Source organism: Sulfitobacter marinus (assembly GCF_900116285.1).
GTDB lineage: Bacteria > Pseudomonadota > Alphaproteobacteria > Rhodobacterales > Rhodobacteraceae > Sulfitobacter > Sulfitobacter marinus.
In genome coordinates this window covers 628,321-713,200 of record NZ_FPAJ01000002.1, presented here as the reverse complement: position 1 = coordinate 713,200, position 84,880 = coordinate 628,321, and the positions used below count along the sequence as shown (strand labels likewise).

At 57.7% G+C, this 84,880-nt stretch carries 76 protein-coding genes and 1 tRNA gene (1 of these 77 cut by a window edge); 39 read left to right on the top strand and 38 right to left on the bottom strand.

Going from position 1 to position 84,880, the window contains the following annotated elements; genetic code table 11:
* The 6 genes from BM347_RS08865 to pdxH all read right to left on the bottom strand — a co-directional run.
* On the bottom strand, positions 1-1,338 hold a 1,338-nt coding region (locus tag BM347_RS08865), incomplete at its 3' end, for an autotransporter-associated beta strand repeat-containing protein (RefSeq protein WP_175498536.1).
* Positions 1,339-2,803: 1,465 nt separating this feature from the next.
* The gene (locus BM347_RS08855) at positions 2,804-6,454 is read right to left on the bottom strand and encodes a vitamin B12-dependent ribonucleotide reductase (protein ID WP_093916039.1); all 3,651 of its coding nucleotides are present in this window, start codon (positions 6,452-6,454) and stop codon (positions 2,804-2,806) included.
* A gap of 645 nt (positions 6,455-7,099) precedes the next feature.
* Positions 7,100-7,176, bottom strand: a tRNA-Pro gene (locus BM347_RS08850).
* Between the two features lie 65 nt (positions 7,177-7,241).
* Entirely contained in the window at positions 7,242-7,718 is a 477-nt protein-coding gene (locus tag BM347_RS08845; RefSeq protein WP_425442455.1) for a DUF192 domain-containing protein, read from the bottom strand.
* 14 nt (positions 7,719-7,732) lie between these two features.
* Complete coding sequence (locus BM347_RS08840) at positions 7,733-8,275, bottom strand: cold-shock protein (protein ID WP_175498535.1); 543 nt, start codon at positions 8,273-8,275, stop codon at positions 7,733-7,735.
* Between the two features lie 68 nt (positions 8,276-8,343).
* Positions 8,344-8,958, bottom strand: coding sequence for a pyridoxamine 5'-phosphate oxidase (pdxH, locus tag BM347_RS08835; RefSeq protein WP_093916037.1), 615 nt, complete (start codon positions 8,956-8,958; stop codon positions 8,344-8,346).
* 200 nt (positions 8,959-9,158) lie between these two features.
* On the opposite strand from pdxH, the gene fabI reads away from it, so the two are divergent.
* The 6 genes from fabI to BM347_RS08805 all read left to right on the top strand — a co-directional run bounded on the left by fabI (position 9,159) and on the right by BM347_RS08805 (position 16,259).
* Positions 9,159-9,965, top strand: a complete 807-nt coding sequence (gene fabI / locus BM347_RS08830; protein ID WP_093916036.1) for an enoyl-ACP reductase FabI — start codon at positions 9,159-9,161, stop codon at positions 9,963-9,965.
* A 4-nt stretch (positions 9,966-9,969) separates the two neighbouring features.
* Positions 9,970-10,482: a xanthine phosphoribosyltransferase gene (gpt, locus tag BM347_RS08825; RefSeq protein ID WP_093916035.1), complete on the top strand. Its 513-nt coding sequence runs from the start codon at positions 9,970-9,972 to the stop codon at positions 10,480-10,482.
* A 172-nt stretch (positions 10,483-10,654) separates the two neighbouring features.
* Entirely contained in the window at positions 10,655-11,782 is a 1,128-nt protein-coding gene (locus BM347_RS08820; RefSeq protein ID WP_245764231.1) for an aminotransferase, read from the top strand.
* A 65-nt stretch (positions 11,783-11,847) separates the two neighbouring features.
* On the top strand, positions 11,848-13,692 hold the full coding sequence (locus tag BM347_RS08815) for a peptidyl-prolyl cis-trans isomerase (RefSeq protein WP_093916126.1): 1,845 nt from the start codon (positions 11,848-11,850) through the stop codon (positions 13,690-13,692).
* Between the two features lie 12 nt (positions 13,693-13,704).
* Complete coding sequence (gene trpE, locus BM347_RS08810) at positions 13,705-15,216, top strand: anthranilate synthase component I (protein ID WP_093916033.1); 1,512 nt, start codon at positions 13,705-13,707, stop codon at positions 15,214-15,216.
* A gap of 2 nt (positions 15,217-15,218) precedes the next feature.
* Positions 15,219-16,259, top strand: coding sequence for a succinylglutamate desuccinylase/aspartoacylase family protein (locus BM347_RS08805; protein WP_093916032.1), 1,041 nt, complete (start codon positions 15,219-15,221; stop codon positions 16,257-16,259).
* Between the two features lie 2 nt (positions 16,260-16,261).
* On the opposite strand, the gene BM347_RS08800 is transcribed toward BM347_RS08805, so the two are convergent.
* The gene (locus BM347_RS08800) at positions 16,262-17,725 is read right to left on the bottom strand and encodes a divergent polysaccharide deacetylase family protein (protein WP_093916031.1); all 1,464 of its coding nucleotides are present in this window, start codon (positions 17,723-17,725) and stop codon (positions 16,262-16,264) included.
* Positions 17,726-17,886: 161 nt separating this feature from the next.
* Here BM347_RS08800 and BM347_RS08795 point away from each other — a divergent pair, with 161 nt between their 5' ends.
* The 8 genes from BM347_RS08795 to lexA all read left to right on the top strand — a co-directional run bounded on the left by BM347_RS08795 (position 17,887) and on the right by lexA (position 24,269).
* Positions 17,887-18,468, top strand: coding sequence for an anthranilate synthase component II (locus tag BM347_RS08795; RefSeq protein WP_093916030.1), 582 nt, complete (start codon positions 17,887-17,889; stop codon positions 18,466-18,468).
* Entirely contained in the window at positions 18,465-19,484 is a 1,020-nt protein-coding gene (gene trpD / locus BM347_RS08790; RefSeq protein WP_093916029.1) for an anthranilate phosphoribosyltransferase, read from the top strand. Before BM347_RS08795 ends, trpD begins: the two co-directional genes overlap by 4 nt.
* The gene (locus tag BM347_RS08785) at positions 19,484-20,146 is read left to right on the top strand and encodes a uracil-DNA glycosylase (RefSeq protein WP_093916028.1); all 663 of its coding nucleotides are present in this window, start codon (positions 19,484-19,486) and stop codon (positions 20,144-20,146) included. Before trpD ends, BM347_RS08785 begins: the two co-directional genes overlap by 1 nt.
* Positions 20,143-20,955, top strand: coding sequence for an indole-3-glycerol phosphate synthase TrpC (gene trpC, locus BM347_RS08780; protein ID WP_093916027.1), 813 nt, complete (start codon positions 20,143-20,145; stop codon positions 20,953-20,955). Before BM347_RS08785 ends, trpC begins: the two co-directional genes overlap by 4 nt.
* Positions 20,956-21,429 carry a cyclic pyranopterin monophosphate synthase MoaC gene (gene moaC / locus BM347_RS08775; RefSeq protein ID WP_093916026.1) on the top strand — a complete coding sequence of 158 codons (474 nt, stop codon included), beginning with the start codon at positions 20,956-20,958 and terminating at the stop codon, positions 21,427-21,429.
* A gap of 2 nt (positions 21,430-21,431) precedes the next feature.
* Positions 21,432-22,337, top strand: a complete 906-nt coding sequence (locus tag BM347_RS08770; protein ID WP_093916025.1) for a GIY-YIG nuclease family protein — start codon at positions 21,432-21,434, stop codon at positions 22,335-22,337.
* Positions 22,334-23,506 carry a molybdopterin molybdotransferase MoeA gene (locus tag BM347_RS08765; RefSeq protein WP_093916024.1) on the top strand — a complete coding sequence of 391 codons (1,173 nt, stop codon included), beginning with the start codon at positions 22,334-22,336 and terminating at the stop codon, positions 23,504-23,506. Before BM347_RS08770 ends, BM347_RS08765 begins: the two co-directional genes overlap by 4 nt.
* Positions 23,507-23,570: 64 nt before the next feature.
* A complete protein-coding gene (gene lexA / locus BM347_RS08760) occupies positions 23,571-24,269 on the top strand; it encodes a transcriptional repressor LexA (protein WP_093916023.1) in 699 nt (232 codons plus the stop codon).
* Between the two features lie 18 nt (positions 24,270-24,287).
* Here lexA and BM347_RS08755 read toward each other — a convergent pair whose 3' ends face one another.
* Positions 24,288-26,321: a ComEC/Rec2 family competence protein gene (locus BM347_RS08755; RefSeq protein ID WP_093916022.1), complete on the bottom strand. Its 2,034-nt coding sequence runs from the start codon at positions 26,319-26,321 to the stop codon at positions 24,288-24,290.
* 125 nt (positions 26,322-26,446) lie between these two features.
* On the opposite strand from BM347_RS08755, the gene gltX reads away from it, so the two are divergent.
* From gltX to BM347_RS08740, 3 genes are all read left to right on the top strand, one after another.
* Positions 26,447-27,847 (top strand): glutamate--tRNA ligase, encoded by a 1,401-nt coding sequence (gene gltX, locus BM347_RS08750; protein ID WP_093916021.1) that lies wholly within the window; start codon positions 26,447-26,449, stop codon positions 27,845-27,847.
* Positions 27,848-27,960: 113 nt separating this feature from the next.
* Positions 27,961-29,256 carry a citrate synthase gene (gltA, locus tag BM347_RS08745; protein ID WP_093916020.1) on the top strand — a complete coding sequence of 432 codons (1,296 nt, stop codon included), beginning with the start codon at positions 27,961-27,963 and terminating at the stop codon, positions 29,254-29,256.
* 400 nt (positions 29,257-29,656) lie between these two features.
* Positions 29,657-29,956 carry a hypothetical protein gene (locus BM347_RS08740; RefSeq protein WP_093916125.1) on the top strand — a complete coding sequence of 100 codons (300 nt, stop codon included), beginning with the start codon at positions 29,657-29,659 and terminating at the stop codon, positions 29,954-29,956.
* Positions 29,957-29,965: 9 nt separating this feature from the next.
* On the opposite strand, the gene BM347_RS08735 is transcribed toward BM347_RS08740, so the two are convergent.
* The 10 genes from BM347_RS08735 to BM347_RS08690 all read right to left on the bottom strand — a co-directional run bounded on the left by BM347_RS08735 (position 29,966) and on the right by BM347_RS08690 (position 41,261).
* Positions 29,966-30,742: an enoyl-CoA hydratase-related protein gene (locus BM347_RS08735; protein ID WP_093916019.1), complete on the bottom strand. Its 777-nt coding sequence runs from the start codon at positions 30,740-30,742 to the stop codon at positions 29,966-29,968.
* A gap of 70 nt (positions 30,743-30,812) precedes the next feature.
* The gene (locus BM347_RS08730) at positions 30,813-31,265 is read right to left on the bottom strand and encodes a cytochrome c-type biogenesis protein (RefSeq protein WP_093916018.1); all 453 of its coding nucleotides are present in this window, start codon (positions 31,263-31,265) and stop codon (positions 30,813-30,815) included.
* Positions 31,262-33,226, bottom strand: coding sequence for a heme lyase CcmF/NrfE family subunit (locus BM347_RS08725; protein WP_093916017.1), 1,965 nt, complete (start codon positions 33,224-33,226; stop codon positions 31,262-31,264). The genes BM347_RS08730 and BM347_RS08725 overlap by 4 nt, the downstream gene beginning before the upstream one ends.
* Before the next feature lie 72 nt (positions 33,227-33,298).
* Entirely contained in the window at positions 33,299-33,874 is a 576-nt protein-coding gene (locus BM347_RS08720; RefSeq protein WP_093916016.1) for a holin family protein, read from the bottom strand.
* Complete coding sequence (locus tag BM347_RS08715) at positions 33,865-34,476, bottom strand: holin-associated N-acetylmuramidase (protein WP_093916015.1); 612 nt, start codon at positions 34,474-34,476, stop codon at positions 33,865-33,867. The genes BM347_RS08720 and BM347_RS08715 overlap by 10 nt, the downstream gene beginning before the upstream one ends.
* A gap of 78 nt (positions 34,477-34,554) precedes the next feature.
* Complete coding sequence (ccmE, locus tag BM347_RS08710; protein WP_093916014.1) at positions 34,555-34,998, bottom strand: cytochrome c maturation protein CcmE; 444 nt, start codon at positions 34,996-34,998, stop codon at positions 34,555-34,557.
* 6 nt (positions 34,999-35,004) lie between these two features.
* Positions 35,005-36,030 carry an N-acetyl-gamma-glutamyl-phosphate reductase gene (gene argC, locus BM347_RS08705; protein ID WP_425442454.1) on the bottom strand — a complete coding sequence of 342 codons (1,026 nt, stop codon included), beginning with the start codon at positions 36,028-36,030 and terminating at the stop codon, positions 35,005-35,007.
* A 36-nt stretch (positions 36,031-36,066) separates the two neighbouring features.
* Positions 36,067-36,876 (bottom strand): glutamate racemase, encoded by an 810-nt coding sequence (locus BM347_RS08700; RefSeq protein WP_093916012.1) that lies wholly within the window; start codon positions 36,874-36,876, stop codon positions 36,067-36,069.
* Between the two features lie 12 nt (positions 36,877-36,888).
* Entirely contained in the window at positions 36,889-37,776 is an 888-nt protein-coding gene (locus BM347_RS08695) for a lysophospholipid acyltransferase family protein (RefSeq protein ID WP_093916011.1), read from the bottom strand.
* Positions 37,777-37,844: 68 nt separating this feature from the next.
* Complete coding sequence (locus BM347_RS08690; protein ID WP_093916010.1) at positions 37,845-41,261, bottom strand: indolepyruvate ferredoxin oxidoreductase family protein; 3,417 nt, start codon at positions 41,259-41,261, stop codon at positions 37,845-37,847.
* 244 nt (positions 41,262-41,505) lie between these two features.
* Here BM347_RS08690 and BM347_RS08685 point away from each other — a divergent pair, with 244 nt between their 5' ends.
* Both BM347_RS08685 and purL read left to right on the top strand, forming a co-directional pair.
* Positions 41,506-42,411: a LysR family transcriptional regulator gene (locus BM347_RS08685; protein ID WP_093916009.1), complete on the top strand. Its 906-nt coding sequence runs from the start codon at positions 41,506-41,508 to the stop codon at positions 42,409-42,411.
* Positions 42,412-42,663: 252 nt separating this feature from the next.
* A complete protein-coding gene (gene purL / locus BM347_RS08680) occupies positions 42,664-44,823 on the top strand; it encodes a phosphoribosylformylglycinamidine synthase subunit PurL (protein WP_093916008.1) in 2,160 nt (719 codons plus the stop codon).
* Here purL and BM347_RS08675 read toward each other — a convergent pair.
* Positions 44,820-46,073 carry a vWA domain-containing protein gene (locus tag BM347_RS08675; RefSeq protein ID WP_093916007.1) on the bottom strand — a complete coding sequence of 418 codons (1,254 nt, stop codon included), beginning with the start codon at positions 46,071-46,073 and terminating at the stop codon, positions 44,820-44,822. The genes purL and BM347_RS08675 overlap by 4 nt on opposite strands.
* Positions 46,074-46,146: 73 nt before the next feature.
* Entirely contained in the window at positions 46,147-47,058 is a 912-nt protein-coding gene (locus BM347_RS08670; protein ID WP_093916006.1) for an AAA family ATPase, read from the bottom strand.
* Between the two features lie 244 nt (positions 47,059-47,302).
* Here BM347_RS08670 and BM347_RS08665 point away from each other — a divergent pair, with 244 nt between their 5' ends.
* The 4 genes from BM347_RS08665 to BM347_RS08650 all read left to right on the top strand — a co-directional run bounded on the left by BM347_RS08665 (position 47,303) and on the right by BM347_RS08650 (position 51,918).
* Positions 47,303-48,352 (top strand): phosphoadenosine phosphosulfate reductase, encoded by a 1,050-nt coding sequence (locus BM347_RS08665; RefSeq protein ID WP_245764224.1) that lies wholly within the window; start codon positions 47,303-47,305, stop codon positions 48,350-48,352.
* A gap of 91 nt (positions 48,353-48,443) precedes the next feature.
* The gene (pyrC, locus tag BM347_RS08660; protein WP_093916005.1) at positions 48,444-49,484 is read left to right on the top strand and encodes a dihydroorotase; all 1,041 of its coding nucleotides are present in this window, start codon (positions 48,444-48,446) and stop codon (positions 49,482-49,484) included.
* Between the two features lie 86 nt (positions 49,485-49,570).
* Entirely contained in the window at positions 49,571-50,251 is a 681-nt protein-coding gene (locus tag BM347_RS08655) for an orotate phosphoribosyltransferase (protein WP_093916004.1), read from the top strand.
* Between the two features lie 167 nt (positions 50,252-50,418).
* Complete coding sequence (locus tag BM347_RS08650) at positions 50,419-51,918, top strand: replicative DNA helicase (protein WP_093916003.1); 1,500 nt, start codon at positions 50,419-50,421, stop codon at positions 51,916-51,918.
* Between the two features lie 38 nt (positions 51,919-51,956).
* Here the strand turns inward: BM347_RS08650 and BM347_RS08645 are convergent, their stop codons facing one another.
* Together BM347_RS08645 and BM347_RS08640 are read right to left on the bottom strand one after the other, a co-directional pair.
* The gene (locus BM347_RS08645) at positions 51,957-52,682 is read right to left on the bottom strand and encodes a sterol desaturase family protein (protein ID WP_093916002.1); all 726 of its coding nucleotides are present in this window, start codon (positions 52,680-52,682) and stop codon (positions 51,957-51,959) included.
* A 19-nt stretch (positions 52,683-52,701) separates the two neighbouring features.
* On the bottom strand, positions 52,702-54,030 hold the full coding sequence (locus BM347_RS08640) for an alpha/beta hydrolase family protein (protein ID WP_093916001.1): 1,329 nt from the start codon (positions 54,028-54,030) through the stop codon (positions 52,702-52,704).
* Positions 54,031-54,362: 332 nt separating this feature from the next.
* Between BM347_RS08640 and alr the strand changes: the two genes are divergently transcribed.
* From alr to BM347_RS08620, 4 genes are all read left to right on the top strand, one after another.
* A complete protein-coding gene (alr, locus tag BM347_RS08635; protein WP_093916124.1) occupies positions 54,363-55,397 on the top strand; it encodes an alanine racemase in 1,035 nt (344 codons plus the stop codon).
* Positions 55,398-55,633: 236 nt separating this feature from the next.
* A complete protein-coding gene (locus BM347_RS08630; RefSeq protein WP_093916000.1) occupies positions 55,634-56,083 on the top strand; it encodes a paraquat-inducible protein A in 450 nt (149 codons plus the stop codon).
* A gap of 48 nt (positions 56,084-56,131) precedes the next feature.
* Positions 56,132-57,499, top strand: a complete 1,368-nt coding sequence (gene radA, locus BM347_RS08625) for a DNA repair protein RadA (RefSeq protein ID WP_093915999.1) — start codon at positions 56,132-56,134, stop codon at positions 57,497-57,499.
* Positions 57,500-57,527: 28 nt separating this feature from the next.
* Positions 57,528-58,082, top strand: coding sequence for a CvpA family protein (locus tag BM347_RS08620; RefSeq protein WP_093915998.1), 555 nt, complete (start codon positions 57,528-57,530; stop codon positions 58,080-58,082).
* A gap of 239 nt (positions 58,083-58,321) precedes the next feature.
* Here the strand turns inward: BM347_RS08620 and BM347_RS08615 are convergent, their stop codons facing one another.
* On the bottom strand, positions 58,322-59,017 hold the full coding sequence (locus BM347_RS08615) for a hypothetical protein (protein WP_093915997.1): 696 nt from the start codon (positions 59,015-59,017) through the stop codon (positions 58,322-58,324).
* A gap of 519 nt (positions 59,018-59,536) precedes the next feature.
* Between BM347_RS08615 and purF the strand changes: the two genes are divergently transcribed.
* The 7 genes from purF (at position 59,537) to BM347_RS08580 (ending at position 65,522) form a co-directional block, all read left to right on the top strand.
* On the top strand, positions 59,537-61,021 hold the full coding sequence (gene purF, locus BM347_RS08610; RefSeq protein WP_093915996.1) for an amidophosphoribosyltransferase: 1,485 nt from the start codon (positions 59,537-59,539) through the stop codon (positions 61,019-61,021).
* Between the two features lie 205 nt (positions 61,022-61,226).
* The gene (locus tag BM347_RS08605) at positions 61,227-61,493 is read left to right on the top strand and encodes a pilus assembly protein PilZ (protein ID WP_093915995.1); all 267 of its coding nucleotides are present in this window, start codon (positions 61,227-61,229) and stop codon (positions 61,491-61,493) included.
* Between the two features lie 70 nt (positions 61,494-61,563).
* Positions 61,564-61,956, top strand: a complete 393-nt coding sequence (locus BM347_RS08600) for a hypothetical protein (protein ID WP_093915994.1) — start codon at positions 61,564-61,566, stop codon at positions 61,954-61,956.
* Between the two features lie 73 nt (positions 61,957-62,029).
* Positions 62,030-62,683, top strand: coding sequence for an SDR family NAD(P)-dependent oxidoreductase (locus BM347_RS08595; RefSeq protein ID WP_093915993.1), 654 nt, complete (start codon positions 62,030-62,032; stop codon positions 62,681-62,683).
* 72 nt (positions 62,684-62,755) lie between these two features.
* On the top strand, positions 62,756-63,541 hold the full coding sequence (surE, locus tag BM347_RS08590) for a 5'/3'-nucleotidase SurE (RefSeq protein ID WP_093915992.1): 786 nt from the start codon (positions 62,756-62,758) through the stop codon (positions 63,539-63,541).
* Positions 63,538-64,197, top strand: coding sequence for a protein-L-isoaspartate(D-aspartate) O-methyltransferase (locus tag BM347_RS08585; protein WP_093915991.1), 660 nt, complete (start codon positions 63,538-63,540; stop codon positions 64,195-64,197). Before surE ends, BM347_RS08585 begins: the two co-directional genes overlap by 4 nt.
* 77 nt (positions 64,198-64,274) lie before the next feature.
* A complete protein-coding gene (locus BM347_RS08580; RefSeq protein ID WP_093915990.1) occupies positions 64,275-65,522 on the top strand; it encodes a LysM peptidoglycan-binding domain-containing protein in 1,248 nt (415 codons plus the stop codon).
* A 56-nt stretch (positions 65,523-65,578) separates the two neighbouring features.
* Here the strand turns inward: BM347_RS08580 and BM347_RS08575 are convergent, their stop codons facing one another.
* From BM347_RS08575 to tatA, 4 genes are read right to left on the bottom strand one after another with little or no spacing between them, the layout of a single operon-like run.
* A complete protein-coding gene (locus tag BM347_RS08575) occupies positions 65,579-66,418 on the bottom strand; it encodes an ATP-binding protein (RefSeq protein ID WP_093915989.1) in 840 nt (279 codons plus the stop codon).
* On the bottom strand, positions 66,415-67,287 hold the full coding sequence (gene tatC, locus BM347_RS08570) for a twin-arginine translocase subunit TatC (protein WP_093915988.1): 873 nt from the start codon (positions 67,285-67,287) through the stop codon (positions 66,415-66,417). Before tatC ends, BM347_RS08575 begins: the two co-directional genes overlap by 4 nt.
* A complete protein-coding gene (tatB, locus tag BM347_RS08565; RefSeq protein ID WP_093915987.1) occupies positions 67,284-67,886 on the bottom strand; it encodes a Sec-independent protein translocase protein TatB in 603 nt (200 codons plus the stop codon). The genes tatC and tatB overlap by 4 nt, the downstream gene beginning before the upstream one ends.
* 6 nt (positions 67,887-67,892) lie before the next feature.
* On the bottom strand, positions 67,893-68,129 hold the full coding sequence (gene tatA, locus BM347_RS08560) for a twin-arginine translocase TatA/TatE family subunit (protein WP_093916123.1): 237 nt from the start codon (positions 68,127-68,129) through the stop codon (positions 67,893-67,895).
* Positions 68,130-68,340: 211 nt separating this feature from the next.
* On the opposite strand from tatA, the gene BM347_RS08555 reads away from it, so the two are divergent.
* Positions 68,341-69,015 (top strand): helix-turn-helix transcriptional regulator, encoded by a 675-nt coding sequence (locus BM347_RS08555; protein ID WP_093915986.1) that lies wholly within the window; start codon positions 68,341-68,343, stop codon positions 69,013-69,015.
* Between the two features lie 8 nt (positions 69,016-69,023).
* Here the strand turns inward: BM347_RS08555 and BM347_RS08550 are convergent, their stop codons facing one another.
* The 5 genes from BM347_RS08550 to BM347_RS08530 all read right to left on the bottom strand — a co-directional run bounded on the left by BM347_RS08550 (position 69,024) and on the right by BM347_RS08530 (position 73,168).
* Positions 69,024-69,386 carry a Lin0512 family protein gene (locus tag BM347_RS08550; protein WP_093915985.1) on the bottom strand — a complete coding sequence of 121 codons (363 nt, stop codon included), beginning with the start codon at positions 69,384-69,386 and terminating at the stop codon, positions 69,024-69,026.
* Positions 69,379-69,732 carry a Lin0512 family protein gene (locus BM347_RS08545; protein ID WP_093915984.1) on the bottom strand — a complete coding sequence of 118 codons (354 nt, stop codon included), beginning with the start codon at positions 69,730-69,732 and terminating at the stop codon, positions 69,379-69,381. Before BM347_RS08545 ends, BM347_RS08550 begins: the two co-directional genes overlap by 8 nt.
* Positions 69,733-69,742: 10 nt before the next feature.
* Positions 69,743-70,828 carry an ABC transporter ATP-binding protein gene (locus BM347_RS08540; RefSeq protein WP_093915983.1) on the bottom strand — a complete coding sequence of 362 codons (1,086 nt, stop codon included), beginning with the start codon at positions 70,826-70,828 and terminating at the stop codon, positions 69,743-69,745.
* Positions 70,829-70,870: 42 nt separating this feature from the next.
* Positions 70,871-72,229: an SLC5/6 family protein gene (locus BM347_RS08535; RefSeq protein ID WP_093915982.1), complete on the bottom strand. Its 1,359-nt coding sequence runs from the start codon at positions 72,227-72,229 to the stop codon at positions 70,871-70,873.
* A 159-nt stretch (positions 72,230-72,388) separates the two neighbouring features.
* Complete coding sequence (locus tag BM347_RS08530) at positions 72,389-73,168, bottom strand: SDR family oxidoreductase (RefSeq protein ID WP_093915981.1); 780 nt, start codon at positions 73,166-73,168, stop codon at positions 72,389-72,391.
* A gap of 174 nt (positions 73,169-73,342) precedes the next feature.
* Between BM347_RS08530 and BM347_RS08525 the strand changes: the two genes are divergently transcribed.
* Positions 73,343-74,356: a Hint domain-containing protein gene (locus BM347_RS08525; protein ID WP_093915980.1), complete on the top strand. Its 1,014-nt coding sequence runs from the start codon at positions 73,343-73,345 to the stop codon at positions 74,354-74,356.
* A gap of 8 nt (positions 74,357-74,364) precedes the next feature.
* Here the strand turns inward: BM347_RS08525 and BM347_RS08520 are convergent, their stop codons facing one another.
* Positions 74,365-74,724, bottom strand: a complete 360-nt coding sequence (locus BM347_RS08520) for a nuclear transport factor 2 family protein (protein ID WP_093915979.1) — start codon at positions 74,722-74,724, stop codon at positions 74,365-74,367.
* A gap of 128 nt (positions 74,725-74,852) precedes the next feature.
* On the opposite strand from BM347_RS08520, the gene BM347_RS08515 reads away from it, so the two are divergent.
* The 3 genes from BM347_RS08515 (at position 74,853) to BM347_RS08505 (ending at position 79,168) form a co-directional block, all read left to right on the top strand.
* On the top strand, positions 74,853-76,472 hold the full coding sequence (locus tag BM347_RS08515; RefSeq protein WP_093915978.1) for a peptide chain release factor 3: 1,620 nt from the start codon (positions 74,853-74,855) through the stop codon (positions 76,470-76,472).
* 42 nt (positions 76,473-76,514) lie between these two features.
* The gene (locus tag BM347_RS08510; RefSeq protein ID WP_093915977.1) at positions 76,515-77,459 is read left to right on the top strand and encodes a glycosyltransferase family 2 protein; all 945 of its coding nucleotides are present in this window, start codon (positions 76,515-76,517) and stop codon (positions 77,457-77,459) included.
* A gap of 137 nt (positions 77,460-77,596) precedes the next feature.
* Positions 77,597-79,168: a DEAD/DEAH box helicase gene (locus BM347_RS08505; protein ID WP_093915976.1), complete on the top strand. Its 1,572-nt coding sequence runs from the start codon at positions 77,597-77,599 to the stop codon at positions 79,166-79,168.
* A 145-nt stretch (positions 79,169-79,313) separates the two neighbouring features.
* On the opposite strand, the gene BM347_RS08500 is transcribed toward BM347_RS08505, so the two are convergent.
* The 5 genes in view from BM347_RS08500 to BM347_RS08480 are tightly spaced (at most 21 nt apart) and all read right to left on the bottom strand, a layout consistent with a single transcriptional unit that may run on beyond the window.
* A complete protein-coding gene (locus BM347_RS08500; RefSeq protein ID WP_093915975.1) occupies positions 79,314-80,981 on the bottom strand; it encodes a ribonuclease J in 1,668 nt (555 codons plus the stop codon).
* A 4-nt stretch (positions 80,982-80,985) separates the two neighbouring features.
* The gene (locus BM347_RS08495; protein WP_093915974.1) at positions 80,986-81,759 is read right to left on the bottom strand and encodes a type III pantothenate kinase; all 774 of its coding nucleotides are present in this window, start codon (positions 81,757-81,759) and stop codon (positions 80,986-80,988) included.
* Positions 81,760-81,780: 21 nt separating this feature from the next.
* Entirely contained in the window at positions 81,781-82,563 is a 783-nt protein-coding gene (locus BM347_RS08490; RefSeq protein WP_245764223.1) for a biotin--[acetyl-CoA-carboxylase] ligase, read from the bottom strand.
* Between the two features lie 16 nt (positions 82,564-82,579).
* Positions 82,580-84,025, bottom strand: a complete 1,446-nt coding sequence (nuoN, locus tag BM347_RS08485) for an NADH-quinone oxidoreductase subunit NuoN (RefSeq protein ID WP_093915973.1) — start codon at positions 84,023-84,025, stop codon at positions 82,580-82,582.
* A gap of 11 nt (positions 84,026-84,036) precedes the next feature.
* Positions 84,037-84,880, bottom strand: partial view of an NADH-quinone oxidoreductase subunit M gene (locus tag BM347_RS08480; RefSeq protein ID WP_093915972.1) — the 3' portion only. Its footprint extends 713 nt past the window's final position; 844 of the gene's 1,557 nt are visible here — the last part of the coding sequence; its start codon lies beyond the right edge, outside the window; it ends in the stop codon at positions 84,037-84,039.

Here is an 84,880-nt window from a genome sequence, read left to right as displayed (position 1 = left end):
GCCGTAATAGCCAACAGTGAGGTCGCCCGTATTCGTCCAGCTCGAGTCCTCTCCCGTCACCGTCACCTTGCCGGTGGTGTCTTCATTCTTACCGATAGTGCCGTCGTCATTGCTGACCGTGCCACCCTCTGCGATGGTCAGTGTGCCGCCGGAAATCGTCGTGTCCCCAGTGAAGCTGCTCGTCCCCGTCAGGGTCAGGGTGCCGGTGCCCGATTTAGTGAGAGACCCCGTTCCAGAAATGTCGTCGCCATAGGTTAACGCACCGCTGCGATTGAAGGCCAAAGCGCCGTTGTTGGTAACATCGCCGGACAGACTGCCGCTGGTGCCGCCATTGCCGATTTGCAGCGTGCCGCCGGAAATCGTCGTGCCACCCGAATAAGTATTGCTGCCGGTGAGTTTTGTTGTGCCTGACAGGACATTGACCGATCCGGCCCCGTTGATGGCGGCGGCGAATGTGTAGTCGGTGTCGGTGTGGTTAAACACGAGCTTTCCGGTGCCAGTGCCAAACACCACAGTTGAGGCCGTAAGCGTCCCCGCCGCCACAGCCGTGTCCCCCGCCGCCGCCCCGATATTGAGCGTACCGCTGGACATGCCTACGCGTGCAACGTTCACCTTGCTTGCCTGCACCACGGCGCTATCCGCGATGGTCAGCGTACCGGTGCCGTCAGCGCCGACTTTGAGGTTGCCAGTATTCGTCCAGATTGATCCGGTCCCGGTCACCGATGCCGTGCTGCGGGCGTTTGTGCCCTTGCCGATAGTGCCATCTGCACTGCTGACCGCGCCACCCTCCGCGATGGTCAGCGTACCCGTGCCGCTATCGCCGACTACGACCGGAATATTACCCGTATTCGTCCAGCGGGAGCCGGCCCCCGTCACCGTCACCGTGCCGGTGGCACCTGATGAGCGGCCGATAGCGCCATAGGTATTGGTAACACTGCCACCCGCAATGATTTTGAGCCCGCCAGTCGAGGATTGGCCAACAACCAAGATACCCCCGGTATTCCAAGGGTTCGGCTGTGTTCCTGTCCCCCCTGCACCCTCAAGCCCGCGTCCGTCCACAATTACAGGGTCACCACCATCAATGGTCTCGTCGGCCCAGCCCGGTGCCGCCACCGCCACCAGCGCCGTCGCAGATAACAAGGCACTGCGCAAAACCCTCCGCAGGCGGAACGGAAAGCCGCAGCGCGCGGCAAGAACACGATGAAACCCGATCACCGGTGCCAGCGGGGCACTGACAGATACCGTGCCGTGATTGGCCTGTGGTGTGAGGGGGGCGATGCGCAGCAGTTTCGCACGGTGAACGGGACGGTACCCGTGAGAGGCATTGAGATGCTTCATATTCATTTTTCCAATTCGCACAACATTCGAAATACGACCCCCAGCCAAGGGTGCCGCAGATTTCGACCGTGTTGCCCGGACTCCGATACCAGAAATAATGGCAGGAGCATTTTAGTGACGTCGGTCTTGGCGTCACAGGTCTTCAAGCAGAATCAGGCAAACCACATTTCCGACATATTGTAAATAAAGTGTTAACCTTTATGTGCTTATGCGCTGCTCAGATGCCGTATTTGCAACATAGTTGTGTATACTGCCGCCATGCCTGGCCAGCCGATAGCCGCCGTTTCAGCGCGTCGGTGTGCAGGTAATCCCCCCGGATCTGTAGGACCTGCTGCGCTTTCGTACCGGTATCCGCCATGGGATATGAGCGGTGCACCATTGTGATATGATCCAAAGCTGGGGCCGCGTGCAGGGGGTTGGGGTAATATGCCGTGCAAAGACCACGCAGATATAACGAGCGGCGTTGAGGGCGGCCTTTGTCAGGATCGCGGAACATGTCGAAAGTGGCTCGACCCTGACAGTATTGGCGCTGCTACCGCGCTGTAATGTGCTCTTGGTGCGTTTAGTCGATGGTGGGGCAGCGCAGGGAAACTTCGCTTTGCCCGCACTCTGTGAATTCGCAAAGCATTAGATTTTGCAGTTGCAGCTAATGACCGCAATGCGGGCTGCATGAGCAGCAATGAGGTGTCATGGTCAACGGCCCGTCTGGGCCGTGAGCGTTTTAAGCTATTTTCAACGAAATATTTCAAATCCGGTGCAAACAAAATTTTCAAAAAAACTGAATAGGACCGGACACCAGTCACTATGAATTATCAGCTTGTCAGTCACCGTTGCTCAAAAGGATTTAAAATCAGGGCAGATTTACATCGCGATCCTCGTTTATCGATTGTTAGCGACCCATAGGTTTTCTGCCACGACTGAGGCACCTTCTAGCGCTGATAGACCAGGGGAATTTCTATATCCTTGCCGCTGACGATGAACTGATTTTATTCTAGGCGGGGTGATGTGCTCCTCATCCAGCGAACTCTTCTTCACAAGTGTACCAAAGAAAAAAGGGAACCCAGGGGGCACCTTAATTTTCGCATGGCCAAGCTCATCGTTAACCGCTCGTTTGTTTTACACCTGTGGCTTGGCCTTCGTTAGGGGCGAGCGCACCGGCCTCCTATTTGATGGATTGAGCGCGGAAAACGCCTCCTCACTCAGCCCGCGACTTCTAAAAATTCGACGCCCGCATGGTATGCAATACCATGCGGGCTTCAGGCTCATGCCCCTTTAGAAGTCTCGTTTCCCTTACTTGACCGCTGTACTAGACCATCAAATTCCAAAAGGATCGGCTCTTAGCTCGAGTCAATAAAATCAATGACTTACGTGAACTAGGCGCTAATCACCTTGTAAATGGCCGCCGAAACACCCCGAAATGGGCTATATATGCTTGGCATTTCATCCACACATCAGGTCATCACCCTCAGCTACAACCGGACGTACCCCCACAGGTGTTGCACTTCATGCAGGTGCCGTTGCGGACCAGCGTGTAGTTGCCGCATTCGCCGCAGGCCTCGCCTTCATAGCCTTGCATCTTGGCTTTGGTTCGGGCGTCGATCCCGACGGCACCGCTGGAAATCGCAGTCGTCGATTCCACGGAGGTGGTGACCGATTGCGCGACCGCAGCTGTGCCAGTGTCCATCACCGCGACGTCAGCCATCCCCTGCCCGCCTTGCATCAAAACCAGCTCTTGCGGCATGCGGTTGCGCAAATACCCGGTCGAACTGATCTGCTTGAGCACTTCCAAAGACCGCGTCGCGGCGCTTTCGGAAATCTCGGACACGTTGCGCACGCCTTCTTCCTCGCCGCGGCCGATGGTGTCGAATGTGGCCCCTTCGGGTTTCACATGCGCCAGATCGGTGCGGTCCAGATAGGACACGGCCAATTCACGGAAGATGTAATCAAGGATCGATGTTGCATTCTTGATGCTATCGTTGCCCTGAACCATGCCGGCGGGCTCGAACTTGGTGAAGGTGAAGGCATCGACGAATTCTTCGAGCGGTACACCATATTGCAGGCCCACGGACACGGCGATGGCAAAGTTGTTCATCATCGCGCGGAAACCGGCACCCTCTTTGTGCATATCGATAAAGATTTCGCCCAAGCTGCCGTCGCCATATTCGCCAGTGCGCAGGTACACTTTGTGACCGCCCACGATGGCTTTTTGGGTATACCCCTTGCGACGTTCAGGCATCTTTTCGCGGTGCGATTTGATGATCTCTTTGACGATAACCTTTTCGACGATCTTTTCGGCCAGCACAGTGGCCTTTTCGTGGATGTTGCCGGTTTCAAGGGTTTCGGCGGCTTCATCATCGTCCTCGACCAAAGCCGCAGCCAAAGGTTGGGACAGCTTCGATCCATCACGATACAGCGCATTAGCTTTCACGCCCAAGGACCAGGACAATTCATAGGCCTGTTGGCAATCTTCGATGGTCGCGTCGTTGGGCATGTTGATCGTCTTGGAAATCGCGCCCGAGATGAACGATTGTGCCGCTGCCATCATGTAGATGTGGCTGTTGACCGACAGATAACGCGTCCCTTTTTTACCGCAGGGGTTGGCACAATCGAAGATGCCGTAGTGTTCTTCCTTCAGGTGCGGCGCACCTTCCAGCGTCATGGTGCCGCAAACGTGGTCGTTAGCCGCATCAACGTCTTTCTTGGAAAAACCAAGGGACTTGAGCAGATCAAACGTCGGATCGTTCAGTTTTTCGGCGGGGATACCAAGGACTTGGGTGCAGAATTCTTCGCCCAGGGTCCATTGGTTGAACACGAAACGGATGTCAAAGGCCTGCGCCAATGCCGCGTCGATCTTGGCCAATTCATTCGTGCCAAAGCCATGGCCGACCAATGTGGTGTGGTTGATGCCCGGCGCGTTGCCGATGCTGCCATGACCCACCGCATAAGCGATGATTTCTTCGATCTGGGCCGATCCATAGCCCTGCTTTTCCAATGCAGCAGGGACGGATTGGTTGATGATCTTGAAGTACCCGCCACCGGCCAGTTTCTTGAATTTCACGAGGGCAAAGTCAGGCTCGATCCCTGTGGTGTCACAATCCATCACCAGACCGATGGTGCCCGTGGGGGCAATCACTGACACTTGGGCGTTGCGATACCCGTGCTTTTCGCCAAGGCGCAGCGCTTCGTCCCAGGTCGAGGTCGCAACAGCGATCAGGTTTTGTTGGGGGCAGTTTGCGTGGTCCAAAGGGACCGGCTTGACCGCAAGGTTCTCGTAGCCGTCCGACTTGCCCATTGCAGCGTTGCGGTGGTTACGGATGACGCGCAGCATGTGGTCGGCGTTTTTCTTGTAGCCGGGGAATGCGCCCAGTTCGCCTGCGATTTCAGCAGATGTGGCGTAGGAAACGCCGGTCATGATCGCCGTCAGGGCACCACAAAGCGCGCGACCTTCGTCGCTGTCATAGGAATGGCCCATGTTCATCAGCAAGCCACCGATGTTCGCATAGCCCAGACCCAGCGTGCGGAAATCATAGGACCGCTGAGCAATCTCTTTGGACGGGAATTGTGCCATCATCACCGAGATTTCCAGCGTCACTGTCCACAGACGCGAGGCGTGCATGTAGTCTTCGACCTGGAATTCGCCGTCTTTGAGGAAGGTCAGCAGGTTCATCGACGCGAGGTTACAAGCCGTGTCGTCAAGGAACATGTATTCGGAACAGGGGTTTGACCCACGGATCGCACCGTCTTCGGGGCATGTGTGCCATTCGTTGACAGTGTCGTGGTACTGGATGCCCGGATCGGCACAGGCCCATGCGGCATGGCCAACCTGTTCCCACAGATCGCGGGCACGGATGGTTTTCGACACGCGGCCCGTTGTGCGGTCCATCAGCTCCCAATCGGCGTCTTTTTCAACAGCGTGCAAGAACGCGTTGGTGACCCGGATCGAGTTGTTGGAGTTCTGCCCCGAAACGGAGGAGTAAGCCTCGGAATCCCAATCGGTGTCGTAGGTTGGGAACTCAATCGAGGTGTGACCCTGCTTGGCGTAATCCAACACGCGCTTGACGTAAGTCTCTGGGATCGCGCATTTCTTTGCGTCCTTGATTGCCGCCTTTAGCTGTTCGTTCTTGGCTGGGTCATAGGCATCCGCCTGAACGCCATCCCATGCTTTGATCGCGGCGAACAGTTTGTTCAACTCGCGCTCGTGCATTTTTGAACCCGCAACGATAGACGCCACTTTCTGCTCTTCGATGACCTTCCAGTTGATGAAGTCTTCGATATCGGGGTGGTCCGCATCGACGATTACCATTTTCGCCGCACGCCGCGTGGTGCCACCGGATTTGATCGCGCCAGCAGCGCGGTCACCGATTTTTAGGAAACCCATCAGGCCCGACGACTTACCACCGCCCGACAGCCCCTCGCCCGCGCCGCGCAGGCTGGAAAAGTTGGTGCCTGTGCCGGAGCCATATTTGAACAGCCGCGCCTCGCGGACCCACAGATCCATGATGCCGCCATCGCCCACCAGATCATCGGCAACCGATTGAATGAAACAGGCGTGGGGCTGCGGGTGCTCGTAAGAAGATTTCGAACGTGTCAGCTTGCCAGTCTTGTAGTCTACATAGTAGTGACCTTGCGCCGGACCATCGATACCGTAGGCCCAGTGCAGGCCGGTGTTGAACCACTGCGGGCTGTTCGGGGCACCCGACTGAGACGCCAGAATGTGGCGCATTTCGTCGTAATAGGCTTGGGCGTCTTCTTCGGTGGTGAAATAGCCACCTTTCCAACCCCAATAGGCCCATGCGCCCGCCAGACGGTCGAACACTTGCTTGGACGACGTTTCGCCGCCCATGGTGGCATCATCGGCAGGAACCGAGCGCCACAGGAACTCTGGCACGCCCTTTTCTTTGATCTTTTTGGTCGCCGACGGCACGCCGGCCTTGCGGAAATATTTCTGGGCAATGACGTCAGAGGCGACCTGGCTCCAGCTGGAAGGGACTTCGACGTTATCGAGATGGAAAACCACCGATCCGTCCGGGTTGCGGATTTCGGAAACTGTGCTCACGAAATCCAGTTTTGCATATGCATCTTGCCCGGAAGTCGTGAATTTTCTTTCGATTTTCATATCTGTCGCCCCGTTTTTCTCAGCTCATCTACACGAGGCCGGATCTGACATTGCAGACTGCCCCAACACTATTGACCAAAACAGAGAACGCTTCACCGTGGGGCCATGGTGGCCCGTGATAAGCATCCAAACATGCGCGATAGCTGCGTTTGCCTCATCTGCCTTATCAGCCCGCCGCCTAATGTTAATCACTAGATGTAGTGGCGTGACCGTCAATTCACACAAACTGACGTAGAACACCCTATGCGGTCAATGAAAATATTCGTATTTTTTCTGAACTTGAGACTTGACCGAACTGGGATTTTTTTGAGGCGTCCTGCCCCTTGATGATTCAAGGCAAAAATATGCACAGGAGTTTACGATTTGCGCGCCTCTGCCTGAACGATTGATATTTCAATAAACGCTGCGGTTTAGCGCGCGCCCCTCATCCACCACTTGAGATATCCACAAACTACTTCACACACCGGAGGGAAGATTTGAAAGATCCGCGTCCAATAGAAAAAAATAACGCGCCCTCAAAAAGAACGCCGGTTTCTCGCGATACGCAAAAGATGAACCGCAGGATGATACCCATCGAACACAAATATAGCGTTCTGACCTGCAAAAAGCAGATCAGGAACACTATATTGTGGATGGTTCTTAAAGTGGTCGGGGCGAGAAGATTCGAACTTCCGACCCCCTGTACCCAAAACAGGTGCGCTACCAGGCTGCGCCACGCCCCGACTGCGGCCTACTTAGCCACAAGTGATCTGATTGAAAAGCCCTAACTTCACAGAAATCTACCGAATTAGCAGGGCCATGCCGGGTTGTGCGCCGCAAAGGCCGAATGACGCAGTTCGGACCCTGTTTTAATGCCCATATGCCGCGCCAAACCGCCGTTTATCTCAAGCACAGACAGCAAATTCTCACCGCCATAAATCATTGTTTCATCCAAAGGCACGGCGTTTTCGTGAATATGTTTCACAACCCCGCGGGAATCGATGAACAGCATATCCAATGGAATCAGCGTGTTGCGCATCCAGAACCGCATGGCTTGCGGACGGGTATAGACAAACAACATGCCTGCACTGCTTGCCATCGACTTGCGAAACATCAGGCCTTGGGCCCGCTCTGCATCGTCATCCGCAACCTCGACCGAGAATCGCGCCTGCCCCCAATCGCCCCGCAGCGTGACCGTGTTTTCAGAACAGGCCGCTGATGCGGCTCCAGCAAGGCTGGCCGCAATACACAGTGCAAATATGGAATGCACAAATATGGAACGCACAAAAAGGGACTGGGTTACTCGGCGTCCGAGTCGGATAAAATCACTGTTTCCCATGCATAAACCTCTGCCGCCATCTTGCCGCGCTCACCTGCGATGACGCGCAATGCCAATGCTTCACCGGGCTGCACATCCGACAACCCCGACTGACGCAACACCTCTACATGCAAAAAGATATCAGCGCTTTTGCCGAACACATTGGCAAAGCCGAACCCTTTTGATTTATCAAACCATTTAACCCGCGCCGGCTCAATTGGTGCCGCGTTCACAATCGCGGGATCGACACCGACGATTTCTTCCAATGGGCCCGATTGCCCTGTCTGGGGGGGATGGATGGCATGAACCTGCGTGGCCTGAACACCGCGGCTGGTTTCATGGGCAGTGATTTCGACCCGCGCACCATCAGCAATCGAGCTTTGACCATAGTTCCTAAGCACATTTACGTGCAGCAAGATATCTGCCCCGCCGTCATCAGATACGACAAAGCCGAAACCCTTTGCGGGGTCAAACCATTTCACTGTTCCCGAAACAACGGGGGTGGTATTATCTAAATCTGACACAAATGCCCTTTGGTAATCTAAATTCTGGTTCTACGGATAAATCAACTTTCTGTCGCATTCAGGCCTTATTATGGGCTTAACCTCGCAACAGTCCAGCCTGATCCTAAATTTGGACGCCGCCAGACGAATCGATCATGCAGGCGAAATTCGCCATCCGCCCAAAACTCAATCTCCAGCGGTGCCAAGCGATATCCCCCCCAGAAGGGCGGGCGTTTGGGATCAGGCCCTTGTTTTACCGTCACTTTCGCAACCTCAGCCATCAAAGCCGCCCGGCTAGACAATGGGCTTGATTGATCCGAAGCCCAAGCGCCCAACCGGCTTTTCAACGACCTTGACCGATAATACTCATCGGCTTTCGGACCGTCCTCTTTCGAAATAATCCCGCGCGCCCGTACTTGCCGGCGCAATGATTTCCAATGCATGACAAACGCGGCTTTTCCGGCGTGATCCAATTCGCCCGCCTTTGCGCTGGTATAATTAGTGTAGAACACAAAAGCGTCCTCTTCGATTTCTTTGAGCAATACCATGCGCGCATTCGGCATGCCTTGTGCATCAACCGTAGACAGCGCAATTGCGTTTGGGTCATTTAATTCGGCATCCGTCGCTTCGGCCAACCAGCGCCGCGCTAATTCAAACGGATTATCCCCCGCAAATATACCTTTGCGTGCTTCACTCTCTCCCAACGAACCCTTACTCCCTAAGCCCAGACTGATACTAGCAGCCCACTATATCATTTAACAAAGCCGAACAACGGAAAGCCGCGCGCAAGCCAATAAACACTCGCATAGGTTGCCCGCAACACACACTGGCCGCACAGCCTTGCCGAAAAACAATCAATCGCATAAACCATCGTAAACATAATGCGCAATTCGAAGGAAATGGAATGGCAAATGACCTGATGGCAGGCAAGCGTGGGCTCATCATGGGTCTTGCGAATGACAAGTCTATTGCCTGGGGCGTCGCACGCGCTTTGGCAGACGCGGGTGCCGAGTTGGCGTTTTCCTATCAGGGCGATGCGCTGAAAAAACGTGTTGATCCATTGGCCGCGCAATTGGGCAGCGATATGGTTTTGCCCTGCGACGTCGGGTCGGAAGAGTCGATTGACGCCCTGTTTGACGGTATCAAAAAGCGGTGGGACAATATAGACTTCGTCGTCCACGCCATTGGTTTTTCTGACAAAAACGAACTTCGCGGCCGTTATGTCGACACCAGCCGTGGCAATTTCGCCATGTCGATGGATATTTCGGTCTATTCCTTTACCGCCGTGATGCAGCGTGCGGAAAAGATGATGAACAAAGGCGGCAGTGCCGTGACCCTCACCTATTACGGCGCGGAAAAAGTCATGCCGCATTATAATGTCATGGGCGTGGCCAAGGCAGCGCTTGAGGCATCGGTGAAATATCTGGCCGAGGATCTGGGCAAGGACGGTATCCGCGTCAACGCGATCAGCGCGGGCCCGATTAAAACACTGGCTGCCTCGGGCATCGGCGATTTCCGCTACATTATGAAATGGAACGAATATAACTCACCGCTGCGCCGCAATGTCACGATCGACGAAGTCGGCAAATCAGCGCTGTTTTTGCTCAGCGATCTGGGCTCAGGCACCACGGGTGAAAACCTGCACGTGGACGCAGGCTATCATGTGGTCGGCATGAAAGCTGTCGACGCACCTGATATGGCAAAGGACTAAACGAATGAGCAAAGACCCCTCGCGCCTGCCCCACGAAAAAGGCTTTCACATCAGCTGGGACCAAATCCACCGCGACAGCCGTGCATTGGCATGGCGGCTGGATGGGATGGGGCCGGATAATGGGGCATGGCGCGCGGTGGTTGCCATCACACGCGGCGGCATGGCCCCCGCGATGATCGCAGCGCGTGAGTTGGACATTCGCACCGTGGATACGATCTCGATCAAATCCTACGATCACCAGGATCAATCGGATGCTGTCGTTCTCAAAGCGCCAGACGCTGAGCTTATGGGCGATGGTACCGGCATATTGATCATCGATGATCTGGTCGATTCCGGAAAAACCCTCGAGGTCGTGCGCAAGCTTTATCCCAACGCGCATCTGGCCACGGTCTATGCGAAACCAAAAGGCCGACCGCAGGTAGAAACCTTCATTACCGAAGTCAGCCAGGACACTTGGATTTTCTTTCCATGGGACATGGCACTGCAATATGTCGAACCATATCGCGGCAAGGACTGAGCCAAAAAGATTCTATGCCTTCGGCGAGGATTTTAGACCATTTGGGATGAAGACGTACACCGCGCCCCGCTTCTCTGGCTCTTAAATATCCTCGCCGAAGGCATCCGCCCTTGATCACAGGAAGATACATCCGATGTTAACGCGCACCGCTTCCACCTTTGCCCCCCCTGTTATGGAAGCACGCCGCTGGCTGGAGGGCGTTGAGTTCCCCGCAAACCGCCCCTTGATCAACGTGAGCCAGGCCGCCCCCGTCGATCCGCCCCCGCAGCCCCTGCGCGAAGCCATGGCGCAGGTGGCGTTGACGGATGATGAGGCGCATCTTTATGGCCCCGTATTGGGTCTGCCAGAGCTGCGGGCCGAACTGGCGTCGCAAACCTCGGATCATTACGCGGGCCAGATTGATGCCGCGCAGGTGGCAATCACATCCGGTTGTAATCAGGCATTTGCTGCAGCCATTGCGACATTGTGCAGCGAGGGTGACGAGGTCATTCTGCCAACCCCATGGTATTTCAATCATAAAATGTGGCTCGATATGTCGGGCGTGAACGCGGTTGCGCTCAAAACCGGAGCTGACTTGCTGCCTGATCCCAAAGCGGCCGCCGCGCTGATTACAGATCGCACGCGGGCGATTGCGATCGTCACGCCGAATAATCCCGGCGGTGCTGAATACCCCGCCGCCTTGGTTCAGGCATTTTTTGATCTGGCCCGCGCCCATGGCATTGCCCTGATCGTGGATGAGACCTATCGCGATTTTGACAGCCGTTCCGGCCCGCCGCACGCCCTGTTCCAGGACCCAGATTGGCACGACACCCTGATCCACCTGTATTCCTTTTCCAAAGCGTATCGCCTGACCGGCCACCGCGTGGGTGCGCTGATCGCATCGCAATCGCGACTTGCCGAGGTTGAAAAGTTTCTGGACACAGTTGCCATTTGCCCCGGTCAGATTGGCCAGCATGCGGCCTTGTGGGGAATGCAAAAACTGTCGCAATGGCTGGCAGGCGAGCGCGACGAAATTCTGGCGCGGCGCAGGGCGATCACCGACAACATGCCCAAACTGACCGCCAAAGGGTGGAAGCTTTTGGGGCTCGGTGGCTATTTCGCCTATCTTGAGCACCCCTTTAAGGAGCGCTCAGATCAGTTAGCGAAGCGCATGGTGCGCAAGGCCAGTATTTTGTGCCTGCCCGGCACGATGTTTTACCCTCTGGGTGATCCGGACGGTGCCTGCCAATTGCGGATCGCATTTGCCAATCTGGATACGGACGGAATTGCCGTGTTGTTTGACAGGATGGCCCAGCTTTAACGGCCCTCTTGCCCCCCTGCCGCGCACCGCATAGTAAGGTCGAAACGCGCGAAAAGGGTAAGATCATGAAAGCCAAAGGCAACAGCCTCTCGAAAACCGCAGTCTGGATACTGATGGGCCTGCTGATCCTTGGCCTTGGCGGCTTTGGCGCGGTTAATCTGTCCGGAAATGTACGCACTGTCGGGATCGTTGGTGACAAGGAAATCTCGGTCGATAACTATGCCCGCGAGCTGCAACAGCAGATCCGCACGATCGAATCCCAAACCGGTGAAACCCTGCCCTTTCAACAGGCTCAGGCCATTGGTCTAGACCGTGCGGTTTTGCAGCGTCTTGTCCGTCTGCGCGCCCTTGATAACGAGGCCGACCAGATGGGCCTGTCGATTGGCGATGAAAACCTGCGCGAACGGATCGTGGAAATCCCTGCGTTCCAAGGGATCAACGGTGGTTTTGACCGCGAGGGCTATCGTTTTGCCTTGCAGCAATCCGGCCTGACCGAAGCCGAATTCGAGGTGTCCCTGCGTGAAGAAGCGGGCCGCACCCTGTTGCAAAATGCAATCATGGGCGGCGTTGCCATGCCAGATGCGTATGCCAAGACCCTTGTCGATTATGTTGGCGCGAAACGCAGCTTTACCTGGGCCAGCCTGAACGAGGGTAATCTCGCCGAGCCTGTGCCAGCACCCACCGACGCGCAATTGCAGACCTATTACGACGAAAACACCGATCAGTTTATGCTGCCCGCCAGCAAATCCATCACCTATGTGCTGATGACCCCCGGTGATCTGCTGGACGAGATCGAAGTATCGGATGCGGATTTGCAAAAGGCGTACGAGGATCGTGCCGCCGAGTATATCCAACCTGAACGTCGTTTGGTGGAACGGCTGGTCTTTGGCGATCAGGCCAGCGCCGACCAAGCCGCCGCCGCGCTTGAGGTCAATGGCACCACCTTTGAGGCCCTCGTTTTGGACCGCGGCCTGACCCTTGAGGATGTGGATCTGGGTGATGTCGCCCAGCAGGATCTGGGTGCCTCTGGTGAGGCGATATTCGCAGGCGACGTGAATGATGTTGTCGGGCCTGTGCCTACGAACCTTGGGCCTGCGTTGTTCAGAATCAACGGAATTTTACCATCTCTCAACACCACATTCGAGGAAGCACGCCCTGCCCTGCAACAAGACCTTGCCGGTGATCGTGCCATCCGTCAGGTCGAAGTCCGCGCACGCGATCTAGATGATCAGCTTGCAGGCGGTGCCACGCTTGAACAGCTGGCCGAGGAAAGCAAAATGACCCTTGGCCAGATCGACTGGACCCAAGACAGCGACGAAGACATCGCCGCCTATGCCGGGTTCCGCGAGGCAGCCGCAGCCCTGACCGCCGATGATTTTCCCAAGATCGATCAGCTTGAAGACGGCAGCGTGTTTGCCATGCGTCTGGACGGCACATTAGAGGAACGCGCCAACCCGTTTGACGATGCGCGTGCGGACGTTGTGGCCGCATGGACCGCCGATCAGGTATCCCAAGCGCTGCACGCGCAAGCCGAAACGCTGCAGGACGAGCTTGCGAATGGTGCGGATTTCGAAACTCTGGGACTAACGCCCAAAGTGCAAACTGATATGACCCGCGACGCGCTGATCAACGGGGCACCTGCGGATATGATGACGACGGTTTTTGATGCTGAAGTCGGCGATATTCGCGTCATCGATGGCGAGAGTGCTGTTGTAATCTTGCGGGTTGATGCCGTTGCCGACCCTCAGGAAAACGCACAAAATCAACAGCTTCTGGCGCAGCTATCCGGTCAGTTGGATCAACAGCTTGGCCAAGATATCTTTGCGATTTATGCAAGCGACGTTGTGCGCCGCGCAGGTCCGACCGTCGATCAACAGGCGCTTAACGCCGTCCATGTGAACTTCCCGTAACGAAGGCCGACCATGTCACTGACCCCTGACTATGACAGCTTTGCCGCAGGATATGCGGAAGGCAAAAACCAGATCGTTTATACCCGTCTGGCAGCTGATCTGGATACGCCTGTATCTTTGATGCTCAAGCTGACGGGAGCGGCGGAAAACGCCTTTGTTCTTGAATCCGTCACGGGCGGCGAAGTGCGCGGGCGCTATTCCATTATCGGGATGAAGCCTGATCTGATCTGGCGCTGCAATGGCACGACATCGGCTGTGAACCGCGCGGCGCGTTATGATGGTGACGCGTTCGAGGACGTGCCCGGCAACCCGCTGGATACCTTGCGCGGGCTGATCGCGGAATCGAAAATTGACCTGCCCGCCGACCTGCCCCAAGCTGCGGCTGGCCTGTTCGGTTATCTCGGCTATGACATGATCCGCTTGGTTGAACATCTGCCGAATGTGAACCCTGATACGCTGGGCCTGCCCGACGCGATGATGGTGCGCCCTTCGGTGATTGCGGTGCTCGACGGCGTCAAAGGCGAGGTGACAATCGTATCGCCCGCATGGGTGTCTGACGGCCAATCCGCCAAGGCCGCTTATGCTCAGGCAGGTGAACGTGTGATGGATGCCGTGCGCGATCTGGAACGGTCCATGCCCGGCACCAGTCGTGATCTGGGCGAAGCGCATGAAGAATCCGCCCCGGTCAGCAATTTCACCCGTGAAGGGTATAAATCGGCCATCGAAAAGGCGCGCGACTATATCGTGGCGGGCGACATTTTTCAGGTGGTGCCGTCGCAACGCTGGGCGCAAGGGTTCTCGCAACCGCCCTTTGCGCTGTATCGCAGTCTGCGCCGTACCAATCCGTCGCCGTTCATGTTCTATTTCAACTTTGGCGACTTCCATGTCGTCGGGGCCAGCCCTGAAATCCTTGTCCGGGTTTTTGGCAAGGAAATCACCATTCGCCCCGTCGCAGGCACCCGTCGTCGCGGGGCAACTCCCGAGGAAGACCGCGCGCTAGAGGCCGATCTGCTGGCCGATGAAAAAGAACTGGCCGAGCATCTGATGCTGCTGGATCTGGGCCGCAACGATGTGGGCCGTGTCGCCAAGATTGGCACCGTGCGGCCGACCGAGGAATTTATCGTAGAACGCTATAGCCACGTGATGCATATCGTATCGAACGTGGTGGGTGAACTGCGCGATGACCGCGATGCGCTGGATGCGTTCTTTGCGGGCATGCCTGCGGGCACGGTTTCAGGCGCGCCCAAGGTTCGCGCGATGGAGATCATAGACGAGCTGGAACCGGAAAAGCGCGGGCTTTATGGTGGCGGTGTCGGATACTTTAGTGCGGGCGGCGATATGGATATGTGCATCGCCCTGCGCACCGCCGTGATCAAGGATAAAACCCTGTATATTCAGGCCGGCGGCGGCGTGGTCTATGACAGTGACGCCGAAGCGGAATATATGGAAACCGTGCATAAATCCGACGCGATCCGCCGTGCAGCTGCGGATGCGGCACGGTTCTCAGGGCGGGGCAACAGCTAGGAATGCCAAGCCGCGACCCTTTTGAAATCGCTGGTCAAAAGGTTGCCCCCGGCACCCGTGCACAAGTCGATCTGCCGATCTCGATCCTGCCCGATCACACCCCTGTTGGCCTGTCGCTTGAAGTGATCCACGGCAAACGCCCCGGTCCCACCATGTTCGTCAGCGCCGCTGTGCATGGCGACGAATTGATCGGGGTCGAGATCGTGCGCCGTCTGCTTCGCACGCCCCAGCTCAAGACCCTCCGCGGGACGTTGTTGGTGATCCCCGTGGTGAACTCCTTTGGCTTTCTGAACCGATCACGTTATTTGCCCGACCGCCGCGATTTGAACCGCTGTTTCCCGGGCCACCCTTCCGGGTCACTGGGGTCGCGGCTGGCGCATATTTTCCTGAATGATGTGGTGCTGCGCTGTGACTTCGGGATCGACCTGCATTCCGCCGCGATCCACCGCACCAACCTGCCGCAGGTCCGCATTTCTCCCCTTGACCCGATCACGCGACGCATGGCGATCAATTTCGCGGCTCCGGTTGTGCTGACATCCCCCCTGCGCGACGGATCGTTGCGCGCGGTTGCGTCGGCCAAGGGCACGCCTGTGTTGCTTTACGAGGCCGGCGAAGGGTTGCGCTTTGACGAAATGGCCGTGCGTGCCGGTGTCGCTGGTATTTTGCGTGTGATGCGTGCCGAAGACATGTTGCCCGCCAAAGGTATCGCGCAATCACGCCGTCAATCGCATGTCTGTTCCAGTTCGACCTGGCTGCGCGCGCCTGTGGGCGGGCTGCTGCGCACCTTTCGTGCCGAGGGCGAAACCGTCAAGGCAGGCGATGCGCTTGCCACGGTATCGGACCCCTTTGGCAAGACCGAGGAAGACATCCTCGCACCCTTTGACGGCATCCTGATCGGCCGCGCAATCCTGCCCGTGGTCAACGAGGGGGACGCGGTTTTTCATCTGGCCAAGCTGATGCCCCGCGCCGTTGCCGACACGGTCGAGGATATGATCACCCAGCTGGAAAGCGACCCGCTGTTCGACGAAGACGAAATTATCTAGCGTTACTCGTCGCTTGGGGCCAATAAGACAGCCGAGATCGGTGCCAAAGCGACTTGGTTCGCGCGGTCTTGCAAACCCCAGACCAGCAACGCCGAGATTGTTTCGGGACGCATCCGGCCCAGCATAATCACCGATCCTTCGATCCCTGCCTTGAACGCGGCTTGGTCCAAAAAGCGGCGGATCACGGTAGCTGTCTGATCTTTGCTGTCAAAGTCGCGAAAAATCGGGGATGCAGGTACACCTTCTTTGACGGCCAATTTTGGCATCGTGTTCAGCCCTTTGTCCTGGCTGACCAGACCGTACCCGCCTTGTGCCAAAATCTCGGTCACCTGATCCGCGACGTCGCGGTTAGGCTGCAGCCCTGCGCCCACCCCTTCCAAGACACCAACAACCTGCGGCATCCTCTGGAACGCAACGGCCAGGGTCGTCTCGGCGTCTGACGGCTCTGCGCCCTCGGGCAGGTCCACCATCGCCAAGACTTCAAAACCTTCGGCGAGGTAAATCTCCATCCGTTGCGTCGCGTCCGGCAAGGCAACATCAACGGCAAAACTGATAGGATATGGAAAACTACGCAAGGCCGCGATGCCAACTTCACTGCCGTCAAGATCGCTGCCCTGATCAATCAGCAGAATGCTCATCAACGGTTTTTGTTCTTCGTTGGCAAAGGCTTGGCCATATATTTCAATCGGGCGCACTGTTGGTAATTTATCTGTACCCGCGTCAATCTCCCCCTCCGAATTGGCAGTCGGCAGACGGTTAACCGTAACTTTGTCGGTCGGTTGCGGCTGCTCTGCATCCGACGCAGTCGGGGCATCTGCGGGCAAGGCGCTATAGGCGCGGCGCGTCTCAGGCTGCTCGGTTGGGGTTTCTTCCGCCCCAACGACAACGGTCTTGATCTTGGGCAGCGCCATCGGCGCGACGGTCGGTTCCGTCTCTGCCGCCGCGTCAGCGGTAGCTGGCGCGGGTTGCTCGGGCACCTCAGCAGCTGCTTCTTCCACCTCGGGTTCCGGTGTGGCGATGGCAAGGGGAGCCGCGGCTTGGGTTTCCACCTCTACTGCATCAGGCGCTTGTGGCTCCATCGGGGCCAAGGCCATGGGGTTGGGCAGTACAGGATCATCGCCGGAAATCTCTGGCGCTGTGCTTGTCGCCGCCGGTGTCGGCGCTTCGACCGTTTGAACCATCTCGGGCGGTGTCAGCGGGGCCGTCGCCATTTCGCTTGCCACATCGTCCAGACCGTCCTCTGCAGGGGGTTCCATCGTCACGACAGGCTCTGCCACCGGTTGCGGATCATCCATTTCCGGTATCACCGCAACATCGCTTGCAGGGGCAACCATATCGATTTCTACAGGACCTGTATCGACGATTTCGGGCGCGGTGCTGATGGGGATAAAAAACGATATGATACCCGCCAAGACAACGCTGCACGCCCCTCCGATCAAGATACCCCCTAGAAATCCGCGTATCATGGCTGAAATACTCCTGCTATTTGTTCCTGCATCGGCCCCTGCGCGGGTCTGGCACCCTTGACGATGGCTCTTAAGCCTGAACATGTATTGGCGAACATTGTACTGTGGTTTGGCGGCGTTCCTCTAGCCCAAAACCCCGCCTGAATACAAAGAATTGCCTTATGCTGCTACTGATAGATAATTACGATAGTTTCACCTACAATCTGGTGCACTATCTAGGCGATTTGGGGGCTGACGTCGATATTCGGCGAAATGATGCCATTTCGGTGCAAGACGCAATCGCCCTGAACCCCGCAGGCATTATCCTGTCGCCCGGCCCCTGTGACCCGGATCAGGCGGGCATCTGTCTGTCGCTCACCAAAGCTGCCGCAAGCGCTGGCATTCCATTGTTTGGCGTGTGTCTTGGGCACCAGACGCTTGGCCAGGCGTTCGGCGGCAAAGTTGTCCGCGCCGATGACATAGTGCACGGCAAGATGGGGCAAATGCACCACACGGGCAAAGGCGTGTTTGCTGGCCTGCCCTCGCCCTTTGCGGCGACGCGGTATCATTCGCTGGTGGTTGATCGCGCGACATTGCCCGATTGTCTGGAAATCACGGCCGAACTGGAAGATGGCACCATCATGGGCCTGCAGCACCGTGAACTGCCCCTGCACGGGGTTCAGTTCCACCCAGAATCCATCCGCTCAGAGCATGGTCACAAAATGCTTCAAAACTTCCTTGATCTCGTAAAGGTACCAGCATGAGCGAACGTCTCAAACCGTTGATCGACGCGGCAGCGAATGGCCCCCTGACCCGTGATCAGGCCGAAGAAGCCTTTGGCATCTTGTTTGACGGCGAGGCGACCCCAAGCCAGATCGGCGGTTTTCTGATGGCCCTGCGCACGCGCGGTGAAACGGTGGACGAATACGCCGCCGCCGCCCATGTGATGCGCGCGAAATGCAACGCCGTCGTCGCACCGGCGGGCGCGATGGACATTGTCGGCACCGGCGGTGATGGCAAAGGCACCTTGAACATTTCAACCGCGACCGCCTTTGTTGTGGCGGGGGCTGGCGTTGTTGTGGCCAAGCACGGCAATCGCAATCTGTCGTCCAAATCTGGTGCGGCGGACGCGTTGACGCAGATGGGCCTCAAAGTCATGGTTGGCCCCAAGGTGGTTGAGGCCTGCCTGAACGAGGCCGGGATCGGCTTTATGATGGCCCCGATGCACCATCCTGCCATCGCCCATGTGATGCCAACCCGGTCCGAACTGGGCACCCGCACGATATTCAACATCCTTGGCCCGCTGACAAACCCCGCGGGCGTGAAACGTCAACTGACAGGCGCATATCGCCGCGATCTGATCCGGCCCATGGCCGAAACCCTTGGTGCTTTAGGGTCCGAGAAAGCATGGCTGGTCCACGGATCGGACGGCACCGACGAACTAACGATCACAGGCGTAAGCTGGGTCGCGGCCCTGAACCCCGACGGCACGATCACCGAATTCGAGATCACACCGAAAGACGCAGGCCTGCCCGTGCATCCGTTCGAGGATATCGTTGGCGGCACCCCCGAAGAAAACGCGATTTCGTTCAATGCCTTGCTGGATGGCGAGCCGTCTGCATACCGCGATGCTGTGCTGTTGAACGCTGCTGCGGCTTTGGTTGTTGCGGATGCGGCCCCTGATCTGAAAACCGGCGTCGACATGGCCCGCACCAGCATTGACAGCGGGGCCGCCCGCGACAAGATCACCCAAGTGGCCCGTATTTCGAACGCAGGTTGATGTTTGATCTATCCGCCCTTGGCGCATGGCGCGATCTGCCGTTTTTCGACGATACCCTGCCCGCAATCGAAGCTGCATTGGCGCAAGACGAACGGCCGATCCTGCCGCCACGTGATCAGGTATTTGCGGCCCTGCAACAGACCCAACCCGATGATGCGCGTGTGGTTATCCTGGGCCAAGACCCCTATCCTACGCCCGGCCACGCGCATGGGCTGGCTTTTTCGGCCGAGGCGGACACCCGCCCGCTGCCCCGGTCTTTATCTAACATTTTCAAAGAAATGAACGATGACATTGGCGCAGCACCTGCCAACGCAGACCTGCATTTTTGGGCGCAACAGGGGGTATTATTGCTGAACACCACCTTGACGGTGCCCGCAGGCACGGCAGGCGCACATGCGAAACTGGGTTGGCACATCCTGACCGCGCAAATTTTGCACCGCCTGTCTGATCGCCCCCGCGTCTATCTGCTATGGGGCGCACATGCGCAGAAAGTCGGCAAAGACGTCGACCCGCAGGCGAACCTGAAAATCGAAACCGCGCACCCGTCTCCGTTGTCGGCACGGCGCGGATTTTTCGGATCTCGCCCATTTTCGCGCAGCAATGATTGGTTGCAGGCACAAGGCCAAAGCGCCATAAACTGGGCAACCCCGGAGACATCATGACAGATACCATCCTAGACAAGATCAAAGCCTACAAACTGGAAGAGGTCGCCGCCGACAAAGCCGCAAAGCCACTTGAGGCCGTCGAGGCGGACGCCCGTGCCGCATCCCCCGTGCGCCCCTTTGCCGACGCCCTGTTTGACGCCGCCCGCGAAGGATACGGTCTGATCGCCGAGATCAAGAAAGCCAGCCCCTCCAAGGGGTTGATCCGTGCCGATTTTGACCCCACCACATTGGCCGCCGCCTATGCCGCAGGCGGGGCGACATGCCTGTCTGTGCTGACGGACACCCCCAGCTTTCAAGGGGCCAAAGACTATCTCGTCGCCGCCCGCGAGGCCTGCACCCTGCCCGTTTTGCGTAAAGATTTCATGTACGACACCTATCAGGTCGCCGAGGCACGCGCCCTCGGGGCCGATTGCATCTTGATTATCATGGCATCGGTCAGCGACGCGCAGGCCCACGAACTTGAGGAAGCTGCCGACGAATGGGGTATGGATGCGCTCATCGAGGTCCATGACAAAGCCGAGCTTGACCGCGCCGCCCTGCTGAAAAGCCGGATGATCGGCATCAATAACCGCAACCTCAAGACATTCGAGACGTCGCTGGATACGACCCGCAGCCTGTCGAAATACGTCGATATGGACAAGATGATCGTGTCGGAATCCGGACTGAACACGCCAGACGATCTGTCGGAAATGGCCAAGTTTGGCGCGCGTGTTTTCCTGATCGGCGAAAGCCTGATGCGCCAGGACGATGTCGAAACGGCCACCCGAACGCTGCTTGCCAATCCGCTGCGTCCCGGAGGCATGTAAATGGCCCTCACGCATTTTGACGGCAAGGGTGATGCCCATATGGTTGATGTCTCGGACAAACCTGTGACATCGCGGATCGCAGTGGCCGAAACCCACATCAAGATGCAGCCCGAAACCTTTGATATTATTACCGAAGGCCGTGCAAAAAAGGGTGACGTTTTAGGCGTTGCACGACTGGCTGGCATCATGGCCGCCAAGCGTACAGCCGACCTGATCCCGCTGTGCCACCCGCTGCCCATCACCAAGGTCTCGGTCGAACTGACCCCCGACCCCGACCTGCCCGGCATCCGGATTGAGGCGACCGTGAAAACGACCGGCCAAACTGGTGTCGAAATGGAAGCCCTCACCGCCGCATCCGTCACCGCGCTGACCGTCTATGACATGGCCAAAGCCGTGGACAAAGCCATGGAAATCGGCGGCCTGCGCGTGTTGCTCAAAGACGGCGGCAAGTCGGGCCGTTTTGAGGCGAGTTGATTATGGATGCTCGATCACTTGAGCTGTTCTTTATCGATGGGCTGCCCGACGGCATGTTGACGGCAGAAGTCTTCAACTGGACAGGGCATGTATTGCGCTTCCCTCGCACCAAATTTCGCGAAGCGTTACGCCGTCCAGAAGCGCAGCATACTGGCGTTTATGTGCTGATCGGCGAGCAAGACGGCAGCCCGTTAGCCTATATCGGTGAGGCTGAGAATATCGCAGAGCGTATGCGTGGCCACATCACCAACAAAGATTGGTGGGATAGTGCGGTCTGCATCAGCACGACTGGGGATTTGCTGCACAAGGCTCATGTGAAATACTTAGAAAGCCGTTTGGTAGAAATCGCCCGCCAAATCGGATCGATGCCCTTGGAAAATGGCAATACTCCTACGCGCAGCAGCCTAAGTGAAGCCGCACAGGCAAATATGGAGAGTTTCCTGGAAACGCTAGGGATTGTGTTGCCGGCGATACGGGTCGACATATTTTTAAACAAGGCCCGCAGTACGCCGAAAGCTTCTGACGTTGTAGCACGCCCAGCGGAGCCTTCAGAGGAGCGATTCATTTTACAAACGCCTAAACACGATTTGTATGCTGAAGCGATCCTGCGCGATGGCGAATGGATTGTGCAGGCAGGCGCTCGGGCACGTAGCAGTTGGGTTGGTGCTGCCAACGCTGTGCAGCACTATAGAAAAATCCACGAAGACCTCGTTGATAACGGCACTCTTGCCATTGACGACATCTTTGCAGTTTTTCAACAAGATTTTGCCTTTTCAAGCCCAAGCGCCGCCGGGGCGGTAGTAACCGGACGCTCAATCAATGGGCGGACAGCATGGAAGCACGCAACCACCGGCCAAACATACGCCGATTGGGAAAAAGACCAAATCACAGCAGAGGCCACACCATGATCTCGGTCGAAGACGCCCTGTCAAACCTGTTTGATCTTGTCGCCCCCATGGGCGTTGAAAAGGTCAGTTTGCGCCATGCTGCGGGGCGTGTGTTGGCGGAAAACGTCACGGCCAACCGATCGCAGCCGCCCTTTGATGCGTCGTCGATGGATGGGTATGCCTTGCGCCAAGCCGAGGTTGAGCCGGACGCCATGTTCAAGGTGATTGGCGAAGCGGCAGCCGGGCACCGATTTGATGGCGTCGTAAAACCCGGTCAGGCCGTGCGGATATTCACCGGTGCGCCGATCCCCGAGGGGGCCGATTTCGTTGTCATTCAAGAGGATACGACGCGGCGCGGCGACCTTCTCATGCTCGGGCATGATATTGATGGCAAAACCAACATCCGCCCCGCAGGCGGCGACTTTAAGGCGGGCGATGCGATGGATGCGCCACGCATCTTGCGCCCTGCCGATATTGCCTTGCTGGCCGCGATGAATATCGCCGAGGTGCCCGTTCACATCGCGCCCCAGATCGCGATCATTGCGACGGGGGATGAGCTGGTGCAGCCCGGTGAGATGCCGGGACCCGATCAGATTATCGCCTCCAACACCTATGGCCTTGCTGCCATGCTGGAACAACTTGGCGCGCGCTGCCGGATGATACCGATTGCCCGCGATACGGTGCCGTCACTGACCCAAGCGTTCAAGATCGCCCAAGCGGCCGATCTGATCATTACCATTGGCGGCGCGTCGGTCGGGGATCATGATCTGGTCGCTCCTGTCGCCGCCGAAATGGGCATGGAGCAGTCGTTCTATAAGGTCGCGATGCGCCCGGGCAAACCGCTGATGGCGGGAATGCTCGCGAATACACCGATGATCGGACTGCCCGGCAACCCTGTGTCGGCGATGGTCTGCGGTGTGGTGTTTGTGGCACCAGTGGTACGCAAAATGCTTGGCCTGCCCGCCGGCTCAGCCCCTCGTCTGTCCCTGCCGTTGGCCGTGGATTTACCCCAAGGCGGGCCGCGCGCCCATTATATGCGCGCCTTAGTCAAGGGTGGTGCGGTCCTCCCCGAGGGCAATCAAGATAGTTCACTGCTCAGCGTTTTGGCACAGGCCGACGTGTTGATGATCCGGCCAGCTGGCGATCCGGAACGGCAATCTGGCGATATGATGGACTGCATCGCGCTGTAGCGTTGACACAAAACAAGAACATCACTAGAACAAACCCAAACCAATAATCTCAGGGAACGTTCGGATGCTGACGAAAAAACAACTCGACCTGCTGGCTTTCATTCACAAGCGCGTTCAACGCGATGGGGTACCGCCCAGCTTTGACGAGATGAAAGAGGCATTGGACCTGCGATCGAAATCCGGCATCCACCGTTTGATTACAGCACTTGAGGAACGCGGGTTTATCCGCCGTCTGGCCCACCGCGCCCGCGCCATCGAAGTGGTAAAATTACCAGATAGCATGGGCGGTCTGCCAAATTCCGGATTTACCCCGCGCGTTATTGATGGCGACCGGCCCGATAGCCCGCCGCCCGCCGCCGCACAGTCGGTGTCAGGATCGTCAACCGATGTTCCGATGATGGGCCGGATCGCCGCCGGTGTCCCGATTGAGGCGATTACCACGATGACCCATTCTGTGGCCGTGCCGGGGAATATGATCAGCGGCAGCGGCGAACACTATGCCCTTGAGGTTAAAGGCGATTCGATGATCGACGCGGGCATCAATGACGGTGATGTGGTGGTGATCCGCGAAACATCTGTCGCGGATGACGGTGATATTGTGGTCGCGCTGGTCGAGGATCACGAGGCTACGCTGAAAACCTTCAAACGGCACGGAAGCTCAATCGCGCTTGAGGCGGCGAACCCCGCTTACGAGACGCGGGTTTTTCCGTCGGATATGGTCAAAGTTCAGGGCCGCTTGGTGGGCTTGATCCGCACTTATTAATCGCAACCATTGGCCAGACTACCTGTCTGGCCATTGCGTCCATAGCCGCGTGCCCGCCATTTGGCGGGCCGTTTGCATTTCAAGCTGACCGTTGTTTATCGACATTGCGATTGCGCCGGTCTTGCGCAGGTGCGCCGGGTCAAGGATCACGCAGTCACCAATGTTGCGGTCGATTTTCACCGATGACACGACAATCTGCCCCGCCGTGCATCCACCAAAGGCCGCGGCCGCGCGTTTGCCCGACAGGTGGATGATCTCTTGCCCCCCAATCCGCATACTTGGCCCCCACCGCGCGGCAGCCTCCTCCTGCTCTACACCGTCGCCGTCATTCTCTAACCAGTTGCGGGCAACGAATCCCGCGCCCTTGGCCTTGCTCAGCGCGCGGCCTTGGGCTGTCATGATTCCCACCAGATTACCGCTATCGGCAATCAAAACAGCAGGCCGCGCCGCCTGATGCCAAAGGACGAATGCCCAGACCACCGCCGCGATCCCCGCAAAGCGCAAGCGCCCCTGCCATAACAGCAGCCACAAGAACCCAAGCGCCATCAGCGGCAGCACCCAAACACCCGGCCCTTTGACATGGCCCCGCGCCCCGTCCAAATCAGCCACGAATGCCGCCACGCCCAAGATCCAGCGCAGTCCGAGCCCCATGATCCACAGGGGCAAGTGGTCGAGCCCCAAGGGGGCCATAACCAATGCAGCGACCGCCGCAGGCATGACCAGTAGGCCCATCAACGGCACCGACAGCAGGTTCGCGATCAAACCGAAATGCGCAATCGAGTTGAAATGCGCTGCCCCCACCGGCGCGGTGAACAGCCCTGCGACAGCAGATGAAATAAAGGTCGCTACCGCCGGAGCGAGCCATTTAGGGCCCAGTGACAGATCAGCTTCGCGCAGCCAACCGAAGACGGCCACCAATGCCGTGGTCGCCGCAAAAGACATCTGAAACCCCGGCCCCATCAAGGCCTCTGGCCTGAGGGTCAAAACGATCGTCGCGGCAATGGCAACCGCGCGCAGGCTCAGCGCGCGCCGCCCTAACATCAACGCGCCTAATGCGACGGCAACCATAACAAATGCACGTTCCGTCGCCACGTTCCCGCCCGACAGCGCCAGATATCCCGTAGCTGCAATCAGCGCGCCCGCAGCTGCGATACTGCGGGTGGGCCAACGCAGGGCAACCCACGGGATCAAGCTTAGCACCAACCGTAGTGCGCCAAAAACAACGGCGCTGAGCAGACCCATATGCAGACCGGAAATCGCCAATAGATGCGCGAGGTTACTGGCGCGCAGATCAAAAAGGGCGGTTTGGCTGATAGCACTGCGATCCCCCGTTGTAATTGCTGTCGCAAAACCGCCGATGTCCCCCTCAAGGGCCGCCTGCACCCGCGCCGATGCCGCCATGCGTACGCGCAAGACCAGCAGACCGGCACGGCCGTGCGATGCCACTGCGACGCCCAACACCGGGGTGCGGGTATAGCCCACAGCGCCGAGCCGCGCGAACCACGCGTGGCGTTGAAAATCAAAACCACCCGGTTCAACCGGACCACTGGGGGGCGATAAATGCCCTGTTGTCATCACCCGCAACCCCGGCTCTGCGGCGATGCTATGGCTTTGATCGCCGTGCAGGGATACCCGTACACGCGCCGGGGTGCGGGCGCGGGAAACACGGTCCAACACCACGCGGTCCAAGGTCAGGCGCAAGGCGTCCGACTGGCTACGGTCGATCCCGACGATGCGCCCTTCGATTGCGCCGTAATAGCGCCACCCCAAGACCGGCCCACCAACCGCATGGGCGCGCAGGGCGGCCAAGTCGAAGCCGATCAATCCCAACGCCAGCGCCACCACGAGGGGGCTGATTGTCTCGGGCAGGAACCGCTGCGCCCAGATCAACATCCATGCCCCTGTGCCCAACCCTATCAGGACCGGCAGCGCCGGTTCAAAGGTCAACGTGAAATAGCAGCCAATACCGCAGGCAAGGCAAACGGGCACCCAGCCGAACAGATGTCCGCGCTGTTGCAACATCATCTGCGATAGACCTTGCATCAGGCCCATACTTGCCCCCGATCCTCGCACTAGATAGATAGACCCTAACGCTAGCCGCAGCATGGTTAGCAAATGATAAACGGCTCCCCGCCCAAGGGGATTTCCGTGCCATTTCTTCTGAAAGGACGCCGCCCATGACACAGCCTGTCGTCACCCGTTTTGCCCCCTCACCGACCGGCTATCTGCATATCGGCGGTGCGCGCACTGCGCTGTTCAGCTGGCTTTATGCGCGCGGTCGGGGCGGCAAATTTCTGCTGCGGATCGAAGACACGGACCGCGCCCGCTATACGCCCGAAGCCACTGATGCGATCTTGCAGGGGATGGCCTGGCTGGGGCTGGATCATGACGGCGATGTCGTCAGCCAGTTCGAGAACGCAGCCCGTCACGCCGAGGTCGCGCTCGAGCTGCTTGCCGCTGGCAAGGCCTATAAATGTTTCGCGACCCAAGAAGAAATCGCCTCGTTCCGCGACGCAGCAAAGGCCGAAGGTCGCAGCACGCTCTATCATTCGCCGTGGCGCGATGCAGATCCAGCGACCCATCCTGACGCGCCTTACGTCGTACGCATCAAAGCACCACAAAGTGGCGAGACGATCATTCGCGACCGTGTGCAGGGTGATGTGAAAATCGGCAATGACCAGTTGGATGACATGGTTTTGTTACGTTCCGATGGTAGCCCCGTCTACATGCTGGCCGTTGTCGTTGATGACCATGATATGGGCGTGACCCATGTGATCCGTGGCGATGACCACCTGAACAACGCCGCGCGCCAAATGATGATCTATAACGCGATGGGATGGGACGTGCCGGTTTGGGCGCATATCCCGCTGATCCATGGCCCTGATGGCAAGAAACTATCCAAACGTCACGGTGCCTTGGGCGCGCAAGAATATCAGGCCATGGGCTATCCTGCTGCGGGCATGCGCAACTACCTTGCCCGCCTCGGGTGGAGCCATGGCGACGACGAATTTTTCACCGATGCGCAGGCCAAAGAATGGTTCGATCTGGACGGTATCCGCAAAAGCCCGGCCCAGTTTGACCTGAAAAAGCTGGAAAGCATCTGTGGGCAGCATATTGCCGTCGCAGATGACGCTGCGTTGCGGAAAGAGATCGAGGCTTATCTGAGCGCAGCAGGCCGTCCTGCCCTAACGTCGCAACAAGGTGACGGGCTAGAGCGGGCGATGTACTGCCTGAAAGATCGCGCCAAAACCTTCCCTGAACTCCTTGATAAAGCACAGTTTATCCTTGCAAGCCGCCCCATCGTACCCGATGAGAAAGCAGCAAAGAATTTAGACAATGTATCCCGTGGTATACTGATAGAATTGACGCCGCAGTTGCAGAATGTTACTTGGGACCGAGAAACGCTGGAAGACGCGCTGAACGGCTTTGCCGCCGCACATGATACCAAATTTGGCAAACTGGCCGGGCCTTTACGCTCGGCGCTTGCCGGTCGGGCCGCAACCCCATCGGTATTTGATATGTTGCTGGTTTTGGGTCGTGATGAAAGCCTTGCCAGATTGCAGGATGCAGCTAATTGAGGGATGCTTAAGCAAATCTCAACTAAGCGCGAGATAACACAACGCACACGCCAATTCAGGCGGGTGCCGGACGGTGGGCAAAACGCACACCGCCAACGGTAGAAAGGGACTTCATGGCCGAGAATACAAAATCAGCAACGTTGACCATCGACGGAAAAAGCTTTGAATTACCCATTCATTCCCCGACGGTTGGCCCCGATGTCATGGATATTCGCAAGCTTTATGCGCAGGCGAACGTCTTTACCTATGACCCGGGCTTCACGTCGACGGCTGCCTGTGACAGCACCATTACATTTATTGACGGCGACGAAGGTGTATTGCTGCACCGCGGCTACCCTATCGATCAGCTGGCCAGCCAGTCGCACTATCTCGAAGTGTGTTATCTGCTGCTTTATGGCGAGCTTCCTTCGCCAGCGCAGTTGGAAGAATTCGAAAACCTGGTGACCAACCACACCATGATCCACGAGCAGATGATTAATTTCTTCCGTGGCTTCCGTCGTGACGCGCACCCGATGGCGATCATGGTCGGCGTTGTGGGCGCAATGTCCGCATTCTACCATGACAGCACCGACATCAACGACGCCCATCAGCGCGAGGTCGCGACGATCCGCCTGATCGCCAAGATGCCGACAATCGCCGCCATGGCCTATAAGTACACCATCGGCCAACCCTTTGTTTATCCACGCAATGATGTCGACTACGCAGGCAATTTCCTGCGTATGTGTTTCGCCGTCCCTGCCGAAGAATATGTGGTTGACCCGATCCTCGCCCGCGCGATGGACCGCATCTTTACCCTGCATGCCGATCACGAACAAAACGCGTCGACATCGACTGTGCGTTTGGCCTCGTCCTCGGGTGCGAACCCGTTTGCCTGTATTGCTGCCGGTATCGCCTGTCTTTGGGGCCCTGCCCACGGTGGTGCGAACCAGGCATGTCTTGAAATGCTCAAGGAAATTGGCACGCCGGACCGCATTCCAGAGTTTATTGCACGGGCGAAGGACAAGAACGATCCGTTCCGTCTGATGGGCTTTGGCCACCGCGTATACAAAAACTTTGACCCCCGCGCGACCGTGATGAAGGAAAGCGCCGACGAAGTTCTTGAACTACTGGGCGTTGAAAATAATCCGATCCTGCAGGTTGCCAAGGAACTTGAGAAACAGGCGCTGGAAGATCCGTATTTCGCAGAAAAGAAACTGTTCCCGAACGTTGATTTCTATTCCGGCATCATTCTCGAGGCCATGGGCTTTCCGACCTCGATGTTCACGCCAATCTTTGCCTTGGCGCGCACCGTTGGCTGGATTTCTCAGTGGAAAGAACAGATTAGCGATCCACAGCTTAAAATTGGCCGTCCCCGCCAGCTGTATTTGGGCGAAAACCAACGCGACTACATCGATATCGAAAACCGCTGATTTCAGCGCCGATTTGATTTTAACGCTCCGCCGTTTGGCGGGGCGTTTTTTTTGGCGGACCTGCACCCTGCCTCAGCCCTTTACACAGAGCAGCTCCAAAATACGCAGTTATTCGACATAATTCGAATCAACCCAAGGCAGCAAAGGTGATCAAACCCGCCCACGAACGGCGATTGTTTCCGTCCATTTTTCATCATTTCGAAACCAAGCCGCCAAGACCGCCGTGCTTTAGCGTTTTTGTTTCCCCGTGTTGAACAATGAAGCAAGTTGATTGACCCAACTCGGTGACGGCCAATAAACTACGGGAAATCGGCGGGGGCCGCGCATCTTCTTATTGAAAATCGCCCTGATTTTCATGGGTCTGAGCCTGTTCCAGAGCACGAAACACAGGGTGGCAGCGATGGCAGTATTGGATTCAGAGGCTGATCTACAATGGGACAAAGCGACCAGTTTGAAATCGGTTGATGCGCTGAAACAGAACTGCCCGCAGGGGTCTTTCGTCCGGGACAACCATCATAATCGCGATCAAATCGCTGTCATCTATAACAAAGGCCAGACACCCCCACACATCACGGTGAAAAAGGTATCCAGCTCGGTTCAAACGGTTCTGGCCGATGGCGTCGCCGTGGCTGTGGTGGCCTGTACATCGCGCCCCACATTACACCCCGACGACGTTCTGCTGATCGAACGGTCAATCTAGAAACGACGTTTACCGCCCTTCAAACTTGGCAATTCGCTTTTGCAAGAATGCGATAACGCCTTCCTTGAAATCACGCGATTGGCCGCATTTGCCTTGTTCACGTGCCTCCAGCGCAAGTTGATCCTCGTAGGAGTTATCCCAGCTTTCGCGGATCGCTTTCTTGGTTGATGCATAGGCTTGGGTCGGACCGCTTGCCAATTGCGCGGCCTTGGCGCGCCAGTAGGCGTCGAATTCCGCGTCTGGAACGGCTTGCCAAATCATGCCCCAATCATCGGCCTGACGGGCGCTGATCTTATCGGCAAAAAGAGCGGCCCCCATCGCCTTGGCCATGCCCATCTGACGCGGCAGCGTGTATGTGCCGCCAGCATCCGGGATCAAGCCAATCCGGGTAAATGCCTGCAGAAAATAGGCCGTTTCCGCCGCGATAACCACATCAGCGGCCAGCGCCAGATTGGCCCCCGCCCCCGCTGCTGCCCCATTAACAGCGGCGATCGTAGGCACAGGGCAACTCGCAATTGCGCGCAGCATGGGGGCGTATTCATCGCGCAACGTCCGCTCGAGATCCATGGCGGCACCGCCGTTGCTGTCGCCCAGATCCTGACCGGAACAAAAGGCGCGACCCGCACCTGTCAGAACCACGCAACGCGCCTGCTTGCCCGCCTGCGTAAAGGCGTGCTCGATCTCGGCGCGCATCTGGGTGGTCAGCGCGTTCATCTTATCGGCACGGTTCAGGGTGATAATGGCAAGGCCGTCGGTTACGTCATAGGTTAAGGTCTGGTAGTCCATCAGTAAGGTCCAATCTGCAGGTTTGTCGCACTGTACCCAATGCTGCCCCCAGAACCAGTAAAACCACGCGTTACCTTTTCAAAATATCGTCCAGACGGGCCTGTTCTTCGGGGCTAAGCGGGGTTTGATCCGGTGCAGGGGCCGCAGACCGGCTGCGCAAATAGCCGTATCCCAACCCCGCCGCCAACAATAGCATCAGCGGCCCCGCCCCCCATAGCAGCCAGGTTGACCCCGACGCAGGCGGATTGAGCAACACATATTCGCCGTAACGCTCAACGATGAAATCGACGGCTTCTTGGTCGCTATCCCCCGCAACCAACCTTTCACGCAGTAAAATTCGCAGGTCGCGGGCTAGGCTGGCGTTGCTTTCGTCGATGCTCTCGTTGCGGCACACAAGGCAACGCAGCCCCTTAGACAGATCACGCGCCCGTTCCTCAAGTACCGTATCTGAAAGGATTTCATCCGGCTGCACCGCCCAAGCCGGTGTAACCAGCAGCATCCATGCGATCAAAAGCGCCCTCATTCTGCCGGCACTGGCGTTGTGCGTTTGGCAGCACCTGCGGCCACCCGAAACCGTCTGTCCGAGAGGCTAAGCAAACCGCCCAAAGCCATGAGCGCGCAACCGATCCAGATCCAGTTTGTCATGGGTTTGATATAGGTTCGGATCACCCAGCCACCGGCATCTTGTTCATCGCCGATCACCACATAGACATCGCGCAGCAGATTATAGTCGATGGCCGCTTCGGTCGTCGGCATCTGCGCAACGGGATAGAACCGCTTTTCCGGGCGCAACTGCGCAATTTCTGCGCCGTTTTGAAACAAGGTCACATAGCCGGTGGTCGCCACATAGTTTGGCCCCTGCGATCGTTCTACATTATCGAGTTGAACGGTATAGCTGCCGACCTCGATCGTCCCGCCGATGGGCGCCGCGCGAATATCGTCGATATTCCAAGCCATCAGGCCAGCGATCCCGGCCATGGTCACGCCAAGCCCGGCATGGGCGGTCAGCTTGCCCCAATCAGCGCGCGGCAACCGTGACAGACGGCGCAACCGCCCCTGCCCGCGCCCCGTACGGCCCAATAGATCAACAACAGCGCCCATAACGATCCATGCGCCCAAGAACATCCCAACCGGGCCCAAAAGGCTGCGGCCCGTCTGTATCACATAGGCCAAACCACCAAGCGTCACGGCCAGCACGAAAACATAGCGCAACGGTTTCAGCGCACGACCGATCTGCGCACGTTTCCAAGGCATCGCCGATCCGATTGGCAACACCAGCCCCAGCAGTACCATGAAGGGCGTGAAGGCCGCGTTAAAGAACGGCGGACCCACACTTAGTTTGCGGTCAAAGAACATCTCGGCCAACAGAGGCCACATCGTTCCGATGAACACGACAAAACACGCAACAGCCAACAGCACGTTGTTCACCAACAAAGCAGATTCGCGGCTGACAATGCTGAACACGCCTTTCGCCTCAAGAGCCGATGCGCGCATTGCAAACAGCACCAAAGCACCGCCCATAAAGAACGCCATTATCATCAGGATAAACACCCCGCGTTCGGGATCGTTCGCAAAAGCATGGACTGACGTCAGCAAGCCCGAGCGTACGATAAATGTCCCGATCAGCGAAAACCCAAACGCAAGGATCGCCAGCAGGATCGTCCAGCTTTTCAAACTTTCGCGTTTTTCCACCACGATGGCCGAATGCAACAGCGCAGCCGCCAAAAGCCATGGCATAAAGGACGCGTTTTCAACCGGATCCCAGAACCAGAAACCGCCCCAGCCCAGCTCGTAATAGGCCCACCAGGACCCAAGCGCGATACCGATAGTCAGGAAAATCCAGGCCGCCAATGTCCACGGGCGCACCCAACGGCCCCATGCGGCATCAACCCGCCCTTCGATCAACGCGGCAACGGCAAAACTGAACGTCATCGACAGGCCAACATAGCCCAAATAAAGGAACGGCGGGTGAAAGGCCAATCCGGGGTCTTGCAACAGAGGGTTCAAATCCTGCCCATCAAAGGGCGGCGTCGCGAGGCGCAAAAACGGGTTCGAGGTAAACAGAATAAACGCATAGAATGCGACCCCAATGGCTGCCTGAACGGCCAACACACGGGCGCGGAGGCTTTGAGGCAGATTACCGCCGAACCACGCGGCCATCGCGCCAAACAGCGATACGATCAGCACCCAGAGCAGCATAGACCCCTCGTGATTACCCCATGTGCCGCTGATTTTATACAGCATCGGCTTTAGCGAGTGGCTGTTGAGCACCACTAAACGCAGCGAGAAATCCGAAGTTACAAACGCCCACATCAATGCGCCAAAAGCCAACGCTGTCAGGGCAAATTGCGCGCCAGCCGCAGGTTCAGCGGCGGCCATCCAGCCAGGCCAGCGCTTATAGGCACCAATCAGGGGGACCACCGTTTGAAAAACGGCCACACCAAAGGCGAGGATCAGGGCGAAATGTCCGAGTTCTGTAATCATGCCGCATTATAGGCCGCAAACGCGCCCCTTGCCATGCCCATTCACGCCCCCTTGGCGCGCAAAGCGTCGCAGCTAGCCCGCCGCTTTGCGCCAATCCTCAAGCGCGGGGTTTTCAGCATCCTCAATCACCGCAAGTGACAAGGCCGCATCCTGTCCGGTCGCCGCCACCTGAACGGAATCGTGGCGCAGCTTGTTGATTGAACGGATATTGCCGACGACCTGAGGCACTTGCGCAATCGTGCGAACGATAGAGCGTTGGAATTCCTGGGTTTTCACCTGATGCCGCGCGCCGAAATAGAATGACACGATCACGCCCAACAACCACCACAGCGGTTCCGGCACCAACGCAATCCCCTGCATACGTGCCGCAAACCAGATCGGGTTAACCATTGCGGCCACGAACAGCCCCAGCGTACCGAGCGCCAGCGCCGGGCGTGGCACCCGGTTCAACCCATCCATAAAGCGATCGAACCCGCCCTTGCGTTCAATCGCAAACTCGGCGGCATATTGCGCCATCGCCTGATCCTGCGCCGCAGCAGAGCGCTGCGCGCCTTTCTCGGCGTTTTCGCGGAAGACCTCGACTGTGTCGCGGACCATTTCACCGCTGTTGCCGAATACCAATCCGATCACCTTGTCGATCATCCCCATGACGCTGTCCTTTCGCTGAATGCTGATTGGCTCAGGTGGTATTCCGGTGCGATGAATTCTTCGGCCCGTTTGATCCACCCGCCTTTGCCGCCTGCCCTTGTACGGGCATATTTGCGGCTGGCGGGGCGTTGATCGGCCAGTCGCAAATAATAGTTCCGCCGCGCGATGCCGTAGGCATCCACCATCTGCTGTGGTGCGCGGGTATAGGCATCATGGGCCGCCGAATGGCTTTGCGGTCCAAGCGCGCCATCGACGGTAATATCATAGCCCATGCGCCGCAAAAGCCGCTGCAAGATTTTCACTGCGTTGCCCCCCGCATTCACATACATGTCGAACACGCTGGCCTGCAGCGCCTCGGGCAGGCCCGCGATCTGAGGCGCGTGAAAATAATGCTGGATAAAGATATCAACGGCATCGTCCTGCGTCAGTTGGCGCAAGTCACGCTGATCCACTGCGCCGTCATCGTTCAAATCAACGCCCAGACGGCGCAGTGTATGAAGTGTGACGCCAAAATTCGTGACCCCGCCCGGATCATCGGGATCGCTCACGAACCCGCCTTCACGGGCAACGATACCCCTTGCGATGTCTTTGACCGAACTCATCTGACTATCCCTCGCGCGTTTCAATGTCGCAAAGGTTCAAGGTCTTTCGTTAACGTATGAAAAGCAGCCCGTTCGGTCCTAGCTCTCAGGCTCGACGTAGACGCCTTGGTCTTTCAACGCGTCAATGACCTCTTTGGGCATATATGTCTCGTCATGTTTAGCAAGGATTTCAGTCGCTTCAAAGACACCGTTAATGTAGCGCCCCGTGCCAACCATGCCTTGGTTTTCCTCAAAAAGATCGGGCAGTACGCCGGTATAGGTCGCAGGAATGGTCGCCCCGCCATCCGTCACGGAAAAACGGATTGTTTCGCCATCACCCCGTACCAACGAGCCATCCACAACCAGACCTCCGATCCGAAATACCTCGTTCGGGCCGGGTGGTTCTGCGATCACCTGACTGGGTGCGTGGAAAAAGTTAATGCCATCGCGCATCGCATAACCGATCAATGCGGTGGATAGCACCAAGGCCACCACCGCCACTGCGATCACCTGAATCCGACGCTGTTTCTTAAGACTTTTCATACACCCTCAGGGAAATAGCGGGGCCATCATCAGCCCCTCAGTCTCTTCGATACCTAACATCAGATTGGCATTTTGCAACGCTTGCCCGCTTGACCCCTTCGTGAGGTTATCCAGCGCAGCAACCACAATCGTGCGCCCGTCGATCCGGTCAGCAACCACGCCGATATAGCAAAAGTTTGACCCGCGAATATGCCGCGTGCTGGGCGCTTCACCCATGGGCAGCACCTCGATAAACGGCTCGTCCGCATAGGCGGCGGCCAAGGTATCATGGATCACCTGCGCGTCGCCTTTGACGTAAACGGTTGCCAGAATACCGCGGTTGGCGGGGATCAAATGCGGCGTGAACTGCACTTTGATAGGGCGGCCAGCGACGGCTGAAAATTCCTGATCAAATTCGCCCAGATGCCGGTGCGTGCCACCGACGGCATATGCGTGATACCCTTCGGACAACTCCGCATGCAGCAGATTTTCCTTGAGCGACCGCCCCGCGCCAGACACGGCACATTTCAGATCAAGGATGATATCATCCAGATCGATCACGCCCTTTTCAATCAACGGCCGCAGCGCAAATTGGCCCGTGGCTGCATTACAGCCGGTGCCGGCAACCAGCCGCGCGTTCTTGATCTCGTCGCGGTAGAATTCGGTCAGCCCGTAAACCGCCTCTTTCTGCTGCTCAAGCGCTACATGAGGATTGCCGTACCATTTGGTGTATTCCTCGGGGTCACGCAGCCGGAAATCGGCGGACAGGTCCACAATTTTCAAGTCTTTCGGCAGTGCGGCGATGATCTCCTGGCTGGTTTTATGCGGCAATGCGCAAAAGCACAGATCAATGTCTGAAAAATCAATCTCGTCGATGGTTACCAGCGCGGGCACATCCATATGGCGCAGATGGGGGAACACCTCGGCCATCGTTTGCCCCGCTTTGGAATTTGCCCCCAAAGCCTTGATTTTCATGGATGAATGACCGGCGATCAGCCGGATCAGTTCAGCACCTGTGTACCCTGAGGCACCAAGAATTGCGATATTATACATTATGTCGGGTTCCGTTCGGAAAAGAAGTAAAGAGTGTTATGCGGCCTGAAATGTCAGCGGTCGTCGCAAGAATTGCGTCGCGCGGCTGCTGACTTTCTTGGGGTCACCAGTGGTCAGGAACGCGGCCGTGCCGGTCCCCATCATATCGGGATGCCGTTTCAGGTAATCGCCCAGACTGCGCGCCACCAGATTGGCCTGACTGAACACTTTGACATCGGGCCCAAGCGCATCGCGAAAGGTGTCTTCCATCAGCGGATAATGCGTACAGCCCAGAATGGCAGCCTCAGGATGTGGCATCTTGCGTTGCAAGGCATCCACATGGCTGCGCACCAGTGCTTCGGCGAGGATAAAATCGCCCTCCTCAATCGCATCTACGACTCCGCCGCAGGCCTGTGCCTCGACGTCGACACCAATCGCCCGGAATGCCAGTTCGCGCTGGAATGCCCGGCTTGCGACAGTCGCAGGCGTTGCAAACAACGCGACATGTTTCAGGTCCACCTCGCGTGGCGGGGAATTATCGCCCCATTCGCGTTCGGTCATCGCCTCGATCAGGGGCACGAAAACACCCAAAACGCGTTTATCCGACGGCACCCAGGATTCCTGCATCCGCCGCAAGGCGGCCGCCGATGCGGTATTGCAGGCCAAAATCACCAGATCACAGCCTGCGTCAAACAACCGCTGGGTTGCGGCAACCGTCAGATTATAGATGTCATCCGCCGTCCGCACCCCATATGGCGCATGGGCGCTATCGGCCAGATAAACGAAATCCACATCGGGCAACTGCGCCTGCACAGCGTCCCAAACGGTCAGCCCGCCAAGGCCCGAATCGAAAATACCAACTGCCATGTTTTCTTGCCGTCACCTGTCGGCACGATGCCGATTTTCAAACTCAAATCCCAAATCAAAGGTTTTGACCGGGTCCAAGGACAACTCATACGTGGCTTTGCGCAGGAAATCCATCATCGCTTTTGCGTCTTTTACCAAAGGGTTCAGGATGTTTCTGCCAATCGGCTCGCCGATCACAACACGCACTGGGGTATCGACGCGTTTGCGGAACTCTTTGATCAACAATCCCATACGCAAACTGCTGTGCAGATGGCTGGCGATCTGGAACATACGGCTGGTGTGCCCGTCGAAATAGATAGGCACAACAACAGCTTGCGACTTTGCGATCATCCGCGCGGTAAAGCTCCGCCAACTGGGATCCATCGGCTTGGAAAACGGGCGTGTGCCGGTGCTGACCGTGCCGCCGGGAAAGACGCCGACGGCCCCGCCCTGCCCCAAATAATCCAACGCGGTCTTGCGCGTGCGCAGGTTCAGGGCAAGCGCCTCTTTGGTTTCCTCAAAGCTGATGGGCAGCAGATGCTGGGCCAAATCCGGTGCGCGATTGAAAACCGAATGCGCCATGATCTTAAAGTCAGGCCGCGTGCGGGACATGATATGGCCCAACATTAACCCATCCAGAATGCCGTAGGGATGATTGGCCAGAAAAATCACCGGGCCCGTGGCTGGAATGCGGTCCAAGCCGCCGCCAACCACATCCAAGCTCAGCCCATAGCGCCGCGCCATCACATCGAAAAAGCATCCGCCCGCCGCCATGTCCTGCTCATAGCCCGAGGCGCGTTTGATCAGCCCCAATCTGCCCGTAGAGTTTTCCATCAAGCGGATAAAAGCCCGGCCCGGTTTGCTGCGGGCCGAATAGGCATAACTGATCTCGCGGGCAGAAAGCGGCTTGAGCTGGCCCATCTAAGGCTCCTTACTGAATAACGGCTCCGCCATATGCCGGTATTATGACATCCACATGACAGCCCGCCCTATTCTGCCGCTCTTGACGTTGTGGTGCCCCCTGCGCGGATCACGCTCAGCAATTCCTCTCGCCGTTTGGCCGCTTTTGCCTCGTTTGCCTGTTTGACCGGTCCAAAGCCCCGGATTTGCAGTGGCAATTCGGCCAGTGCGATAATGGCATCGCGGGTGTCGTCCGTCAGCCTCGGCAGTACGTCCTTCATGTCGGCCTCGTATTGTTTGATCAACGCGCGCTCCATCCGGCGTTCCTCGGTCCGGCCAAAGGGATCAAACGGCGTGCCCCGAAGGAACTTGAACCGTTTCAGCACGGTAAGGGGCATTTCCAACCATTCGCCAAAGGCGCGTTTCATCGGGCGGCCATCCGCACCGGTTTTCGACAGCATCGGCGGCGCGAGGTTAAAGGTGATCTTGGGGTCGCCATCGAATTCGGCATTCACCTTGTCGCGGGTTGTTTTCAGCAGCCGCGCGACTTCATATTCATCCTTATAAGACAACAGCTTATGATAGCCCAAGGCCATGGCTTCTTTCAGCCCTTTGTCCGTGACAGGCTCCAACATCTTGGCATAACGTTTGGCCAGCCCGTTGCCCTGATAGGCCTTCAGGTGATCAATCCGAAAGGCAATGCGGTCGTCCAGCGTCTTGGGCAGTTGCACAACATTCGGCGTTATGACCTGCGCGGCCTCTGCGGGATGCAGCACCGCCCAACGGCCCAACTCGAACGCTTTCAGGTTCCGCTCAACAGCGGCCCCGTTCAGCCGAATAGCGTCTTGCAGCGCCTCCAACGACAGCGGGACCAGCCCTTTTTGCCATGCAGCACCAAATATCATCATGTTGGAATAGATCGAATCCCCCAGCGTCGCCTTGGCCAGATCAGATGCGTCAAACAGCGCCACGTCGTCTTTCAGCCGCGCCTCAAGCGCGAGGGTCAGGCGGTCATAGGGCATCTTGAACTCGGTATCACGGGTGAAATCGCCTGTGATGATCTGATGCGAATTCACTACTGCGCCTGTGCGCCCAGCGCGGGTCAGACCCAGCGTTTTGGTCCCCGCAGACACCACAAGATCGCCACCAATCAGTGCATCCGCCTCGCCCGTGGCCACGCGGATGGCGCTAATGTCTTCCGGGCGGTTGGCCAGACGGCAATGGATGTGCACAGCGCCACCCTTTTGGGCAAGGCCTGCCATCTCCATCATCCCAGCGCCCTTGCCGTCAATCTGTGCGGCCTGCGCCAGCACGGCACCGATGGTCACAACCCCCGTACCGCCCACGCCGGTAATCACGACATTGAACGTGCCGTCAATCGCGGGCAACGCAGGTAATGGCAGATCAGGGATTTTCACCTCGGTCGTCGGGTCTTTGCGGATCTTCGCGCCCTCAAGGGTTACGAAAGACGGGCAGAACCCTTTGACGCAGGAAAAATCCTTGTTGCAGGAGGATTGATCAATCGCCCGCTTGCGCCCCAGTTCGGTCTCGGCCGGAACGATAGACACACAGTTGGATTGCACCCCGCAATCGCCACAACCCTCGCAAACATCCGTATTGATAAACACGCGCTTGTCGGGGTCAGGAAACAACCCCCGCTTGCGACGGCGACGCTTTTCAGCAGCACAGGTCTGGATATAGACGATGGCACTGACGCCTTTGTGCTTGGTGAAATCCTCTTGGACCGTTTGCAGATCGGCACGCTCGTACATGGGCACACCATTAAATGCGGCGGCATCTACGTCTTCTTTCTCGTCATAGACGACGGCGATGTTCTTCACGCCCATGGCTTGCAATTCGGCGACAATGCGCGGCGCGTCCAGATCGCCTTCGTTATGCTGGCCGCCAGTCATGGCAACCGCATCATTGTATAGGATTTTATAGGTGATGTTGGTCTTTGCCGCCACTGCGGCGCGGATCGCCTGAATACCCGAATGGTTATAGGTCCCGTCGCCTAGGTTCTGGAACACATGTTCGCGGGTCGAGAAATGCGATTCACCGATCCAGTTCGCGCCTTCGCCCCCCATATGGGTGAAACCTGTGGTTTCACGATCCATCCATTGCACCATATAATGGCACCCAATCCCCGCATACGCGCGGCTGCCCTCGGGCAATTTGGTGGACGAATTATGCGGACAGCCCGAGCAGAAATAGGGCACACGTGCCGCAATATCTTCGGCGTTATCGGCGCGGCGCGCTGTATCCAGCGCCTCCATCCCCGCTTTGATGCCATCGGTATTGCGGCCTTCTTCGATAAAGATATCGCCCAGCTTTTCCGCAATCCAGATCGGATCAAGCGCGCCGCGCGTCGGGAACAGCTCCTCGCCATGCTCCATCCCGGCACCACCCCCCTTGTGCCACCCATAGACACGCCGATGGGTGTCCGAAAACAACGCCTCTTTGATCTGTACCTCGATCAGCTTGCGCTTTTCCTCGACCACAATCACCAGATCAAGGCCCTCGGCCCAGGCGTGGAAACCCTTCATATCCAAGGGGAAGGTCTGGCCGATCTTGTAAAGGGTGATCCCCAAACGTTCGGCTTCGTTTTCGTCGATGTTCAGCAAACTCATGGCGTGGATCACGTCCAGCCAATTTTTGCCCGCCGCCGCGATGCCGATTTTGGCCCCGCGTTTACCCCACATGCGTTTATCCATCTTATTGGCATGGCTGAATGCCTCGGCGGCATAGCGTTTGTGATCGATCATTCGCGATTCTTGTAGATGCGGCGTATCCACCAAACGAATGTTCAGCCCCCCGTCGGGCATGTCGAATTGCGGCGTGACCAATTTCATTCTGTTGGGATCACCATTGACGACAGACGTTGCCTCGACCGTGTCCTTCATCGTCTTCAGGCCGACCCAAAGGCCGCTGAAACGGCTTAGCGCCCAGCCATAGATGCCGTAATCCAGTATCTCTTGCACGCCTGCCGGGCTGACCACGGGCATATAGGCATCAACCATTGCCCATTCCGATTGGTGCAGCACGGTCGAGGATTCACCGGTATGGTCATCGCCCATCGCCATCAACACACCGCCGTGCTTGGACGATCCTGCCATATTGGCGTGGCGCATCACATCGCCCGAACGGTCCACCCCCGGCCCCTTGCCGTACCAAAGGCCAAAGACACCATCGTATTTTCCTTCGCCCCGCAATTCAGCCTGCTGGCTGCCCCAAAGGGCAGTCGCGGCCAGATCTTCGTTCAACCCAGCCTCGAACAGCACGTCATATTCAGCCAAAGGCTTGGCCGCGCGTTCCATCTGCAAATCAACGGCACCCAACGGCGATCCACGATACCCGGTCACATATCCAGCAGTGTTCAACCCTGCGGCCCGGTCACGCGCCTTTTGCATCATCATCATACGCACCAACGCCTGCGTACCGTTCAGCAAAACGGGGGACTTTTCCAAGTCGAACCGATCATTCAAAGAAATCTTTTGGGTACCCATGGCGCGTCCTCCCGTACGAGCGATTGATCCATATACATCAATCTAGGTCATAAAAGCTGACCTGTCTAGCGTCGTCTTCCGACGCCCCTCAGACGAAACGATGAAATAATCGACATAAACAATGGGATATTCATCTTTCCTGCGCTAGTTTGCACTGCACCATTGCTAAGGGTTGTTTTTAAAGCGCACTTGGCGCAAAAACGGTGCTCTTTGGTAAAGATCATCCTTAAAAAAGGAAGTCCTCATGGATTGGGACAAGCTCAGGATTTTTCACGCTGTCGCAGATGCCGGCAGCCTGACCCATGCCGGTGATAAGTTGAACCTGTCGCAATCCGCCGTCAGTCGGCAAATTCGCGGTCTTGAGGAACAGTTAAACACCAATCTGTTCCACCGTCACGCCCGTGGCCTGATTCTGACCGAACAGGGCGAGCTGTTGTTTGACGCCACCGTCGCGATGAGCAAACGGCTGGACACAGCTGCCGCCCGCATTCGCGACAGCGAAGAGGAAGTCTTTGGCGAATTGCGCGTCACAACGACCACGGGTTTCGGCACCCTATGGCTCGCCCCGCGCCTGCCCAAGTTGTATGAGAAATACCCCGACCTTAAAGTCGACCTGATGCTGGAAGAACGCGTTCTGGATTTGCCTATGCGCGAAGCCGATGTCGCAATCCGCATGAAAGAGCCCTCTCAGGCCGATCTGGTTCGCAAAAAACTCATGATGATCAAAATGTGCCTTTACGCATCTCCGACCTATCTGGCCGAACACGGCACACCGCAACGGATCGAGGATATGTCAGAGCACCGGTTGATCTGCCAAAGCACCGAAAGCGATCAGGTAAATGCCGGTTTGACCCTTGTGCAGCAGCTTATGATGCATGACGTGCGATCCATGTTGACCGTGAACAACTATTTCGGCGTTCTTCAAGGGGTCATCCACCATCTTGGGATCGGGGTTTTGCCAGATTACCTGACCGAAGATTTCCCGGACCTTGTGCAAGTGCTCCCCGACACTGAGTCGGCAGATGTACCGGTCTTTCTGGCCTACCCCGAAGAATTGCGTGCTTCTAAACGTGTCGCGGCCTTCAAAGACTTTGTCCAAGACGAGATTATCACCCACCGCAAACACCTGCGGGACCGCCGCAGCGAATAGCTATGCGTTTTTCGCATAGCGGACATGCCGCGTTTTTCAAACTTCAGCCTTGATCCATGCACAGGTGCCACCTAATTGGGCAGTATGAAGACAGACGCCCTCGGGCTGTCACTTCATACCTCCCTGTTGGACTTGGCCGAGCTTTATGCTCGGCCTTTTTTTTGGCAATCACTCAGCCGTCCTTTGGCTCTTTTCCCCGCGGCAGCCTTACTCTAAGAGTACCGCCATATCTGCCAGGGGGATATCCGCACCATGACCGAACCAGCCATCACGCCAGAGCTTATCGCAAGCCACGGGATCAACGACGAAGAATACAAGCGCCTGCTTGATATCATCGGACGCGAACCGACTTTTACCGAGCTTGGTATTTTCTCGGCGATGTGGAACGAACATTGTTCGTATAAATCCTCCAAGAAATGGCTGCGCACGCTGCCGACTGAGGGGCCACAGGTCATTTGCGGTCCGGGCGAAAACGCTGGCATCGTCGATATTGGCGATGGTCAGGCGCTGGTCTTCAAAATGGAAAGCCACAACCACCCCTCCTACATCGAACCATATCAGGGTGCAGCAACCGGCGTTGGCGGCATTCTGCGCGATGTCTTCACCATGGGCGCGCGCCCCATCGCGGCGATGAACTCTCTCAGCTTCGGCTCCCCCGAACATCACAAGACACGCCAGCTAGTGCATGGTGTGGTCGCGGGTGTTGGTGGCTATGGCAACTGCTTTGGCGTTCCAACTGTCGGCGGCGAGGTCCGCTTTGACACCGCCTATGATGGCAACTGCCTTGTAAATGCTTTCGCTGCGGGTCTGGCCGACACGGACAAGATTTTCTATTCTGCGGCCTCCGGCGTTGGCATGCCCGTTGTCTATCTTGGTGCGAAAACAGGCCGCGACGGTGTGGGTGGTGCTACAATGGCATCGGCCGAATTTGATGACACGATTGAAGACAAACGCCCCACAGTCCAAGTCGGCGACCCCTTCACCGAAAAGCGTCTGATGGAAGCGACGCTTGAATTGATGGCCACCGGTGCGGTGATCTCGATTCAAGATATGGGCGCGGCGGGCCTGACCTGTTCCGCCGTTGAGATGGGCGACAAGGGCAACCTTGGTGTGCGTCTGGACCTTGAAAAGGTACCGACCCGCGAATTGAACATGACCGCCTATGAGATGATGCTATCCGAATCCCAGGAACGCATGCTGATGGTGCTGCGCCCCGAGCTTGAGGCCGAAGCCAAAGCTGTCTTCGACAAATGGGATCTTGATTTTGCCATCGTCGGTGAAACCATCGCAGAAGACCGCTTCTTGATCGTGCACAACGGCGAGGTCAAAGCCGACCTGCCACTGAAAGCGCTGTCCGGAAACGCCCCCGAATACGACCGCCCCTGGGTCGAAACACCCGCGGTCGAGCCGCTTTCCGATGTGCCGGGCATTGACCCGATCGACGGGCTGCGCGCCCTGCTGGCCAGCCCGAACTACGCATCCAAAGCGTGGGTATACGAACAATACGACACCATGGTCATGGGCGACAGCGCCCGCACCCCCGGTCTGGGATCAGGTATCGTGCGAGTCCACGGCACCGACAAAGCCATCGCATTCACGTCAGACGTGACGCCACGCTATGTCAAAGCAAACCCATTCGAGGGCGGCAGACAAGCCGTCGCCGAAGCCTATCGCAATCTCTGCGCCGTTGGGGCCCTGCCCTTGGCAACCACCGACAACATGAACTTTGGCAACCCAGAAAAGCCCGAGATCATGGGCCAGTTCGTTTGCGCGATCAAAGGCATCAGTGAGGCCGTGTCGGCGCTGGATATGCCCATCGTGTCGGGCAACGTGTCGCTGTACAATGAAACCGACGGCAAAGGCATCTTGCCCACGCCCACAATCGGCGCTGTGGGTCTGCTGAACCATATCGACGACATCATCGGCAAAGACGTGCGCGACGGCCATGTGGCGCTGGTTCTGGGCGCGACTGAGGGTCATCTGGGCCAATCTGCCCTGCTGCTGGAAGTGTTCAACCGCCGCGACGGCGACGCACCCAAGGTCGATCTGGCGGCTGAAAAAGCCCACGGTGAATTCATCCGCAACAACCGTGAGATGATCAAAGCCTGTACCGACTTGTCTGACGGCGGTCTTGCCCTCGCCGCGTTCGAACTGGCCGAAGAGGCTGGTATCGGTGTCTCGCTTGATTCCGCTGACACGCAAACCTTGTTTGGCGAAGATCAGGCCCGCTATCTGATCGCCTGCAACTTTGACCAAGCCGAAGCGCTGATGATTGCCGCGTCTCAGGCCGGATTGCATCTGGAAAGCGTCGGTAAATTCGGCGGTGATCAGGTCAGCATTGGCGGTGTCACAGCCCCGCTGGCCGAACTAAGCGCAACCTATCGCGGCACATTTGCCGAGACCTTCGCCTAATCCATCATTCCCATAAGCCGTGCTTTCTCGCCCATATCATCCGGGCGGGAAATCACGGCGGCCAGCTCTTCGAGCGACGCGATGGAATGGCCCGCCCGAAAACTGTCCACATGCGGCAGCATTGCGCGAATGCCCGCCGCCTTGGGGGCAAAACCGTCCCAGCGTAGCAGCGGGTTCAACCAGATCAGCCGCCGCGCCGTCAGGTGTAACCGCTGCATCTGACGCGCCAGATCATCAGGGTTGTCACGATCCAACCCGTCGGTGATCAGCAACACTACGGCCCCCTGCCCCATAACCCGCCGCGACCAGTCGCGATTGAACGCCTCGATACAAGACCCGATGCGCGTGCCGCCTTCCCAGTCTTGCGCCTGCGCGCCAGCAGCCTTGAGGGCTGCATCAACATCGCGGGTGGCCAGATGGCGGGTGATATTCGTCAGCTGCGTGCCAAAGGTAAAAGCATGCACCTTGGCCCACCCGGCCCCCTTGGCATTGCTGACAGCGTGCAGGAAATGCAGCACAACGCGGGAATATTGGCTCATCGAGCCTGAGATGTCGCAAAGCACAACCAGATTGGGATAGCGCGGGCGCGGCTGTTTAAACGCCAGCTTGTCCATATCGCCCCCACGCCGCAACGCCGCGCGCATGGTTTTCTGCACATCAATGCGCCCTTGCGGCGATGTCATGCTGCGCCGCGAGGGCATGGGTTTCACCGGCAAGCTCAGCCGCGCCAGCATCCGCTTGGCCTCTGCCATCTCGGCAAGGCTCATCTGTTCGAAATCAAGCGTGCGCAGACGTTCTTGGGTGGACATGGTCAGGCTGGCGTCAACCTCGACCAGTGTTTCCTCGGGTTCTTTTTCCTCCCCCTCATTCTCGGGGGCCTGCGCGCCATCCAGCAACGCCTCCGCCGCGCGTTTTTCCGCAGCTTGGGCGGGACGGTCTTCTTGGACGCCGCGGACGGCGGGCAGCATCGCCGCCATCATATGTTTAAGGTAGCGCGGGTCACGCCAATAGAGCCGGAACAGTTGCGCAAACACCCGGCGATGTTCGGGGCGGTTCACGAAACAGGCGTGAAGCGTCCAGTAAAAATCGACCTTATCGGTAAAGCCTGCCGCTTCGACCGCGCGGATGGCGTCAATGACCCGACCCGGCCCAATGGGCAGCCCTGCCCGCCGTAATGCGCGGGCGAAATGTGTGATGTTGCCCGCGAGTTTGGGGTTGTCGGGGAGTTCGAGTTCGGGAAGTTCGACCATAATTATTACGTCATGGGGGCTGTCTGCCCCCAAACCCCCGAGGATTTATCCCCATTTGGAATTGGAAGAGACATCATATCGCGGGGTCGAGCGACGCTTGAGCTTGGTCGAGGATGCGCTTGGCCTCTGAGCCGTGAAGTTTGGCGATGTCGTCTTGGTACTTCAGGATTGCGCCGAGCGTGTCGGCGATGACCTCGGGGCTTAGGTTGATCACATCCAGTGCCAGCAGGCATTTTGCCCAGTCGATGGTTTCCGCCACACCGGGTTTCTTGAACAGGTCTTCGGTCCGCAACTGCTGAACAAAGGCAACGACTTCGCGGCTAAGCGATGTGGAGGCTTCGGGGGCGCGGGCGGCGAGGATCTCTATTTCCCGGTCAAAATCGGGGTAGTCGACCCAGTGATAGAGGCAGCGGCGTTTAAGAGCGTCATGTACCTCGCGGGTGCGGTTCGAGGTCAGGATCACGATCGGCGGTTCCGGCGCTTTGATCGTGCCCAATTCCGGGATAGTCACCTGAAAATCGCTGAGCGCCTCAAGAAGGAAAGCCTCGAACGGGGCATCGGTGCGGTCCACTTCGTCAATCAACAAAATGGGCGCGCCGCGGTCGTCCGGGCGCATGGCCTCGAGCAAAGGGCGCTCAATCAGGAAATCATCGCTGAAAAGCTCGGTCGTCAATGCCGTGCGCGAGGTATCGCCGGCGGCTTCGGCGGTGCGGATCGCGACCATTTGCGCCGGAAAATTCCATTCATATACGGCAGAGGACGCATCAAGCCCCTCGTAGCATTGCAGCCGGATCAGTTTGCGGTTCAGCCCCGCGGCCAGTGCCTTGGCGATCTCGGTCTTACCAACGCCCGCCTCACCTTCGAGGAATAATGGACGGCCAAGGGTCAAACTGAGGAAGACGACTGTGCCCAACGCGCGTCCACATACATAGCCCTGCCCCTCAAGCATGGTTTGCACCGCATCAATCGACGATATATCTGTCATGGCGTCCCCTTTGAGGCACCAAAGGTGCATTCTGATGCCATATGGTCAAGAGCCAAGGCAAGTTTGGCGAAAGATCGACCCTACTTACACCGCCCCCACATGTACGCCTTTGCGCGCAGCCGCAGCGAAATTGGCCCATTTTTGCCCTAAAGTCTCATGCATTTACCGCATTTATGCCGTATTGAACCGCTAACTTTGGTTAACAATGCAAAAAACGCGCATATTATCGAATAAGGACGCAACAATGATCGACGCACCTTTCACGATCGACGCCCCCCTGACAGGGCTGCAAAAAGACGACTGGTTGCTGGCCCTGTCCGAAGTCGCCGAGGAAGACGGTTTCTTTGAGAACCTTGGCGATGCGCATTACGCAATCTTTGTGGAACGCAAACCCACCTTGCTGGTGACATTCGAGACGGTAAATGGCATGCGCGCTTTGTCCGAGATGTCACATCCCTTGGGGTGGGAAATGGTGCGCAGCTATGGCTGGTCGCATCTGTGCATTGCCAGCGAAGGCGACACATGGTTTCGCGATCCGGCGGTTTATGATCGCTTTGACAAATTCATTGATGACGGATTTTTTGATAAATTCGAACGGGTTATCTTTTACGGTGCAGGGCCTGGCGGCTATGCGGCGGCGGCGTATTCGGTCGCGTCCCCCGGCGCGCAGGTTGTGATGATCCAACCCCAAGCCACATTGGACCCGCGGGTGACGGAATGGGACGACCGGTTTGTCGAAATGCGCCGCACCGATTTCACGTCGCGCTTTGGATATGCGCCGGACATGCTGGATGCTGCGGCACATGCCTTTGTTCTATATGATCCCAAAGTGACGTTGGATGCGATGCATGCCGCGCTGTTCACCCGGCCCAACGTGACCAAGTTTCGCATGGCCCATATGGGTGTCGCCTTACAAAGCGAACTATTGCAGATCGACCAGCTTGAAGCATTGCTCAAACTTGCGGCCGATGGCCAGTTGAATGCATCCAGCTTTGCCAAACTGTACCGCGCGCGGCGTGATTACCGCAAATATTTGAAGTCCCTGCTTGCCACCCTAGAGGCGCAGGATCGCAAGATACTGATCCTAAGCCTGTGCCGCTATGTGAATGCACGGATGCAAGCGCCACGGTTCTCTCGCCGGCAAAGAGCGATCGAAGCCGAGCTGAGACAAGAGGCAGAGGCACAAAACCCAGCCCCGGCGGAAGAGCCCGTCGCAGCCGTAGAAGACGCAACAGATCCTGCTGCAATGGCGCGTGATACCCCAGAGGTCTCTGACGACAGCGCGACGGCATAAGGCGCGACGCGTGTACGGGCCCCGCGTACAGCCTGCGGGGTAATTTTCATGCCCTCTGGCGCGGATCAGACCTCTGTGCTAGCTGATCGCCATGACACAGACACTGACGCTTCGACGCCCCGATGATTGGCACCTGCACCTGCGTGACGAAAATATGCTGCGCGCGGTGCTGCCGCATACCACGGCCCATTTCGCCCGTGCCATCATCATGCCAAATCTGGTGCCTCCGGTGGTGCGCGGTGCGGATGCAGCAGCCTACCGCGATCGGATTATGGCCGCCCTACCCGAAGGTGCCGATTTTACGCCTCTGATGACGCTGTACCTGACCGAGGATACCGATCCAGACGATGTCGCGGCGGCCCATGCCAGCGGTTTGATCACCGCCGTCAAACTTTACCCTGCCGGTGCAACCACCAATTCGGCCAGCGGTGTCACGGATTTCGACAAGGTCGCCCCTGTGCTGGAACGCATGGCAGAAATTGGCCTGCCCTTGTGTACCCATGGCGAAGTGACTGACCCAGCAGTTGATATCTTTGACCGCGAGGCCGTGTTTATTGAGCGTGTGATGGACCCGATCCGCAAACGTCACCAAGGACTTAAGGTGGTGATGGAGCATATTACCACAGCGGATGCCGCCGATTACGTAAGCTCGGCGCGCGAGAATCTGGGCGCGACGATCACCACCCATCATCTGGTCATCAATCGCAATCATATCCTCGCCGGGGGGATCAAGCCGCATTACTATTGCCTGCCTGTTGCCAAACGCGAAGCCCACCGGCTGGCGCTGCGCAAAGCGGCGACATCGGGCGATGCACGTTTTTTCCTCGGAACGGATTCAGCCCCCCATACGGATGCCAATAAATTGCTGCCCTGCGGCTGTGCTGGGTGTTTTACCGCGCCCAACACCATGTCGATCCTTGCGGAAGTGTTCGAACAAGACGGCGCGCTGGACAAGCTTGAAGGCTTCGCATCGCTGAACGGTCCTGCGTTCTACGGATTGCCCGCAAACAGCCAAACCATGACATTGACCCGCACGCCTGCCACATACCCCGACCACATAGACACGCCCGAAGGGCCTGTAACCGTGTTTGATCCGATGATGCCGCTAAATTGGAGCGCTGCTTTAGATTGAACGGCCATTGGCATAGACTTTATGCCTTCGGCGAGGATATTTGAAAGCCAGAGAAGCCATAGGCCCCCTAGAAGAAAGAGACCCAGATGATCCCGACCAGCTATCCCGATTCTACCGAAATGGCGCGTTTGACGGCGCGGATGCTGCTAGAGATTAAGGCTGTGCATTTTAACGCTGCAGAGCCGTTTACGCTGGCCTCGGGCCTTCCAAGCCCGACGTATATCGATTGCCGTAAGCTAATCAGCTATCCGCGCATTCGGGCGACCTTGATGGATTTTCTGACCGTCACCGTCATGCGCGAGGCCGGGTTCGAGGCATTTGACAATATCGCAGGCGGCGAAACGGCCGGCATCCCCTTTGCCGCGATGGTTGCCGAACGGATGGCCCTGCCCATGACCTATGTGCGCAAAAAGCCCAAAGGCTATGGCCGGAACGCGCGCATCGAAGGGGAAATGACCGAAGGCCAGCGTGTTTTGCTGGTCGAAGATTTGACCACCGATGGCGGATCAAAAATCAGCTTTGTCGATGCAATCCGTGAGACCGGGGCCACCTGTGCACATACGGCTGTGATCTTTTACTACGGCATCTTTCCGCAAACCGAAAAGACCTTGGGCGACCATGGCGTTAGCCTGCACAGCCTGTGCACTTGGTGGGATGTTCTGGCCGAGGCCAAAGCCCAAAAATCGTTTGATGCAGAAACCCTAAGCGAGGTTGAAGTGTTTTTGAATGCCCCCAAGGAATGGCAGGACGCGCGGAAAAAATCATAAAGCCCCTACCCCATCTGGTAGTTGGTCTATTATTTTCCGCAAAATGCTGTATGATTTGGCTACCGCAGGGTTATCCACAAGTTATACAATCTTATACAATTTGCAGCGGCCCTATCGGTTCGGTTAAGTCCGAGGTTCCGGGGCACAATCAGTGGGGTACAAGGTAAATGAACGAGATTTCCAGCATCAACACCAGTGATCTGACGGTTCAAGCACCCGAAACCATGCCCCATTCGATCGAGGCCGAGCAGCAACTGCTGGGCGCGATTCTGACCAATAACGATATCTACGACCGTGTCGCGTCGATCATCGGCCCCAAGCATTTTTACGACCCCGTTCACGCCCGGATTTTCGAAATTGCCAGCGCGCGGATTGCGAAAAACAACCTTGCCTCCCCCGTCACGCTCAAGGCGTTTATGGAGGATGACGAAGGGCTAAAAGAACTGGGCGGGCCCGCCTATCTGGTGCGTCTTGCCGGTGCTGCGATCAGCGCCTTTGCGGTGCGTGATTATGCGCAGATGATCTATGATCTGGCGGTGCGCCGCGATTTGATCCAGCTGGGCCGAGACATTTCCGCCAAGGCCGCGCAGGTCGACGTGATGTCAGAACCGCGTGAGCAGATCGTCGAGGCGGAACAGCAACTGTACAAGCTGGCCGAGCAAGGCCAGACAGAAAGCGGATTTCAAAGCTTTCTCAAGGCGGTCACGGATGCGGTTAACGTGGCCAACGCTGCCTATCAGCGCGACGGGGGCCTGTCGGGCGTCTCTACGGGCCTGATCGATATGGATAAAAAACTGGGGGGCTTGCACCGCTCTGACCTTTTGATCCTCGCCGGTCGTCCCTCGATGGGTAAAACGTCGCTTGCCACCAACATCGCCTTTAACGTGGCCAAGGCCTATCGCCGCGGCATCTTGCATGATGGCACCGAAGGCGCTGTAGATGGCGGCGTTGTGGGCTTTTATAGCCTTGAGATGAGCGCCGAGCAGCTTGCCGCGCGGATCCTGTCCGAAGCATCGGAGATCCCCTCGCAGCAGATCCGCTCAGGTGACATGACCGAAGTCGAATTCCGCCGTTTCGTGGATGCCGCCAAGGCGCTTGAGGCCTGCCCGCTATATATCGATGATACGCCCGCCCTGCCGATCAGCCAACTGGCCGCACGTGCGCGGCGGCTTAAACGGACGCACGGGTTGGATGTGTTGATCATCGACTATCTTCAGCTGGTGCGTGGCACAGGCAAAAGCGACAACCGTGTGAACGAGATTTCCGAGATCACCATGGGCCTAAAGGCCATCGCCAAGGAATTAGACATTCCCGTGATCGCCCTGTCCCAGCTGTCGCGCCAGGTGGAAAACCGCGAAGACAAACGCCCGCAGCTGTCGGATTTGCGTGAATCCGGGTCGATCGAACAGGATGCGGACGTCGTCATGTTCGTGTTCCGCGAAGAATACTACAAAGAACGCGAAAAACCCGGCGATCACGAGCTGGACAAGATGGCGATCTGGCAAGAAGAGATGGAGCGTCTGCACGGCCGCGCCGAAGTTGTGATCGGCAAGCAGCGGCACGGGCCGATTGGCACGGTCGATCTCAGCTTTGAGGGACGCTTTACCCGCTTTGGCAACTTGGTGAAGCCATGGCAAAACAACGATGGCGGCGATCAGGAGTTCTGATCCCACCGGCTCTGCCTTAATCAGCCTTTAAAATCAGATCACACCACCGCCGCGCGGGCAATCTCTGCGTCGGTTAGGCTGTATTTCGCCGCAAACCGGCCCCGCGCCGCAACAAGGCGCGGATCGTCGGGGCGCAGGCCCAAGGTACGGATAAATTCAATACGTTGCTGGTGTTTCAAAGCATCGCGGTCAATCGCGGTGCCCATTGCGCGGTCGATCACTTCGCCGCCGGGGCTGACGTGGAACCATTTGCTGAAGTCACGGAAATGATGCTGATTGTGCAGCGTGGTCACATAACGCTCAATCCGCGTTTTGGGCAGGTTCAAATGTGCTGTCATGTGAAACCATTCGTATGCCAGAAATGTCAGCACCCCGCCCACGGGCACAACGGCAACCGCGATCCAAAGCGCCTGCGCGACACCAAGCAGCGCCAAGACCGCCCATAAAGCCAAGCTGTTCACAACCAACATCGGCAAGGCGACCCAGATCGGGACGAAAAACAGCCGCGTGTTTGTGGGAAAATCATGGTGGCCGTAATGCGCGACATAAAGCAGATCAAACGCCCATTGCTGCTTGGGCGGCGGCAGGTGGAATACATAGCGGTGCAGATTGTATTCGTTCAGCATCTGCGCGCCGATCCCCAAGGGGACCAGCGCCCAAACCCAAACGGGGGCGTAAATCGTCAGCGCTATCACGCCAACACCGCACGCCACCGCCAATAGGGCGACGGCAGCGTGCGAAAACATGATGCGCAGTCGCGTCATCAGCTTTTCCTTTTCAGGTTTACTCAGGTGCTTTGACCTCAAAGCGTAAACCCTTGGCAGTGTCCTTGTCGAACCCTTTCCAATAGCTGTGATCTTCCTTGGGCGTGCCATCATCGTTCATGGACCACACCCCATCATTGGAATTCTCAACCAGATCAAGGTATTCGCCCGCGGTCGCGTCGCCCTTGAGGTAGTTATCCATCCAAGCGGTCACGAAATGCTGGGTGATGTTGTTCATGCGCGCCTGATCCCAAACCGGATCGGTGTAATGCGCCGAGACGTTAAAGCCCAATCCTTCGTCGTGGCGGTAGGATTCCGCAGGTGCCGGGATCGGTGCCGCCGCATTATGGCCCGCGTTTTCGAATGTCAGCAGGCTGCGATTGGTATTGCTCGCGTTTTCCCAGATCGCGCGGACACCTTTTTCATACAGCGATGTCATGTCTTGCGATCCGGCCATGAACAGCATCGGAATTTTGATGCCAGACAATCCTTCGGCATTCCAGAACCCGGTGTTCATGCCCCAAGGGCCAATCGCCACGGCGGTTTTGATGCGGGGATCGGGCAGTGCGTTATGCGTGTCAGTCCCGGCTTGGTGGATCGCCAAAGTCCCGTGCGGGCCGCCCCAGCTATAGGCGACTGAACCTTCGGTCACGCCACCACCAGAGGTGATAATCGCGCCATACCCGCCCATCGAATAGCCCACGATGCCAGCGGTATCGGCGTTAACCAAACCGTTCAGGAACGATCCGTCGTCAGCGGACAGCCGCGCCATTTCATCCAGCACAAACAACTGATCCAAGGACCGGTTAACCAATGTCGACCCGAACGCCGCCTTGGTGCGATAGGTCGAATCCGTGTGATCAATCGCAGCCACCACATAGCCTTTGGAGGCAATGTTTTCCGCAAGATGCGACATTAAAAAGCGGTTGCCCGGATAGCCGTGGGATACGATCACCAGTGGGTAAGCCGCACCCGCCGCCGGATCTGCATTGCGCATCGCCTGACCGTTCAGCGTGACTTCGGTTGTCCCATCGCGCAGATATGCGTTGAACGCGGTGTCGCCGGTGGCCCCATTGGCGGCCGGATACCAGACCTCAACCGCCAGCGGGCGATCATAGGTCGGCAGCGTCTCGGGCTTGTCTGCAGCGGGATCGATTGCAAGAATATTGATCTGGTCGGCATGAACCAGATCGATCTGGCGCACGCCAACCGCCATCTCACCATACGCGGCCAGTTCCGGCGCGTTGGGTAATTGCGTATCGACCCGGTTTTCCGCCCAAGCCATCGGCGCGGCGACGCCTGCAATGACCGTAACCGCGGGTATGAGTTTAGATCCTTTGAACAACATTGTTGGTTCCTCCCTTTTTGAACCGAGCACTTTGCGCACCCTGACTATTGTCAGGAGCAAGCTACCGAGTTCGTTTCATCCTGCAAGACAAACACGAAAATGCCGCTGCGGCACTACACAAGGCCACAAGGCAAGACCCGGCACCGATCGGCCCCCATAGTTTCTATGGCCCCCTTATCACCCATAGCATTGCAGTTTTATGTCTTGCCCGCGTGGCATAACATCTTTTCCCCCTCAAAGGGCCGCACCGATGCACCATAATCTGAGCGATTTCACGCGCCTCTTGCGGTCTGGTGCTTGACGCGGGCGCACATCCGGTCGAAACAAAAACCATGACAACAGCTAAGCTTACCATTGATCTCAAGGCGCTGACCGCCAATTGGCACGCGCTGAACCGCCTGAGCGGTTGTGAAACCGGTGCCGTCGTCAAGGCGAACGCCTACGGCTTGGGTATTGACCGCGTGGCCCCCGCCCTTGCTGCCGAAGGGGCACGCGAATTCTTTGTTGCCGTCGCCGAAGAAGGTGTCGCCCTGCGCCGCGTGCTGGGGTCAGGCCCCCGCATCAGCGTTTTTTCCGGCCATATGCCCGGTGACGCTGATATGATCGGTCAGGCCAACCTGACCCCGATGATCAATTCCGTCGATCAGATGATCGGCCATGTCGAAACCCTGCCCGGCCACCCCTTTGGCATTCAACTGAACACAGGCATGAACCGGCTTGGCATGGACCCTGCCGAATGGAGCGCGCTGCGCGACATCGCATTGTCGCAAAACCCGGTCATGGTCATATCCCATCTGGCCTGTGCAGATGACCCCGGCCATCCCATGAACGCCGCCCAGCTTGAAGTCTTCCGCGAGATGACCGCCGGCGTCGAGGTACCCCTGTCTCTCAGCGCCACCGGCGGCATCCTGCTGGGCAAAGACTATCATTTTGACCTGACCCGCCCCGGCATCGGGCTGTATGGCGGTTTGCCCTTTATCGATGCCCGCCCTGTGATCACCCTCGATCTGCCAGTCATTCAAGTCCGCGATGTGGATCAGGGGGATTCTGTCGGCTATAGCTGTGCGTGGACAGCGGCGCGCCCCTCGCAGATCGCTACCGTGTCTGGCGGCTACGCGGATGGCTTGATCCGCGCCATGGGCAGCGGTGCAACCCTGACGCATGAAGGGCGCAAGCTGCCCGTGGTGGGCCGCGTGTCAATGGATCTGATCACCGTAGATGTCACCGATCTAGACGATACCCCCGCGCAGCTGCAACTGATAGGCCAGCATCAATCCGTTGACACCATTGCGAAATTCGCCGGCACCATTGGGTATGAAATCCTGACATCACTTAGTGCGCGCTATGATCGGGTATATCTAACGTAATCTATCTTACGGCACTAGTGGCGCACATCGCCACAACCGGCATGCTGCCGCGAACTTGACCCCGCGTTGGTGGCCCTGATGCTCACCACCGCCCAAACGTCCACTGCCCGCGACGAACAGCTTCGGCCCTTCCTCTTCTCTGGCTCTTAAATATCCTCGCCGAAGGCACCGATCTGCATCCAGCAGATCGCAAAAATCAAATGGCGCGCATGCGCCTCCTGCCTTAAGACACCCCCATGCTACGCGCGCTGAACCTGTCCCTGCTCATCCTCTACCCCATCGCTTGGGCGGCACCACTGATGCGGGCGGGGGTGCTGCCGCTCTTTGGCCTAACTGAAATATCGGTTTTCAGCGGGGTTCGCGCGCTTTGGGCATCTGACATTTTTCTGGCGCTGGTCGTGACAGTCTTTGCCTTCATCGCACCCTACCTGAAAACCTTGGGGCTGGCCTTGGTGCAATTCAACCTGCTCGGCCCACGCGCACTGCCCGCGCTGGCAGTCGTCGGCAAACTCGCCATGGCCGATGTGTTTTTGATCGCGCTTTATATCACGCTGGCCAAGGGCATCGGCTTTGGCCGGATCGAAGTGGCTTGGGGGCTTTATCTCTTTACCGGTTGCATCCTGATGTCCCTGTGGATCGCCCGGAAAACTCAACAAAACCAACCCGCGCAAGAAGCCGCCACCTAAACTATTCTTTTGCTTTGACCTTGCCCGCGCTGTCGGCCAAAAAGGCGCATGGCAAAAACCCCCGTCACATTTTCATGCACGTCTTGCGGTGCGAGTTTCAACAAGTGGTCCGGTCGCTGCGATGGCTGCGGCGAATGGAACACCATTGAGCAAGACAAAGGCATCTCCGCCGGCCCGCCCAGCAAAACACTGGGGGCCAAACGCGGCTCGGCCATGGTGCTCACCGACCTGACCACCAAAGAATCCCCGCCGCCGCGCAGCCAGTCCGGCATTGCCGAACTTGACCGCGTTCTGGGCGGTGGGTTGGTGGCGGCATCAGCCATTCTGGTGGGCGGTGATCCGGGCATCGGGAAATCCACCCTGCTGTTGCAAGCTGCCGCGCATTTTGCCCGCAGCGGGTTAAAAACGATCTATGTCAGCGGCGAAGAAGCCTCCGCACAAGTGCGCATGCGCGCGCAGCGGTTGGGCCTGACGGATGCGCCGGTAAAACTGGCCGCTGAAACCAACCTGCGCGACATCCTGACCACACTCGAGGCCGAGCGCCCTGATCTGGCGATCATCGATTCCATCCAGACCATGTGGGCCGACAACGTCGAAAGCGCGCCCGGTTCGGTGTCGCAGGTCCGTGCCTCGGCGCATGAGCTGACCAATTTCGCCAAACGCACCGGCGTGTCGGTGATCCTTGTCGGCCACGTCACCAAAGACGGCCAGATCGCAGGCCCCCGCGTCGTCGAACATATGGTCGATACCGTGCTCTATTTCGAAGGCGAACGCGGCCACCAGTTCCGCATTCTGCGCGCCGTCAAAAACCGCTTTGGCCCTGCGGACGAAATCGGCGTGTTCGAGATGACCGGCCAAGGGCTGGCCGAGGTTACCAACCCCTCCGCGCATTTCCTGTCTGAACGCGGCGAACCTGCCGCAGGGTCCGTGGTGTTCGCGGGTATCGAAGGGACGCGGCCCGTTTTGTGCGAATTGCAGGCGCTCGTTGCCCCCTCGCCCCATTCGCAGGCGCGGCGCACGGTTGTGGGCTGGGACGGCGGACGTCTGGCGATGATTCTAGCCGTGCTCGAGGCGCGCTGCGGCATCCCATTTGCCGGGCTTGATGTTTATCTGAACGTCGCAGGCGGCATGAAGATTTCCGAACCCGCCGCCGATCTGGCTGTGGCCGCCGCCCTGCTCAGCGCCCGCGAGGACGTAGCGTTGCCTGCGGAAACAGTTGTTTTCGGGGAAATAAGCCTGTCAGGTGCCCTAAGACCCGCCACTCAGACGGAAAATAGGTTGAAAGAAGCGCAAAAACTTGGTTTTACCAGCGCCATTGCGCCCGCAGGTGGAAAACCCGTGGGCAAAAACGGCATAACGCTTAACACCATGAGCGATCTAACCGGATTTGTAGGCGAAATATTCGGGGCTGGCTAACCGCCCCCACAAGGAAGGCAAAACGATCATGGAAGGTTTTACCATCATTGACGGGGTTGTGGCGCTTGTCATCGTCCTGTCTGCGCTTTTGGCATATAGCCGCGGTCTGGTCCGCGAGCTGATGGCCATCCTCGGCTGGATCGCCGCCGCCGTCGTGGCATTTCTATTCGCGCCCCAAGTCGAACCGCTGGTGTCCGAGATCCCGGTCGTGGGCGAGTTTCTGGCCGACAGCTGTGAATTGTCCATCATCGGCGCATTTGCTATCGTCTTTGCCATCGCCTTGATCGTGGTATCACTGTTCACCCCGCTGTTTTCGTCGCTGGTGCAACGGTCGGTGCTGGGCGGCCTTGATCAGGGGTTTGGATTTCTGTTCGGCGTCGCGCGCGGCATCCTGCTCGTGGCGATTGCGTTCTTTGTCTATGACACCGTGATCACCGGCCAGACCTATACCATCGTCGACGAAAGCCGCTCTGCCCAAGTGTTTGGCAAGTTCACCGGCCAGATCGAAGAGCAAAACCCCGAAGAAGCCCTTGGCTGGATCACATCCCGCTACGAAGCCCTCGTCGGCAGCTGCGGCGAATAACGCTTGATATAATTAGACGACGCAAAAGGGCCGCCCCGTGAATAGGGCGGCCCTTGGTGTTTGTGCTTGATCGGCTTGCCATACGGGGGGCTATTCGCGCTTTGAGGGCTTTGCACAAATGTGCCGTATCTTAGATGGCTGCTGTGCGGACGGAGCCGACCTTCAATACGGTCACGTCAATGTCCGGTTTAGCGAACCGTTCAAGAAACGGTCGCCTTTGAACGGTTCCCAGCAATCTCCTAATGCGTCGCTTCGCCAAAACGCCATGTAGCAACTGTATTATTTACGCGGCTAACAACGATGGTCATATCTGCTTCAGGAAAGAAGAAAGCATCGTGGAGGTTCAACGTAGAAGCAGATTTCTCGAACGGCCCCATCCTTTGAACAAACTGGTCTTCGTTCCAAGCCGTGCCAACAGAAACGTTCTCCATAACCCATTTTTGTGCAACATTACGTTGATCGGCTTGGTCTCTGTTTTCGCCTGATCCGCTTAGGGTGACATCAACCGCACCAATGATTTCGTGCTGGATGGTTTTAGCTTGTTCCGTCCCATTTTCCGCACCCCAACGAGGATAGAATGTGACATCTGCTGTGTACTCGCCAGATGGCAGATTTTCAGGCCTACCATCAAGTTCGATAGTTTGCTCGGGCGACGTTAATTTTATACGCTCGGACACGCCAATGAAGGTGTCTGTTGGCGCTAGACCCTTTGCTGAAACACCCGCCATAACTTCCACAGGGAGGGGTATGTTTGTTGTCACAACTAACGACACAACATAATCGCTAATTGGCGTTGCCTGAACCGAGATGAAATAATCAGTAGGGTCTACATCCGTTATAATGCCGTCAGTATTCGGCGTCTCAGAAGCGCTGTAAAAATTATAGGCAACAAAACTGGCAATCACCAATCCAACAACTAAAAAAACGTTTTTCAATGAACTGCCCTCACATACATTTCTGTTGAATACTCGATACGGAATTGATGGTCTACCCTAAGTTGAGAATGTGTTCCAAAAACACTCCTTTTGGGAGCAGACTCAAGATACCCCGATTGACGCTGCCAAAAACCCCGTTCAAAACCCATGCAGTTGTTGAAGGTTTTTGGTCGCTTTCATGATAGCTGACGTTCCTTCAAAACGCAGCATCCGTCAGTCTGGGCTCTTTCCAGCCATTCGCTACATTCTCCATAAACAATCATTGCGCGCGAATTGCACCGAACAATGCATATACCACCGGAGAAGCACCGTCCCCCGCAATCCCGCCCCAATTCGGGCGCGGCACCTTACTCATCCCCCACCCTTCCCACACGCAAAAGTTGCGACCCACCCCATATCACGACTGTGCCACCCTTTTAGGCGTCTCATAATGTGACAGCGGGGTGACAAGCTCCGTTCAAGCGCCTACATAGTGCGTGTCTTCTTCCCGGAATCGGAGCTGCCCCGTTGTCCAAGATCATGCCTCCCGCACATCCTTTTGACACCTCGTATCTACGAGACGCCGATGACGGCGATAAACTGAAAGAGGAATGCGGGGTTTTCGGCGTTGTCGGTGTCGCCGACGCATCGAACTTTGTGGCCCTTGGCCTGCATGCGCTGCAACATCGCGGACAAGAGGCCGGCGGCATCGTCAGCTATGATCCGACAGACGGTTTTCAATCTGCGCGCCGCTTTGGTTATGTGCGCGATAACTTTACCTCGCAAAAGATCATGGAAACCCTGCCCGGCGAATTGGCCATCGGGCATGTGCGCTACTCCACCTCCGGCAATAAAGGCCCGACCGCGATCCGCGATGTGCAGCCGTTTTTTGGCGAATTCGCCATGGGCGGTGCGGCGATTGCCCATAATGGCAACATCACCAATGCCAACGCCCTGCGCCGCGAGCTGATTGAACGCGGCTCGATTTTCCAGTCGTCCTCGGACAGTGAATGCATCATCCATTTGATGGCCCGGTCCTTGCAGCGCAATATTCCCGAACGCATGGAAGACGCCCTGCGCCGGGTTGAGGGCGCGTTTTCCGTTGTCGCCATGACCCGCACCAAGCTGATCGGCGTGCGCGATCCTTTGGGCGTGCGCCCGCTGGTATTGGGCAAGGTCGGTGACGGCTGGGCGCTTAGCTCGGAAACCTGTGCCCTTGATATCATCGGTGCCGATTTCGTCCGCGAGATTGAGCCCGGCGAAATGGTCGTGATCACCGACAAAGGCGTTGAGAGCCATTTCCCCTTCCGTCGGTTGGAACCACGGTTCTGCATCTTTGAACATGTGTATTTCAGCCGCCCTGACAGCATTCTGGGTGGCCGCTCTGTATATGAAACCCGCGAGGCAATCGGCCGCGAGTTGGCCAAGGAAAGCCCGGTCGAGGCTGATCTGGTCTGCCCCGTGCCGGACAGCGGCACCCCTGCGGCCATCGGGTTCAGCCTGCAATCGGGCATCCCTTATGCCATGGGGATCATCCGCAACCAGTATATGGGCCGGACATTTATTGAACCCACCGAACAGATCCGCAACATGGGCGTGCGTCTCAAGCTCAACGTGAACCGTGCGCTGATCAAGGGCAAGCGCGTTATCCTGGTCGACGATTCGGTGGTGCGCGGCACGACCAGCCGAAAGATCAAGGAAATGATCCTTGATGCCGGTGCCAAGGAGGTTCACTTCCGCATCGCCTCGCCTCCCACCGCATGGCCATGTTTTTATGGTGTCGACACGCCGCAGCGCGAAAAGCTGTTGGCAGCAACCATGTCAGAAGAAGAAATGCGCGATCATTTGCAAGTCGACAGCCTGAAATTCATTTCAATCGACGGGCTCTACCGCGCCGTGGGCGAAACCGAAGGCCGCAACGACGAATGCCCGCAATATTGCGACGCGTGCTTTACGGGCGATTATCCCGTCAGACCTGCGGATCAGATCGACAAGGGTTTTGAAATGAAACCCGCCGCCGAATAGGCGTACCCGCCCATTATCAGACATCTACAGCACAGAGGTTCATGCCCCTGCGCTGTTTTGCGTAGGATACGCGTGGCAAAGCTTTGCCGACGTCTTAGGCTGGTCTTTGCTTGCTGCGGCAACGACGCCTTCAGCTCCAGTCCCCGCTTTGCTAACAGCTTTGAAATACCCGCCGCCCTTATCATGGCGCACAAGAAAGGCTGACATGTCCACAGACGAAATTGGCACGCCGACCCCGGCCAAAGTCATTGCGCTCGCGACCCAAAAAGTCGCCCTGCCCGCCGTGTCCCTCATCGGGATTTTCGGCAGCGTGACAGATCCCGGGGCGTTGGTGCGTGAACGCAATGGCAAAATCAGGCGTGTTAAACTGGGCGACCCGATTGCGGGCGGCACGCTCGCTGCGATCAGCGACAGCGCCATCGTGATTGGCATCGGCCAGAAAGCCAAAGTTTTGCAGCTTCCCGCGTCTTAAGGGCATAGGTCGCCGCCGATCCGCCGCAGCCGCACTTGATCGCCTGGCCCGTCACGTGCAACCTGCAAACATGACCAACCCGTTCGACAGTACAATCGCCCCATGGCCCGCCGCAGCACGCAATCAGTTTTGCGACATGCGCGCGCTTATCCTCAAGGCCGCACAAGACGCAGATGTGGGCCCCCTCGACGAGAGCCTCAAATGGGGGCAACCGGCATGGCGACCAAAGCGCGCGCGCCAAGGCAGCACGCTGCGGCTGAACTGGCAAGACAGCGCACCGCAAACCCTTGCACTGTATGTCGATTGCAAAACGACGATCAGCGCCATCATACGCGACATCTATCCAACCGAATTTATCTACGAAACCAATCGCGCATTGCGCGTGACGATCGGCGCGCGCTTGCCCGTTCAGGCCATTGACCACCTCTCGCGGCTGACCTTTACCTATCACCGCAAAGGTTAACGAGGCACGGCCATCGACCCCAGGGCCAAGCGCCCCCTTGACGCGGCGCATTCCCCCGCGCATATCCCCACCCATGACACAAAAAACTGCATTGATCACAGGCGCCTCGCGCGGCCTTGGGGCTGCTTTGGCCGAAGCGCTCTGCGACACCCACCACATCATCGCCGTGGCCAAAACCACCGGCGCGCTCGAGGAACTGGATGACCGCATCCAAGCCCGTGGCGGCAGTGCCACCTTGGCCCCCATGGACATCACAAACGCCGATGCCATGGCGACCCTGTGCCGTGGCATTTATGACCGTTGGGGCAGCCTTGATCTGTGGATGCACAGCGCGATCCACGCAGCCCCCCTTGCCCCCACCGATCATATCGATGTCAAAGACATGGCAAAATCCGTGGCCTGCAACATCACCGCCACTTCGACCCTGATCACCTATGTATCGCCCTTGCTGGCGCAATCGGGTCAAGCGGTGTTTTTCGACGATCCGGTGGTCGGATCCAAGTTCTACGGGGCCTACGGTGCCACCAAAGCAGCCCAAATCGCCCTTGCCAGATCATGGCAGGCCGAGGCCGCCAAAATCGGTCCGCAGGTTCACATCATGACACCCGCGCCCATGCCCACGGCAACCCGCGCACGGTTCCATCCCGGTGAATCCCGCGATGATCTGGCCAGCCCCCACATCCAGGCGGCTGACATTTTAGCCGCTCTGTCCGCTTCTCTGGCTTAAAAATATCCTCGCCGAAGGCTCCTGCCTTGCCGCGCCCACATCCCTCGCTTATCAAGGCGCAAAGGGGATATTATGCGCATTCTAATTACCAACGATGATGGCATCCACGCACCGGGCCTCAAGACGCTTCATGCCATTGCCACCACCATTGCAGGCCCCACGGGCGAGGTCTGGACAGTCGCCCCCGCCTATGAACAATCCGGCGTGGCCCATTGCATCAGCTATACCCGTCCAATGATGGTTGAACGGATCGGCAAACACGCGTTTTCTATCGAAGGCAGCCCCGCCGATTGCGTTTTAGCCGCCCTGCACGATTCAATGAAAGACAGCCCTCCAGATCTGGTTCTGTCAGGCGTCAACCGGGGCAATAATGCTGCTGAAAACGCAATGTATTCCGGCACCATCGGTGGCGCGATGGAAGCCGCGCTTCAAGGTATTCCAGCCGTTGCCATGTCGCAATATTTTGGCCCGGCCAACCGCGTTCTTGACGACGCCTTCGAGGCCGCGGCAGAGCATGGCGCGGATGTGATCCGCCGCATTCTCGACGCCACGCCGGCGCATATTGACGGCTACCGTTTGTTTTATAACGTTAACTTTCCGCCCACTGCAGCCGCTGACGTGCAAGGTATCCGCCTCGCCCCCCAAGGGATCCGCAGCGAGACCAGTTTTTCCACCACCCCGCATGTCTCGCCCCAAGGGCGTCGGTATTTATGGATCCAAGGGGCCGACCAGCAGATACCGACGGCGGCCCACACCGATGCGGCACTGAACCTGAACGGCTATATTACCGTGACCCCCATGCGCGCCGACTTTACCGCCCATGATAGCTTCGCCTCCCTAGAAGCCATCAATACATGAACGAAGAAGAGGACATCTCGGCCGCGGAACGCAAAATGCAATTCCTCTATGCTTTGCGCTCGAAGGGCGTGACCGACGCCCGTGTTCTTAACGCGATGGAGCAGATCGACCGCGGTCCCTTCATCCGTGGCCTGTTCGCCGCGCGCGCCTACGAGGATATGCCCCTGCCCATTGCCTGCGGGCAGACCATCAGTCAGCCATCCGTTGTGGCTCTGATGACCCAAGCGCTTGAAGTCTCGCCCCGCGATAAGGTGCTCGAGGTCGGCACCGGTTCCGGCTATCAGGCCGCGATCCTCAGTAGGCTTGCGCGCCGGGTCTATACCATCGACCGCCACCGCAGGCTGGTCCACGAAGCCCGCGAAATCTTTGAAGCGCTTGATTTGACCAATATCACGGCCATTGTTGGCGACGGCAGCTTTGGCTTGCCAGAACAGGCCCCTTTTGACCGCATCATCGTGACCGCCGCCGCAGAGGACCCCCCCGGCCCCTTGGTCGCACAGCTGAAAATCGGCGGTATTATGGTGGTGCCCGTTGGCCAGTCCGACGCCGTGCAGCATCTGATACGGGTGCGTAAGACCGAAACCGGGCTCGAGTATGATGAACTGCGCAAGGTGCGCTTTGTCCCTTTGCTTGAAGGAATGGGCAAAGACGGCTAAATGCTGTATAGACAGGGCAACTCCAGACCACATGGAGACCAAAGACGAAACGTCGTGCAAGACATGAGGACGAGCAGATGATCCATCCGATGGCGACCCGAACCCTTAGGTTGACGGTTCTGGCAGGAAGCAGTGCGCTTTTGCTGGCCGCATGTGAGCGGCCCCTTGATTTCGATCTGCGCGGCGGTTTCGGTGATGGTTTCACCACAGCCGACGCTGCAACCGGCCCACTTGCGGTCAGACCGATGCCCGACAATCGCGGTGTGATCTCTTATCCGAACTATCAGGTCGTGGTCGCCCGCCAGGGCGACACCTTGAACGACGTGGCCAGCCGGGTTGGTACCGACGCCGATGCTTTGTCACGCTACAATGGCATCGATCCAAACGTCCGCTTGCGCAAAGGCGAGATTATCGCCCTTGAAACCCGCGTCGCGGAGCCATCCCCCGCAACCGGCGCCTCTGGCACCGGCCCGATCACCACACAAGCCGTTGATATTCAGACACTTGCAGGCAGCGCAATCAACCGCGTGCCTGAATCCTCCAGCGTGCAAACCGCCGCCTTGCCTGCCGCGCAAACCAGCGAAAATCCCCTTAAGCAGACCGGCCGCGAGCCTGTGCGCCATCGGGTCGAACGGGGCGAGACCGCCTATACCATCGCGCGGCTTTATGCCGTGCCCGTCGAAACATTGGCGGAATGGAATGGTCTGGGGGCCGATTTCTCGATCCGCGAAGGACAGTTCCTGCTGATCCCCGTCCCCCAGCAAGCCGCGCCAACCCGTGAGACCCCTGTCGCAACCGCGACGGCCACGCCGGTGACCACAACATTGCCCGGTGCCGGATCGCCAACCCCCACCCCGCCGAGCGCCGCAAAACCGCTGCCGCCCGCCGAACCACCCGCGCCCAAACCCGCTGCAACCCAGCCCGCCCCCGCAGAGCCGGTGGCAGATGTTGGCAAAACCACGAAACCCACAACGGCTGGCCGCATGACCCCGCCGGTTCAGGGAAGCATTATTCGCGCCTATTCAAAGGGTAAAAACGAGGGGATCAATATCAAGGCAGCCCCCGGTACCACTGTTAAGGCAGCAGATAGCGGCACTGTCGCTGCAATCACGAAAAGCGCCGAAGGCATTCCGATTGTCGTGGTCCGTCACCCCGATAACCTGTTGACCGTTTACGCAAATGTCACTGATGTCAGCGTTGCCAAGGGCGACAGCGTGTCGAAAGGCGCACCCATCGCCAAGCTGCGCAGCGGCGAAGATGCTTTCGTGCATTTCGAAGTCCGCAACGGCTTTGACAGCGTTGATCCATCACCCTACCTGAACTGATCCGCTTCCCGATGTCCTAAACAGGGCGAAGGGGTCAGCCCCTAACGCAGACATGGTTACAGCGTCACGCCGCGACGGCCCGCCAGATCAACGAAATACTGCCAAGCCACCCTGCCCGACCGCGACCCGCGTGTCGCCTGCCATTCGATGGCCTCGGCCTGCAGCGTCGCCGGATCAATATCGACCTCATGCGCATCGCAATAGCCCTGGATCATCTCTAGATACTGCTGCTGGTCGCAGGCATGAAAGCCCAGCCACAGGCCGAACCGGTCTGACAGCGAAACCTTTTCCTCGACCGCTTCGGCTGGATTGATCGCGGAACCGCGTTCGTTTTCGATCATGTCGCGTGGCATCAAATGACGGCGGTTCGACGTGGCATAGAGCACTACGTTATCAGGCCGCCCCTCGATCCCACCATCCAACACCGCCTTGAGCGACTTGTACTGCGCATCATCATTGCCAAAGCTCAGATCGTCACAGAACAGAATAAACCGGTGCGGCGCATCGCGCAGATGGGCCAGCAAACGCCCCACCGAAGGCAGGTCCTCGCGCTGCAATTCGACAATGCGCAACGCGCTATGCGTCGCCTGAACATGGGCATGTACCGCTTTGACAAGGCTGGATTTCCCCATACCTCGCGCGCCCCATAGCAACGCGTTATTGGCAGGTAAACCAGCGGCGAATTGTGCGGTATTGGCCAACAAGGTATCGCGCGCGCGATCGACGCCCACCAGCAAGTCCAGATCAATCTTGCTGACCTTTGGCACAGGCACCAATTGATCCGGTCCGGTCTGCCAGACAAAAGCCCCGGCCCCGTCAAAGTCGGGGGCCTCCAGCGGCGCAGGAGATATCCTCTCAAGCGCCGCTGCAATGCGATCTAACGGGTCATCGATCACTTGTCGTCGTCCTCGTCGAATTCCGCAAACATGGGGTCTTCGTCATCGTAATAACCCTCGGCGCGCAGCTTGGCCTCGCGCTGCCGTTCGACACGGCGCACCAGCATGATCGACACTTCGTAAAGCCCATAGACCACCACGAATAAAATGACCTGCGTAATTACATCCGGCGGCGTCACCAAAGCGGCCAGTACCAAGATGCCAACAACCGCATATTTGCGCACATTACCAAGGCCTTCGGAACTTACCAATCCGGCCTTGCCCATCAGTGTCAGCAACACAGGCAGCTGGAAACACAGGCCAAATGCCACGATGAATTTGATCGTCAGGCTAAGGTATTCCTGCGCAGACCCCTGAAAGGCAATCGCGGCAATACCCTGACCGTCAGGCCCCGTATCCCCCACCAAGGTGCCCGCTTGCTGGAACCCCAGGAAGAAATCGAACGCCAGCGGTGTGACCACATAAAACGCAAAGGCCGCGCCCAAGAAAAACATCAACGGGCTGGAAATGAGGAAGGGCAGAAACGCGCCCTTTTCATTTTTATACAGCCCCGGTGCCACAAACCGCCACAGCTGATAGCTGATATAGGGGAAACCCAAAACCAGACCGCCCAAAAGCGAGATCGAAATCGCGACAAAGAAGCCTTCCTGCAGCTTGATCAGGATCAGCCCGCAATCCTCTTGGCCGCGCTCGGCCATGGCCGAACACAGCGGATGGGTCAGGAAGTTAAATATCGGATTCCAAACGGTAAAACAGATCACCATCCCGATGATAAACGCGATCACCGAATGGATTAGCCGCGTGCGCAACTCTGCCAGATGCTCGATCAGCGGGGCGGCGCTGTCGTCTATATCGTCCGAAGCAGTCATGTATCACTCTTTTTTGCCGCTGGCTTTTTGGCCGCGGGTTTCTTGGCTGCCGGCTTTTTCGCCGCCGCAGCTTTGGGGGCAGCAGCCTTCTTGGCAGGCGCTTTTTTCGCCGCTGCCGGTTTCGCTGCCGCTTTCTTGGCTGGAGCCTTCTTGGCCGCAGGCTTGGCCAGCTTCGACACTTCTGCATCCGCTGCCGCCAAGGCCTCTTTGGCCTCGCGCTGCTTACGCTCTGCAATGGTGCGGTCGCGCACGGCCTGCATCTTTTTGGCGTCTTCTGCGCGCTTGGCCGCCAATTTGCCGGTCTCGCTGTCGGGGTCGATGTTGGTCAGGGATTTAGTCGCCGATTTGACCTCGTCCATTGCGGTGCCCAACGGATTTGTTGCCGCCTTAAGCGACTTGTTCAACCCCGATGACATCTCACGCATGCCGGTATCGTCTGCGGCGTCATTCATGGCACTGCTAAACTCGCGCGCCATGCCTTTGGCTTTGCCGACAAACTGGCCCACCTTGCGAAACAAGACAGGCAGGTCCTTGGGCCCCACCACGATCAAGGCCACGACGCCAACGACCAATAACTCCGACCACCCCATATCAAACATGGCAGGTTATACCTTGTCCTTGTCGGTCTTGATCTCAGTCACAGCGGCCGCATCATCAGACAGCTCAGCAGTGTCATCGCTGGCGTTCTTGATGTCTTCCTCACCTTCGTTAATGCCCTTCTTAAAGCTGGTGATGCCTTTGCCAACTTCACCCATCAGGCTGGAAATCTTGCCGCGTCCAAACAGGACCAGCACAACAACAGCGATCAACAGAAGGCCAGGAAGGCCGATATTATTAAGCATAGTTTTCTCCACATCCAAAACAGGCGGACGCACCATAAGCGTCCAAATCCCATTCTGTTTAGGCGCGACCGGGGCCGGCTTGAAGTGGGAAACACTGCTCAACTCTGCGAATTGCGCCTGTTTCAAGCCTCTGGGCGTAGCGCACGCCAACAACTGACAGTTTTTTGGCAGTTATCTTGGCCACACCGCAGTTTTATGCCACAAAGTCCCCATGAACCGTTCCGACCGCCTTTTTGCCCTGCTCACCACATTGAGCGATTATGCCCTGCACCGGGCCGAGGATCTGGCGGAGGCGCAAGGCGTGTCACTGCGCACGCTCTACCGCGACATCGGGCGGTTGCAATCCTCAGGCGTGCCTGTGAACGGAACCCGCGGCGCGGGCTACCGGCTTACCCGTGCCACGACGCTACCCCCACTCACTCTGACCGATCCGGAGATCGAGGCCTTGCAGCTTGCCCTCGCCATTGTGCTGGAAACCACCGACCCTGCCCTGAAATCCGCAGCCACGTCGCTGACGGCCAAGATCGACGCCAGCCTTCCGCTGGAAGCCACGCCACCAACCAGCGATTGGCAGCAGATCGAACACCCCTTTGCCAACGCCGCCCGTGGTATGGGCCACCTGCCGATCCTGCGCGCCGCCATCCGTGCCCGTCAAAAGCTCAAGATCGTTTACAATAGCCCCGGCGCGACCCTCCGCAGCCTGATCCTGCACCCGGCGTCCCTGCAACACCACGCCCGCAGTTGGATTCTAAAAGGGTGGGACGAAAGCCAAAACATCGACGTCGCCCTGCGTTTGGACCTCATCGAACATGCGGAGCCACTGCCGGAACTGTTTACCCCACAGGGTCAAATTCCAAATGGCATAAAATCCTCGCCGAAGGCATAGAATCTCTTTTACGACGGATCCCGCAAACGCCAACCATCCTGTTTGGGCAAAAACGCCTCGACGCTGGCCTGCGCGACGACGATCACCTCATCCCCGCTGGGCACGTTCAAACCGCCGAAAACGGTCCTCACCTGCGCACGACCGCGCGGCAGTTTGGCCGCCAGCGCATCGATATCCACCTGATCGGGGTCCTGCACCGCGACCGTGACCTGCACCCGCATTGCATCATGGGGCAGATCCAGCACACCAAACAGTGGCAATGAGGAATGGCGCAAGGCGTCTTCAATCGCGCGGGCGCAGGCTTTGGTGTAATCCATGCCATGCAGATCGTTGCCCATGCCCATCTCGATGATAATGCGTTGTTCAGACATCGGCGCGCTCCATGTCAAAGGACACGGACAGCGCCACATTCGCCATGATCGTCGGGTTGCCGTCGCCGTCAGGGCGCGGCACATCCAAGCCGCCGCGTTGCACATTCACAGTGACATCGCCGTAAGGAAACACCGCGCGCAGCACATCTGCGTCAACCTGATCCGGCTGCTGCACCCCCACATCCAGCCTGATTTTCATCGCGGATTTATCAAAGCCGAACAGCTCGGCCAGATTGATCGAGTTATGCCAAAGCGCATCGCGCACCGCCCGTTCAGCCGCTTGCGTATAATCGGCACGGCGCAGGGACGATCCCATACCGAATTCCACCATCAGTGTTTGCGTCATGGGAGCCCTTTCAGCTTGCTGGAAATACGAAACAGCGGTCGCGCCGGACCGTCAACCACATCACCGACCCCGGTTGCGGCAAAAACACGTTGGGCACGGTCGCGCGCAGGGTGCTGCCGTCATAATCCATCACGAATTCAACAAGGCTTTCGTTGCCCATAAACCGCGCCCGTGCGACCACCGCCCGTGCAGCCGTGCCATCGGTCGCCGTGGGCAATGGCCCCTTGCCTGCCCGGTCGAAATCGATCCGCACATGTTGTGGGCGAAATACGATGTCCACTTTGGTGCCGTCCGGGATACCCGGAGCCAGAAAGCGCCCGAAAGGTGTTTGGGCCAGCGCGCCTGATACTTCTGCCCGCAACACATTCGCATCCGAAAAAAACGCCACCGCAGCCCGGTCAATTGGCCGCGTATAAACATTATAGGGCGCGCCTTGCTGGACGATCTTGCCGTCGCGCATCAGGGCGATTTCGTCCGCCATGCGCATCGCTTCTTCAGGCTCATGGGTAACCAGCAAAACTGCGGTCCCCTCTTCCTTGAGGATACCCAGCGTTTCATCACGGATGTCATCGCGCAGACGGTTATCAAGCCCGGAAAACGGCTCGTCCATCAGCATAATTTTAGGGCGCGGTGCCAAGGCGCGGGCAAGCGCCACACGCTGCTGTTCGCCGCCCGACAACTGATGCGGATAGCCGTCGATAAACCGCAGCAGATCCACCCGCTCCAGCAATTCTTCGATCCGCGCGCGGCGCTCGGCTTTGGTGCCGGTTTTCAGGCCAAATCCGACATTGCCAGCAACAGTAAGATGCGGAAACAGGGCAAAGTCCTGAAACATCAGGCCAATTTCGCGCCGCTCTGGCGGGACGCGAAACACGGTGTCGCAAATCAGCTTGCCATCCACATGGATCGTGCCGCTATCTTGCATCTCAACGCCGGCAATCATCCGCAAGGTGGTCGATTTCCCACACCCCGACGGCCCCAAAAGGCAGGTCACTTGGCCGGGCATGATTTTCAGGCTGACGTCGTCCACAACAGGGCGCCCGCCATAGCTACGCTTGAGGTTTTTGATTTCAAGCCGAGGCTGAACTTCCGTCATGGGCTGCTGTCTTATCCGATCAATCCGCTCGGAAAACCGCTATCAGCCCCGCCGCGCGCCCGCAAGCACCGCTGCAAAGCCTGCGACCAAAACGACCACACAGATGGCCAGCAATTGTTCGTATTTGTGACCCTCTGGCAAGATCGCGGCGAACAGGGTCCAGCCCCGCCCGAAATAGGCAAACGCCCCCAACATCGCCGCACCAAAGGCCCCGAAATAAGACCAGCCCGCAATCTGCCGCCCCATCACCAGCCCCACGATGAGCACAGGCGTCAGAAACATTGACGCGGTGCCAGACACGGCCACGGCATCAAACAGCGTCGCATTCCCCCACAAGGTCAGCGCAGCACCCGCGATCATAAAGACCACCATGACCATGCGCCCACCATTCAGGCTGCGCGGGACCAGCTTCAACTCTTCGACCACCAGCCGTGCGGCTGATGCCAGCGCGGAATCCAACGTGCTAAGTGCTGAGACCAGCAATGAAATCATCAGCGCGCCAAAGACCCAAGCCGGGAACATCTTGCCCCAAGTGCCGATTAATTCGCCCTCGTATTCGACCCCGACAAGGCTGGCCTGAATGCCGAAAAAGCCAAAGCCGATAATGCAGAGTGTCGATATCCAGAAGGCATGCAGGAAAGAACGGCGTGTTGTGTCCCGGTCCGCGATGAAACCACGATCCATCATCACAGGGTCATGCGCGGGATAGGAGAAAACCTGCAACAACGCCACCGCCAGCAATACCCAACCATTATAGCTGCCTGCCGTGCCGGGTGCCGTGACTACCGCGCCCAGATCGAAACCGGGGCTGGCGACCAAAAAAACAAAGGCCACGCCAAAGACGACCAGAAACACCAGCATCTGCAACACGTCCGTGCGCAGCGCCGCAGACAGGCCACCCCAAGCGGAATAGACAAGGCCCATAAGGGCGACGATCAGGATCGCGGTCGTGCCACTGCCTGCCAATACGGCATTAAAAATCAGCCCGACGACCAGCAGGTTGGCAAAGACTTCGGACAAGAGGCGCAGCGCGATGACCAGATTATAGCAGCCATTGCCAGCCGCCCCAAACCGCGCGCCAAGCCAGTCTTGCACCGACATTGACCCGTTTTCGCGCAGACGGCCCACGATAAAGCCGCCTGTCAGAAATGATCCGTAATAGGCGGCATAGGCCAAGGTGCCCGCGATGCCGTAGTAATATCCCAAAATCGCCGCGTTCATCAGCGAACGGGCAAAAATCCATGTGGTGACCTGGCTTAGCACCAATGTCCAAAGCCCCGGCGCATGGCCCGCCGACGTCACCCCGCCAAAGAACCCTTCGATTGAAACACGGCGCGGTGCGACCAACAGGCTGGCCACAACGATGACGCCAAAAACGGCGATGAAGATTACGGGGACCATTGTGGGATACCTTTGATTAAATTCTTTGCAGAAAAACCTAGCCGAGCCGCCGCCCCCACGCCATCTGGTCACATCTGGCCTGTCGCAATTGTGATCGCCTGTAGCAATTGCCGGTTGAGCGGCAGCGGCACCCAGAGAGCCCCGCTGCCGACAAAGGTTTTACATCGTCAGATTGGTCGCGCCGCCATCCAGCAGCAGATTCTGCCCTACGATGAAACCCGCATGTTGCGAACAAAGAAAGGCACAGGCCGCTCCGAACTCCCCGCGTGTGCCATAGCGTCCAGCAGGGATGCCTTGCGCCCGCTCGCTGCGTGCTTCCTCCAGCGTGATGCCCTTTTGCTTGACGACAGCACCGTCCAGCGCATCAGCGCGGTCTGTGGCGTGAATACCGGGCAACAGGTTGTTAATGGTCACGCCCTTGCCCGCCACCTGACGCGAGGTGCCCGCGACATATCCGGTCAGACCGGTGCGTGCAGAGTTGCTCAGCCCCAGAACGCCAATTGGCGCGCGCACGGATTGCGAGGTAATGTTCACCACACGGCCCCAGCCCCGGTCCATCATGGCGGGCACCAGCGCTTTGATCATCGCGATGGGGGTCAACATGTTCGCATCCAGCGCCTTGATGAAATCGTCACGATCCCAGTCTTGCCACATGCCAGGGGGCGGGCCGCCTGCGTTATTGACCAGAATGTCGATCTGCCCTGCGCCGTCCAGCACCAGCTTTTGCCCGTCTTCGGTGGCAATATCAGCGACAATGGTCGTGACCTCTACCCCGTAATCCTGCCTGATCCGCTCGGCTGCCGCTTGCAGCGCGTCACCGCCGCGGGCGTTCATCACCAGATCAACACCTGCTTCGGCCAATGCCTCTGCGCAACCCAGTCCCAGCCCTTTGGACGATGCGCATACCAATGCACGTTTGCCTTTGATTCCCAAATCCATCTTGTGTCCCTCCTGATATCAGATTGCTCGTATCATTTTTAACGCGGCCAGCACCAGCAAAGTTCACATGCGGAATGCCAGCAAAAGACCACGCACTTGACCCGTTGCCGCCACAATCATATTGCAAAGTGGATTTTAGGCACATTAACGTCACACAAAAGGCATGATTTAGCAATGAGACCCATTAGGCCAGCCCCGCCACAAAGCGTTCCGGTTTACCGGGCAACGCATCTTGTCGCGACCGATGGTGCCAATATGGGGGATGCAATCTCCTTTGCCTCGGAACTGTTGCTGGATGATGTCTACGAGCTGACCTACGGGTCTAAACCTCAACGGCTGTCGATGCTGACGACTGCCACACAAAGCTTTGAAGTTGCACCCGATACCGAGGCTGGTACCGCTGGCGCGCGGCTGCATCTGGATTGCGCCCTGACCTTCATGACACCGGACGGGCAAACGACGGACGCGATTGTTCTGGTCGAGGTAGATGAAAGCAATCACGCCGCCGAAATCTATATACTTCCATTCAGCGCTCTATCTTCTCAGGTTGAATACCGGCTTGTTGGTATTGATACAGTTACCGCACATAAGAAATTCGCGCAGGTCGCCTGTGTTTCGTTCACCCGTGGCACCCATATTACGATGGCGTCCGGCGAACAGCGCCCCATCGAAGAGTTACAGGTCGGCGACCGTGTTTTGACCCGCGACGACGGGATCAAATCGGTGCGCTGGATCAGCCAAAGCACAGTGCGCGCCGTGGGCGAATTCGCCCCGATCTTTATCGCCGCCGGAACCCTGAATAACACCAACGATCTGATCGTCAGCCCCGATCACCGCCTGTTCATTTATCAGCGCGAAGACAGCATCGGCGCGGGCCGTTCCGAACTTCTGGTCAAGGCGCGCCATCTGGTGAACGGCTATAGTGTGCGCGTGCAGGATGGCGGGTTCGTGGATTATTTCCAACTGCTGTTTGACGGGCACCAGATCATCTATGCCGAAGGGATCGCGGCAGAATCCATGCTGGTCGACAGCCGAACCAAAGCAGTCCTACCGCAAGAATTATCAGACGCCTTGGGCGACCTGATCCCCGGCCATACGGACCGCCGCCATGACGGGCTGGACGTCAGCGAACCCCTGCTGAACCGTCCCGACGCGGCAGAGCTATTGCGCAAGGCCAGCATGCGCTAAGCGATCTGTTAGCCAAAAAACTCCTCTCGGACGATCTTGCCACCCGCGACATGATAAATCGCGACTTCTTTCATCTCCATGCTTTGCCCGCTTTCCTTGTCGCGCGCCGCCACATCAAAAATTACTGCGAAACGATCATCGCCATGTAGCATCGGGTCGCTGACCTCTTGGCGAGTGACTTCCATCGCGTTGTCCCACCAGGCGTGTTTGCCCTTAATCCCGTCCAAACCTTTGGTTTCGCGCCCATTTCCATAGTCCGCCCCCTCGACTGAAACCGCATCGGGCGCATATAGCTTGTCCAGGTTTTCAACCTCGCGGCCGGTGCGGCAGCCCTCAACCAGCGCGTCTGCGAGTTCTTTCAGGTCCATTTCTAACTCTCCCTATCTGTCATGGGCGTTTGGTTTACATCAATTCCCTAAAACCCCATAGACAATTGTCTCCCGCCCTGCGGAGCGCACTCTTGCGCGTATCTATGGGCATGGATATATGCCAATCCATGTTAGATACCCCCTCAAACCGCCCCGCATTGCCCGCCGAAATCGCACGGCGCCGCACATTCGCGATCATCTCGCACCCCGATGCGGGCAAAACCACGTTGACGGAAAAATTTCTGTTGTTTGGCGGGGCGATCCAGATGGCCGGTCAGGTCCGCGCCAAGGGCGAAGCACGCCGCACGCGGTCGGATTTCATGGCGATGGAGAAAGACCGGGGTATTTCGGTTTCCGCATCGGCCATGTCGTTTGATTTCATGACCAAAGACACGAATTTCCGGTTCAACCTCGTCGATACGCCCGGTCACTCGGACTTTTCCGAAGACACCTACCGCACATTGACAGCTGTGGACGCCGCCGTGATGGTGATCGACGGCGCGAAGGGCGTGGAAAGCCAGACGCAAAAGCTGTTCGAGGTCTGCCGCATGCGCGACCTTCCTATCCTCACGTTTTGTAACAAGATGGACCGCGAAAGCCGCGATGTGTTCGAGATCATCGACGAAATTCAGCAAAACCTTGCCATTGACGTGACCCCGGCCAGCTGGCCCATTGGCGTCGGCCGCGATTTCATCGGATGCTATGACATCCTGCGCGACCGGCTGGAATTGATGGACCGTGCCGACCGCAATAAAGTGTCTGAAAGCATCGCCATTGAAGGGTTGGACGACCCGAAACTGGCCGAACATGTGCCCGCCGATCTGCTGGAAAAGCTGCGCGAAGACCTTGAAATGGTGCGTGAATTGATGCCACCGCTGGACGCCGAATTGATGGCCGAAGGATCGCTGACCCCGATCTGGTTTGGCTCCGCGATCAACTCCTTTGGCGTCAAGGAACTGATGAACGGCATCGCCACCTACGGCCCCGAGCCACAGATCCAAAAGGCCGAGCCACGCGAAATCCTGCCCGAAGAACCCAAGGTTTCCGGCTTTGTTTTCAAGGTCCAAGCCAACATGGACCCCAAACACCGCGACCGCGTTGCCTTTGTCCGCCTTGCCTCGGGCCATTTCACCCGCGGCATGAAACTGACCCATGTGCGGTCCAAAAAATCGATGGCCGTCACCAACCCTGTGATGTTCCTTGCCGCTGACCGCGAACTGGCCGAGGAGGCCTGGGCTGGCGACATCATCGGCATCCCCAACCACGGCCAATTGCGCATCGGCGACACCCTGACCGAGGGCGAGGCGATCCGCGTGACCGGCATCCCGTCCTTTGCACCCGAACTGCTGCAAGGCGTGCGTGCGGGCGACCCGATGAAATCCAAACATCTGGAAAAGGCGCTGATGCAATTTGCCGAAGAAGGCGCGGCCAAGGTGTTCAAACCCTCCATCGGGTCGGGCTTTGTTGTGGGCGTGGTAGGGCAATTGCAGTTCGAGGTTCTCGCCAGCCGGATCGAATTGGAATACGGTCTGCCCGTGCGGTTCGAACAGTCGCAATTCACCTCGGCACGCTGGGTCAATGGCGACCGCCAAGCCGTTGATAAATTTATCGAAGCCAACAAACAGCATATCGCCCATGACCATGACGGCGACGTCGTTTACTTGACGCGCCTGCAGTGGGATATCGACCGCGTTGACCGTGATTATCCCGACGTGCGCCTGACCGCGACCAAGGAAATGATGGTCTAGCTTTGGCTTGCCAGCAGCGCTCAGACGCCGCAAACTCGCCCCATGACTGACGTGACATGGGGCATCGCCTCAACCATTCTTGCGCCCACGCGCGACATTTTGCAGTTCGCCGCTTATCACCTGTCAGCAGGCGCGCACCGCATTTATATCTATCTTGATGCCCCGAACCCGGAAGCATTTGATTATCTGAATGCACATCCCAAAATCCGCGTGATCACCTGCGATGACAAATACTGGAAGCAACGCAAGCGAGACCGTCCAGACATGCACCAAGTGCGCCAGACTGCCAACGCCACCCATGCCTATAACAAAAGGGCCGAGGTGGACTGGATGATCCATATGGATGTGGATGAATTTCTGGTCGCGGACCGCCCTATCGCGCAGATTTTGGCCAAGCGCCCCACCCATCCCCCCGCCACACGCATCCGCCCGATGGAGCAGCTGTCGGGCAGCACGTCCGCGTTCAAAGCATTCATTCCAAGCGGCCCCGACCGCGCCCGAATTACGGCCGAGCTATATCCGACCTATGGCAAGCAAATCAAAGGCGGGTTTCTGAGTCACCTTGCCGGTAAGGTTTTTGTGCGCATGGGCCTGCCAAAAATACACGTCCGTATCCACAACGTGTTTCAGGACGGCGAAAAGCTGGCCTGCCATGACCGCCAAGACGGGATAGATCTGGCCCATCTCCATGCAAAAACATGGGAGGACTGGATCGCCGCCTATCGCTACCGCGTGACCAAGGGCAGCTACCGCCCCGAGCTGGCCCCCAACAAGCCCCATGAAAAAGGCGGCCTGTCAATGCATGAGCTGTTCATGCAGATCGAAAGCGAGACTGGAGAACCCGGCCTGAGGGCGTTTTTTGACGAGGTTTGCGCCGACAACCCAGGCTTGCGAAAACGCTTGGCAGATCGTGGATTTCTACGTGAGGTAGAGATGGGCCTCTCGGCACATGTTAACCAGCATTTCCCTAATTACACAGGCGTTTAGCGCAGCCATTTGACCTGCTGCAGAGTCTTTGTTAATGGGTTCACAACATGTCGCGGAGTCCCTCCGCCCCTTGGGCCATGCGGGCCGACATGAATGCTGCCGCGGGCCGAGATTTTGTCCGCTACCATCGGACACACATGACAAAATTTACTGATCTGAATCTCAATCCAAAAGTACTCAAAGCTATCCAAGAGGCCGGTTACGAAAGCCCGACGCCGATCCAGGCGGGCGCGATCCCCCCCGCCCTAGAAGGCAAGGACGTGCTGGGAATCGCCCAAACCGGCACCGGCAAAACAGCCAGCTTTACCCTGCCCATGATTACAATGCTTGCCCGTGGCCGCGCCCGTGCGCGCATGCCGCGCAGCCTGGTTTTGTGCCCCACGCGGGAATTGGCCGCACAGGTTGCCGAAAACTTTGACACCTACACAAAGCACCTGAAACTGACCAAGGCGCTGCTGATTGGCGGCGTATCCTTTGGTGAGCAGGACAAGCTGATCGACAAAGGCGTTGATGTTCTTATCGCAACCCCCGGCCGCTTGATCGACCATTTTGAGCGCGGCAAGCTGATCTTGTCCGACGTCAAGATTATGGTGATCGACGAGGCAGACCGGATGCTGGATATGGGGTTCATCCCCGATATCGAACGCATCTTCCAGATGACGCCGTTCACACGGCAAACGCTGTTCTTCTCGGCCACGATGGCCCCCGAGATCGAGCGTATTACGAACACCTTCCTGTCGAACCCTACACGTGTCGAAGTAGCACGTCAGGCCACCACAGGCGAGAATATCGAACAAGGTGTGTTGATGCTGACCGCCTCGCGCAAGGATCGCGAAGCAACGGAAAAACGGAATGTTCTGCGTGCGTTGATCGATGCAGAAGGTGATAAGTGCACCAACGCGATCATCTTTTGCAACCGCAAGATGGACGTGGACACGGTCGCCAAGTCGCTGAAAAAACACGGCTATGACGCGGCACCGATCCACGGCGATCTGGACCAGAGCCAACGCACCAAAACTCTTGAAGGTTTCCGTAATGGCGATCTGCGGTTTCTCGTGGCGTCAGATGTCGCCGCGCGCGGCCTTGATGTGCCGTCGGTCAGCCACGTCTATAACTTTGACGTGCCATCCCATGCCGAAGACTATGTGCACCGTATCGGCCGCACCGGTCGTGCTGGCCGTGATGGCAAGGCAATCATGATCTGCGTTCCGCGCGATGAAAAGAACCTTGCCGATGTCGAACGTCTGGTTCAACGCGAGATCCCGCGCATCGAAAACCCGCTGGGCAACAAGGCCCCAGCCAAATCGGCCACTGATGACGCTGGCAAGTCCGACAAGCCAGCGGTCCAAGACGCAACGCAAGACGACGCCACCAAGACAGAAAAGCCCAAGCGCACGCGGAGCCGCAGCCGTAAGAAGCCCGAGGCGGCGAAGGTTGAGACCGAAACCGTCACAGCGGACTCGCCAGAAGCCGACACAGCACCAGAGGTAAAGGCCGAACAGCAGCCAGAACCAAAAGCGGTGAAGTCAGATGAGAAGCGGCAAGATGACAAACCCCAGCACGACAAGCAGCAAAACCGTCGTGGCGGGCGCGGTAACAACCGCAACGAAAACCGCAATCAGAACAACCGCAACGACAACAAAGTCGTTGGTTTGGGCGAACACACCCCTGAATTTATCGGCCTCAGCTTTGCGGAACGCCGCGACTAAACACCGGTAGAGGCTCAAGAAAACGGGCGCGAGGGAAACCTTGCGCCCGTTTTCGTTTAGGCGGTTCGTTTATCAGGCCCCGAGAAACAAAAACGCCGCGCAAATCAATTGATCCACGCGGCGCAAATGCAGTTTTCTCAGGCGATCAGCTGAGGCGGCTGACCACGATCGTAACTTCGGGTTTCTTGCCGATCTCGTCATTGGCTGACTGACGCACAACGCGCTTTAGACCGTCATGCAGCTTGTCATCGTCGCGCAACGTCTTGGCGTTGGCGCGGCCGATGAACTGACCTAGATCAGCCTCTAGCACCTCAACCAGCGACGCCTTTGACCGACCCTGCTCGGGCAGCCCCATGGCATCGACCCACGGGTCACCCAAGGCTTCGTCGTTTTCGTCCAGAATGACTGTCACAGTCACATGCCCGTTCAGCGCCATACGGATACGATCGCGCACGACCCCGTCCATCGCGCCAATCTGCGTCGAGCCATCCAAATAGGTGCGCCCGCTGTCGACATATTCCGCGACTTTGGGCTCGTTTCCGGACAGGTCAATCATCATGCCATTAACGGCCAAGACGCCCTTGATTCCCTTGCCATTGGCGATCTTCACATGCTCGCGCAGGTGACGGTGTTCGCCGTGCATCGGGATCAGGATCTGCGGCTTAACCACATCGTGCAACGTCTCAAGATCGGGGCGGTTCGCATGGCCCGACACGTGATACAGGCCCGAACTGTCGTCAACAATCTCAACGCCCATCTCAGAGAACGCATTGATTACTTTGATCACGCCGCGTTCGTTGCCGGGGATGGTCTTGGACGAGAACAGGAACATGTCCCCTTCCTTCATCTCAAGCCCCATGTATTTCCCACGGGCCAGCTGTGCCGATGCCGCACGGCGTTCGCCCTGCGATCCGGTCACCAGAAGCATCAGGTTTTCACGCGGAACGCCGCGCGCATCCTCGGGGCTGATCACCGGCGGGAAATCCTTCATCACGCCGGTTTCAAGCGACGCCTCGACCATCCGCTTCATCGCACGGCCCAACAGAACGACAGACCGCCCCGCCCGTTCGCCAGCGTCTGCCAGCGTTTTGACGCGGGCCACGTTCGATGCAAAGGTCGTGGCGACAACCATGCCTTCTGCGGTGCCAAGCAGTTTTTCAATCTCTGGCCCAACGGTCGCTTCCGACCGGCCCGGGTGCTGCGAAAACACGTTGGTACTGTCGCAGATCAACGCCTTGACGCCATTCTTGGATACATCGGCCCACAGCTCGGGATCATAGGCCTCGCCCACGCCCGGGGTCATGTCGATCTTGAAATCACCCGAGTGGATCAACCGGTCGCCCGCCACATCAATGACCAGCGAGGACGATTCAGGGATCGAGTGTGACATCGGCAAGAAGCCAACCGTGAACGGACCAACTGTGGTCGTTGCAGGCCATGGTGCCACGGTCGTTACCGCGTCATCAGGGTGGTTATATTCGCTCATCTTGCGCTTGGCGATATTGGCCGTAAATTTGCGCGTATAGATCGGCGCGCGCAAACGGTCATAGGTATGCGCAACCGCGCCCACGTGGTCTTCGTGCGCGTGGGTGATAAAAATTGCCTCAATCTGATTGCGGCGTTCTTCCAGCCAGGCGATATCGGGGATGATCAAATCCACGCCGGGGCTGGTGTCCATGTCGGGGAAAGCCACGCCAAGATCGACAACAATCAGTCGTTCCTTGCCGGGTTTCCCGTATCCATAAACATAGGCATTCATGCCAATTTCACCTGCCCCACCGAGGGGCAGATAGATCAATCTTTCGCTGCTCATATTATTAAGCGGTGTCCTTGTTATAGTTATAAATCACGGTCAAACCGTGCATTGTCAGATCATCTTGGTAGGTATCGAACAGGTCGACTGCCTGCTGAAACAACGGGGCCAACCCGCCGGTGGCGATCACACGCATCTCGCGCTCACGCTCCGCCTTTATCCGGGCACATATCTCACGAACGAGACCGACATAACCCCAAAAAATGCCCGATTGCATGCAGGCCACCGTGTTTGTGCCAATCACCGCCTGCGGTTTGGAAATATCTACATGAGGTAAGGCCGCCGCCGCATTATGCAATGCCTCAAGGCTGAGATTAACGCCAGGCGCGATGACGCCGCCAATATACGCCCCGTCGGATGCAACAACATCAAAGGTGGTCGCGGTGCCGAAATCCACCACGATCAGATCGCCGCCAAAAAGATCATATCCAGCGACGGTGTTTACCAATCGGTCCGGCCCCACGGCGGTGCCCGCATCGACCCGTACATCCACCGGCAACCTGCATTCAGGCTTGCCCACAACGATGGGCCGCGTGTGAAAATACCGATCAGCCAGAACCCGAAGGTTGAAAACAACCCGCGGCACGGTCGAGCTGATGATCATATCCGTGATATCGGCCTCGACCTTTTGAAACTTCATCAAGGTGCTGAGCCAGACATAATACTGGTCTGCGGTCCGTTGCCACTCTGTTGAGGTGCGCCACGTTCCAATGAACTGCGTCCCATCCCAGATGGAAAAAACCGTATTCGTATTGCCGCAATCAACCGCCAATAGCATGAAACGACCCTCCCTTGCGTTTTAGAAAAATACATCCGCCGCTGTGATCGGCACCCGCCCCTTTGGGGTGCGCAGGATCAGGCTGCCCTGTTCATCCACATCCTCAAACACGCCGCGCGTCTCTTCGCGCATAGTCCGTGCGAGGATTTCATCGCCCAAACGCGCCGCATGGGCCAGCCAGGCCGTGCGGATCGGGGCAAAACCAAAGGTCTGGAACTGTGTCTCAAGTACCGCATATTCAACAGCCAATGCGTCAAGTAAAGCGGTGGGAGATACCGTTCGCCCGGTCTCGCCAATCACCGATACAGGGCGCACGGCCCCGGGTTCGACCTGATCCGCGCTTGGCGCGTGGGCTAGATTCACGCCAATGCCAATCGCCAGATGATCGCCGATATTCTCAAGCAATATACCGGCCACTTTGCCACCGTTCAGCAGCACGTCATTTGGCCATTTCAAGGTAAACGCCCCGTCATCGCCCGTCACCCGCACAAACGCGCGCCGCAATGCCAGTGACGCCACAAAACTGCGTAGGGCCGCGACACCCGGCGCTTCGATACGGCGCATCATCAAAGTGCCCGCAAAGTTGCCCTTTGGCGTCGCCCAAGACCGCCCGCGCCGACCCCGCGCTGCGGTCTGTTCCTCGGCCAATATCCATACCGGACCGGTCAGGTCAGGCGCACGGCGTGCGGCCTCGCTTAACGTGGAATCGAGGGTTTCAAACACGAGCCGACCGTAGCCTTCCGGCCACGACGCCCCCTGCTTCTCTGGCTTATAAATATCCCCGCCGGAGGCTTCCTCACTCACGGGTCCCACCACCGGATCAGTTAACCAGCGTCGCCGCCGCCCGAATGGCAGCTTCCTCGACGCCGAACATATTCGCGATACCGACCACCATGATCACCGCTGAAGCAATCAGGAACCCGGTCAAAAGACCGTTTTGACCACCATCCAGGCGATCATCGCCTTCCGCCCCGAAATACATCAGGAACACGATGCGCAGATAGTAATAGGCACCAATCGCAGATGCGACAGCGCTTGCCGCGACCAGCCAGATCAGCCCCGCATCAACACCTGCTTGCCATACGCCGAATTTGGCGAAAAAGCCCAGCATCGGAGGTACACCCGCCAGCGAGAACAGCAAAACCAGCATGGCCAGCGCCTTGCCCGGTGCGCGTTTGGAATACATGTTCAGCGCGGAAATATCCGCGACCGGCTGGCCGTCTTTTTCCATGCTTAGAATGAATGCAAAGGTGCCGATATTCATCGTCACATAGATCGCCATATAGACCAGCATCGCCTTGACGCCCAATTGCGTTCCTGCGGCCAGACCTATCAGCGCATAGCCCATATGTGCAATCGAGGAATAGGCCATCAGACGTTTGATATTGGTTTGACCAATCGCTGCGATCGCGCCCAAGAACATCGACAATACGGACAAGACCGCAACAATCTGGCTCCAATCCGCGACGGCATTGCCAAAGGCGTCATGCAGCACGCGGGCGAACAGCGCCATCGCCGCCACTTTCGGTGCGGTTGCAAAAAACGCGGTCACAGGTGTCGGCGCGCCCTCGTATACGTCGGGCGTCCACATGTGAAACGGTACGGCAGATACTTTGAACGCCAAACCGGCCATCAGAAATACGATGCCGAACAGCAACCCCAGTGACGTGCTGCCCGATTGTGCAACGTTCATGACGCCTGCAAACTGTGTGGTGCCCGCATAGCCATAGATCAGCGATGTCCCGTACAAGAGCATCCCCGAGGACAAGGCCCCCAAAACGAAATACTTCAGACCCGCTTCAGTGGATTTAATACTGTCGCGGCGCAGGGACGCAACCACATATAATGCCAGCGATTGCAGCTCGAGACCCATATAAAGCGCCATCAGATCGCCCGCGCTGACCATCATCATCATGCCGACCACGCTCAGCGCGATCAACACCGGGTATTCAAACCGCAGCAATCCGCGTGCGCGCATGTAATCGTTCGACATGCTCAGCACCGCAGCAGCGCTGAGCAGGATCGTCACCTTGGCAAAGCGGGCAAATCCGTCTTCAATGAACAGCCCGTTGAACGCGATGCGGGTTTCGCCCGTGCCGGTCATGCCGATCCATACTGCCAGCAGGATCATCACCACAGACGTCGCCCAGACCAGCAAGCTGCCGGTTTTATCTTTTGACGTGTAGACCGCCCCTAGCAGCGCAAAAATCGCAAACAGCGACAGCACAATTTCGGGCAGGATGACATTCAGATCTGCGGAAATCATCGCGCGGTCCTTTATTCTGAGGCCATCTGGACAGCGACATTTGCCGCCTCCAGGGCCGTATCATAGCTAGCAACAAGGGCGGAAACCGACGGCCCGATGATATCAAGCACCAGCGCCGGATAGACGCCCAAAAGAAGGGTCATGACGATCAGCGGTGCGAAAATCCAACGCTCGCGGGTCGACATATCGGTGATGGTGCGCAGGCTTTCCTTGATCAGGTCGCCCATCACAACGCGGCGATAAAGCCACAATGCATAGGCCGCCGAGAAGATAACACCGGTTGTTGCAACCGCAGCTACCCAAGTGTTCACTTGGAAGATGCCCATCAGCGTCAGGAATTCGCCGACAAACCCGGAGGTGCCCGGCAGACCAACATTGGCCATGGTAAAGAACATAAACACCAGCGCATAGGCGGGCATCCGGTTCACCAGACCGCCATAGGCGTCAATCTCACGAGTGTGCATCCGGTCGTAAATCACGCCCACACACAAAAACAAAGCAGCCGAGATAAAGCCGTGGCTGACCATCTGGAAGATCGCACCGTCAAGGCCCTGCTGGTTAAAGGCAAAGATCCCCATTGTCACGAAACCCATGTGGGCGACGGATGAATAGGCGATCAGCTTTTTCATGTCTTCCTGAACCAGCGCCACCAGCGATGTATAAACAATCGCGATCGCGGACATCCACAGCACTAGCGGTGCCAATACATCAGACCCGACCGGGAACATCGGCAGCGAGAAGCGCAAGAAACCGTAGCCGCCCATTTTCAACAGGATCGCAGCCAGCACAACGGAACCGGCTGTCGGGGCCTGAACGTGTGCGTCTGGCAACCAAGTGTGCACGGGCCACATCGGC

Excerpts from the sequence above, each read along its gene's own strand:
- BM347_RS08735 (WP_093916019.1), bottom strand. The coding sequence starts at position 30,742 with ATGGACTACCAGACCTTAACCTATGACGTAACCGACGGCCTTGCCATT.
- gpt (WP_093916035.1), top strand. The coding sequence starts at position 9,970 with ATGAGCAAAGACCCCTCGCGCCTGCCCCACGAAAAAGGCTTTCACATC.
- BM347_RS08855 (WP_093916039.1), bottom strand. The coding sequence starts at position 6,454 with ATGAAAATCGAAAGAAAATTCACGACTTCCGGGCAAGATGCATATGCA.
- ccmE (WP_093916014.1), bottom strand. The coding sequence starts at position 34,998 with ATGAAAAGTCTTAAGAAACAGCGTCGGATTCAGGTGATCGCAGTGGCG.
- BM347_RS08805 (WP_093916032.1), top strand. The coding sequence starts at position 15,219 with ATGCCAAGCCGCGACCCTTTTGAAATCGCTGGTCAAAAGGTTGCCCCC.
- BM347_RS08645 (WP_093916002.1), bottom strand. The coding sequence starts at position 52,682 with ATGACGCGACTGCGCATCATGTTTTCGCACGCTGCCGTCGCCCTATTG.
- tatB (WP_093915987.1), bottom strand. The coding sequence starts at position 67,886 with ATGTTTGATATGGGGTGGTCGGAGTTATTGGTCGTTGGCGTCGTGGCC.
- BM347_RS08520 (WP_093915979.1), bottom strand. The coding sequence starts at position 74,724 with ATGGACCTGAAAGAACTCGCAGACGCGCTGGTTGAGGGCTGCCGCACC.
- BM347_RS08555 (WP_093915986.1), top strand. The coding sequence starts at position 68,341 with ATGAACCGTTCCGACCGCCTTTTTGCCCTGCTCACCACATTGAGCGAT.
- BM347_RS08820 (WP_245764231.1), top strand. The coding sequence starts at position 10,655 with ATGGAAGCACGCCGCTGGCTGGAGGGCGTTGAGTTCCCCGCAAACCGC.
- BM347_RS08725 (WP_093916017.1), bottom strand. The coding sequence starts at position 33,226 with ATGATTACAGAACTCGGACATTTCGCCCTGATCCTCGCCTTTGGTGTG.
- argC (WP_425442454.1), bottom strand. The coding sequence starts at position 36,030 with ATGTATAATATCGCAATTCTTGGTGCCTCAGGGTACACAGGTGCTGAA.
- BM347_RS08800 (WP_093916031.1), bottom strand. The coding sequence starts at position 17,725 with ATGATACGCGGATTTCTAGGGGGTATCTTGATCGGAGGGGCGTGCAGC.
- BM347_RS08605 (WP_093915995.1), top strand. The coding sequence starts at position 61,227 with ATGTCCACAGACGAAATTGGCACGCCGACCCCGGCCAAAGTCATTGCG.
- BM347_RS08515 (WP_093915978.1), top strand. The coding sequence starts at position 74,853 with ATGTTAGATACCCCCTCAAACCGCCCCGCATTGCCCGCCGAAATCGCA.
- gltX (WP_093916021.1), top strand. The coding sequence starts at position 26,447 with ATGACACAGCCTGTCGTCACCCGTTTTGCCCCCTCACCGACCGGCTAT.
- BM347_RS08595 (WP_093915993.1), top strand. The coding sequence starts at position 62,030 with ATGACACAAAAAACTGCATTGATCACAGGCGCCTCGCGCGGCCTTGGG.
- BM347_RS08510 (WP_093915977.1), top strand. The coding sequence starts at position 76,515 with ATGACTGACGTGACATGGGGCATCGCCTCAACCATTCTTGCGCCCACG.
- lexA (WP_093916023.1), top strand. The coding sequence starts at position 23,571 with ATGCTGACGAAAAAACAACTCGACCTGCTGGCTTTCATTCACAAGCGC.
- alr (WP_093916124.1), top strand. The coding sequence starts at position 54,363 with ATGACAACAGCTAAGCTTACCATTGATCTCAAGGCGCTGACCGCCAAT.
- tatC (WP_093915988.1), bottom strand. The coding sequence starts at position 67,287 with ATGACTGCTTCGGACGATATAGACGACAGCGCCGCCCCGCTGATCGAG.
- BM347_RS08755 (WP_093916022.1), bottom strand. The coding sequence starts at position 26,321 with ATGGGCCTGATGCAAGGTCTATCGCAGATGATGTTGCAACAGCGCGGA.
- BM347_RS08535 (WP_093915982.1), bottom strand. The coding sequence starts at position 72,229 with ATGGTCCCCGTAATCTTCATCGCCGTTTTTGGCGTCATCGTTGTGGCC.
- BM347_RS08505 (WP_093915976.1), top strand. The coding sequence starts at position 77,597 with ATGACAAAATTTACTGATCTGAATCTCAATCCAAAAGTACTCAAAGCT.
- BM347_RS08770 (WP_093916025.1), top strand. The coding sequence starts at position 21,432 with ATGGATGCTCGATCACTTGAGCTGTTCTTTATCGATGGGCTGCCCGAC.
- BM347_RS08630 (WP_093916000.1), top strand. The coding sequence starts at position 55,634 with ATGCTACGCGCGCTGAACCTGTCCCTGCTCATCCTCTACCCCATCGCT.
- trpE (WP_093916033.1), top strand. The coding sequence starts at position 13,705 with ATGTCACTGACCCCTGACTATGACAGCTTTGCCGCAGGATATGCGGAA.
- BM347_RS08670 (WP_093916006.1), bottom strand. The coding sequence starts at position 47,058 with ATGACAGATATATCGTCGATTGATGCGGTGCAAACCATGCTTGAGGGG.
- moaC (WP_093916026.1), top strand. The coding sequence starts at position 20,956 with ATGGCCCTCACGCATTTTGACGGCAAGGGTGATGCCCATATGGTTGAT.
- BM347_RS08685 (WP_093916009.1), top strand. The coding sequence starts at position 41,506 with ATGGATTGGGACAAGCTCAGGATTTTTCACGCTGTCGCAGATGCCGGC.
- BM347_RS08785 (WP_093916028.1), top strand. The coding sequence starts at position 19,484 with ATGTTTGATCTATCCGCCCTTGGCGCATGGCGCGATCTGCCGTTTTTC.
- BM347_RS08665 (WP_245764224.1), top strand. The coding sequence starts at position 47,303 with ATGATCGACGCACCTTTCACGATCGACGCCCCCCTGACAGGGCTGCAA.
- BM347_RS08495 (WP_093915974.1), bottom strand. The coding sequence starts at position 81,759 with ATGCTATTGGCGGTTGATTGCGGCAATACGAATACGGTTTTTTCCATC.
- purL (WP_093916008.1), top strand. The coding sequence starts at position 42,664 with ATGACCGAACCAGCCATCACGCCAGAGCTTATCGCAAGCCACGGGATC.
- BM347_RS08700 (WP_093916012.1), bottom strand. The coding sequence starts at position 36,876 with ATGGCAGTTGGTATTTTCGATTCGGGCCTTGGCGGGCTGACCGTTTGG.
- purF (WP_093915996.1), top strand. The coding sequence starts at position 59,537 with ATGCCTCCCGCACATCCTTTTGACACCTCGTATCTACGAGACGCCGAT.
- BM347_RS08765 (WP_093916024.1), top strand. The coding sequence starts at position 22,334 with ATGATCTCGGTCGAAGACGCCCTGTCAAACCTGTTTGATCTTGTCGCC.
- surE (WP_093915992.1), top strand. The coding sequence starts at position 62,756 with ATGCGCATTCTAATTACCAACGATGATGGCATCCACGCACCGGGCCTC.
- BM347_RS08580 (WP_093915990.1), top strand. The coding sequence starts at position 64,275 with ATGATCCATCCGATGGCGACCCGAACCCTTAGGTTGACGGTTCTGGCA.
- BM347_RS08695 (WP_093916011.1), bottom strand. The coding sequence starts at position 37,776 with ATGGGCCAGCTCAAGCCGCTTTCTGCCCGCGAGATCAGTTATGCCTAT.
- trpD (WP_093916029.1), top strand. The coding sequence starts at position 18,465 with ATGAGCGAACGTCTCAAACCGTTGATCGACGCGGCAGCGAATGGCCCC.
- gltA (WP_093916020.1), top strand. The coding sequence starts at position 27,961 with ATGGCCGAGAATACAAAATCAGCAACGTTGACCATCGACGGAAAAAGC.
- BM347_RS08740 (WP_093916125.1), top strand. The coding sequence starts at position 29,657 with ATGGCAGTATTGGATTCAGAGGCTGATCTACAATGGGACAAAGCGACC.
- BM347_RS08545 (WP_093915984.1), bottom strand. The coding sequence starts at position 69,732 with ATGACGCAAACACTGATGGTGGAATTCGGTATGGGATCGTCCCTGCGC.
- BM347_RS08675 (WP_093916007.1), bottom strand. The coding sequence starts at position 46,073 with ATGGTCGAACTTCCCGAACTCGAACTCCCCGACAACCCCAAACTCGCG.
- BM347_RS08720 (WP_093916016.1), bottom strand. The coding sequence starts at position 33,874 with ATGGGGATGATCGACAAGGTGATCGGATTGGTATTCGGCAACAGCGGT.
- tatA (WP_093916123.1), bottom strand. The coding sequence starts at position 68,129 with ATGCTTAATAATATCGGCCTTCCTGGCCTTCTGTTGATCGCTGTTGTT.
- pyrC (WP_093916005.1), top strand. The coding sequence starts at position 48,444 with ATGACACAGACACTGACGCTTCGACGCCCCGATGATTGGCACCTGCAC.
- BM347_RS08600 (WP_093915994.1), top strand. The coding sequence starts at position 61,564 with ATGACCAACCCGTTCGACAGTACAATCGCCCCATGGCCCGCCGCAGCA.
- BM347_RS08655 (WP_093916004.1), top strand. The coding sequence starts at position 49,571 with ATGATCCCGACCAGCTATCCCGATTCTACCGAAATGGCGCGTTTGACG.
- BM347_RS08585 (WP_093915991.1), top strand. The coding sequence starts at position 63,538 with ATGAACGAAGAAGAGGACATCTCGGCCGCGGAACGCAAAATGCAATTC.
- BM347_RS08795 (WP_093916030.1), top strand. The coding sequence starts at position 17,887 with ATGCTGCTACTGATAGATAATTACGATAGTTTCACCTACAATCTGGTG.
- BM347_RS08500 (WP_093915975.1), bottom strand. The coding sequence starts at position 80,981 with ATGAGCAGCGAAAGATTGATCTATCTGCCCCTCGGTGGGGCAGGTGAA.
- radA (WP_093915999.1), top strand. The coding sequence starts at position 56,132 with ATGGCAAAAACCCCCGTCACATTTTCATGCACGTCTTGCGGTGCGAGT.
- BM347_RS08640 (WP_093916001.1), bottom strand. The coding sequence starts at position 54,030 with ATGTTGTTCAAAGGATCTAAACTCATACCCGCGGTTACGGTCATTGCA.
- BM347_RS08530 (WP_093915981.1), bottom strand. The coding sequence starts at position 73,168 with ATGGATTTGGGAATCAAAGGCAAACGTGCATTGGTATGCGCATCGTCC.
- BM347_RS08815 (WP_093916126.1), top strand. The coding sequence starts at position 11,848 with ATGAAAGCCAAAGGCAACAGCCTCTCGAAAACCGCAGTCTGGATACTG.
- BM347_RS08715 (WP_093916015.1), bottom strand. The coding sequence starts at position 34,476 with ATGAGTTCGGTCAAAGACATCGCAAGGGGTATCGTTGCCCGTGAAGGC.
- BM347_RS08620 (WP_093915998.1), top strand. The coding sequence starts at position 57,528 with ATGGAAGGTTTTACCATCATTGACGGGGTTGTGGCGCTTGTCATCGTC.
- BM347_RS08550 (WP_093915985.1), bottom strand. The coding sequence starts at position 69,386 with ATGTCTGAACAACGCATTATCATCGAGATGGGCATGGGCAACGATCTG.
- BM347_RS08690 (WP_093916010.1), bottom strand. The coding sequence starts at position 41,261 with ATGGGTACCCAAAAGATTTCTTTGAATGATCGGTTCGACTTGGAAAAG.
- BM347_RS08650 (WP_093916003.1), top strand. The coding sequence starts at position 50,419 with ATGAACGAGATTTCCAGCATCAACACCAGTGATCTGACGGTTCAAGCA.
- fabI (WP_093916036.1), top strand. The coding sequence starts at position 9,159 with ATGGCAAATGACCTGATGGCAGGCAAGCGTGGGCTCATCATGGGTCTT.
- nuoN (WP_093915973.1), bottom strand. The coding sequence starts at position 84,025 with ATGATTTCCGCAGATCTGAATGTCATCCTGCCCGAAATTGTGCTGTCG.
- trpC (WP_093916027.1), top strand. The coding sequence starts at position 20,143 with ATGACAGATACCATCCTAGACAAGATCAAAGCCTACAAACTGGAAGAG.
- BM347_RS08730 (WP_093916018.1), bottom strand. The coding sequence starts at position 31,265 with ATGAGGGCGCTTTTGATCGCATGGATGCTGCTGGTTACACCGGCTTGG.
- BM347_RS08525 (WP_093915980.1), top strand. The coding sequence starts at position 73,343 with ATGAGACCCATTAGGCCAGCCCCGCCACAAAGCGTTCCGGTTTACCGG.
- BM347_RS08540 (WP_093915983.1), bottom strand. The coding sequence starts at position 70,828 with ATGACGGAAGTTCAGCCTCGGCTTGAAATCAAAAACCTCAAGCGTAGC.